Origin of the sequence: Rubrivivax sp. JA1026 (genome assembly GCF_011065555.1) — a bacterium.
GTDB classification, from domain to species: Bacteria; Pseudomonadota; Gammaproteobacteria; order Burkholderiales; family Burkholderiaceae_C; genus Rubrivivax; species Rubrivivax benzoatilyticus.
Window position 1 is genome coordinate 221,892 of the sequence record NZ_JAALCQ010000003.1, and the last position, 109,105, is coordinate 330,996.

The 109,105-nt window shown below is 71.9% G+C and carries 116 protein-coding genes and 1 other RNA gene (2 of these 117 only partly in view); 70 read left to right on the forward strand and 47 right to left on the reverse strand.

Annotation, left to right across the window (positions count from 1 at the left end):
• A protein-coding gene (locus G5B56_RS07510; protein ID WP_164962793.1) for a MipA/OmpV family protein crosses the window boundary here: on the reverse strand, positions 1–186 show its start. 672 nt of this gene lie to the left of the window's left edge; the window shows 186 of its 858 coding nt (coding positions 1–186); the start codon lies at positions 184–186; its stop codon lies off the left edge, out of view.
• A gap of 216 nt (positions 187–402) precedes the next feature.
• Here G5B56_RS07510 and ileS point away from each other — a divergent pair, with 216 nt between their 5' ends.
• From ileS to lspA, 3 genes are all read left to right on the forward strand, one after another.
• Positions 403–3,246: an isoleucine--tRNA ligase gene (gene ileS, locus G5B56_RS07515; RefSeq protein ID WP_164962794.1), complete on the forward strand. Its 2,844-nt coding sequence runs from the start codon at positions 403–405 to the stop codon at positions 3,244–3,246.
• A gap of 110 nt (positions 3,247–3,356) precedes the next feature.
• Complete coding sequence (locus G5B56_RS07520; protein ID WP_164962795.1) at positions 3,357–7,634, forward strand: PAS domain-containing protein; 4,278 nt, start codon at positions 3,357–3,359, stop codon at positions 7,632–7,634.
• An 86-nt stretch (positions 7,635–7,720) separates the two neighbouring features.
• Positions 7,721–8,239 carry a signal peptidase II gene (gene lspA / locus G5B56_RS07525; protein WP_009858539.1) on the forward strand — a complete coding sequence of 173 codons (519 nt, stop codon included), beginning with the start codon at positions 7,721–7,723 and terminating at the stop codon, positions 8,237–8,239.
• A 56-nt stretch (positions 8,240–8,295) separates the two neighbouring features.
• On the opposite strand, the gene G5B56_RS07530 is transcribed toward lspA, so the two are convergent.
• The gene (locus G5B56_RS07530; RefSeq protein WP_009858538.1) at positions 8,296–9,279 is read right to left on the reverse strand and encodes a quinone oxidoreductase; all 984 of its coding nucleotides are present in this window, start codon (positions 9,277–9,279) and stop codon (positions 8,296–8,298) included.
• A 77-nt stretch (positions 9,280–9,356) separates the two neighbouring features.
• Here G5B56_RS07530 and G5B56_RS07535 point away from each other — a divergent pair, with 77 nt between their 5' ends.
• Together G5B56_RS07535 and G5B56_RS07540 are read left to right on the forward strand one after the other, a co-directional pair.
• Entirely contained in the window at positions 9,357–9,662 is a 306-nt protein-coding gene (locus G5B56_RS07535) for a DUF2007 domain-containing protein (RefSeq protein WP_164962796.1), read from the forward strand.
• Entirely contained in the window at positions 9,659–10,573 is a 915-nt protein-coding gene (locus tag G5B56_RS07540; RefSeq protein ID WP_029718761.1) for a DMT family transporter, read from the forward strand. Before G5B56_RS07535 ends, G5B56_RS07540 begins: the two co-directional genes overlap by 4 nt.
• 63 nt (positions 10,574–10,636) lie before the next feature.
• On the opposite strand, the gene ssrA is transcribed toward G5B56_RS07540, so the two are convergent.
• The 4 genes from ssrA to ompA form a co-directional block, all read right to left on the reverse strand.
• Positions 10,637–11,010, reverse strand: a transfer-messenger RNA (tmRNA) gene (ssrA, locus tag G5B56_RS07545).
• Positions 11,011–11,023: 13 nt separating this feature from the next.
• The gene (gene gph / locus G5B56_RS07550) at positions 11,024–11,686 is read right to left on the reverse strand and encodes a phosphoglycolate phosphatase (RefSeq protein ID WP_164962797.1); all 663 of its coding nucleotides are present in this window, start codon (positions 11,684–11,686) and stop codon (positions 11,024–11,026) included.
• Positions 11,686–12,390: a bifunctional 2-polyprenyl-6-hydroxyphenol methylase/3-demethylubiquinol 3-O-methyltransferase UbiG gene (gene ubiG / locus G5B56_RS07555; protein WP_164962798.1), complete on the reverse strand. Its 705-nt coding sequence runs from the start codon at positions 12,388–12,390 to the stop codon at positions 11,686–11,688. Before ubiG ends, gph begins: the two co-directional genes overlap by 1 nt.
• A gap of 79 nt (positions 12,391–12,469) precedes the next feature.
• Entirely contained in the window at positions 12,470–13,114 is a 645-nt protein-coding gene (gene ompA, locus G5B56_RS07560; protein ID WP_164962799.1) for an outer membrane protein OmpA, read from the reverse strand.
• A gap of 268 nt (positions 13,115–13,382) precedes the next feature.
• On the opposite strand from ompA, the gene gyrA reads away from it, so the two are divergent.
• From gyrA to G5B56_RS07635, 15 genes are all read left to right on the forward strand, one after another.
• Positions 13,383–16,067 (forward strand): DNA gyrase subunit A, encoded by a 2,685-nt coding sequence (gyrA, locus tag G5B56_RS07565; RefSeq protein WP_164962800.1) that lies wholly within the window; start codon positions 13,383–13,385, stop codon positions 16,065–16,067.
• Positions 16,067–16,672, forward strand: a complete 606-nt coding sequence (locus G5B56_RS07570; RefSeq protein WP_009858510.1) for a hypothetical protein — start codon at positions 16,067–16,069, stop codon at positions 16,670–16,672. The genes gyrA and G5B56_RS07570 overlap by 1 nt, the downstream gene beginning before the upstream one ends.
• Positions 16,669–17,775, forward strand: coding sequence for a prephenate dehydratase (gene pheA / locus G5B56_RS07575; RefSeq protein WP_009858509.1), 1,107 nt, complete (start codon positions 16,669–16,671; stop codon positions 17,773–17,775). Before G5B56_RS07570 ends, pheA begins: the two co-directional genes overlap by 4 nt.
• Positions 17,775–18,656 (forward strand): prephenate dehydrogenase, encoded by an 882-nt coding sequence (locus G5B56_RS07580; RefSeq protein ID WP_164962801.1) that lies wholly within the window; start codon positions 17,775–17,777, stop codon positions 18,654–18,656. Before pheA ends, G5B56_RS07580 begins: the two co-directional genes overlap by 1 nt.
• 16 nt (positions 18,657–18,672) lie before the next feature.
• Positions 18,673–20,709, forward strand: coding sequence for a bifunctional 3-phosphoshikimate 1-carboxyvinyltransferase/cytidylate kinase (locus tag G5B56_RS07585; RefSeq protein WP_164962802.1), 2,037 nt, complete (start codon positions 18,673–18,675; stop codon positions 20,707–20,709).
• A 142-nt stretch (positions 20,710–20,851) separates the two neighbouring features.
• A complete protein-coding gene (gene rpsA / locus G5B56_RS07590) occupies positions 20,852–22,567 on the forward strand; it encodes a 30S ribosomal protein S1 (protein WP_009858506.1) in 1,716 nt (571 codons plus the stop codon).
• 81 nt (positions 22,568–22,648) lie between these two features.
• A complete protein-coding gene (locus G5B56_RS07595; protein WP_009858505.1) occupies positions 22,649–22,960 on the forward strand; it encodes an integration host factor subunit beta in 312 nt (103 codons plus the stop codon).
• Between the two features lie 25 nt (positions 22,961–22,985).
• Positions 22,986–23,291: a lipopolysaccharide assembly protein LapA domain-containing protein gene (locus G5B56_RS07600; RefSeq protein ID WP_009858504.1), complete on the forward strand. Its 306-nt coding sequence runs from the start codon at positions 22,986–22,988 to the stop codon at positions 23,289–23,291.
• A gap of 66 nt (positions 23,292–23,357) precedes the next feature.
• A complete protein-coding gene (gene lapB / locus G5B56_RS07605) occupies positions 23,358–24,506 on the forward strand; it encodes a lipopolysaccharide assembly protein LapB (RefSeq protein ID WP_164962803.1) in 1,149 nt (382 codons plus the stop codon).
• A 4-nt stretch (positions 24,507–24,510) separates the two neighbouring features.
• Positions 24,511–26,265, forward strand: coding sequence for a lipid A export permease/ATP-binding protein MsbA (msbA, locus tag G5B56_RS07610; RefSeq protein ID WP_164962804.1), 1,755 nt, complete (start codon positions 24,511–24,513; stop codon positions 26,263–26,265).
• Positions 26,262–27,005 carry a polysaccharide deacetylase family protein gene (locus tag G5B56_RS07615; RefSeq protein WP_009856347.1) on the forward strand — a complete coding sequence of 248 codons (744 nt, stop codon included), beginning with the start codon at positions 26,262–26,264 and terminating at the stop codon, positions 27,003–27,005. The genes msbA and G5B56_RS07615 overlap by 4 nt, the downstream gene beginning before the upstream one ends.
• 11 nt (positions 27,006–27,016) lie before the next feature.
• The gene (locus tag G5B56_RS07620; RefSeq protein WP_164962805.1) at positions 27,017–28,090 is read left to right on the forward strand and encodes a glycosyltransferase; all 1,074 of its coding nucleotides are present in this window, start codon (positions 27,017–27,019) and stop codon (positions 28,088–28,090) included.
• Positions 28,087–29,193: a glycosyltransferase family 9 protein gene (locus G5B56_RS07625; RefSeq protein ID WP_164962806.1), complete on the forward strand. Its 1,107-nt coding sequence runs from the start codon at positions 28,087–28,089 to the stop codon at positions 29,191–29,193. The genes G5B56_RS07620 and G5B56_RS07625 overlap by 4 nt, the downstream gene beginning before the upstream one ends.
• Positions 29,190–30,269 carry a glycosyltransferase gene (locus tag G5B56_RS07630; protein ID WP_164962807.1) on the forward strand — a complete coding sequence of 360 codons (1,080 nt, stop codon included), beginning with the start codon at positions 29,190–29,192 and terminating at the stop codon, positions 30,267–30,269. The genes G5B56_RS07625 and G5B56_RS07630 overlap by 4 nt, the downstream gene beginning before the upstream one ends.
• A complete protein-coding gene (locus G5B56_RS07635; RefSeq protein WP_164962808.1) occupies positions 30,269–31,294 on the forward strand; it encodes a polysialyltransferase family glycosyltransferase in 1,026 nt (341 codons plus the stop codon). The genes G5B56_RS07630 and G5B56_RS07635 overlap by 1 nt, the downstream gene beginning before the upstream one ends.
• Before the next feature lie 14 nt (positions 31,295–31,308).
• Here G5B56_RS07635 and pseI read toward each other — a convergent pair whose 3' ends face one another.
• The 5 genes from pseI to pseF (G5B56_RS07660) are packed head-to-tail and all read right to left on the reverse strand — an operon-like array spanning position 31,309 to position 36,031.
• Positions 31,309–32,352: a pseudaminic acid synthase gene (gene pseI, locus G5B56_RS07640; protein WP_164962894.1), complete on the reverse strand. Its 1,044-nt coding sequence runs from the start codon at positions 32,350–32,352 to the stop codon at positions 31,309–31,311.
• Positions 32,353–32,386: 34 nt separating this feature from the next.
• Positions 32,387–33,070 carry a class I SAM-dependent methyltransferase gene (locus G5B56_RS07645; protein WP_164962809.1) on the reverse strand — a complete coding sequence of 228 codons (684 nt, stop codon included), beginning with the start codon at positions 33,068–33,070 and terminating at the stop codon, positions 32,387–32,389.
• A gap of 11 nt (positions 33,071–33,081) precedes the next feature.
• On the reverse strand, positions 33,082–34,290 hold the full coding sequence (locus G5B56_RS07650; protein WP_164962810.1) for an ATP-grasp domain-containing protein: 1,209 nt from the start codon (positions 34,288–34,290) through the stop codon (positions 33,082–33,084).
• A complete protein-coding gene (locus G5B56_RS07655; RefSeq protein ID WP_164962811.1) occupies positions 34,287–35,327 on the reverse strand; it encodes a PseG/SpsG family protein in 1,041 nt (346 codons plus the stop codon). The genes G5B56_RS07650 and G5B56_RS07655 overlap by 4 nt, the downstream gene beginning before the upstream one ends.
• Entirely contained in the window at positions 35,324–36,031 is a 708-nt protein-coding gene (gene pseF, locus G5B56_RS07660) for a pseudaminic acid cytidylyltransferase (RefSeq protein WP_164962812.1), read from the reverse strand. The genes G5B56_RS07655 and pseF (G5B56_RS07660) overlap by 4 nt, the downstream gene beginning before the upstream one ends.
• A gap of 462 nt (positions 36,032–36,493) precedes the next feature.
• Here pseF (G5B56_RS07660) and pseB point away from each other — a divergent pair, with 462 nt between their 5' ends.
• The 4 genes from pseB (at position 36,494) to pseH (ending at position 40,042) form a co-directional block, all read left to right on the forward strand.
• The gene (gene pseB / locus G5B56_RS07665; RefSeq protein ID WP_164962813.1) at positions 36,494–37,492 is read left to right on the forward strand and encodes a UDP-N-acetylglucosamine 4,6-dehydratase (inverting); all 999 of its coding nucleotides are present in this window, start codon (positions 36,494–36,496) and stop codon (positions 37,490–37,492) included.
• On the forward strand, positions 37,489–38,643 hold the full coding sequence (gene pseC / locus G5B56_RS07670; protein ID WP_206023496.1) for a UDP-4-amino-4,6-dideoxy-N-acetyl-beta-L-altrosamine transaminase: 1,155 nt from the start codon (positions 37,489–37,491) through the stop codon (positions 38,641–38,643). Before pseB ends, pseC begins: the two co-directional genes overlap by 4 nt.
• A complete protein-coding gene (gene pseF / locus G5B56_RS07675) occupies positions 38,640–39,338 on the forward strand; it encodes a pseudaminic acid cytidylyltransferase (protein WP_164962814.1) in 699 nt (232 codons plus the stop codon). Before pseC ends, pseF (G5B56_RS07675) begins: the two co-directional genes overlap by 4 nt.
• 131 nt (positions 39,339–39,469) lie before the next feature.
• Positions 39,470–40,042 carry a UDP-4-amino-4,6-dideoxy-N-acetyl-beta-L-altrosamine N-acetyltransferase gene (gene pseH / locus G5B56_RS07680; protein ID WP_164962815.1) on the forward strand — a complete coding sequence of 191 codons (573 nt, stop codon included), beginning with the start codon at positions 39,470–39,472 and terminating at the stop codon, positions 40,040–40,042.
• On the opposite strand, the gene gmhB is transcribed toward pseH, so the two are convergent.
• The 4 genes from gmhB to G5B56_RS07700 form a co-directional block, all read right to left on the reverse strand.
• Positions 40,039–40,680, reverse strand: coding sequence for a D-glycero-beta-D-manno-heptose 1,7-bisphosphate 7-phosphatase (gmhB, locus tag G5B56_RS07685; RefSeq protein WP_164962816.1), 642 nt, complete (start codon positions 40,678–40,680; stop codon positions 40,039–40,041). The two genes, pseH and gmhB, sit on opposite strands and share 4 nt — an antisense overlap.
• A complete protein-coding gene (locus tag G5B56_RS07690; RefSeq protein WP_009856340.1) occupies positions 40,677–41,153 on the reverse strand; it encodes an adenylyltransferase/cytidyltransferase family protein in 477 nt (158 codons plus the stop codon). The genes gmhB and G5B56_RS07690 overlap by 4 nt, the downstream gene beginning before the upstream one ends.
• 67 nt (positions 41,154–41,220) lie before the next feature.
• Positions 41,221–42,171: a D-glycero-beta-D-manno-heptose-7-phosphate kinase gene (gene rfaE1, locus G5B56_RS07695; RefSeq protein WP_009856339.1), complete on the reverse strand. Its 951-nt coding sequence runs from the start codon at positions 42,169–42,171 to the stop codon at positions 41,221–41,223.
• Positions 42,172–42,251: 80 nt separating this feature from the next.
• A complete protein-coding gene (locus G5B56_RS07700; RefSeq protein WP_164962817.1) occupies positions 42,252–42,821 on the reverse strand; it encodes an SIS domain-containing protein in 570 nt (189 codons plus the stop codon).
• 232 nt (positions 42,822–43,053) lie between these two features.
• Here G5B56_RS07700 and G5B56_RS07705 point away from each other — a divergent pair, with 232 nt between their 5' ends.
• The gene (locus G5B56_RS07705; protein WP_164962818.1) at positions 43,054–43,368 is read left to right on the forward strand and encodes a helix-hairpin-helix domain-containing protein; all 315 of its coding nucleotides are present in this window, start codon (positions 43,054–43,056) and stop codon (positions 43,366–43,368) included.
• Positions 43,369–43,417: 49 nt separating this feature from the next.
• Here G5B56_RS07705 and G5B56_RS07710 read toward each other — a convergent pair whose 3' ends face one another.
• Both G5B56_RS07710 and dnaE read right to left on the reverse strand, forming a co-directional pair.
• Complete coding sequence (locus G5B56_RS07710) at positions 43,418–43,927, reverse strand: hypothetical protein (protein WP_009856336.1); 510 nt, start codon at positions 43,925–43,927, stop codon at positions 43,418–43,420.
• Between the two features lie 85 nt (positions 43,928–44,012).
• Complete coding sequence (dnaE, locus tag G5B56_RS07715; protein ID WP_164962819.1) at positions 44,013–47,522, reverse strand: DNA polymerase III subunit alpha; 3,510 nt, start codon at positions 47,520–47,522, stop codon at positions 44,013–44,015.
• Between the two features lie 97 nt (positions 47,523–47,619).
• Here dnaE and G5B56_RS07720 point away from each other — a divergent pair, with 97 nt between their 5' ends.
• Positions 47,620–48,567, forward strand: a complete 948-nt coding sequence (locus G5B56_RS07720; protein WP_164962820.1) for an alpha/beta fold hydrolase — start codon at positions 47,620–47,622, stop codon at positions 48,565–48,567.
• Here G5B56_RS07720 and G5B56_RS07725 read toward each other — a convergent pair whose 3' ends face one another.
• From G5B56_RS07725 to G5B56_RS07735, 3 genes are all read right to left on the reverse strand, one after another.
• Positions 48,568–49,503 (reverse strand): serine/threonine dehydratase, encoded by a 936-nt coding sequence (locus tag G5B56_RS07725; RefSeq protein WP_009856330.1) that lies wholly within the window; start codon positions 49,501–49,503, stop codon positions 48,568–48,570.
• 236 nt (positions 49,504–49,739) lie between these two features.
• Positions 49,740–50,468: a DUF599 domain-containing protein gene (locus tag G5B56_RS07730; RefSeq protein WP_009856329.1), complete on the reverse strand. Its 729-nt coding sequence runs from the start codon at positions 50,466–50,468 to the stop codon at positions 49,740–49,742.
• 49 nt (positions 50,469–50,517) lie between these two features.
• Entirely contained in the window at positions 50,518–51,219 is a 702-nt protein-coding gene (locus G5B56_RS07735) for a pirin family protein (RefSeq protein ID WP_164962821.1), read from the reverse strand.
• A gap of 75 nt (positions 51,220–51,294) precedes the next feature.
• Between G5B56_RS07735 and G5B56_RS07740 the strand changes: the two genes are divergently transcribed.
• The 3 genes from G5B56_RS07740 to G5B56_RS07750 all read left to right on the forward strand — a co-directional run bounded on the left by G5B56_RS07740 (position 51,295) and on the right by G5B56_RS07750 (position 53,731).
• Positions 51,295–52,275 carry a LysR family transcriptional regulator gene (locus G5B56_RS07740; protein ID WP_009856327.1) on the forward strand — a complete coding sequence of 327 codons (981 nt, stop codon included), beginning with the start codon at positions 51,295–51,297 and terminating at the stop codon, positions 52,273–52,275.
• A gap of 224 nt (positions 52,276–52,499) precedes the next feature.
• Positions 52,500–53,393, forward strand: a complete 894-nt coding sequence (gene gluQRS / locus G5B56_RS07745) for a tRNA glutamyl-Q(34) synthetase GluQRS (protein WP_164962822.1) — start codon at positions 52,500–52,502, stop codon at positions 53,391–53,393.
• A complete protein-coding gene (locus G5B56_RS07750) occupies positions 53,390–53,731 on the forward strand; it encodes an FKBP-type peptidyl-prolyl cis-trans isomerase (protein WP_009856325.1) in 342 nt (113 codons plus the stop codon). Before gluQRS ends, G5B56_RS07750 begins: the two co-directional genes overlap by 4 nt.
• 66 nt (positions 53,732–53,797) lie before the next feature.
• On the opposite strand, the gene G5B56_RS07755 is transcribed toward G5B56_RS07750, so the two are convergent.
• Positions 53,798–55,381 (reverse strand): DEAD/DEAH box helicase, encoded by a 1,584-nt coding sequence (locus tag G5B56_RS07755; protein WP_164962823.1) that lies wholly within the window; start codon positions 55,379–55,381, stop codon positions 53,798–53,800.
• Positions 55,382–55,793: 412 nt separating this feature from the next.
• Between G5B56_RS07755 and G5B56_RS07760 the strand changes: the two genes are divergently transcribed.
• The gene (locus G5B56_RS07760) at positions 55,794–56,363 is read left to right on the forward strand and encodes a DUF2087 domain-containing protein (RefSeq protein WP_164962824.1); all 570 of its coding nucleotides are present in this window, start codon (positions 55,794–55,796) and stop codon (positions 56,361–56,363) included.
• A 2-nt stretch (positions 56,364–56,365) separates the two neighbouring features.
• On the opposite strand, the gene orn is transcribed toward G5B56_RS07760, so the two are convergent.
• Entirely contained in the window at positions 56,366–56,926 is a 561-nt protein-coding gene (gene orn, locus G5B56_RS07765) for an oligoribonuclease (protein WP_009856322.1), read from the reverse strand.
• Positions 56,927–56,982: 56 nt separating this feature from the next.
• Between orn and G5B56_RS07770 the strand changes: the two genes are divergently transcribed.
• Both G5B56_RS07770 and rsgA read left to right on the forward strand, forming a co-directional pair.
• Positions 56,983–58,257: a M48 family metallopeptidase gene (locus tag G5B56_RS07770; protein WP_164962825.1), complete on the forward strand. Its 1,275-nt coding sequence runs from the start codon at positions 56,983–56,985 to the stop codon at positions 58,255–58,257.
• Positions 58,254–59,156 (forward strand): ribosome small subunit-dependent GTPase A, encoded by a 903-nt coding sequence (gene rsgA, locus G5B56_RS07775; RefSeq protein WP_164962826.1) that lies wholly within the window; start codon positions 58,254–58,256, stop codon positions 59,154–59,156. The genes G5B56_RS07770 and rsgA overlap by 4 nt, the downstream gene beginning before the upstream one ends.
• 59 nt (positions 59,157–59,215) lie before the next feature.
• On the opposite strand, the gene G5B56_RS07780 is transcribed toward rsgA, so the two are convergent.
• From G5B56_RS07780 to rpsP, 6 genes are all read right to left on the reverse strand, one after another.
• Positions 59,216–60,205, reverse strand: coding sequence for a CobD/CbiB family protein (locus tag G5B56_RS07780; RefSeq protein WP_009856319.1), 990 nt, complete (start codon positions 60,203–60,205; stop codon positions 59,216–59,218).
• 28 nt (positions 60,206–60,233) lie between these two features.
• A complete protein-coding gene (locus tag G5B56_RS07785) occupies positions 60,234–60,905 on the reverse strand; it encodes a CoA pyrophosphatase (RefSeq protein ID WP_164962827.1) in 672 nt (223 codons plus the stop codon).
• A gap of 85 nt (positions 60,906–60,990) precedes the next feature.
• Positions 60,991–61,344, reverse strand: a complete 354-nt coding sequence (gene rplS, locus G5B56_RS07790; protein WP_009856317.1) for a 50S ribosomal protein L19 — start codon at positions 61,342–61,344, stop codon at positions 60,991–60,993.
• Between the two features lie 110 nt (positions 61,345–61,454).
• Positions 61,455–62,201 (reverse strand): tRNA (guanosine(37)-N1)-methyltransferase TrmD, encoded by a 747-nt coding sequence (gene trmD, locus G5B56_RS07795; protein WP_009856316.1) that lies wholly within the window; start codon positions 62,199–62,201, stop codon positions 61,455–61,457.
• An 11-nt stretch (positions 62,202–62,212) separates the two neighbouring features.
• The gene (gene rimM, locus G5B56_RS07800; RefSeq protein ID WP_164962828.1) at positions 62,213–62,788 is read right to left on the reverse strand and encodes a ribosome maturation factor RimM; all 576 of its coding nucleotides are present in this window, start codon (positions 62,786–62,788) and stop codon (positions 62,213–62,215) included.
• Positions 62,789–62,799: 11 nt separating this feature from the next.
• Positions 62,800–63,048, reverse strand: coding sequence for a 30S ribosomal protein S16 (gene rpsP / locus G5B56_RS07805; protein WP_009856314.1), 249 nt, complete (start codon positions 63,046–63,048; stop codon positions 62,800–62,802).
• A 249-nt stretch (positions 63,049–63,297) separates the two neighbouring features.
• Between rpsP and G5B56_RS07810 the strand changes: the two genes are divergently transcribed.
• Entirely contained in the window at positions 63,298–63,831 is a 534-nt protein-coding gene (locus G5B56_RS07810; RefSeq protein ID WP_009856313.1) for a GNAT family N-acetyltransferase, read from the forward strand.
• 75 nt (positions 63,832–63,906) lie between these two features.
• On the opposite strand, the gene G5B56_RS07815 is transcribed toward G5B56_RS07810, so the two are convergent.
• The 9 genes from G5B56_RS07815 to murJ form a co-directional block, all read right to left on the reverse strand.
• Positions 63,907–64,917, reverse strand: coding sequence for an inorganic phosphate transporter (locus G5B56_RS07815; protein ID WP_009856312.1), 1,011 nt, complete (start codon positions 64,915–64,917; stop codon positions 63,907–63,909).
• Positions 64,918–64,936: 19 nt separating this feature from the next.
• Positions 64,937–65,584 carry a DUF47 domain-containing protein gene (locus G5B56_RS07820; protein ID WP_009856311.1) on the reverse strand — a complete coding sequence of 216 codons (648 nt, stop codon included), beginning with the start codon at positions 65,582–65,584 and terminating at the stop codon, positions 64,937–64,939.
• A 61-nt stretch (positions 65,585–65,645) separates the two neighbouring features.
• On the reverse strand, positions 65,646–65,999 hold the full coding sequence (locus G5B56_RS07825; protein WP_202796728.1) for a DMT family protein: 354 nt from the start codon (positions 65,997–65,999) through the stop codon (positions 65,646–65,648).
• A 13-nt stretch (positions 66,000–66,012) separates the two neighbouring features.
• Entirely contained in the window at positions 66,013–66,486 is a 474-nt protein-coding gene (gene folK, locus G5B56_RS07830; RefSeq protein ID WP_029718778.1) for a 2-amino-4-hydroxy-6-hydroxymethyldihydropteridine diphosphokinase, read from the reverse strand.
• Positions 66,483–68,051, reverse strand: a complete 1,569-nt coding sequence (gene pcnB, locus G5B56_RS07835; protein ID WP_164962829.1) for a polynucleotide adenylyltransferase PcnB — start codon at positions 68,049–68,051, stop codon at positions 66,483–66,485. The genes folK and pcnB overlap by 4 nt, the downstream gene beginning before the upstream one ends.
• Complete coding sequence (locus G5B56_RS07840) at positions 68,048–68,716, reverse strand: HAD family phosphatase (RefSeq protein WP_009857361.1); 669 nt, start codon at positions 68,714–68,716, stop codon at positions 68,048–68,050. Before G5B56_RS07840 ends, pcnB begins: the two co-directional genes overlap by 4 nt.
• Positions 68,713–69,393 (reverse strand): HdaA/DnaA family protein, encoded by a 681-nt coding sequence (locus G5B56_RS07845; RefSeq protein WP_009857362.1) that lies wholly within the window; start codon positions 69,391–69,393, stop codon positions 68,713–68,715. The genes G5B56_RS07840 and G5B56_RS07845 overlap by 4 nt, the downstream gene beginning before the upstream one ends.
• 13 nt (positions 69,394–69,406) lie before the next feature.
• Entirely contained in the window at positions 69,407–70,276 is an 870-nt protein-coding gene (locus tag G5B56_RS07850; protein ID WP_164962830.1) for a SirB1 family protein, read from the reverse strand.
• Between the two features lie 16 nt (positions 70,277–70,292).
• On the reverse strand, positions 70,293–71,849 hold the full coding sequence (gene murJ, locus G5B56_RS07855; RefSeq protein WP_009857364.1) for a murein biosynthesis integral membrane protein MurJ: 1,557 nt from the start codon (positions 71,847–71,849) through the stop codon (positions 70,293–70,295).
• Between the two features lie 138 nt (positions 71,850–71,987).
• Between murJ and rpsT the strand changes: the two genes are divergently transcribed.
• Entirely contained in the window at positions 71,988–72,290 is a 303-nt protein-coding gene (gene rpsT / locus G5B56_RS07860; protein WP_009857365.1) for a 30S ribosomal protein S20, read from the forward strand.
• Positions 72,291–72,371: 81 nt separating this feature from the next.
• Here the strand turns inward: rpsT and G5B56_RS07865 are convergent, their stop codons facing one another.
• On the reverse strand, positions 72,372–72,692 hold the full coding sequence (locus tag G5B56_RS07865; RefSeq protein ID WP_009857366.1) for a DUF3579 domain-containing protein: 321 nt from the start codon (positions 72,690–72,692) through the stop codon (positions 72,372–72,374).
• Positions 72,693–72,881: 189 nt separating this feature from the next.
• Between G5B56_RS07865 and G5B56_RS07870 the strand changes: the two genes are divergently transcribed.
• Positions 72,882–74,087 (forward strand): aspartate aminotransferase family protein, encoded by a 1,206-nt coding sequence (locus G5B56_RS07870; RefSeq protein ID WP_164962831.1) that lies wholly within the window; start codon positions 72,882–72,884, stop codon positions 74,085–74,087.
• Positions 74,084–75,016, forward strand: a complete 933-nt coding sequence (gene argF / locus G5B56_RS07875) for an ornithine carbamoyltransferase (RefSeq protein ID WP_029718782.1) — start codon at positions 74,084–74,086, stop codon at positions 75,014–75,016. Before G5B56_RS07870 ends, argF begins: the two co-directional genes overlap by 4 nt.
• Before the next feature lie 147 nt (positions 75,017–75,163).
• On the opposite strand, the gene G5B56_RS07880 is transcribed toward argF, so the two are convergent.
• Entirely contained in the window at positions 75,164–75,505 is a 342-nt protein-coding gene (locus G5B56_RS07880; RefSeq protein WP_009857369.1) for an HPF/RaiA family ribosome-associated protein, read from the reverse strand.
• 57 nt (positions 75,506–75,562) lie between these two features.
• Entirely contained in the window at positions 75,563–75,946 is a 384-nt protein-coding gene (locus tag G5B56_RS07885) for a hypothetical protein (protein WP_009857370.1), read from the reverse strand.
• A gap of 62 nt (positions 75,947–76,008) precedes the next feature.
• On the opposite strand from G5B56_RS07885, the gene G5B56_RS07890 reads away from it, so the two are divergent.
• The 12 genes from G5B56_RS07890 to G5B56_RS07945 all read left to right on the forward strand — a co-directional run bounded on the left by G5B56_RS07890 (position 76,009) and on the right by G5B56_RS07945 (position 88,306).
• Entirely contained in the window at positions 76,009–76,758 is a 750-nt protein-coding gene (locus G5B56_RS07890; protein WP_164962832.1) for an SDR family oxidoreductase, read from the forward strand.
• 132 nt (positions 76,759–76,890) lie between these two features.
• Complete coding sequence (locus G5B56_RS07895; protein ID WP_009857372.1) at positions 76,891–77,751, forward strand: fumarylacetoacetate hydrolase family protein; 861 nt, start codon at positions 76,891–76,893, stop codon at positions 77,749–77,751.
• A gap of 129 nt (positions 77,752–77,880) precedes the next feature.
• Positions 77,881–78,624 (forward strand): metallophosphoesterase, encoded by a 744-nt coding sequence (locus tag G5B56_RS07900; RefSeq protein ID WP_009857373.1) that lies wholly within the window; start codon positions 77,881–77,883, stop codon positions 78,622–78,624.
• Complete coding sequence (locus G5B56_RS07905) at positions 78,614–80,062, forward strand: bifunctional serine/threonine-protein kinase/universal stress protein (protein WP_164962833.1); 1,449 nt, start codon at positions 78,614–78,616, stop codon at positions 80,060–80,062. The genes G5B56_RS07900 and G5B56_RS07905 overlap by 11 nt, the downstream gene beginning before the upstream one ends.
• Entirely contained in the window at positions 80,059–80,385 is a 327-nt protein-coding gene (locus G5B56_RS07910) for a YkgJ family cysteine cluster protein (protein ID WP_009857375.1), read from the forward strand. Before G5B56_RS07905 ends, G5B56_RS07910 begins: the two co-directional genes overlap by 4 nt.
• 5 nt (positions 80,386–80,390) lie before the next feature.
• Positions 80,391–81,023, forward strand: coding sequence for an arylformamidase (gene kynB, locus G5B56_RS07915; RefSeq protein ID WP_009857376.1), 633 nt, complete (start codon positions 80,391–80,393; stop codon positions 81,021–81,023).
• Positions 81,020–82,279: a kynureninase gene (gene kynU, locus G5B56_RS07920; RefSeq protein WP_164962834.1), complete on the forward strand. Its 1,260-nt coding sequence runs from the start codon at positions 81,020–81,022 to the stop codon at positions 82,277–82,279. Before kynB ends, kynU begins: the two co-directional genes overlap by 4 nt.
• An 89-nt stretch (positions 82,280–82,368) precedes the next feature.
• The gene (locus G5B56_RS07925; RefSeq protein ID WP_009857378.1) at positions 82,369–82,965 is read left to right on the forward strand and encodes a hypothetical protein; all 597 of its coding nucleotides are present in this window, start codon (positions 82,369–82,371) and stop codon (positions 82,963–82,965) included.
• 86 nt (positions 82,966–83,051) lie between these two features.
• Entirely contained in the window at positions 83,052–84,866 is a 1,815-nt protein-coding gene (locus G5B56_RS07930) for an aminopeptidase P family protein (RefSeq protein WP_164962835.1), read from the forward strand.
• Positions 84,867–84,971: 105 nt separating this feature from the next.
• Positions 84,972–85,655, forward strand: a complete 684-nt coding sequence (locus tag G5B56_RS07935; protein ID WP_164962836.1) for an NAD(P)H-binding protein — start codon at positions 84,972–84,974, stop codon at positions 85,653–85,655.
• A 17-nt stretch (positions 85,656–85,672) separates the two neighbouring features.
• Complete coding sequence (locus G5B56_RS07940; protein ID WP_164962837.1) at positions 85,673–87,028, forward strand: MBL fold metallo-hydrolase RNA specificity domain-containing protein; 1,356 nt, start codon at positions 85,673–85,675, stop codon at positions 87,026–87,028.
• Between the two features lie 3 nt (positions 87,029–87,031).
• Positions 87,032–88,306, forward strand: a complete 1,275-nt coding sequence (locus G5B56_RS07945) for a DUF4010 domain-containing protein (RefSeq protein WP_164962838.1) — start codon at positions 87,032–87,034, stop codon at positions 88,304–88,306.
• Here G5B56_RS07945 and G5B56_RS07950 read toward each other — a convergent pair whose 3' ends face one another.
• From G5B56_RS07950 to G5B56_RS07965, 4 genes are read right to left on the reverse strand one after another with little or no spacing between them, the layout of a single operon-like run.
• Positions 88,307–89,140 carry a 2OG-Fe(II) oxygenase gene (locus tag G5B56_RS07950; protein ID WP_164962839.1) on the reverse strand — a complete coding sequence of 278 codons (834 nt, stop codon included), beginning with the start codon at positions 89,138–89,140 and terminating at the stop codon, positions 88,307–88,309.
• A gap of 52 nt (positions 89,141–89,192) precedes the next feature.
• Entirely contained in the window at positions 89,193–89,978 is a 786-nt protein-coding gene (gene yaaA, locus G5B56_RS07955) for a peroxide stress protein YaaA (RefSeq protein WP_164962840.1), read from the reverse strand.
• 10 nt (positions 89,979–89,988) lie between these two features.
• Entirely contained in the window at positions 89,989–90,690 is a 702-nt protein-coding gene (gene ypfH, locus G5B56_RS07960; protein ID WP_009855388.1) for an esterase, read from the reverse strand.
• 53 nt (positions 90,691–90,743) lie between these two features.
• On the reverse strand, positions 90,744–93,917 hold the full coding sequence (locus tag G5B56_RS07965; RefSeq protein ID WP_164962841.1) for an error-prone DNA polymerase: 3,174 nt from the start codon (positions 93,915–93,917) through the stop codon (positions 90,744–90,746).
• 85 nt (positions 93,918–94,002) lie between these two features.
• Between G5B56_RS07965 and G5B56_RS07970 the strand changes: the two genes are divergently transcribed.
• Positions 94,003–94,449, forward strand: coding sequence for a DUF2721 domain-containing protein (locus G5B56_RS07970; protein WP_164962842.1), 447 nt, complete (start codon positions 94,003–94,005; stop codon positions 94,447–94,449).
• Positions 94,450–94,498: 49 nt separating this feature from the next.
• On the opposite strand, the gene G5B56_RS07975 is transcribed toward G5B56_RS07970, so the two are convergent.
• The 3 genes from G5B56_RS07975 to G5B56_RS07985 form a co-directional block, all read right to left on the reverse strand.
• Positions 94,499–95,194, reverse strand: a complete 696-nt coding sequence (locus tag G5B56_RS07975; protein WP_164962843.1) for an amino acid ABC transporter permease — start codon at positions 95,192–95,194, stop codon at positions 94,499–94,501.
• 4 nt (positions 95,195–95,198) lie between these two features.
• Complete coding sequence (locus tag G5B56_RS07980; protein WP_164962844.1) at positions 95,199–95,963, reverse strand: amino acid ABC transporter permease; 765 nt, start codon at positions 95,961–95,963, stop codon at positions 95,199–95,201.
• A 73-nt stretch (positions 95,964–96,036) separates the two neighbouring features.
• Positions 96,037–96,849: an ABC transporter substrate-binding protein gene (locus G5B56_RS07985; RefSeq protein ID WP_164962845.1), complete on the reverse strand. Its 813-nt coding sequence runs from the start codon at positions 96,847–96,849 to the stop codon at positions 96,037–96,039.
• A 240-nt stretch (positions 96,850–97,089) separates the two neighbouring features.
• On the opposite strand from G5B56_RS07985, the gene G5B56_RS07990 reads away from it, so the two are divergent.
• The 21 genes from G5B56_RS07990 to G5B56_RS08090 form a co-directional block, all read left to right on the forward strand.
• Positions 97,090–97,725: a glutathione S-transferase gene (locus G5B56_RS07990; protein WP_164962846.1), complete on the forward strand. Its 636-nt coding sequence runs from the start codon at positions 97,090–97,092 to the stop codon at positions 97,723–97,725.
• Between the two features lie 149 nt (positions 97,726–97,874).
• Positions 97,875–98,345 carry a hypothetical protein gene (locus tag G5B56_RS07995; RefSeq protein WP_029718785.1) on the forward strand — a complete coding sequence of 157 codons (471 nt, stop codon included), beginning with the start codon at positions 97,875–97,877 and terminating at the stop codon, positions 98,343–98,345.
• A gap of 128 nt (positions 98,346–98,473) precedes the next feature.
• Positions 98,474–98,752, forward strand: coding sequence for a hypothetical protein (locus G5B56_RS08000; protein ID WP_009855396.1), 279 nt, complete (start codon positions 98,474–98,476; stop codon positions 98,750–98,752).
• A 59-nt stretch (positions 98,753–98,811) separates the two neighbouring features.
• On the forward strand, positions 98,812–99,144 hold the full coding sequence (locus tag G5B56_RS08005; protein ID WP_164962847.1) for a YnfA family protein: 333 nt from the start codon (positions 98,812–98,814) through the stop codon (positions 99,142–99,144).
• 84 nt (positions 99,145–99,228) lie between these two features.
• A complete protein-coding gene (locus G5B56_RS08010) occupies positions 99,229–100,182 on the forward strand; it encodes an alpha/beta hydrolase (protein ID WP_164962848.1) in 954 nt (317 codons plus the stop codon).
• Between the two features lie 25 nt (positions 100,183–100,207).
• A complete protein-coding gene (locus G5B56_RS08015) occupies positions 100,208–100,738 on the forward strand; it encodes a GNAT family N-acetyltransferase (RefSeq protein ID WP_164962849.1) in 531 nt (176 codons plus the stop codon).
• A complete protein-coding gene (locus G5B56_RS20065; RefSeq protein WP_164962850.1) occupies positions 100,735–101,580 on the forward strand; it encodes a GNAT family N-acetyltransferase in 846 nt (281 codons plus the stop codon). Before G5B56_RS08015 ends, G5B56_RS20065 begins: the two co-directional genes overlap by 4 nt.
• A 4-nt stretch (positions 101,581–101,584) precedes the next feature.
• Positions 101,585–101,764 carry a hypothetical protein gene (locus G5B56_RS08025; protein WP_206023497.1) on the forward strand — a complete coding sequence of 60 codons (180 nt, stop codon included), beginning with the start codon at positions 101,585–101,587 and terminating at the stop codon, positions 101,762–101,764.
• Positions 101,761–102,270: a GNAT family N-acetyltransferase gene (locus G5B56_RS08030; protein WP_164962851.1), complete on the forward strand. Its 510-nt coding sequence runs from the start codon at positions 101,761–101,763 to the stop codon at positions 102,268–102,270. Before G5B56_RS08025 ends, G5B56_RS08030 begins: the two co-directional genes overlap by 4 nt.
• A 12-nt stretch (positions 102,271–102,282) precedes the next feature.
• Positions 102,283–102,684, forward strand: coding sequence for a VOC family protein (locus G5B56_RS08035; RefSeq protein WP_164962852.1), 402 nt, complete (start codon positions 102,283–102,285; stop codon positions 102,682–102,684).
• A gap of 75 nt (positions 102,685–102,759) precedes the next feature.
• On the forward strand, positions 102,760–103,374 hold the full coding sequence (locus G5B56_RS08040) for a LysE family translocator (RefSeq protein ID WP_164962853.1): 615 nt from the start codon (positions 102,760–102,762) through the stop codon (positions 103,372–103,374).
• 8 nt (positions 103,375–103,382) lie between these two features.
• Complete coding sequence (locus tag G5B56_RS08045) at positions 103,383–103,949, forward strand: GNAT family N-acetyltransferase (protein ID WP_164962854.1); 567 nt, start codon at positions 103,383–103,385, stop codon at positions 103,947–103,949.
• Positions 103,950–104,003: 54 nt separating this feature from the next.
• On the forward strand, positions 104,004–104,474 hold the full coding sequence (locus G5B56_RS08050; protein ID WP_009855406.1) for an NUDIX domain-containing protein: 471 nt from the start codon (positions 104,004–104,006) through the stop codon (positions 104,472–104,474).
• A gap of 71 nt (positions 104,475–104,545) precedes the next feature.
• The gene (locus tag G5B56_RS08055) at positions 104,546–104,908 is read left to right on the forward strand and encodes a hypothetical protein (protein WP_009855407.1); all 363 of its coding nucleotides are present in this window, start codon (positions 104,546–104,548) and stop codon (positions 104,906–104,908) included.
• A gap of 112 nt (positions 104,909–105,020) precedes the next feature.
• A complete protein-coding gene (locus G5B56_RS08060; protein ID WP_164962855.1) occupies positions 105,021–105,479 on the forward strand; it encodes a hypothetical protein in 459 nt (152 codons plus the stop codon).
• A complete protein-coding gene (locus G5B56_RS08065) occupies positions 105,476–105,898 on the forward strand; it encodes an NUDIX hydrolase (RefSeq protein WP_164962856.1) in 423 nt (140 codons plus the stop codon). Before G5B56_RS08060 ends, G5B56_RS08065 begins: the two co-directional genes overlap by 4 nt.
• A gap of 42 nt (positions 105,899–105,940) precedes the next feature.
• Positions 105,941–106,987: a histone deacetylase family protein gene (locus G5B56_RS08070; protein ID WP_164962857.1), complete on the forward strand. Its 1,047-nt coding sequence runs from the start codon at positions 105,941–105,943 to the stop codon at positions 106,985–106,987.
• Positions 106,984–107,580: a GNAT family N-acetyltransferase gene (locus G5B56_RS08075; RefSeq protein ID WP_164962858.1), complete on the forward strand. Its 597-nt coding sequence runs from the start codon at positions 106,984–106,986 to the stop codon at positions 107,578–107,580. The genes G5B56_RS08070 and G5B56_RS08075 overlap by 4 nt, the downstream gene beginning before the upstream one ends.
• Positions 107,577–107,984, forward strand: coding sequence for a hypothetical protein (locus G5B56_RS08080; protein ID WP_164962859.1), 408 nt, complete (start codon positions 107,577–107,579; stop codon positions 107,982–107,984). The genes G5B56_RS08075 and G5B56_RS08080 overlap by 4 nt, the downstream gene beginning before the upstream one ends.
• Positions 107,985–107,992: 8 nt before the next feature.
• Positions 107,993–108,991 (forward strand): GNAT family N-acetyltransferase, encoded by a 999-nt coding sequence (locus tag G5B56_RS08085; protein WP_164962860.1) that lies wholly within the window; start codon positions 107,993–107,995, stop codon positions 108,989–108,991.
• A 4-nt stretch (positions 108,992–108,995) separates the two neighbouring features.
• Positions 108,996–109,105, forward strand: the beginning of a protein-coding gene (locus G5B56_RS08090) for a DUF523 domain-containing protein (RefSeq protein WP_164962861.1). It continues 424 nt past the right edge of the window; only the first 110 of its 534 coding nucleotides appear in the window; its start codon is at positions 108,996–108,998; its stop codon lies beyond the right edge, outside the window.

Below are 109,105 nucleotides of genomic sequence, written 5' to 3' on the forward strand. Positions count from 1 at the left end.
CGAACTCCCCCAGGAGGCAAGCACGCCGACGACACCTTCAAACCGCCGCGGCGGCGGGCCGTCGTCGTCCGCTTCGGCCGCCGGGGCGCGGGGCGTCACCGGGGGCACCGGCGCCTCTTCGCCCCGAGCGGAGGCGGCGACGAGCAGTGTCAGGGCCAGCGCCGGCGGACGGATGCGGAGCTTCAAAGCAGCGCCTCGGTAGAATCGGCTGATGCGATTGTCCATCGTTCGGCTCGACCCGTCGTGGCGGAACACCTCCACGCGGCGGCAGACGACGCGCGACCGAATTACACGGACGCAGCGCCTTCGCGCCTGACCGCCCCCGCCGTCTCGCGCCGTGCCCGCACGCGCGCCTCGACGACCGCTTATGCACCGCCTCCGCACCGCCCGGTGCCGACCGACATGACCGACTCCACGAACGCCTCCGCGCCCGACTACCGCGCGACGCTGAACCTGCCCGACACCCCGTTCCCGATGCGCGGCGACCTCGCCAAGCGCGAGCCGGCGTGGATCAAGCAGTGGCAGGACGAAGGCCTCTACAAGCGCCTGCGCGACGCGCGCTGCGGCAAGCCGCTGTTCGTGCTGCACGACGGCCCGCCGTACGCCAACGGCGCCATCCACATGGGCCACGCGGTCAACAAGGTCCTGAAGGACATGATCGTCAAGGCGCGCCAGCTCAAGGGCTTCGACGCCCAGTACGTGCCCGGCTGGGATTGCCACGGCCTGCCGATCGAGAACGCGATCGAGAAGAAACACGGCCGCCACCTGAGCCGCGACGACATGCAGGCCAAGAGCCGCGCCTACGCGACCGAGCAGATCGCGCTGCAGATGGCCGACTTCAAGCGCCTGGGCGTGCTCGGCGACTGGGAGCACCGCTACGCGACGATGGACCCGGCCAACGAGGCCGGCGAGATCCGCGCCTTCAAGCGTGTCATCGAACGCGGCTTCGTCTACCGCGGCCTGAAGCCCGTCTACTGGTGCTTCGACTGCGGCAGCTCGCTGGCCGAGTTCGAGATCGAGTACGCCGACAAGAAGAGCCAGACGCTGGACGTCGCCTTCCCGGCGGCCGAGCCCGACAAGCTGGCCGCGGCCTTCGGCCTGCCGGCGATCGACAAGCCGGCCTTCATCGTCATCTGGACGACGACCGCCTGGACGATCCCCGCCAACCAGGCGCTGAACCTGAACCCGGCGCTGGACTACGCGCTGGTCGACACCGAACGCGGCCTGCTGGTGCTGGCCGAGTCGCTGGTCGAGAAGTGCCTGGCGCGCTACGGCCTGCAAGGCACGGTGCTGGCGACGACCAAGGGCGAAACGCTCGGCGGCCTCAACTTCCGCCACCCGCTGGCCGACACCGACCCGGGCTACGACCGCCTGAGCCCGGTCTTCCTTGCCGACTACGCCACCGCCGACGACGGCACCGGCATCGTGCACAGCAGCCCGGCCTACGGTCTGGACGACTTCAACTCCTGCGTCGCGCACGGGATGAAGACCGACGAGATCCTGAACCCGGTGCAGGGCAACGGCTGCTACGCCGCCGACTTCCCGCTCTTCGGCGGCCAGAACATCTGGAAGGCGGTGCCGGTCATCCTCGACACGCTGCAACGCGCCGGCCGGCTGATGGCCACCGAGACCATCACCCACAGCTACCCGCACTGCTGGCGCCACAAGAGCCCGGTGATCTACCGCGCCGCGGCGCAGTGGTTCATCCGCATGGACGAGGGTGAAGGCGTCTTCACGAAGGACAAGGCGCCGCGCACGCTGCGCCAGATGGCGCTGGACGCGATCGAGGCGACGAGCTTCTACCCCGAGAACGGCAAGGCGCGGCTGCGCGACATGATCGCCAACCGCCCCGACTGGTGCATCAGCCGCCAGCGCAGCTGGGGCGTGCCGCTGCCCTTCTTCCTGCACAAGGACACCGGCGACCTGCACCCGCGCACGATGGAGATCCTCGACCAGGCGGCCGACATCGTCGAAGCCGGCGGCATCGAGGCCTGGAGCCGCACGAGCGCCGAGCAGATCCTGGGCGCCGAGGACGCCGCGCTCTACACCAAGAGCAGCGACATCCTGGAGGTCTGGTTCGACTCCGGCTCGACCTTCTGGCACGTGCTGCGCGGCCAGCATCCCGAGGGCTTCCACAAGGAAGGGCCCGAGGCCGACCTGTACCTCGAAGGCCACGACCAGCACCGCGGCTGGTTCCACAGCTCGCTGCTGCTGGCCTGCGCCTTGTACGGCCGCGCGCCGTACCGCGGCCTGCTGACGCACGGTTTCACCGTCGACAGCCAGGGGCGCAAGATGAGCAAGAGCCTGGGCAACGGCATCGAGCCGCAGAAGGTCAGCTCGACGCTGGGCGCCGAGATCATCCGCCTGTGGGTCGCGGCCTCGGACTACTCGGGCGACATCGCCGGCGACGACAAGATCCTCGCCCGCGTCGTCGACGCCTACCGCCGCATCCGCAACACGCTGCGTTTCCTGCTCGCCAACACCTCGGACTTCGACGCCAAGGCCGACGCCGTGGCGCCCGAGGAGCTGCTGGAGATCGACCGCTGGGCGCTGGCGCGCACCGCCGAGCTGCAGGCCGAGATCCTGAAGCACTACGAGGTCTACGAGTTCCACCCGGTGGTCGCCAAGCTGCAGGTCTTCTGCAGCGAGGACCTGGGCGCCTTCTACCTCGACGCGCTGAAGGACCGGCTGTACACGACGGCGCCCAAGTCGCTGGCGCGCCGCAGCGCCCAGACCGCGCTGGTGACGATCACCCAGGCGATGCTGCGCTGGATGGCGCCCTTCCTCAGCTTCACTGCCGAGGAAGCGTGGAAGATCGTCGGCACGACCGAGTCGATCTTCACCGAGACCTACCTCGACTTCCCCGAGCCCGACGCCGCGCTGCTGGCGAAGTGGGCGCGCATCCGCGCCGTGCGCGAACGCGTCAACAAGGAGATCGAGGCCGTGCGCACCACCGGCGCCGTGGGCTCGTCGTTGCAGGCCAACGTGACGATCGGCGCGCCGGCCGAGGAACACGAGCTGCTGGCCTCGCTCGGCGAGGACCTGCGTTTCGTGCTCATCACCTCCAAGGCGCTGCTGGCCGCCGCCGACGAGCTGCAGGTGACGGTGACGCCGTCGACCGACACGAAGTGCGAGCGCTGCTGGCACTGGCGCGACGACGTCGGCCACGACCCGGCGCACCCGGGCCTGTGCGGGCGCTGCACGAGCAACCTGTACGGCGACGGCGAGGCCCGGCGCGTGGCCTGACGCCCGATCCCAGGGGGATGTCTCCGGGGGGCCTCCGTGCCGGCGCGCCGGCCCTGTGCTAGAAACGCGTCGCCGCCAAGCGCATCAGCGCACAAGGGAGGCGGTGTCGAATGGCGGAAACCAGCAGCGGCCGGCCCACCGGCTCGTCCCGACATCCCGGCGCCCGCGGCATCGTCTGGCGGACGGCGCTGGCATTCCTGGTGCTGGCCGCCGCGACCGCGGTACTGGTCCTGCGCGAGTTCCGCATCGGGCGGGAACTCGCCGCGGCGGAGCTGAAGGCCGTCGCCCGGCTTCGATCGGAACAGATCGACGACTGGCTGAACGAACGGCTGGCCCTGGGCCGCCTGCTCGAGCCCAGCCCCTCGCTGGCCCAGTTCCACCGCCGCGCGCTCGCCGGGCCCGATGCCGCGGAACGCCGTGAGCTCGAGCAACGCCTGCAGCATCTGCGCGACAGCACCCGCAGCGTCAACGTCCTGCTGCTGGACGCCGATGGCCAGCTGCTCGTCTCGGCGACACCCGACGAAGCCCCGACAGCCGCCCTGCGCGACACCGTGCGGCGCGCCATCACGACCGGCCAGGCACAGCACACCCCGATGTACCGCAGCGGCGCCGATGCACAGGCGCTGCGGCTGGACATCGTCTTCCCGCTGAAGCTGAGCGGCACGCCGGCGCGCGCCGCCGTCGCGCTGCGCCAGGACCCGCAGCAGACGCTGCTGCCGGGCCTGACAGGCTGGCCGCTGCCGCGCGACGGGGCGCTGGCACTGCTGTGGCAGCGCCAGGGCGATGTCATGCATCCCTGGGCCGGGTTCACGCCCGAGTTGCAGGGGCGGCTGCCGGCGACCGTCGCCATCACCGAAGCCGGGACGCTGCCGCTGGCTGCGCTGCGCGGCGACCCCTCGGCGCTGCAGCCGCAGCGCGCCACCGACTTCCGCGGCGAGGCCGTGACCGGCATCGTGCTGCCGCTGGGCGCGGGCGACTGGTGGCTGTCGCTGCAGATCGACCAGCAGGCGATCGACGCGCCGGCGCGGCAGTCGGCGCTGGCCGGTCTGGCGCTGCTGGCGGTGACGCTGCTGGCGCTCCACGCCATCGGACGCAGCCTGTCCAACCGCCGCGCGCTCGCCGATGCGGAACGCGAACGCGCCGAGGAACGCGAGCGCATGCGCGCGCTGCAGCTGCTCGATACCGTCGCCGAGCACGCGGGCGAGGCGATCTTCGCCAAGGACCTCGACGGCCGCTATCTGTTCGTCAACCGCATCGCCTGCGAGCGCAGCGGGCTCAGCCGCGAGCAGTTGATCGGACAGCGTGACGTCGACGTCTTTCCGCCCGACACCGCCGCCGCCTACGCCGCCGACGATCGGCTCACGCTGCGCGACGGCAACGCCATGACCTTCGAGCAGACGATGCCGACGCCGAACGGCGTGCTCCATCTGGCGGTGACGAAGGCGCCGCTGCGCGACGGCGACGGGCGCATCGTCGGCCTGGTCGGCGTGGCCAGCGACCTCACGGCACTGCGCCGCGGCGAACAGGCCCTGCGCGAGAGCGAGGCCCGCTTCCGCTCGGTATTCGAGGTGCTCAACGAGGGCATCGTCGTGCGCGCCCCCGACGGCAGCATCGTCGACGCCAACCCGGCAGCCGAACGGCTGCTGCTGCAGCCGGTTCAGGCCCTGCGCGGGCGCCGGCTCGACGAGCTGGGCTGGGAGCCGGTGAACGAGAGCGGCGAACCGTCGCCCGAGGGCCTGCAGCGCCTCACCGAGGTCATCACCGCCAGCGGGGAGTGCCGCGATGCCGAGGTGCGCGTGCGCGCCCCCGACGGCCGGCAGCGCTGGCTGCGTGTCAACGCCGAGCCGGTGCGCGACCCCGACGACGGCCGCCTGATCGCCGTCGTCGCGTCCTGGGACGACGTCACCGAGCGCCGCGAGACCACCGAAGAGCTGCGTCGCCACCGGCTGCACCTGCAGCAGCTGGTCGAGGAACGCACGCTCGAGCTCAAGCACGCGATCGCCGGGCTGGCCGAAGCCGAACGTTCGGCACGCATGATCGCCGACAGCCTGCCCGGCCTCGTCGCCTACTGGGACCGCCAGATGCGCTGCCGCTTCGCCAATCGCGGCTACTGCGACTGGTTCGGCATGAGCCAGGAGCAGATCATCGGCCTGTCGATGACGGAGCTGCTGGGCCCCGAGTTCGTGCGGACGCAGGCCGACCTGATCCGCGCCGCATTCGGTGGCGAGCTGCAGCAATACGAACGCAGTGCGCCGAGCCGCGGCGGCGAGCCGCAGGACCTGCTGGTGCACTACGTGCCCGACCGGCGCGCCGACGGCCAGGTCGACGGCTTCTACGTGATGGCGATCGACATCTCGGCGCAAAAGCGCGCCGAGGCCGGGCTGCAGCGCGCCAACGCCGAACTCGTCGTCGAACGCGACCGCGCCGAAGCCGCCAGCCGTTCCAAGAGCGCCTTCCTGGCCAACATCAGCCACGAGATCCGCACGCCGATGAACGCCATCATCGGCCTGGCGCACCTGATGCTGCGCGACGCGCACGCGGACACCGAACGCGAACGGCTCCTGAAGATCCGCGGCCAGGCCCAGCACCTGCTGCAGATCCTCAACGACGTGCTGGACCTGTCCAAGATCGAGGCCGGGCGGCTGGAGCTCGAGGCGATCCCGTTCTCGCTGGACACGCTGCTGGCGCGGGCCTTCCAGACCGTCGCGACCGAGGCCCAGCGCAAGGGGCTGGAGCTGGTGCTGGACACCGACGCGGTGCCCGACCGTCTGGTCGGCGACCCGACGCGGCTGCTGCAGGCGCTGCTGAACCTGCTGTCCAACGCGGTGAAGTTCACCGAGAAGGGCTGGGTACGGCTGCAGGCTCGACAGGCCGATCACGCCGAGGGCCGCGTGCTGCTGCGCTTCACCGTCACCGACACTGGCGTCGGCATCCCGCCCGACCGCCTCGGCGCCCTGTTCCAGGCGTTCGAGCAGGTCGACAGCTCGACGAGCCGGCGCCACGGCGGCACCGGCCTGGGCCTGGCGCTGACGCGCCACATGGCGTCGATGATGGGCGGCGAGGTCGGCGCCGACAGCACGCCTGGGGCCGGCAGCTGCTTCTGGTTCAGCGCCTGGCTGGCGCTCGAAGGGGAGCAGCCCGCGCCGGTGCCGAAGATGGCGGGCCTGCGCGTGCTGCTGGCCGACGACCTGCCCGAGGCCCGCGAGGCGCTGGCCGACCGGCTGCGGCACCTGGGCATGCAGGTCGATGCCGTGGTGTCGGGCGAGGCCGCACTCGAGCAGGCGGCGGCGGCCGGCGCCGCCGACCAGACCTACGACCTGCTGCTGCTGGACTGGCGCATGGAGGCGCTCGACGGCATCGAGGCCCTCGCACGCCTGCGCGCCCTGCCAGCCGCGGCCAAGGCCCCGGCGCTGCTGGTCACGGCCTTTGACGACGACGGCATGCGCCAGCGGGCCGAGGCCGCCGGCTTCGCGTCGGTGCTGCTCAAGCCGGTGGCGGCCTCGACGCTGCACGACACGCTGCAGCGTGTGCTGCGGCACTCCGGGGCGGCCTCCGAGGCCGTGATGCCGCCGCCGCACGGCAGCGGCCAGGCCGAGGCCGCGCTGCGCGCGCGCGGCTGTCGCCGGCCGCTGCTGCTGGTCGAGGACAACCCGATCAACCAGGAAGTGGCGCTGGAACTGCTGCGCGCGGTGGGGCTGGAGGTCGATCTGGCCGTCGACGGCCGCGAGGCGCTGCGCATGGGACAGGCGCGCGAATACGCCGCGGTGCTGATGGACATGCAGATGCCGGAGATGGACGGGCTGGAAGCCACGCGCGAGCTGCGGCGCACCGGGCTGGCCGTGCCGATCCTGGCGATGACGGCCAACGCCTTCGGCGAAGACCGCGCCGCCTGCCTGGCCGCGGGCATGAACGACCACATCGCCAAGCCGGTGGACCCGCAGACGCTGTACGCCACGCTGCTGCGCTGGCTGCCGCCCGCGACGCCGGACGGCGCCAGTGCGCCGGCGGGGCCGCCGTCCGGCGCCGGGTTCGCCGAACGCCTGGGCGCGCTCGGCGAGATCGACGTCGACGCCGCGCTGCGGCTGGTCGGCGGGCGGCCCAACGTGCTGCAGCGGTTGATGCGACGTTTCGCCGAGGTCTACGCGCTCGGCGTGCCGGCGCTGGTGGCCCCCGGCGGCGACGAACGGCTCGCGGCCTGGAAATGCGCGGCGCACTCGCTGCACGGCGCCTGCGGCGCAATCGGCGCGCGCGCGCTGCAGGCCCATGCGCGCGAGCTGGAGCACGACACCGCCAGCGCGACGCAGGCCGAGCCTCTGGCCGAGCGGGCGCGCGAGCTACACGAACGCGTGAGGGCGGTGGCAGCCCAGTTGGAGGCCCTGCTCGACTGAGGCCGCCGCGCGGGGGCCGGCGACGGCCTCGCGCTACAGTAGCGGCCCGCCCGCCGGCCCCGGCGGTCCACCCGCATCACGACTTCATGGCCACGTCTTCGCGCACGTCCAACCGCCTGCCCTTCTGGCTCGGCCTCGCCTTCATCGTCGTCGTCCTGGACCAGTTCACGAAGACGCTGATCCTCGGTTACTTCCAGGACGGCGAAGCCCGCGTCGTCACGAGCTTCTTCAACATCGTGCGCGTGCACAACAGCGGCGCGGCGTTCTCGTTCCTGGCCGACGCGGCCGGCTGGCAGCGCTGGTTCTTCGTCGGGGTCGGCGTCGCCGCCTCGGCGGTCATCGTCTGGATGCTCGCCAACCATGCGTCGCAGCGGCTGTTCAGCTTCGCGGTGACGATGATCCTCGGCGGCGCGGTCGGCAACGTCATCGACCGGCTGCTGCACGGCCACGTCATCGACTTCCTGCAGTTCCGCTTCGGCTTCCTGGAGCCGATGTTCCGCGGCGGCTACTTCCCCAGCTTCAACGTTGCCGACGCGGCGATCACGCTGGGCGCCGTGTGCCTCGTGCTCGACGAGATCCTGCGCGTGCGCCGCGGCGGCAAGTAAGGCACCCGCACCGCCCCTCGGGCACGGCGAATCGCCCCGCGCCGGCCGGCGCAGGCTCAGGGAAGCAGCACCGTCGAGCCGGTCGTGCGCCGGGCTTCCAGCGCGCGGTGCGCCTCGGCCACGTCGGCGAGCGCCCAGCGCTGGTCGATGCGGATCCGGACCTCGCCGCTGGCGACGACATCGAAGAGCTCGTCGGCCATCTCCTGCGTTCGCTCGCGCGTCGCGATGTGGGTGAACAGCGTCGCGCGGGTGACGTACAGCGAGCCCTTGGGGCCCAGCGTGCCGATCGCGAACGGCGGCACCGGCCCCGACGAGTTGCCGAAGCTGGCCAGCAGGCCGAACGGCCGCAGGCAGGCCAGGCTGCCGTCGAAGGTGTCGCGGCCGACCGAGTCGTAGACGACCTTGACGCCGCGCCCGCCGGTGATGTCCTTGACGCGGGCGACGAAGTCCTCGCGCGTGTAGTCGATCATCGCCGCCGCGCCGTGTTCGAGCGCCAGCTGGCACTTGGCCGCGCCGCCGGCGGTGCCGATCAGGCGCAACCCCAGCGCACGCGCCCACTGGCAGGCGATCAGGCCGACACCGCCGGCGGCGGCATGGAACAGCACCCAGTCGCCCGGCTGCAGGCCCTCGACCGGCAGCGTCTTCTTCAGCAGGTACTGCGCGGTCAGGCCCTTGAGCATCATCGCCGCGCCGGTCTCGAAGTCGATGCCGTCGGGCAGCTGCACGACCTGCGTGGCCGGCATCACGCGCAGCTCGCTGTAGGCGCCCGGCGTCCCGGCGGCGTAGGCCGCGCGGTCGCCCGGCTGCAGGTGCGACACGCCGTCGCCGACGGCCTCGACGATGCCGGCGCCTTCCATGCCCAGCACCAGCGGTAGCGGGTTCTGGTAGAGGCCCGTGCGCTGGTAGACGTCGATGAAGTTGAGCCCGCAGGCGTGGTGGCGGATGCGCACCTGGCCGGGTCCGGGTTCGCCGACCGGCAGGTCGACGGACCGCAGCACCTCGGGGCCGCCGAAGGCGGAGATCTGGATCGCGCGCGGCATCGTGTTCTCCTCGTGACGAGCGCGCAGATTAAGCGATGCCGAACCGCCACACCGGCGGTGGCATGATCGCCCGCCCGATGAGAAGACTGATCCAAGCCCCCAACCTCGTGCTGGCCACCCTCTGGGCCGACCAGCTCGGCGCCGCCGGCATCGCCGCCAGCGTGCAGCGCGCCTTCGCCAGCGGCATCGCCGGCGAGATCCCGCCCGACCAGAGCCTGCCGGAGGTCTGGGTGCCCGACGACGAGCACGCCCGCGCGCAGACGCTGCTCGACGAGTGGCGGCACCCGCCGCACCACACCTGGGCCTGCGCCCGCTGCCACGAGATCGTCGAGGGGCCGTTCGAGCAATGCTGGAACTGCGGCGCCGAGAGGCCCGCAGCATGACGCTCACACCCCGGATCGCGGCACTGCTGACCGTGCCGCCCATGCTGTGGGCGGGCAACACGTTGCTCGGCCGCCTGCTGGCGCCGGTGATGCCGCCGCTGCTGCTGAACTGCCTGCGCTGGTGGCTGGCACTGGCCATCCTGCTGCCGCTGGGCTGGCGCGCGATCGGCACACCCGAGCGCCGCGCCGAGATCCGCGCCCGCTGGCGGCCGCTGGCCGGCCTGGGGCTGCTCGGCGTGGGCGCCTACAACGCGCTGCAGTACCTGGCGCTGCACACCTCGACGCCGATCAACGTCACGCTGATCGCCTCCAGCATCCCGCTGTGGATGATGCTCGTCGGCGCCCTCTTCTATCGCGAGCGCCCGCGGGGCGGGCAACTGGCCGGCGCGGTGCTGTCGCTGGCCGGCGTGATGGTGGTGCTGCTGCGCGGCGACCTGTCCAGCCTGGGCACGATCCGGCTCGTCGCCGGCGACCTGTGGATCCTGGTCGCGGCCCTCGCCTGGGCCGGCTACAGCTGGCAGCTGGCGCGGCCGGCGGCGTCGATGCGCGGCGAGCAGCGGCCCGACTGGAACTGGGCCGAGTTCCTGCTCGTCCAGGTGATCTTCGGCGTCGGCTGGGCGACCTTGTCGGCCGTCGGCGAGGCGATCTGGATGCCACAGCCGGTGCAGTGGTCGCCGATGGCCGTCGCGGCGCTGGTCTTCATCGCCGTCGGGCCGTCGGTGCTGGCCTTCCGCCTCTGGGGCCGCGGCGTCGCCGAGGTCGGCCCGGCGATCGCCGGCTTCTTCGCCAACCTGACGCCGCTGTTCACCGCGCTGTTGTCGGCAGCGCTGCTGGGCGAGCCGCCGCACCCGTACCACGCGCTGGCCTTCGCGCTGATCGTCGGCGGCATCGTGGCGTCGAACCGGCGCTGACACTCGCCGCGCGCAGACGAAGAAAAACCCCGGTCGCTTGCGCGGCCGGGGTTTCGGTTTGGATGGTGGAACCGGGGGGAATCGAACCCCCGTCCGCAAGCCATCGCCGGACGGTTCTACATGCGTAGCTGGCTGATTTGAGTTTGAGGGCCCGGATCGCGCAGCAGCACGCTATCCGTTCCCCGAGTCACTTGGTTTTAGGCCCGCACCGAGTGACGCGGCGCGGGACGAGCCAATGTGAATGACCTCGCAGTCTTCGGCGTTGCCGCCTCAGACCCAGCCCATCGGCCAACTGTTGCGAGGCTCACCGGTGTTAAGCGGCGAGGGCGAAACGTTCGTCGTTCGCAGTTACTTTGTTTCCAGTGGATTTACGAGCGAACTGGTGCTCGGCATGCCCCGCGCCGACTCCGCACCCACGTCGAAGCCAGGTCGGTCCCTGAGGTGTCTAGTTTAGGCCAGATCCAGCCAGTTCAAGAGCGCGAAGGGTTCTTCGAGCACCGCATCGGCGCCCCAGGCGTGAATCGGCTCGCCGCAACCCAGGTAGCCCCAGCCGGCGGCCAGCGTGTGCATGCCGGCGGCGCGGCCGGCGACGATGTCGCGGTGGTCGTCGCCGACGTAGACGCAACGCTCTGGCGCGACGCCCAGGCGGCGTGCCGCCTCCCACAGCGGCTCGGGGTGAGGCTTGGCGTGAGGCGTGGTGTCGCCGGCGATCAGCGCTGCAGCACGGGTCTGCAGCGCCAGCCCGCGCACGACGGGCTCGGCGTAGCGCATCGCCTTGTTCGTCACGATGCCCCAGCGCAGGCCGGCGCCGTCGAGCGCCGCGAGCACCGGCTCGACGTGCTCGAAGACGCGGGTGGCCTGCAGCAGACGCTCGGCGTAACGCGCGAGAAAGGCGTCGCGCAGCGGCTCGAAACCTTCGTCACCAGGCGCCAGGCCGAAGGCGGCGCCGACCATGCCACGCGCGCCGGTGCCGACCATCGGCCGCAGGCGCTCGTACGGCAGCGGGGCGAGCCCGCGAGCGATGCGCAGGTCGTTGGCCGCGCCGGCCAGATCGGGCGCGCTGTCGACCAGGGTGCCGTCGAGGTCGAACAGCACCACCTCGGCACGCGCCATCAGCCGGGCTTCCGCGTCGCGACGAGGTAGTTGACGCTGGTGTCGTCGGACAGCCAGTAGCGCTTGGTCAGCGGGTTGTATTGCAGGCCTCGGCTGCCGGCCGGCGTCAGGCCGGCGTCGCGGCACCAGCGCGTGAGTTCGCTCGGGCGGATGAAACGTTCGTACTCGTGCGTGCCGCGCGGCAGCATCTTCAGCACGTACTCGGCGCCGACGATCGCGAACAGGAAGGCCTTGGGGTTGCGGTTGAGCGTCGAGAAGAACACCCAGCCGCCGGGCTTGGCGAGCCTGGCGCAGGCCTCGATGACCGACGCCGGATCGGGCACGTGCTCGAGCATCTCCATGCAGGTGACGACGTCGAAGCTCCCCGGGCGCTCGGCAGCCAGCGCCTCGGTCGCGATCTCACGGTACTCGAGGTTCATCACCTCGGACTCGAGCGCATGCAGGCGCGCGACACCGAGCGCCTTGGTCGACAGGTCGATGCCGGTCACGTGCGCGGCACGGCCGGCCATCGACTCCGACAGCACGCCGCCGCCGCAGCCGACGTCGAGCACGGTCTTGCCGCGCAGCCCGGCCAGGCTGTCGATCCAGTCCAGGCGCAGGGGGTTGATCTCGTGCAGCGGCCGGAATTCGCTCTCCGGGTCCCACCAGCGGTGGGCGAGATCGCTGAACTTGGCCAGTTCCTGGGCGTCGGCGTTGACGGTCATGCTCGAATCCTAAGCGCAACAAACGGAAAACCCCGCCGAGGCGGGGTTTCATGCGGGGAACCCGATGGGTTCCGGGCGATTACTTCTTGGTACGCGTACCGACCACTTCGATTTCCACGCGACGGTTCTTCGCGCGGCCTTCGCGGGTCTTGTTGTCGGCGACCGGCTGCTTCTCGCCCTTGCCTTCGGTGTAGACGCGGTTCTTCTCGATGCCTTGATCGACCAGATAGGCCTTCACGGCGTCGGCGCGCTTGACCGACAGCTTCTGGTTGTAGCCATCCGGACCCGTGGCGTCGGTGTGACCCACGGCGATGACGACTTCTAGGTTGACGGCCTTGGCCTTGGCGGCCAAGTCGTCGAGCTTCGCCTTCGCTTCGGGCTTCAGGACAGCCTTGTCGAAGTCGAAGAACGCGTCAGCGGCGAAGGTGACCTTCTCGCTGACCGGAGCCGGCGGCGGCGGCGGCGGGGGCGGGGGCGGCGGGGGCGCCACGACCTTGGGCGCCGGGGCCGGCGCCGGGGGCTTCAACGCACCATCGCACTCGGCCGCGGCAGTGGCCGGGGTCCAGTTGCTGTCACGCCAGCAGAGCTCGTTCGTCCCGTTCTTCCAGACGGTGCCGTCCGAGGCGCGCCAGTTGTCGATCGTCTTGTCCTGGGCCAGGACCGCGATCGGGGCGGCGAGCGCAGCGGTTGCAAAAAGCACCGCCACCCTGTTCAGTTTCTTCATGTTTCTCCTCTCGAGGAAAGCCGCAGCAGAACTGCGATACGTCCAAACCGAAAGCCTGAACTCCGGGCAAATCCCGACACGCCGGGTACTTACCACCTGCGAACGATTGTGCCATAGGGCACGGACGCGCCTGCATTCTCACCCCTGTGCTTGGGCGTGCTCGACCCGCTGTTGCGCTGCCACGACAAGCGCCGCACCGTAGAATCTCCCGTCCCGTGCCAGGCCGCTCCGGCCCGGCCGCTCTTGCTCGCGCGCCGCGCGGTTACGCATGTCCCAGTTCGCCAAGGAAACCCTGCCGATCAGTCTCGAAGAGGAGATGCGGCGTTCGTACCTCGACTACGCGATGAGCGTGATCGTCGGACGCGCCCTCCCCGACGCCCGGGACGGCCTCAAGCCCGTGCACCGTCGTGTCCTGTACGCGATGCACGAGCTGTCCAACCACTGGAACCGGCCGTACAAGAAGAGCGCGCGCATCGTCGGCGACGTCATCGGTAAGTACCACCCGCACGGCGACACCGCGGTCTACGACACCATCGTGCGCATGGCGCAGGACTTCAGCCTGCGCCACATGCTCGTCGACGGCCAGGGCAACTTCGGCTCGGTCGACGGCGACAGCGCCGCGGCGATGCGCTACACCGAGATCCGCCTGGCGAAGATCGCCCACGAGATGCTCGAGGACATCGACAAGGAAACGGTCGATTTCGCCCCGAACTACGACGGCTCCGAAAAGGAGCCGACGGTGCTGCCGGCGCGGCTGCCGAACCTGCTCGTCAACGGCTCGGCCGGCATCGCGGTCGGCATGGCGACCAACATCCCGCCGCACAACCTCAACGAGATCGTCGACGCCTGCCTGCACCTGCTGAAGGTGCCCGAGGCGACGATCGAGGAGCTGATGGAGATCGTGCCGGCGCCGGACTTCCCGACCGCCGGCATCATCTACGGCCTCGAAGGCGTGCGCGAGGGCTACCGCACCGGGCGCGGGCGCGTCGTGATGCGCGCCAAGTGCCACTTCGAGGACATCGACCGCGGGCAGCGTCAGGCGATCATCGTCGACGAGATCCCGTACCAGGTGAACAAGAAGACGCTGCTCGAGCGCATCGCCGAGCTCGTCAACGAGAAGAAGATCGAAGGCATCAGCCACATCCAGGACGAGAGCGACAAGTCCGGGATGCGCGTGGTCATCGAGCTCAAGCGCGGCGAGGTCCCCGAGGTCGTCCTCAACAACCTCTACAAGCAGACCCAGCTGCAGGACAGCTTCGGCATCAACATGGTCGCGCTGGTCGACGGCCAGCCGCGCCTGTGCAACCTGAAGCAGCTGCTCGACATCTTCCTCGAGCACCGCCGCGAGGTCGTCACCCGCCGCACGGTCTACGAGCTGCGCAAGGCGCGCGAGCGCGGCCACGTGCTCGAAGGCCTGGCGGTGGCGCTGGCCAACATCGACGAGTTCATCGAGACCATCAAGACCAGCCCGACGCCGCCGGTGGCGAAGGCCGCGCTGATGGCCAAGGCCTGGGACAGCTCGATGGTGCGCGAGATGCTCGCGCGTGCCGAGGAGTCGACGGCCGGCGGCCGCGCCGCCTACCGCCCCGAGGGCCTGCCCGCGGGCTACGGCCTGCAGGCCGACGGCCTGTACCGGCTGTCCGAGGACCAGGCGCAGGAAATCCTGCAGATGCGGCTGCAGCGCCTCACCGGCCTGGAGCAGGACAAGATCATCGGCGAGTACCGCGAGGTCATGTCGCAGATCGCCGACTTGCTGGACATCCTCGCCCGTCCCGAGCGCGTGACCGCGATCCTCGTCGAGGAGCTGAACGCGCTGCGCCAGGAGTTCGGCCAGGCCAAGGTCGGCGCGCGCCGCAGCGTCATCGAGCGCAACGCCCTCGAGCTCGGCACCGAGGACCTGATCACGCCGACCGACATGGTCGTCACGCTCAGCCACACCGGTTACATCAAGAGCCAGCCGCTGACCGAGTACCGCGCCCAGCGCCGCGGCGGCCGCGGCAAGCAGGCGACGCAGACCAAGGACGACGACTGGATCGACCAGCTCTTCATCGCCAACACGCACGACTGGATCCTGTGCTTCTCGGATCGCGGCCGCGTCTACTGGCTCAAGGTCTGGGAAGTGCCGCAGGGCTCGCGCAACTCGCGCGGCAAGCCGATCGTCAACATGTTCCCGCTGCAGCCCGGCGAGAAGATCACCGTCGTGCTGCCGCTGACCGGCGAGTTCCGCAGCTTCCCGGCCGACCACTACGTCTTCATGTCGACCGCGCTGGGCACGGTGAAGAAGACGCCGCTGGACGAGTTCAGCAACCCGCGCAAGGCCGGCATCATCGCCGTCGGCCTGGACGAGGGCGACTACCTGATCGGCGCCGCGCTGACCGACGGCCGCCACGACGTGATGCTGTTCTCCGACGGCGGCAAGGCCGTGCGCTTCGACGAGGACGACGTGCGCCCGATGGGCCGCAACGCCCGCGGCGTGCGCGGCATGGCGCTCGAGCCCGGCCAGAACGTCATCGCGATGCTGGTGTCCGACCGCGGCGACGAGGCCCGCGACGTCGGCGAGGACAGCACGCGCGTCAGCGTGCTGACCGCCACCGAGAACGGTTTCGGCAAGCGCACGCCGATCGGCGAGTACACCCGCCACGGCCGCGGCACCAAGGGCATGATCGCGATCCAGCAGAGCGAGCGCAACGGCAAGGTCGTCGCCGCGACCCTGGTGCGCGAGACCGACGAGATCATGCTGATCACCGACCGCGGCGTGCTCGTGCGCACCCGGGTCGCCGAGATCCGCGAGATGGGCCGCGCCACGCAGGGTGTGACGCTGATCGCGCTGGACGACGGCGCCAAGCTATCCGGCCTCCAGCGCATCGTCGAGAACGACGCCCAGACCGACGCCGCGGCCGGCGACGACACTGCCAACGACAGCGCCGGCGACGCCGGCACGGAGAACGCGTGATGACCCAACGATTCGTGCTTGCCCTGGCGCTTGCCGCGGCCCTCCCGGCCATGGCGCAGAAGGCGCCAGCGCCCGCCTCCACCGCGCCCGCGGCATCGGCCACCGCCCCGTCGAGCCCGGCGAAGAAGGCCCTGGTCGCCAAGATCCTGCAGATCCAGCAGCCGGCGATCGAGAACATGGCGCGCCAGCTCGCCGAGCAGCCGGCGCTGGCGATGATGCAGCAGGCGGCGATGGCGCTGCAGCGGCTGCCCGCCGAACAGCGCACGGCGCTGGCCCAGGGCCTTCAGGCCGATGCCAAGAAGTACGCCGACGAGGCGGCGCCGATCGTGCGCGACCGCGCCGTCAAGCTCGCGCCGAGCACCGTCGGCGCCATCCTCGAGCAGCGCTTCAGCGAAGAAGAGCTCAAGCAGCTGGTCACCATCCTCGAATCGCCGGTGAACCGCAAGTTCCAGTCGATGAACGGCGACATGCAGCGCGCGCTGGGTGAGAAGCTGGTCGCCGAGACCAAGCCGCTGGTCGAACCCAAGGTGCGCGCGCTGGAGCAGGCCGTGCGCAAGCGCTTCGAGGCCATCACCCCCGCCGCGGCGGCCAGCGCACCGAAGTGAAGACGCCCAAGGTCGAGTCCTCCGACGAGCTCGTCGGCCTGCGCCAGCAGATCGACGCGGTCGACCGCGAACTGCTCGAGCTGCTCAACCGCCGCGCCGGCCTGGCGCTGGCGGTGGGCGAGCTGAAGAAGCGCGAGGGCTCGGTCGTCTTCCGCCCCGAACGCGAGGCCCAGGTCATCGACGGCATGAAGGCCGTGAACCCGGGGCCGCTGCAGACCGCGAGCATCGCGCCGATCTGGCGCGAGATCATGTCGGCCTGCCGCGCGCTGGAGACACCGACCCGCGTGGCCTACCTGGGCCCTGCCGGCACCTTCAGCGAAGAGGCGGCGATCGGCTACTTCGGCAGCTCGCTGCTGCGCGTGCAGTGCGCGAGCATCGACGAAGTCTTCCACGCCGTCGCCTCGGGCGCGGCCGACTTCGGCGTCGTGCCGGTCGAGAACTCGACCGAAGGCGTGGTCGCGCGCTCGCTCGATCTCTTCCTGCACACGCCGCTGTTCATCATCGGCGAGACCAGCCTGTTCATCCGCCAGAACCTGCTGCGGCGCGAGAACTCGCTGGACGGCATCCGCGCCGTCTGCGCCCACCCGCAGGCGCTGGCGCAATGCCACGGCTGGCTCAGCCACCATCTGCCCGACGCCGAGCGCCGCCCGGCGTCAAGCAACGCCGAAGGCGCGCGCCTGGCCTCGCTGGACACCAGCGTCGCGGCCATCGCCAGCGTGCGCGCGGCCAGCGAGTTCGGCCTGCACGTGCTGGCCCCGGCGATCCAGGACGATGCCCACAACCGCACGCGTTTCGCGATCGTCACCCACCCCGACCGCCACCCGGTGCCCAAGCCTTCGGGCCACGACTGCACGAGCCTCGTGCTGTCGGTGAAGAACCGGCCGGGCGCGGTGCACGACATGCTGGTGCCGCTCAAGCGCCACGACGTCTCGATGTCGCGCTTCGAGTCGCGCCCGGCGCGTTCGGGCCAGTGGGAGTACTACTTCTACATCGACGTGCAGGGCCACCCCGACGAGCCCAAGGTCGGCGCCGCGCTGCGCGAACTGCACGACGCCTGCGCCTTCTTCAAGATCCTCGGGGCCTACCCGGTGGACGTGCACTGATGTTCCAGCAACTCGGCGTCATCGGCTGCGGACTGATGGGCGGCTCCTTCGCGCTGGCGCTCAAGCGCGCCGGTCTGGTCAAGCGTGTCATCGGCTACAGCAAGAGCCCGTCGACGACCGAACGCGCGAAGAAGCTCGGCGTCATCGACGTCGTCGCCGAATCGGCGCTGCTAGCCGTCGCCGGCTCGGACATCGTGCTGCTTTCAGTGCCGGTGGCCGCCACCGAAGCGACCTTCAAGGCCATCCGCCACCTCGTCGAGCCGGGCGTGCTGTTCATGGACGTCGGCAGCACCAAGCGCGATGTCGTCGACGCCGCGCGCCGCGTGCTGCGCGAGCGCCTGCCGTCCTTCGTGCCGGCGCACCCGATCGCCGGCAAGGAACTGGCCGGCATCGGCCACGCCGACGCGGCGCTGTACGCCGGCCGCCAGGTCATCCTGACGCCGCTGCCGCAGACCGCGCCCGACCTGGTGCAGAAGGCCACCGACGTCTGGTCGGCGATCGGCGCGCAGGTGCTGAAGATGACGCCGGAGAACCACGACGCCGCCTTCGCCGCCGTCAGCCACCTGCCGCATTTGCTGGCCTTCGCCTATTTCTCGGCGGTGGTCGGCCAGCCCGCGGGGCGCGACTTCCTGTCGCTGGCCGGCCCGGGCTTTCGCGACTTCACGCGCATCGCCGCCAGCAACCCCGAGATGTGGCGCGACGTGCTGACCGCCAACCGCGAAGAGATCCTCAAGCAGTCGCAGCGCTTTCGCCAGTCGCTCGACGCCTTCGAGCAGCTGATGCTGAGCGGCAACACCGACGCGCTGGAGACGATGATCCGCGCCGCCGCCGAAGGCCGTGCCGGCTGGCAGATGGGCGCGCCGCGATCGACGCAGCGCTGACGCCTTTTCCGACCCGATGTTCCGCACTCCCTTCCTCGACCTGCCGCCGATGGCAGGCGCGGCCGGCGCCGTCCGGCTGCCCGGCTCCAAGAGCATCTCCAACCGCGTGCTGCTGCTCGCCGGCCTGGCCGACGGCACGACGCGCGTGCACGACCTGCTGGCCAGCGACGACACGCGCGTCATGCTCGACGCACTGCGTGCACTGGGCTGCGGCATCACCCACGACGCCGACGGCACGCTGGCCGTCACCGGCATCGGTGGCCGGCTGGCGGTGCACGAGGCCAGGCTCTTCCTCGGCAACGCCGGCACCGCGATGCGGCCGCTGGCCGCGGCGCTGGCCGTGCTGGCGACGCTGCAGGGAGGCGACTTCGAGCTCTCCGGCGTGCCGCGCATGCACGAGCGCCCGATCGGCGACCTGGTCGACGCGCTGCGCCCGCTCGGCTGCACGATCGACGAGCTCGGCACGCCGGGCTACCCGCCGCTGCGCCTGCGCGGCAACGCCGGCGGCCGGCTGGCGCTGGAGCGCCCGATCCGCGTGCGCGGCGACGTCTCCAGCCAGTTCCTGACCGCGCTGCTGCTGGCCCTGCCGCTGGCCGCCGGCGAACGCGATCTCGTCGTCGAGGTCGACGGCGAACTCATCTCCAAGCCCTACGTCGAGATCACCGTCAACCTGCTGGCGCGCTTCGGCATCGCCGTGCGGCGCGAAGGCTGGCAGCGTTTCACGATCCCGCAGGGCAGCCGCTACCGCTCGCCGGGCGACATCCACGTCGAGGGCGACGCCTCGTCGGCCTCGTACTTCGTCGCGCTGGGCGCGATCGCCGCCACCGGCGGCGACGCGGTGCGCATCGAAGGTGTCGGCAGCGACTCGATCCAGGGCGACATCCGCTTCGTCGAGGCCGCCCAGGCGATGGGCGCCGACGTGCGCACCGGCCCCGGCTGGCTGGAGGTGCGCCGCGGGCGCTGGCCGCTGGCCGGCATCACGCTGGACGCCAACCACATCCCCGACGCCGCGATGACGCTGGCGGCGATGGCGCTGTACGCCGAAGGCCCGACGCGCATCGAGGGCATCGCCAGCTGGCGCGTCAAGGAGACCGACCGCATCGCCGCGATGGCCGCCGAGCTGCGCCGCGTCGGCGCGACGGTCGTCGAAGGCGCCGACTTCATCGAGGTCCGCGCGCCGCAGGCCTGGCAGCCGGCCGAGATCCGCACCTACGACGACCACCGCATGGCGATGTGCCTGTCGCTGGCGGCGTTCAACCCGACCGTCGGCGCGCGCGTGCCTGTGCGCATCCTCGAGCCGCACTGCGTCGCCAAGACCTTCCCCGACTACTTCGAGGCCTTGTTCGGCCTGGCGCGCGCCGAGCCGGCCGAGGTGCCGGTGATCACGATCGACGGCCCGACGGCCTCGGGCAAGGGCACGCTGGCCGCCGAGGTCGCCGCGGCGCTGGGCTACGCGCTGCTGGACTCGGGCGCGCTGTACCGCGCCACCGGCATCGCCGCGCTGTGGGACGGCGTCTCGCCCGAGGACGAGCCGGCGCTGGCGGCGCTGGCCGCCGGTCTGGACCTGCGTTTCGGCGACGGCGCCGACGCCGGCCGCACCTGGCTGCGCGGGCGCGACATCACCGACGAGCTGCGCCTGGAAACGACGGGCCTGATGGCCTCGCGCGTGTCGGTCTGGCCGGCGGTGCGCGCGGCGCTGCACGAGCTGCAGCTGTCGTTCCGCCGCGCGCCGGGCCTGGTGGCCGACGGCCGCGACATGGGCACCGTGATCTTCCCCGACGCGCCGCTGAAGGTCTTCCTCACGGCCAGCGCCGCCCAGCGCGCCGAGCGGCGCCATAAGCAACTGATTTCCAAGGGAATTTCTGCTAATATCGACGACCTTCGCGCGGACCTCGAGGCGCGGGACTTGCGTGACCGATCGCGCAGCGTCTCGCCGTTGAAGCCGGCCGAAGACGCGCTGGAACTCGACAACTCGGCACTGTCCATCGAAGCCTCGGTGGCCCAGGTGCTGGCTTGGTGGCAACAGCGCCGCCCGTTCGGCCGCACGGCCTGACGCGCGTTCTCCCCAGGTTCCGCTGCGCTCCCCTTCCGGCCGTCAGGCCACCGGGCGCGGCGGGTGTGTCCAACGAACCCCGCAGCCCCCGCTGCAAGCACCGCCCGGCTCTGCCTTCAACTCCTCCGGGCACAGGAACCACATGTCCGTATCCACTACCGTCATCGCCAAGAGCGGCGCTGATGCCTTCGCCGCCCTGTTCGAGGAATCGCTGAAGAGCTCCGACATGCGTGTCGGCGAGGTGATCTCCGCCGAAGTCGTGCGCATCGAGTTCAACCACGTCGTCGTCAACGCCGGGCTCAAGAGCGAGTCCTACGTGCCCATCGACGAGTTCAAGAACGACCAGGGCGAACTCGAGGTCCAGGTCGGCGACTTCGTCGCGGTGGCGATCGACGCCGTCGAGAACGGCTACGGCGACACCATCCTCAGCCGCGACAAGGCCAAGCGCCTGGCGTCGTGGATGGCGCTGGAGAACGCGCTGGAGTCGGGCGACTTCGTCACCGGCACGGTCAGCGGCAAGGTCAAGGGCGGCCTGACGGTGCTGGTCAACGGCATCCGCGCCTTCCTGCCGGGTTCGCTGCTCGACACGCGTCCGGTCAAGGACATGAGCCCGTTCGAGGGCAAGACCATGGAGTTCAAGGTCATCAAGCTCGACCGCAAGCGCAACAACGTCGTGTTGTCGCGCCGCGCCGTCGTCGAGGCTTCGATGGGCGAAGAACGCGCCAAGCTGCTCGAGACGCTGACCGAAGGCGCCATCGTGCACGGCGTGGTCAAGAACATCACCGAATACGGTGCGTTCGTCGACCTCGGCGGCATCGACGGCCTGCTGCACATCACCGACATGGCGTGGCGCCGCGTGCGTCACCCGAGCGAGGTGGTGCAGGTCGGTCAGGAACTGTCGGCCAAGGTCCTCAAGTTCGACGCCGAGAAGAACCGCGTCAGCCTGGGCATCAAGCAGCTGGGCGACGACCCGTGGCTGGGCGTCTCGCGCCGCTACCCGAACGGCACGCGCCTGTTCGGCAAGATCACCAACATCGCCGACTACGGCGCGTTCGTCGAGATCGAGCCGGGCATCGAAGGCCTGGTGCACGTCTCCGAAATGGACTGGACGAACAAGAACGTCGCCCCGTCCAAGGTGGTCTCGCTGGGCGAGGAAGTCGAAGTCATGGTCCTCGAGATCGACGAAGACAAGCGTCGCATCTCGCTGGGCATGAAGCAGTGCAAGCCGAACCCGTGGGAAGAGTTCGCTTCCAACGTCAAGCGCGGCGACAAGGTCAAGGGCCCGGTCAAGTCGATCACCGACTTCGGCGTCTTCGTCGGCCTGTCCGCGGGCATCGACGGCCTGGTGCACCTGTCCGACCTGTCGTGGCACGAGCCGGGTGAAGCCGCCGTGCGCAACTACAAGAAGGGCCAGGAAGTCGAGGCCATCGTGCTGGCCGTCGACGTCGAGCGCGAGCGCATCAGCCTGGGCATCAAGCAGCTGGACGTCGATCCGTTCACCAGCTTCACGACGCTCAACGACCGCGGCGCCATCGTCACCGGCAAGGTGAAGACGGTCGACCCGCGCGGCGCCGAGATCCAGCTCAACGACGACGTCACCGGCTACCTGCGTGCGTCCGAGATCAGCCGCGACCGCGTCGAAGACGCGCGCAACGTGCTGAAGGAAGGCGACGAAGTCTCGGTCATGATCATCAACGTCGACCGCAAGCTGCGTTCGATCCAGCTGTCGATCAAGGCCAAGGACAACGCCGACGAGCAGCAGTCGATGCAGGCCCTGCGCCAGACCAACGAGCGCGAGAACGCCGGCACGACCAGCCTGGGCGCCCTGCTGCGCGCCAAGCTCGACAACCGCGAGTAATTCGCCGTTGCACGGCCCGCGCGCCCCTTCCAGGCGCGCGGGCCTTTTCGCGTTTCCAGCCGCTTGCGATCCGTCCCTGCCATGACCCGATCCGACCTCGTCGCCCGTCTTGCCGAGCGCTTCTCGCAGCTGACGCAGCGCGACACCGAGTTCGCCGTCAAGACCATCCTCGACGCGATGACCGACGCGCTGGCCCGCGGCCACCGCATCGAGATCCGCGGGTTCGGCAGCTTCTCGATCAACCGCCGTCCGCCGCGCATGGGCCGCAACCCGCGCAGTGGCGAACAGGTCGTGATCCCGGAGAAGCTGGTCCCGCACTTCAAGCCCGGCAAGGCGCTGCGCGAAGCCGTCGACGCGCGCCAACCGGCCGACCGGGATACCGACGCCGCCTGACCGGGCGGCTCCTAGAATCGGCGCCGTGCGCCTTCTCCTCTGGCTCTTCCGGGCCTTCGTCTTCTTCACGCTGTTCGCGTTCGCGCTGAACAACCAGCAGAACGCGACCGTGCGCTGGTTCTTCGGCGCCGAGTGGCAGGCCCCGATGGTCATCGTCGTGCTCGCGGCCTTTGCCGCAGGCGCGGCCGTCGGCGTGCTGGCGATGCTGCCGAGCTGGTGGCGCGAGCGCCGCAAGGCGCGGCTGCAGGCCCCCGCCCCGGTGGCGCCGGCCCCCGCCCCGGCGCCGGCCTCCGAGCTGCCGCTGGAACACCCGCCGCGCGAGGGGCTGTGAGCGCCCGGCGCACCGTTGCGGCCTGATCGGGCCGCCCGATTTCCCGTCCGAGAACCCCGACGCCCGATGGACTTCGACTTCCAGTGGCTGCTGATCGGCCTGCCGGTGGCCTTCGCGCTGGGCTGGCTCGCGTCGCGCTTCGACCTGCGCCAGGTGCGCCGCGACAACCGCGACGCGCCGCGCGCCTACTTCAAGGGCCTGAACCTGCTGCTCAACGAACAGCAGGACAAGGCCATCGACGCCTTCATCGAGGCCGTGCAGCACGACCCCGACACGACCGAACTGCACTTCGCGCTGGGCAACCTGTTCCGCCGCCGCGGCGAGTTCGAGCGCGCGGTGCGCGTGCACGAACACCTGCTGTCGCGCGCCGACCTGAAGACCGGCGAACGCGACCGCGCCCAGCACGAGCTGGCCCAGGACTACATGCGCGCCGGTCTCTTCGACCGCGCCGAGCAGGCCTACCGTGCGCTCGAGGGCACGGCCTTCGAGACCGAGGCCTGGCTGGCGCTGCTGGCGCTGCAGGAACGTTCGCGCAGCTGGCGCGCCGCGATCGACATCGCCACCCGCCTGGACAAGGGCGGCACCGGCTCGTACGCGCCGCGCATCGCCCACTACTGGTGCGAGCTGGCCGAGGAAGCCGACGCCGCCGGCAATGCCGCCGACGCCGACACGGCCCTCAGGCGCGCGCTGGAGGCCGCGCCGCACGCGGCCCGGCCGCGGGTCATCGCCGGCCGGCGCGCGCGCGCCGCCGGCCGCCACGGCGAGGCCGTCGAGCTCTGGGACGAACTGGCCGGCGTGCAGCCGGGTGCCTTCGCGCTGGTGGCCGCCGACTACGCCGCCAGCGGCGAGGCCTGCGGCCGGCTCGAGCACGTGCGCGACCAGCTCGCCAAGGCGCTCGAGCGCAGCCCCAGCCTGGACGTGCTGCAGGCGCTGGGCCGGCTCGACCCGGCGAGCCAGCCGCGCCGCCTGGCCGACAGCCTGCGCCAGCAGCCGAGTCTGACCGCGGCGCATGCGCTGCTCGCCACGCCGCCCCAGCCAGCGGCCGGCGACCCGGCGGCGCTGGAGCTCGTCGAGCAGGCGCTGGCGCGCGCCGCGCGCCCGCTGCAACGCTACCGCTGCGCCGCCTGCGGCTTCGAGGCCCACCAGTACTTCTGGCAGTGCCCGGGCTGCCTCAGCTGGGACAGCTACCCGCCGCGGCGGGTCGACGAGAGCTGAGCCGATGAAACCAGACAACTCGTTCGCGCTGTACCGGCGGCTGCTGCAGTACGTGCGGCCCTACACGAAGGTCTTCGTGCTCGGCGTGCTGGCGATGGTCGTCAACGCCGCCGCCGAGGCTTCGGTCCCGGCGCTGTTGAAGCAGCTGATCGACGGCAGCTTCGTCGAGAAGGACCCGAAGCTCGCGCACGTGATGCCGCTGGCGCTGGTCGCGCTGTTCGCGGTGCGCGGCCTGTCCGACTATGCCCACACGGTGGCGCTCAACAGCGTCGCCACGCATGTCGTGCTCGATCTGCGCAACGCGGTCTTCGCGCGCCTGCTGACCCTGCCGCTGGCCTTCTTCGACCGCCAGCCCTCGGCCGTGCTGATGGCGCGCCTGACGCACAACGCGCAGCAGGTCAACCCGATCATCACGATCTCGCTGATCACGATCGTCAAGGACTCGCTGACCGTCGTCGGCCTGCTCGGCTACATGCTGTGGCTGAACTGGAAGCTGTCGCTGCTGTTCTTCACCGTGCTGCCGGTGATCGGGTGGGTGATCCACTCGGTCGGGCGACGGCTGCGCCGCTACAGCCACGCGCAGCAGGACTCGGTGGGGGCGCTGTCGCACGTCGCCGACGAGGTGCTGGGCGCCCAGCGCGAGATCAAGGTCTTCGGCGGCCAGGCCTACGAACAGCGGCGATTCGCGGAGGTCGCCGGCCTGCTGCGCCGCTACACGATGAAGTCGGTGCGCACCTCGGCGGCCAACAGTCCGCTGGTGCAGTTGATCGCCTCGCTGGCGCTGGCCGGGATCATCTACTACGCGACGCTGGCCTCGCAGAGCAACGACCTGACGGTCGGCGGCTTCGTCTCGTTCTTCGGCGCGATGGCGCTGCTGCTGGGGCCGCTGAAGCGGCTGTCCAACGTCAACGAGACGCTGCAGCGCGGCCTCGCGGCGGCAGCTTCGCTGTTCGAGGTCCTCGACGCCGAACCCGAGCGCGACGAGGGCACGCGCACGCTGGGCCGCGTCAGCGGGCACCTGCGCTTCGAGGACGTGGTCTTCCGCTACCCGAACACCGAAGGCAACGCGATCGACCGCGTGACGATGGAGATCGCCGCCGGGGAGTCCGTCGCGCTGGTCGGCGCGTCGGGCAGCGGCAAGTCGACGCTGATGTCGCTGATCCCGCGCTTCTATGCGCCCGACGGCGGCCGCATCCTGCTCGACGGCGTGGACACCAGCGAGGTGCGGCTGGCAGACCTGCGCGCCAACATCGCGCTGGTGACGCAGCACGTCGTGCTGTTCAACGACACGGTCGCTGCCAACATCGCCTACGGCGCGCCCGGCGAGCCGACCCGCGAGGACATCGAACGCGCCGCCGAGACCGCGCACGCGATGGAGTTCATCCGCGAGCTGCCGCAGGGCCTGGACACCCAGATCGGCGAGAACGGAGCCCGCCTGTCCGGCGGCCAGCGCCAGCGCCTGTCGATCGCACGCGCGCTGCTGAAGGACGCGCCGATCCTGCTGCTCGACGAAGCCACCTCGGCGCTGGACACCGAGAGCGAACGCATCGTCCAGCAGGCGATCGACAACCTCAAGCGCGGCCGCACGACGGTGACGATCGCGCACCGGCTGTCGACGATCGCCAACGCCGACCGCGTGATCGTGATGGACCAGGGCCGCGTCGCCGAAGTCGGCACGCACGACGAACTGCTCGCCCGCGGCGGGCTGTACCACAAGCTGCACCTGATGCAGCACCGCCAGAGCGAGATCTCCGAATGAACACGGCCCCGCTGAAGACGCCGCCGGCCGAGCCGCCGCTGTCGGTCCTGATGTACCACCAGTTCGGCCACTTCGCCCGACCGAAGGCGCATCGCGCGCAGTTCTGCGACAGCGCGCGCTTCGGTTCGCAACTGGCCTATCTGCGCCGCATGGGCTTCGACGTGATGTCGCTGGAATCCGCGCGGCAAGCGCTGTTCGAGGGCGCCGCGCTGCCGCGGCGCGGCGTCGTGCTGACCGTCGACGACGGCTACCAGAACTTCGCCGACCACGCCTGGCCGGCGCTGCAGGCGCAGGGCATGCCGGCGACGGTGTTCATCGTCACCTCGCTGGTCGGGCGCAAGTCGGAGTGGCTGCAGGGCTTTGCCGAGCAGCCGCCGCTGATGGACGCGCCGACGCTGCGCCGCCTGCGCCGCGAAGGCGTGCATTTCGGCTCGCACTCGCTGACGCACCCGCGCCTGTCGCGCCTGGCCCCCGAGCAGATGCGCGCCGAGATCTTCGACAGCAAGGCCGCGCTCGAGGACCTGCTCGGCGAGGCGGTCACCGACTTCTGCTACCCCTACGGCGACTACGACGAACGCGCCCGCGACTACGTGCGCGAGGCCGGCTACCGCACCGGCCTGACCTGTATCCGCGGCAAGGCCAACGGCGCACGTTCGCCGTTCGACATTCCGCGCAAGGCGATTTCCTGGGGCGACAACCTGCTCGGTTTCGCCTGGAAGCTGCACTTCAAGCACGACTGAACACCGCCCCGATGCGCATCCTGCACGTCCTGCACAGCCACGGTTACGGCGGCGCCGAGAACCACTGCCTGATGCTGATGCGCGCCCAGCGCGCCGCCGGCCACGAAGTCGAGTTCGCCGGGCCGCTGGATTCCTGGATCGGCCGCGCCTGCGCCGAGGCCGGCATCCCCGCGCACCACGTCGCGATGCACGGGCTCTACGACCTCGTCTCTCACTGGCGGCTGCGGCGGCTGGTGGCGCGGCTGGCGCCGGACATCGTGCACGGCCACCTGATCCGCGGCGCGGCCTACGCGGCGCGCGCGCAGCACGGCCACCGCGGCTGCGTCGCCGTCTGCACGGCGCACGCGACGACGGCGCGCAAGCACATGGGCGGCTGCCGGCACGTCATCGCGGTTTCGGCGGCGGTGCGCGACAACCTGATCGCCGCCGGCTACGCCGCCGACACCGTGACCGTCGTTCGCAACGGCGTCCCCGAGGTCGGCACGCCCGACAGAGCGGCGCTGCGCCGCGAACTCGGCATCCCGCAGGACGCGTTCGTCGCCGTCAACGCGGGGCGGTTCATCCCCGACAAGGGGCAGGATCTGCTGGTGCAGGCCATGCACGATCTGCCGGCCTCGGTCCACGTCGTGCTGATCGGCGCCCCCGACACCGCCTACGGTCGCCAGGTGCTCCAGACCGCTGCCGGACTGGAGCGGCTGCACTTCGCCGGTTATCGGCGTGACGCCGCCGATCTGCTGCGCGCGTTCGACGCCTACGTGCTGTCGTCACGCCGCGAAGCCCTGCCGCTGGCCATCGTCGAGGCCATGTCCGCCGCCTTGCCGATCGTGGCCACCCGGGTCGGAGGCGTGCCGGAGATCGTCATCGACGGGCGCAACGGTCTGCTGGTCGAACCGGGCGACGCCGGAGCGCTCGCGCAGGCCCTCGGCACGCTGGCCGCCAATCCGGAGATGGCGCGGCGCATGGGCGAGCGAGGCCGGGAGACCTACAGCGCGGAGCTGACCGTCGACCTGATGACCCGCCAGACCCTGCAGGTCTACGAGGCGCTGCGCACCACCTCCGGCCCTGCCGCCGGGAACGAGCCGTGAACCCCCGCCCCGTTCTTCCGCTGAAGCTGCCCGCCGGCCGCCCGCCGCGCATCCTGATCGTGCGCCTGAGCGCGATCGGCGACGTCGTCATGGCCTCGGGCCTGATCCGTTCGCTGCGTGCACGCTGGCCCGACGCGACGATCCACTGGCTCGTCGAGCCGCCGGCGGCGCCGCTGCTGGCGCACAACCCGCGCCTGGACGGCGTCAAGACGATGCCGCGCGCCGTGCTGCAGCAGCTCTGGCGCGAGCGCCGCCTGGGCGCGCTGGCCGGCGAGGTGCTGGCCCTGCGCCGCCGGCTGCGTGCCGAGCGCTACGACCTCGTGCTCGACGCCCAGGGCCTGCTCAAGAGCGGCTTCTGCGCCTGGCTGACCGGCGCGCCGCAGCGTGTCGGGCTGCGTTCGCACGAAGGCAGCCAGCACCTGATGCACCACCGCGTGTCGCCACCCGCCGGCGCCGACCGCCGCATCGGCAGCGAGTACCGGGCGCTCGGCGTCGCGCTCGGCGCTGCCGAGTCCGACTTCCGCCTGGACCTCGCCGTCGGCGCGGCCCCGCGCGAACGCGCGCGCGCCGCGCTCGCCGAGGCCGGCGTCGCCGGCCGCTGGGTCGCGCTGTGCCCGTTCACGACGCGGCCGCAGAAGCACTGGTTCGAGGACCGCTGGGCCGAGCTGGCCCAGGCCTTCGCGGCGCGCGGCCTGCAGCCGGTGATCGTCGGCGGCCCGGGCGACGTGGACGCCGCGGCGCGCATCGCCGCACTGGCGCCGGCGGCGGCCAACCTCGCCGGCCGGCTCAAGCTCGACGAGACCGTCGCCGCGCTGGCCGAGGCCGCGCTGCTGGTCGGCGTCGACACCGGCCTGACGCACATGGGCACGGCGCTGGACGTGCCGACCGTCGCGCTGTTCGGCTCGACCCGGCCCTATCTCGACGCGGCGACGCCGCGCACCGTCGTGCTCTACGACGCGCTGCCGTGTTCGCCCTGCCGCCGCCGCCCGAGCTGCGCCGGCCGCTTCGACTGCATGCGCTCGCTGGAAGTGCAGCGCGTGTTCGACACCGCGACGCGGCTGGCCGACGGCACCCCGACCCTCCCGATCCTCCCCGTCTCATGAAGGTTCTCCACGTCGAGGCCGGCAAGCACCTGTACGGCGGTGCGCTGCAGGTCGTGTTCCTGGTGCGCGGGCTCGGTGCCGAGGGCGTCGACAACGTGCTCGCCGCGCCGCTGGGCAGCGCCGTCGCCGAGGCGGCCGCGCCGCACGCGCGCGTCGTGCAGATCGAGATGGGCGGCGACGCCGATGTCGGCATGCTCGGCCGCCTGCGCCGCCTGATCCGCGCCGAGCGCCCGGACGTCGTGCACCTGCACAGCCGCCGCGGCAGCGACCTCTGGGGCGGCTTGGCGGCGCGCCTGGAAGGCGTGCCGGTGGTGCTGAGCCGGCGTGTCGACAACCCCGAGCCGCGCGCCTGGGTCGGCCTCAAGTACCGGCTCTACGACCGCGTCGTGACGATCTCCGAGGGCATCTTCCGCGTGCTCGAGGCAGAGGGCGTGCCGCGCACCAAGCTGCGCTGCGTGCCGAGTTCGGTCGACGTCGAGCAGTACCGGCCCGGCCGCGGCGAACGCGCCTGGCTGGAGGCCGAGTTCGGCCTCGCGCCGGACGAGCTGGCGGTCGGCATGGCCGCGCAGTTCATCGCCCGCAAGGGCCACCGCACGCTGCTGGCGGCGCTGCCGGCGGTGCTGGCGGCGCACCCGCGCACGCGTTTCCTGATCTTCGGCCAGGGGCCGCTGCGCGAGGCGATCGAGAACGAGGCGCGCGCCGCCGGCTTGGTCGACCGGGTGCTGTTCCCGGGCTTCCGCCAGGACCTGCCGCGCGTGCTGCCCAACCTCGACCTGCTGGTGCACCCGGCCGAGATGGAAGGCCTGGGCGTCGCGCTGCTGCAGGCCGCGGCCTGCGGCCTGCCGATCGTCGCCGGCCGCGCCGGCGGCATCCCCGAGATCGTGCTGCCGGGCGTCAACGGCGAGCTGATCGAGCCGGGCGACACCGCCGCGCTGGCGCGCCACCTGAACACGCTGCTGGGCGACGCCGCGCTGCGCGCGCGCTACGGCGCGGCCGGGCGCGAGCACGTCGTCGCGCGTTTCTCGGTGGCGGCGATGGTGCGCGGCAACCTGCAGGTCTACCGGGAGATCGCCTGATGAACGCGGGCCGGGACGTCGTCGCGGTCTTCTTCGTCGCGTCGCCGCTGCACTATCTCGCCGCGCGCCGGGTGGCACTGGACCACGAGGCGAACAGCCGCCGTGTCATCGTGCCCTACCGGCCGGACGCGAGGCGCTTCATCGACGCCAGCGACTGGGATGCCGTCGCCTACGCACCCTGGCCGCGCTTCGATCCGCTGCCGGGTGCGTTCGGGAGACTGCGCCGCCTGAAGCAGAACATCGCCACGGTCGCCGCAGCGGTCGGTCCCTGCGCCGAGATCCGGCTGCACAGCCCGGTGTTCGATACCGAGGCGGTGAACTACTACCTGCGTGCGCTGCCGCGGCGCTGCGGCGCCGGCACGATGCACGCCCGCATCCTGCCCGACGGGCTGATGAACATCGCCCGCCACCCGCTGGGCCCGGTGCGCGAGGCCGCCCAGTGGCTGCGCAAGCTGCGCAGGCTGGCGGCGCCGGAACTCGACTACTGGTGTTTCCGCGGCGATCGCACCGCAGCCGAGGCGCCGTTCGTCGACCGCATCTACACGCTGGCGGGATTCCCGCACGACTACCCCCGCGGACGCACGGTCGAGCTCGCCCCGCTGATGCAGCGCCGGTCAGACGACAGCGGGTCGAGCGCGATCGTCATCGGCCAGCCGCTGCAGGCGCTGGGCGTGATGAGCCAGGCGGACCACGACGCGACCCGCGACGAGATCGCGCGCTGGTGCCTCGAGCGCGGCATCGACGACATCGTCTACAAGGGCCACCCGCGCGATGGCCGCGACGAGTTCAGACCCGCCGGAGCGCGCAAGATCGAACTCGACGTGCCGCTCGAGGTGCATCTCTCGCAGACCCCGTACCGGGCGGTGCTCGGGGTCAACTCGACGGCACTGTTCCTGGCGCGCCAGATCTGCGCGCCAAGTACCGCGGTGGTGTCGTTCGGCACCGACCGCATCCGCACCCAGGTCCCGCAGCAGCACCAGGCGTCGCGGGAGATGATGGACCGGCTGGGCATCGAGCGCCGCTGAGCCGGCCGCGCTGCTCAGGCGAGAAACTCCCAGGCCATCGGCGTGCCTTTGCTCAGGTCACGATTGACGCGCCGGCCGAGCAGCATCTCGTAGTACTTCGGCTCCAGGCCGTGGCCGGGACGGATGCGGCGCAGGTTGCGGACCGTCAGCACGTCGCCGGCCTTCAGGTCTTCGCCGACGTACAGCGAGCGTCGGCGCAGCCGCGCCTTCTCCTCAGGCGCGGTCGGGCCGTAACGGACCGCGCCGAGCGCCAGCCACGCACGCTCCGACTCGACGACCAGGCTGCGCAGCTCGGCGGGCTCGATCGAGAACGCCGAATCGACGCCACCGTCAGCGCGCGCCAGCGTGAAGTGCTTCTCGATGACCGTCGCGCCGCAGGCCACCGAGGCGATGGCCGCACCGATGCCCATCGTGTGGTCGGACAGGCCCACTTCACAGCCGAAGACGTCGCGCATGTGCGCGATCGTCCTGAGGTTGGTGTTCTCGGGGCTGGCCGGATAGGTGCTCGTGCACTTGAGGAGCACGAGATCACGACAGCCGGCGGCACGCGCGGCATCGACCGCCTCCGCGATCTCGGCGACAGTGGCCATGCCGGTGGAGATGATCAGCGGCTTGCCGGTGCGTGCCGCACGCCGGATCAGGGGCAGGTCCACGCACTCGAACGACGCGATCTTGTAGGCCGGGGCATCCAACTGCTCGAGGAAGTCGACCGCCGACTCGTCGAAAGGCGAACTGAAGCAGGCCAGCCCGCGCTCGCGGGCGCGCTGCATGATCGGCGCGTGCCACTCCCAGGGCGTGTAGGCCTCGTTGTAGAGGTCGTGCAGCGCGCGGCCGGCCCACAGCGACTTCGGGTCGTGGATCGTGAACTCGCCTTCCGCGACGTCCAGCGTCATCGTGTCGGCGGTGTAGGTCTGCAACTTGATCGCGTCGGCGCCGCAGTCAGCAGCGGCATCCACGATCGCCAGCGCGCGCTCGAGCGAGCGGTTGTGGTTGCCCGACATCTCGGCGATCACGTAGGGCCGGCTGTCGGGGCCGATGTCACGTTCGAGGATCTTCATGTCCATGGGCCGCGCGCGAGCGCGGCGAGAGGTTTCAGTCGCGGATCGCGTGAACGATCCACCAGGAGTGTCGCTGCATCTGCGGTCCCTGCCACCAGTCCATGCGTTCGACCCCGTGCACGCGAAGACCGGTGCCATCGAGCAGCGGGGCGATCGCGTCGTGATCGAGGAAGGTGTAGGCGCTGCCGGCGTAGGGGCCGGCGCGATCGTCCAGCAACCAGTGGCCGGCCGGCCCCTCGGCACCCAGCCCGGCGAACCAGTTGTCCGGAGTCCGCAGGTTGAAGAGCGCGTGTCCGCCCGGTTTGAGCAGGCGGGCGGCGTCGCCGAGCGTGCGCTTCATCGCATCGGGCGGCATCAGGAACAGCGTGCCCCAGGTCAGGAAGACGTCGAACGCCGATCTCGGCAGGTCGGGATGGTCGAGCGGGCCGAGCACGACCCGGCCCGCTCGCGAGCCGGCGCCCAGGATCTCGTCCCCGAGGGCAATGGCATCCTCCAGCAGCTCGGTGCCCCAGGCCTGCAGGCCCTGGTCCAGCAGCAGCTGGAGGTGGCGTCCGGAACCGAAACCCATCTCTATGGCCGCAGCGTCGGCGGGCAACGAGGGACGGATGCGCGCCAGCCAGCGCACGACAGGCTCGCTGGGATAGCGCAGCCGGTTCGCCGCCAGTTGCCCGCGCCAGACCCGGCCCGGGGACGTCGTCTGGTAGTCGGTCGCAACCATGGTGATCTCCTTCACTCGATCGTGATCGCCAGCGCACGGCAGAGCTCACGCCACGCGGCATCCAGCGCAGGTTCGTCGTCGGCGACGACGATTGCGTGGCCGGCATGCCACCAGTCGGCGCCCGACGCCATGTCCGGCACCACATCGCCCTCGCTCAGCGCAAGCCGCAGCGAGACAACGCCCGGCACGGCCCTGGCCCGTTCCGGTGAGCCCAGCGAACGAACGGTGCCCGCCCGGTCGACGACGCCGGCCAGCCGTCCGATGCGCCGCCGCGTCGGCTGGAACGAATACGACAGGCCCAGCGTCATGCGGATCGCCTGTTCCTGGACGTCGACGCCGAGGCAGGCCGGCAGCAGCACCGAACTGAGGCCGAAACCCGAAGGCCGCCCCGAGAGTTCGATGATCGTCACCTCGCCGGCGTCGGACACCATCACGTCGGCGTGGAACAGGCAGTCGTGCAGCCCGATACAGGCCGTGGCACGGCGCATGGCTGCGTCGATGCGCTGCATCGTGTCCGGCGCGAGCCGCACCGGGCCGGTGTAGGCCAAGGCCACTCGCGCAGGCGGCGGCGACATGAGCTTGCGGCGCAGCGACAACACCGAGCAGACACCGTCGGCGACCACCCCGTCGACGCCGTACTCCTGACCGCGGAGGACCGACTCCACCAGCGCGCCGCCGGCAAAGCGCTCCAGCAGGTCGGCGCCGTGTCGTTCGAGGAAGTCGTCGAGTTCGGCTGCATCGGCCAACAGCGCGACACCGCGGCTGCCACTGCCGCTGGCGGGCTTGACGACCAGAGGGAAACCGACACGCCGGGCCGCCGCCAGCACCTCGTCTCGGGTGGCCGCCGGCAGCGACATCGGCTGCGCCAGGCCGGCAGCGGCGAAGGCCGCTCGCATCAGTGCCTTGTCGGTGCACAACCGCGCGGAGCGCGAGGAGATCCCACGGAAGCACAGCGCGTCGTTGACCGCACCCACGGTGGCCAGCACGGCGCCCAGAGGCACCGGGACCACGCCACGCGCGCCGGTCCGCCGCACGACGGCGACGACGGCATCGGCGTCGCGCAGGTCGACGACCTCGGCTGCGTCGGCCAGGGCGAGCCCCGGAGCGCTGGCATTGCCGTCGAGCGCGAACACGCGCAGTCCCAGGCGCTGGGCAGCCGCGATGCCGGCGACCTGCTCGTCACCGGCGCCGATGCAGACGAGGTCGAAACCCGCCTTCATGGCCGCCCCCGCACCGCGGCCACGACCTCGAGCAAGGCCGCGGCCACCCGGTCGCCCCCCTGACCGTCGACGGCGGCGCGGCCGGCCTCGGCCATGCGCTGCCGGGGCGCGGCAGGCAAGGCCGCCACGAACGCGTCGGCCAGTTCCTGCGCCCTCACCTGGCCCAGCTCGCCCAGGTAGGTTCCGGCGCCGATCTGCTGCCAGCCGCGGCCCTGTTCGATCTGGTTGTCGGCGATGGCCAGCATCAGCATCGGCAGGCCACAGCAGGCGGCCTCGAAAGTGGTCGTCCCTGCGGCCAGCACCGCAAGATCGGCGGCCCGCATCAGGCCCGCGACATCCCCGGGCTGGATCAGCCAGCGCACGCGCGCGTCGCCCGCGTAGCGTTGCAGGTAAGCGGCATTGGCCGGGTTGTGCCGGCCGCTGACGACGACGAACCGCAGGCCCGCGGGAGCCACGGGAAGCAGTGCATCGAGCGCAAAACCGAGCGCGCCGCGGTCGTCGCCGCCGCCGAAGCTCAGCAGCACCTCGCTCACCGCGGAGGCCGCCGCCCGCGGCGCCTGGCCGGCGAACTCGTCGCGAAGAATGGCCCAGGCCGGCCCGATCAGCAGGCGCGCGTCGGTTCGGTCGGCCGCACGGCGATACGGCTCCTCGGGCGTCGCGGGGCTGTAGTTCAGCACCAGATCGGCCAGCAAGGGCATGTCGGCCTGGGCCTGGAACTGAAGCCAGGGCAGGCCGGCCGCCCGCAGCTGCTGCTGGTACGCGAGATCGACGCGGTAGTCGTCGAGCACGGCGCCACGCGCCCGCAGCGTGCGCGCAAAGGCCAGCAGCGCCTGCGCATCGGCTTCGCCGCCGCGCCAGCCGCCGTCCGGCAGCCAGGCATCGAACAACGCTTCGTCGTCCCGAGTCCGGTACGCCGGATCAGGCCCGAAGAGCGCGACCGCGCAGCCGCGGCGGCGAATCGCCGACGCGAGGGCCCGGCAACGCGCGAGATGCCCCATGCCGACCACCGGGCCGGCGTCGCAACGGACGACGATCATCGCGGCGCCACCGGCTCTTGGCCGTCCAACAAGCGCATCAGCAGTTCGGCACGGCGCCAGTCTTCCTCGGTGTCGATGTCCTGCACGCGCTCGCGCGGCAGGACGATGGGCACCGAGCACTCGGAAAAGGTCTCGAGACCGTCCAGAAAGGCCGACGTGCGCCCCCAGTAGAACTGGCCGGCGTCGTGGAATGCGGGTTCGAGGTCCTGCGAACGCGTCAGCCGTGTCGACGGGTCGATCATCTGCACCCGCCCATCCGCCGTGCGGCGCAAGGCACGCTGGATCGGGTACGGAAAGCTGGCGACGGTGAAGGCGAACTCGGCGCCGCTGGACTCCAGCGTCGCGAGGCCGGCACGAAGGTCGGCCGCGCGCACGAACGGGGCCGTGGCATAGAGGCAGCAGACGCGGTCGACGGCACCCCAACGCTGCTGGGCATCGAGGATCGCGTGGTTCACGACCGGACGGGTCGGCGTGAAGTCGTCCGACAGTTCGGCCGGGCGCGTGAACGGGGTCTCGGCGCCGAACCGGCGGGCCAGCTGCGCGATCTCGGCATCGTCGGTCGACACGACGACGTGTTCGAAGCAAGCGCTGGACAGCGCCGCCTCGATCGACCAGGCGATCATCGGCCGGCCGCAGAACGGTTTGGCGTTCTTGCGCGGAATGCGCTTGCTGCCGCCTCGTGCGGGAATGACGCAGAGATTCAAGGCCGCCCCTTCGTCGGTCGCCGCGGACTCAGGGGAACTGGAGCAACGCCCGGGGTGCGACGGACGCCGCAGCCGGCGGCACGCCAACCACTCTTGTAGATCAACATGTTGATTACCAGGAACACCAGGAGAACGCCACAGCGTTCGGGCGTCGGACTGGCATCCGGTGACGAATCAGGTGAAGACTGACCCGTCACGCACCAGAACGACGCGCAAGACGTCATTCTCGGTCACACGGGACCGTTTTCCTCGCTGTGCCGCTCAAGACGGGACCGAGTCCGCCTGCCGGCAGCGGCGCGAGGACACCGGGGCAGGCAGCAAGCGGCATCGACCGGCCGCCGGACAGACGACGAACCCGAAGACGGTGAGCTTTGGACTTCCTCATCGCATTGGGCCTGCGAACACAGGACAATGCGCGCCAAGATCGCACTCCGGCTTCCGCGCCGGGCCCCACTCGACATCATGCTGACGCAAAAGTCCATCCTCATCACCGGCGGCACCGGCTCCTTCGGCAACACCTTCGTGCCGATGACACTCGCCCGCTACAACCCGCGGCGGCTGGTCATCTACTCCCGCGACGAAATGAAGCAGTGGGAGATGGCCAAGAAGTTCCAGGGCGATCCGCGGGTGCGTTTCTTCATCGGTGACGTGCGCGACCGCGAGCGCCTGTATCGCGCGCTGGACGGCATCGACGTCGTGGTGCATGCGGCGGCGACGAAGATCGTGCCGACCGCGGAGTACAACCCGTTCGAGTGCGTCAAGACCAACGTCATCGGCGCGATGAACCTGATCGACGCCTGCATCGACAAGGGTGTCGAGCGCGTCGTCGCGCTGTCCACCGACAAGGCGAGCAGCCCGGTCAATCTCTACGGCGCGACCAAGCTCGCTTCGGACAAGCTGTTCGTCGCCGGGAACTCCTACGCCGGCGCCCACGGCACCCGCTTCGCGGTGGTGCGCTACGGCAACGTGATGGGCTCGCGCGGCTCGGTGATCCCGTTCTTCATGTCGATCCGCGACCGAGGCGTGCTGCCGGTCACCGACGAACGCATGACGCGTTTCATGATCACGCTGGAGCAAGGTGTCGAACTGGTCTGGCACGCCTTCGACGACATGGTCGGTGGCGAGATCTACGTGCGCAAGATCCCGTCGATGCGCATCGTCGACCTCGCCCGGGCGGTGGCGCCGGAGGCACGCATCGAGTTCGTGGGCATCCGGCCGGGCGAGAAACTGCACGAGCAGATGATCAGCCCGGAGGACTCGTTCTACACCTACGAGTACGCCGACCACTACAAGATCCTGCCGGCCATCCACAACTGGGACGCCAGCGCGGAACGCATCAAGGACGGCACCAAGGTCCCCGAGGGCTTCGACTACTCCAGCCACACCAACAGTGACTGGATGAGCGCCGAGGCGCTGCAGTCCTGGATCGCCCAGAACCGCGAGAAGATCGGTCTGCTGTGAAACCCATTCCCTACGGCCGTCAGGACGTCACTGCCGAGGACATCGCCGCCGTCGACGCGGTGCTTCGATCGGACTTCCTGACGCAAGGCCCCGAGATCCCGGCGTTCGAGGCCGCAGTCGCCTCGGCCTGTCAGGTGCCGCACGCCGTCGCCGTGCACAGTGCCACGGCAGCGCTGCATATCGCCTACCTCGCACTGGGCCTGGGCCCGGGCGACATCGTCTGGACCAGCCCCAACACCTTCGTCGCGACCGCCAACGCTGCGCTCTATTGCGGCGCCGACGTCGACTTCGTCGACATCGACCCCGGCACGCTCAACCTGTCGGTCTCGGCGCTCCAAAGGCGGCTGGAGGATGCGGCCGCGCGCGGACAGTTGCCGCGCATCGTCACGGCAGTGCACTTCGCCGGGCAGAGCTGCGCGATGCGCGAGATCCGTGCGCTGGGCGAACGCTATGGTTTCGCCATCGTCGAAGACGCGTCGCATGCCATCGGCGGGCGCTATCTGGACGAGCCGATCGGGAACTGCCGCTACAGCGACATCACGGTCTTCAGCTTCCACCCGGTGAAGATCGTCACCACCGCCGAGGGCGGCATGGCGACGACCCGCGACGCCGCGCTCGCGCGGCGCCTCGAACTGCTGCGCAGCCACGGCATCACGCGCGACACCTCGCGCATGGAGAACCCGGCCGATGGTCCCTGGTACTACGAGCAGGTCGATCTCGGCTTCAACTACCGGATGACCGACCTTCAGGCGGCACTCGGCCGTTCGCAGATGTCGCGGCTGCAGGCGTACGTCGAACGCCGCCACGCGCTGGCTCGACGTTACGACGACGCCTTGCGTGGCTTGCCTCTGGACATCGCGGAGCGCCGCGCGGACAACCGCTCGGCGCTCCATCTGTATCCGGTCCGGCTGCACGACGCGACCCGTCGCCGCGCGGTGTTCGAAGCGCTGCGCGCCGACGGCATCGGTGTCAACGTGCACTACATCCCGGTGCACCTGCAGCCGTTCTACCGCCGCCGCGGCTTCGATCGCGGGCAGTTCCCGGTGGCCGAGGCCTACTACGACGGCGCCATCTCGCTGCCGATGTTTCCGCGCCTGGCCGAGGCCGAGCAGGACTACGTCATCGAGCGGCTTCGGCGGCAGCTCGCATGAAGGTCGCGGTGATCCCGGCGCGCGGCGGCAGCAAACGGATCCCGCGCAAGAACATCCGAGAGTTCGCCGGCCGCCCGATCATCGCCCACTCGATCGCCGCAGCGTCGGCCAGCGGCTGTTTCGATCGCATCGTCGTCTCCACCGACGACGACGAGATCGCCTCGATCGCACGCGCCTGCGGTGCCGAGGTGCCGTTCAGGCGCCCGGCCGAGCTCTCCGGCGACCATGCCGGCACGGCCGGCGTGATCCGCCACGCCATCGAACAGTTGCAGCCAGGCGCTGGCCGCATCGAGTACGCCTGCTGCCTGTACGCCACCGCTCCGTTTCTGCGGGCGCAGGACATCCGGCAGGCCCTGGCGCTGCTGCAGCAGCGTGGCTGCGACTTCGTCTTCAGCGTCACCGATTTCGGCTATCCGATCGAACGAGCCCTGCACCTGGGACCGAACGGCGAGGTGTCGATGATCCGGCCGCAGGACTACGCCACGCGATCCCAGGATCTCGTGCCGGCCTTCCACGATGCCGGGCAGTTCTACTGGGGACGCGCCCAGGCGTGGTGCGACGGGCGCCCGGTCTTCGGACCCGACGCGGTCGCGCTGCGCCTGCCGCGCCACCGTGTGCAGGACATCGACACGCCCGAAGACTGGGAGCGCGCCGAGTGGCTGTACCGCGCGATGCAGGCGCTGGGAGACGGCTGACGGAGAGGGCCGGAACGCCTTCGGTGCTGGCGGCAGGCCTGTTGTCGATTCGATCTCGTGACACCGGCGCAGACGCCGATCGCACCGTTTGGGACAAGGCCGCAGACATTTCGAAGCCCGAAGGAGCCGACATGAACCCTGCCGATCATCTGAGGCCGGCGGCCGACGAGGACGTGGAGACGATGCGCCAGTGGCGCAACGACCCTCGCGTGCGGGCCAACATGTACACCCAGCACGAGATCGGCGAGGCGGAGCACCGCGCGTGGTGGGAGCGAACCCGCGCCAGCCCCGCCCACCGTTACTTCGTCGCGATGCTCGATGGCAAAGCCTGTGGCGTCGTCGGCTTCAGCCACATCGACCCGGTGCACGGACACGCGTTCTGGGCGTTCTACTCCGCACCCGACGCGCCGCCGGGAAGCGGCAGCCGCATGGAGGTGCTGGCACTGGATCACGCCTTCGGGCCGCTCAGGCTGCACAAGCTGTGCTGCGAGGTCCTGGCGTACAACCAGCCGGTGCTGCGGCTGCACCGCAAGTTTGGCTTCGATGTCGAGGGCGTCTTTCGCGAGCACTACGCCACCGCCACCGGCCGTGTCGACGTGCACCGTCTGGCGATCTTCGAGCGCGACTGGCAGCAGCGCCGCGGCGAGATCATCGACCGGCTGGCGCAGCGCAAATCCCGGTCAGCGACGGCGCCGGCCCGCTAGCTGACCGCCGGCGCGACGGCGATCAGGCCCTTCTCTGCCGCGACCGACAGCGAAGCGGCCACCACATCGGCGAGTTCGGCACCGTCGGCCAGCGTTCCCGCCTCGGCGACGAGCACGACCCGGCCGACACCGGCCGCGCGCGCGGCCTGGGCGTCGCTGGCCTTGTCGCCGACCAGCACCGACTCGGCGAGCGAGATTCCGAGCTCCTGCGCGGCGCGCAGGATCATCCCCGGCGCCGGCTTGCGGCAGTCGCAGTCGCGCGCATAGGCCGCGACCGAGCCCTTCGGGTGATGCGGGCAGTGGTAGACGCCGGCCAGCGGCGCGCCGGCGGCGGCGAGTTCGGCCTTCATCCGCGCCGTCAGCGCCTCGTAGTCGGCCTCGGTGTAATAACCCCGCGCGATGCCCGACTGGTTGGTCACGACGACGAGTCGCCAGCCGGCCTGGTGCAGCCGGCGCATCGCGTCGACGGCGCCGGGCACGAACTCGAAGTCCTCCCAGCGCCCGACGTAACCGTGATCGACGTTGACCACGCCGTCGCGGTCGAGGAAGACGGCGCGCGCGCGCTGTGGGGCACTGTCCGGCCTGGCGGCCGGTCCCGCCTGGCGGGAATGGGCACCGAACGAGTCCTGCGGGCTCATGTGCCGGCGCGGATGCGTTCGACGAGCCGCGTCGTCGAGTAGCCGTCGACGAAGGGCAGCGCCAGCGCCGTGCCGCCCCAGCCGCGCACCAGCCGCGTCTCTTCCAGCGTCTCGATGTCGTAGTCGCCGCCCTTGACGTAGACGTCGGGGCGCAGCTCGGCCAGCAGCGCCACCGGCGTGCGTTCGTCGAACCAGGTGACGAGCGACACCGATTCCAGCGCCGCCAGCACCAGCGCGCGGTCTTGCTCGCCGTTCAGCGGCCGGTCCGGGCCCTTGCCCAGGCCACGCGCCGAGACGTCGCTGTTGACGCCGACGACCAGCGAGCCGCCGAGCGCGCGCGCACGCTCCAGGTAGCTGACGTGGCCGCGGTGCAGCACGTCGAAGACGCCGTTGGTGAACACCCACGGCCGCGGCAGCGCCGCCAGCCGCGCCGGGGCGTCGGCGCGGGCGCAGAGCTTGTCCATGAAGCTCATCGGGGCACCCTTCGGCCTTGCGGCCGGTCCGCCAAGCGGGACTGAGCCCCGGACAAGTCCTGTGGGCTCATGCGAACAGCTCGTCGTAACCGACGCTGGCCGTGCCGAAACGGCCGACGACGATGCCGCCGGCGCGGTTGGCCCAGGGCATCGCGTCGCTTGCCGGCAGGCCGGCGGCGATCAGCGCGGCCATCGTCGCGATGACGGTGTCGCCGGCGCCGGTGACGTCGAAGACCTCGCGGGCGTCGGCGTCGACGTGGCGCTCGCCCTGGGCGTCGTAAAGCGTCATGCCTTCTTCGGAGCGCGTCAGCAGCAGCGCCGCCAGCCCCAGGCGCTCGCGCAGCGCACGGGCGCGTTCGCGCAGCTCGTCCTCGCTGGCCCAATGGCCGACGACCTGCGCCAGCTCGGCGCGGTTCGGCGTGATCAGGTCGGCACCGGCATAACGCGAGAAGTCGCTGCCCTTGGGGTCGACGAGCACCGGCTTGCCGGCCTCGCGCGCCATCGTGATCATGCGGCCGACGTGGGCCAGCCCGCCCTTGCCGTAGTCGGAGAACAGCACCGCGTCGTGGCCGGGCAGCTCGCGCTCGAAGTCGTCGAGCAGCTGCGCCAGCACCTCGTGCGTCGGCTGGTTCTCGAAGTCGATGCGCACCAGCTGCTGCTGGCGGCCGATGACACGCAGCTTGACGATGGTGCGCAGCTGGGCGTCGGCGCCGAGCACGGCGCGCACGTCCTGGGCCTCGAGCAGCGTGCGCAGCCGGCGCGCAGGCTCGTCGTCGCCGACGACGGTCAGCAGCGTCGCCTGCGCGCCGAGCGCACGCACGTTCAGCGCGACGTTGGCGGCGCCGCCCAGGCGCTCCTCCTCGCGGTTGACACGCACCACCGGCACCGGCGCCTCGGGCGAGATGCGGTCGACGGCGCCGTGCCAGTAGCGGTCGAGCATGACGTCGCCGACGACGAGCACGCGGCACGCCGCCAGCGCCTCGCGCGCCGGACGCGGCCAGGTGGCGGTGACGCTCACTGATGGGCTCACTGGGGCACCCTTCGGCCTGGCGGCCGTTCCCGCCGAGCGGGAATGAGCCCCGGACAAGTCCTGAGGGCTCATGCCAGCCCCAGCTTCTGTTCGACCAGCCCGCACAGCGTGTGGCCGATCAGGATGTGCGCTTCCTGGATGCGCGCGGTCGTCGTGCTCGGCACGACGATCGCCTGGTCGCAGCGCGTGCGCAGCGCGCCGCCGTCGCGGCCCAGCAGGCCGATCGTCGTGAGGCCCAGTTCACGCGCGGCGTCCACGGCGCGCAGCACGTTGGCCGAGTTGCCCGAGGTCGAGAGGCCCAGCAGCACGTCGCCGGCACGGCCCAGCGCGCGCACCGGACGCACGAACACGTCGTCGAAGGCGTAGTCGTTGGCGATGCTGGTCAGCGCCGAGGTGTCGGTCGTCAACGCGATCGCCGCCAGCGGCCGGCGGTCGTGGATGAAGCGGCCCGTCAGCTCGGCGGCGATGTGCTGGCTGTCGGCGGCCGAGCCGCCGTTGCCGCAGATCAGCAGCTTGCCGCCGGCGGCCAGCGCCCGTGCGATCGTGTCGCCGGCGCGTTCGACCTCGGCGTCGAGCGTGTCGAGCCGAGCGAACAGCGCCCGGTGCTCGGCCAGGTTGTGGGCAAAAAGGGAAGTCATCTCGGGAGGTTCACCGTCTCGCGCCGCGGTGCGCGGCGGCGGCGGAGACTATAGCCGGCCACCCCCGGCCGGCGGGGTGCCGCGGCGCAAGCGATCGCCCTGCACGGGGCACCGCTCGGAGGCGCCCCGCGGAGGGATGCGCGCCCCCCGCGGGCTCCGAAGAATGCGCCCCGTGCACCGTCGGCATGGGGCCGGCGGGCCACGACGGCACCTGGTGCCGAGGGAGCCCTCCATGAAGCGATTCCTGCGTCCCGCCGCCGCACTGCTGTTCGCGGCCTTCGCCTTCAACGCCCATGCCGCGGTCGACGCCAACCAGGCCAGTCAGGCCGAGCTCGAAACCGTCAAGGGCATCGGCCCGGGCCTGTCGGCCAAGATCCTCGAGGCGCGCAAGGCCGGCGCGTTCAAGAGCTGGGCCGACATGGTCGACCGCGTGCCCGGCATCGGCGCGGGCAACGCCGCACGCTTCTCGCAGGCCGGGCTGACGGTGGCCGGCGCCGGCTGGAGCGGCGGCGAAGCCAAGGACACCAAGCCGGCGAAGGCGAAGTGAAGAAGTGCCGGCGCGTGCCGCACCGCACGCGCTGGCGGAGCCGCCCGCGTCAGCCCTGCGGGCCGCGATGGCCGTCGCGGGGCCCGGGCGGGCCGCGGCGGTCGTCGCGCCGGTCATGGCGGTCGTCGCGGCGATCGTCACGGCGGTCGTAGCGGTCGTCACGGCGATCGTCGCGGCGCTCGTAGCGGTCATCGCGCCGGTCGTCGCGCCGCTCGTAACGCACCTCGCGCGCCGGCATCACGTGGCTGCGATACCAGCGGTGGTCAACGAAGTACACCGGCACGCCGCAGGCACCGTAGTCCCGGCAGTGCTTGCGCCAGTTCTTGCGGTGGCCCGGCGGGACCCACATGTAGACCGGCTGCGGCGCCACGGCGACCGGCCGGCCGATGATCACCGGCTGCGCGACGATGACCGCCGGCTGCGGATAGCGGCCGATGTCCACGCGGCCGTAGATGCCCGGCTGGCTGATCTCGACCGACACGCCGACATTGGTGGCCTGGGCGGGTGCGCCCACCAGCGCCAGGATGCTCAGGCAGGCGCTCGCGATCGTCTTTCTCATCGGGTCTCCAGACAGTGTTTCACGAGAACCTAACGCTGCCTGCCGCACGGCGGATGTCAGACAAGGCCGCGCGAAACAAACCCTTTCATTCGTAGACGATGGCCGCGCGCCCCTGGTCGGCGATCGTCTTCCAGCGCGCCAGCGCCTCGTCGCAGGGCCAGAAGCGGGCGTCGCTGCCGAGGTCGAGCTCGCCGACGGCCGTCGCACGCTTGAGCTTCAGCCGCACCGCCAGGCCCTGCTGGGTCTCGCCTTCCTCGGTCTCGACACGGCGCGCCGGCCAGAGCTTCAGCACGTCGGCCACCGGCGGCAGGCCGCCGTTGAGTTCGACCGACAGGTAGCGGCCGTAACGGGCGCGCGCCGTCGCCAGGTCCCAGACCTGCTGCGCGTTCAGGCGCAGGCCGCCCGAGAAACGGTCGGGCTGCAGCTTGCCGACGACGATGACCAGCTCGTCCTCGCGCAGCAGCTCGCGGCTGGCGTCCAGCAGCTCCTCGTTGGCCACCGCCTCGATGGCCTCGCTGCCGTCGTCGAGCTTGAAGATCGCGACTCGCCCGCGCTGGCCGTTGATGACGCGCAGCTCGGAGACGATGCCGGCCACCGACTGCGGCTCGCGCGAGTCGACCAGCTCGACGATGTCGCGGCGCACGAACTTGCGCACCTCGTCGCGGCAGGCATCGAACAGATGGCCCGACAGGTAGAAGCCGATGGCGATCTTCTCCTGCATCAGCCGCTCGCGCACCGACCACGGTTCCACCGCGACCAGCGCCGGTTCCTGCGTGCTCGAGCCGTGCGCGTCGCCGAAGTCGAACAGCCCGCCCTGGTCCTTGTTGGCGGCCTGCGTGTCGGCCCACTCGAACGCCAGGCCGACGCTGGCCAGCGTCGCGGCGCGGTCGGCGTGCAGCGAGTCGAAGGCGCCGGCCTTGATCAGCGCTTCGACGACACGCTTGTTGACACGCTGGCGGTCGACCCGCGCGCAGAAGTCGAACAGGCTGCGGAACGGGCCGCCGCCGTCGCCGGCGCGGCCTTCGCGCGCCGCGACGATGGCCTCGATCGCGCCGGCGCCGGTGCCCTTGACGGCCCCCAGGCCGTAGCGGATGCGCTTGTCCTCGATCGGCTCGAAACGCAGCGTGCCGGTGTTGACGTCGGGCGGATCGAAGCGGATGCCGAACAGCTTGGCGTCGGCCAGCAGCACCTTCAGCTTGTCGGTGTTGTCGGCTTCGATCGTCATGTTGGCCGCGAAGAACTCGGCCGTGCAGTGCACCTTGATCCAGGCCGTGTGATAGGCCAGCAGCGAGTACGCGGCGGCGTGCGACTTGTTGAAGCCGTAGCCGGCGAACTTCTCCATCAAGTCGAAGACCTCGTCGGCCTTCGCTTCGGGGATGTCCTTCTTGGCCGCGCCCTCGCGGAAGATGACGCGGTGCTGGGCCATCTCCTCGGGCTTCTTCTTGCCCATCGCACGGCGCAGCAGGTCGGCGCCGCCGAGCGAGTAGCCGCCCAGCACCTGCGCCGTCTGCATCACCTGCTCCTGGTAGACCATGACGCCGTAGGTCTCGCCGAGCACGGTCTCCAGCAGCGGGTGCGGGTACTCCACCGTCTCCTTGCCGTGCTTGCGCGCGACGAAGGTCGGGATCAGGTCCATCGGGCCCGGGCGGTACAGCGCGTTCAGCGCGATCAGGTCCTCCAGCCGGCTGGGCTTGGCCTCGCGCAGCATGCCCTGCATGCCGCGTGATTCGAACTGGAACACCGCCTCGGTCAGGCCGTCGGAGAACAGCTTGTAGACCCGCTGGTCGTCCAGCGGCAGCGTCTCGTAGCTGAAGTCCTTCATGTTCGGCCGCCGCGCGACGATGAACTGGCGCGCCAGTTCCAGGATCGTCAGCGTCGCCAGGCCCAGGAAGTCGAACTTCACCAGGCCGATGGCCTCGACGTCGTCCTTGTCGTACTGGCTGACCGCGCTGTCGCTGCCAGGCTGCTGGTACAGCGGACAGAAGTCGGTGATCTTGCCCGGCGCGATCAGCACGCCGCCGGCGTGCATGCCGATGTTGCGCACCATGCCTTCGACACGCGTGGCCAGCGACAGCAGCTCGGCCACCTCCTCCTCGGCGGCCTCGCGGCGGTCGATCTCGGGCTCTTCCTGGCGCGCGTAGATGATGCCGGGGTCGGGCTTCTCGGGCACCTTGGCCAGCGTCACCGTCTTGCCCGGCGGCGCCGGGATCAGCTTGGCGATGCCGTCGACGTGGCCGTAGCCCATGCCGAGCACGCGGCCGACGTCGCGAAGCGCCGCCTTGGCGGCCATCGTGCCGAAGGTCGCGATCTGGCCGACCGCGTCGCGGCCGTACTTCTCCTTCACGTACCGGATCACGCGGTCGCGGTTGCCCTGGCAGAAGTCGATGTCGAAGTCGGGCATCGACACGCGTTCCGGGTTCAGGAAGCGTTCGAACAGCAGCTTGTACTGCAGCGGGTCGAGGTCGGTGATGAACAGCGCGTAGGCGACCAGCGAGCCCGCGCCCGAACCCCGCCCCGGGCCGACCGGGCAGCCGTTGGCCTTGGCCCAGACGATGAAGTCCGAGACGATCAGGAAGTAGCCCGGGAAACCCATCTTCAGGATGGTGTCGAGCTCGAACTCCAGGCGCTCGACGTACTCGGGGCGGCGCTTTTCGCGCTCCTCCTCCTTCGGGAACAGCGCCACCAGGCGCTTCTCCAGGCCCTCGTGCGAGGCCTTGCGGAAGTACACGTCGATCGGCGAGCCGTCGGGCGTCGGGAAGTCGGGCAGCCGCGGCTTGCCCAGCACCAGCGTCAGGTTGCAGCGGCGCGCGATCTCGACGGTGTTGGCGATCGCGCTGGGCACGTCGGCGAACAGCGACTCCATCTGCGCCGCGGTCTTGAAGTGCTGCTCGCGCGTGAATCGCTTGATGCGCTTGGGGTTGGCCAGCGTCTCGCCTTCGGCGATGCAGACCCGCGCCTCGTGGGCCTCGAAGTCGTCGGGCTCGAGAAACTGGATCGGGTGCGTTGCCACGACGGGCAGCCCCAGCCGGGCGGCCAGCGGCACCGCGGCACGCACATGGGCCTCGTGGGTCGGCAGGCCGGCACGCTGCAGTTCGAGGTAGAAGCGGCCCGGGAAGATCGAGGCCAGCTCGCGCGCGGCGGCGGCGGCGCGCTGCTCGTCACCGGCCAGCAGCGCCTGGCCGACCGCGCCCATGTCGGCGCCGGACAGCGCGATCAGCCCGCCCGACAGCTCGTGCAGCCACTCCCACTTCACCCAGGCCTGGTTGCGCTGCACGTTCTTCGTCCAGGCGCGCGCCAGCAGCTCGCACAGGTTCAGGTAGCCGCCGCGGTCCTGCACCAGCAGCGCCAGGCGCGTGGGCTGGCGCTCGGCGGCTTCGGGCAGCGGGTCCATCCAGACGTCGACGCCGACGATGGGTTTGACGCCCGCGCCGCGGCAGGCCTTGTAGAACTTGATCGCGCCGAAGAGGTTGGACAGGTCGGTGATGGCCAGCGCCGGCTGGCCGTCGGCCTTGGCGGCGCCGGCCGCGTCGTCGATGCGCAGCGTGCCGTCAACGACGGAATATTCGGTGTGCGTCCGCAGGTGAACGAAGGGCATGCGGGGATTGTAGGGAGGGGGTCGGCGCGGCCGGGCCGACCCCGGGCGCTGCCTACAATGCCGCGCACCCCGGCTCCCGCGTCCCCGCCCTGCTGCCATGCGCCTGCTGTTCCGTGTCCTCGGCCTGCTGCTGATGGCCACCGCGGCGCTGCTCGCGATGTCGCGTGCGCCCGACCGCAGCGTCGAGTCGCTGGTCGCCAACTGGGCGCCGCCGCCGTCGGACTTCGTCGACCTGGGCGGCCAGCTCGTGCACCTGCGCGACGAGGGGCCGCGCAGCCAGGTGCCGCTGGTGCTGCTGCACGGCACCTCGTCCAGCCTGCACACCTGGGAAGGCTGGGTGCGCTCGATCGCGCCGGGACGCCGCGTCATCACGCTGGACCTGCCCGGCTTCGGCCTCACCGGCCCCTGGGCCGGGCGCTACGCGGGCCAGCGCTACGACGGCGAGACGCTGGCGCGCTTCGTCCTCGAACTGCTCGACCGGCTGGGCGTGCAGCGCTTCGCGGTCGGCGGCAACTCGCTCGGCGGCGAGGTCGCCTGGCGGCTGGCGGCGATGGCGCCACAGCGCGTCGAGCGCCTGATCCTCGTCGATGCCAGCGGCACCGTGTTCTCGTCCGGCGGCATGCCGCTGGCCTGGCAGTTCGCCCGCGTGCCCGGCCTGGGGCGCGCGTTCGAGTGGGTGCTGCCGCGCACCGCCGTCAGCCAGGGGGTCGCCAGCGCCTACGGCGACCCGTCGCGCGTGACGGCCGAACTCGTCGACCGCTACTTCGAGCTGACGCTGCGCGAAGGCAACCGCCGCGCGCTGGTCGAACGCCTTCGGTCGGCGCGCTCGGGCGAGGACGCCGACCGCATCTCGACGCTGCGCCTGCCGACGCTGATCCTCTGGGGCGGCCGCGACACCATCATCCCGCCGTCGGCCGGCGAGGACTTCGCGCGCCGCATCCCGGGCAGCCGGCTCGTCGTCTTCCCCGCGCTCGGCCACGTGCCGCACGAGGAAGACCCGGCGCAGACCGTGGCGCCGGTGCTGGAGTTCCTCGGCCTGGGCTGATCAGGCCAGCGTCGCCGGGTCCAGGTTGGCGCCGCAAACGACGACCGCGACACGCTCGTGCGCCGCCGGCTTCACCGCGCCGGACCACAGCGCCGCCAGCGGCAGCGCGGCCGCCGGCTCGACCGCCAGGCGCAGCTCGCGCCACAGGCGCCGCTGCGCGGCGCGGATCACCTCGTCGTCGAGCAGCGTCGAGACGACCGGATGGCGCCGGGCGACCTGCCAGGCGATGGCACCAAGCCGGCGCGCGCCCAGCGAATCGGCGGCCACGCCACCGACCTCGACGTCCACAGGCTCGCCGGCGGCCAGCGCCGCGTTCAGCGTCGGCGCCCGCGCCGGCTCCAAAGCCTCGATGCGCGTGCGGCCCTCGAACCAGGCGGCGAGGCCGGCCACCAGCCCGCCGCCGCCGACCGAGACCAGCAGCCGGTCGGGCACGCCGGCCTCGGCCTCGATCTCGGCGGCCAGCGTGCCGGCGCCGGCGACGACCTCGGGCTGGTCGTAGGCGTGCATGACCAGCGCGCCGGTCTCGCGCTGGCGCTCGACGCTGGCCGCGAAGGCGTCGGCATAGGCCGCACCGTGCACGACGACCCGCGCGCCCAGCGCCGCCAGCGCGGCGCGTTTGGCGGCGCTGCTCACCTCCGGCACGAAGACCTCGCAGCGCACGCCCAGCGCACGCGCCGCGGCGGCCACCGCGATGCCGGCATTGCCACCCGACGCGACGATCGCGCCGGCCTCGGGCACCGGCCGCGACCGCAGGCGGTTGAACATGCCGCGTGCCTTGAAGCTGCCCGACAGCTGCAGCTGTTCCAGCTTCAGCCAGACCTCGGCGCAGTCCAGCCCCAGCGCGGAGCCCGGCAGGCGCCACAGCGGCGTACGACGCACGTCGGGTGCGATGCGGGCCGCGGCGGCGGCGATGTCGTCTCGGGTCGGAATCTGCATCCGCCGATGCTAGCCATGGCGCACGCCCGGCGCCGGCACGCGGGTACCGTGGCCCGACGCCCTCCCCTGCCGCCGCCTTCCGATGAAGGCCTCGAACGGGCCCGGCGTCCGGTGCGACTGGACACCGTCAGCGAGCGCTCCAACCTGGCGCTGGTCGAGACCCTCGCCGCCCACTGCGCACGCCGGGCGTGCGACGCTGGAGCAGCTCGCGCGCTGCAAGGCCTTTCTCGACGGGCTCAGCCGGCCCGAGGGCCCAGCGGCGGCTTGTTGAGCTCGGCCAGCACCTCGGACTTGAACTCGCGCCGGAACAGGATGGTCACGACACCGAGCATGCCGACGATCATCGCCCACGGCGACAGGAACCAGGCGCAGGCCGCGAAGCTCATGTAGTAGGCGCGCAGGCCGTCGTTGAACGACTCGGCGGCCAGCCCCATCACACGGCCGGCGCGTTGCGCGTAGGCCTCGCGCTCGCCGTCGTCGGCGAACTGGTCGGGCAGCGGCGCGGCGCCGACGAGGATCGCGCCGAAGCCGTACTGGCGCAGGCTCCAGGTGCAGCGGAAGAAGGCGTAGACGAAGGTCGCCAGCAGCAGCAGGATCTTCAGGTCGAAGATCAGCACCGTGCTGTGGGTGGCGAACGGGATCTCGTGAACCAGGTCGCTGACACGCTCGGCGCTGGACAGCACGGCGAACAGGCCGCCGATGATCAGGATCGTCGTCGACGCGAAGAACGAGGGGCTGGAACTCAGCGCCTGCACGACGCCGGCGTCGACGATGCGGTTGTCGCGCCGCGCCATCTGCGTCATCCAGCGCGCACGTTCGCGGTTCGTCGCGCCCAGCACCGAGGGCCGGTGGCGGGCGCGGCGGCGGGCGAAGACGGCATAACCGACCCACGCGACGAAGTAGAAGGCCAGCGCCGCCCAGTCGGCGGGCGGCATCTCGCGCAGCAGCTTGTTCAGGACATCCATCGGCGGCCGACTGTACCGGGCCGCGGCGACACGCGCCGCGGCGCCCCGCTCAGCGCGCCAGGTCGAAGACCAGCACTTCGGCGGCGCTGCCGCTGTCGAGCACCAGGCGGGTCTCGCCGTCCAGCGTCAGCGCGTCGCCGGCGGCGAGCACGACGCCGTTGGCACGCAGCGTGCCGCGCGCCAGGTGCACGTAGGCCAGGCGCTGCGGGTCGAGCTCGAGCTCGGCACGTTCGTCGCCGTCGAACAGCCCGGCGCGGATTGCGGCGTCGGCATGGACCGTCACCGAGCCTTCGCGGCCGTCTTCCGAGGCCACCAGGCGCAGGCGGCCGCGCTTGTCGGCGTCGTCGAAACGTTTGTGCTCGTAGCCCGGGGTGATGCCGGTCGTGCGCGGCAGCAGCCAGATCTGCAGGAAGTGCGTCGTGCTCTCGGCGTGGTTGTATTCGCTGTGGCGCACGCCGGTGCCGGCGCTCATGCGCTGCACCTCTCCGGGGCGGATGACGCCGCCTTCGCTGCCCAGGCTGTCGCGGTGCGCCAGCTCGCCTTCGAGCACGTAGCTGACGATCTCCATGTCGCGATGGCCGTGGGTGCCGAAACCGGTGCCCGGGGCCACCCGGTCGTCGTTGATGACGCGCAGGTTGCCCACGCCCATGTGCGCCGGGTCGTAGTAGTCGGCGAAGGAGAAGCTGTGCCAGCTCTTGAGCCAGCCGTGGTCCGCGTGGCCGCGGTCGGAGGATTTGCGGTGCGTGATCATGGATTGCACTGTAGGCACCGGCTCCCGGGGGCGGGGCGGGCGCGCTTGAAGGTCCCGTTCAAATAAGATGAAGCCATGGCAGAACGACGTCAGGCCCTCACCCCCGAGGCGCTGCAGATGATGGACACGATCGCGCGCACCGGCAGCTTCGCCGCCGCCGCGCGCGAGCTGGGCAAGGTGCCGTCGGCCCTGACCTACAGCGTGCGCCAGCTCGAGGACTCGCTGGACGTGCTGCTGTTCGACCGCAGCTCGCGCCAGGCGCAGCTCACCGCCGCCGGCACCGAGCTGCTGCACGAAGGCCGCCGGCTGCTGCAGGAGATCGACGCCGTCGCCAACCGCGTGCGCCGCGTCGCCAGCGGCTGGGAGACGACGCTGGCGATCAGCGTCGAGGACATCCTGTCGATGACGACGGTGTTCGAGCTCGTGCAGGCCTTCTGCGAGGTGCGCGACGGCTGCCCCGAGAACACGCGCGGCGGCCCGGCGACGCGGCTGCGGCTGCGCCACGACGTGCTCGCCGGCACCTGGGAGGCGCTGGTCTCGGGCCAGGTCGACCTGGCGATCGGCATTGCCGGCGACCACGCCAACCCGGGCGGCATCGAGATCCGGCCACTGGGCGAGGTGGAGTTCGTCTTCGTCGTCGCGCCGCACCACCCGCTGGCGCGCGGCGAGGAGCCGCTGAGCGACGCCGAGCTGGTGCACCAGCGCGCGATCGCGGTGGCCGACACCGCGCAGCGCCTGGCGCCGGTCACTGTCAACCTGCTGCCCGGCCAGGACGTGCTGACGGTGTCGACGATGCGCACCAAGCTCGACGCGCTGCTGCGCGGCCTGGGCTGCGGCTTCGTGCCCGAGCCGATGGCGCGAGCCCACCTCGAAGCCGGCCACCTGGTCGCGCGCCAGACCCAGCGCGGCGGCCACACCGCACGCCTGCACTACGCCTGGCGCGCCGAACGTGGCGCGCTCGGCCTCGGCCGCGCGCTGCAGTGGTGGCTGGGGCAGCTGGAAAGCCCGACGACGCGCCGCGCCCTGCTCGAACGCCACGCCGGTCCCCTGGACTGATGGCCCACCCCCGAAGCGCCTTCGGCGCACCTTGCAGGCCGCGCCGGGCCCTTGGCCCGGCCCTTCGGCTGGCGCGGACCGTCCGCCGGACGGTCCCCGTCCCGCCGAAGCCCCCTCAAGGGGGCGCCGCCAGTGACCCGGCAAAGCCGGGCCACGGCGTCCGCTTGATGCGCCGTCGCACAGGCACCGCCATAGCGGTCGGCCGGCGCATCGGCTAGTCGATCGTGTACCGCGGCCGCTTCGCCCCGTCGCCGACGGGCCCGCTGCACGCGGGCTCGCTGGTCGCCGCGCTCGCCAGCTGGCTGGACGCGCGCGTGCACGGCGGTATCTGGCTGCTGCGCATCGAGGACGTCGACACGCCGCGCTGCGTGCCCGGCGCGGAGCGCATCATCCTGCAGCAGCTCGCCGCCTGCGGCCTGGAGCCCGACGAGCCGCCCTGGCGCCAGTCCGAACGTGGCGAGGCCTATGCCGACGCGCTGCAGCAGCTCGTCGCCGCCGGCCGCGCCTACCCCTGCGCCTGCACACGGCGCGACATCGACGAGGCGCTGGCCGCGCGGGGCGTGGTGCACGAACGTTTTGCCGAACGGGTCTACCCCGGCACCTGCCGCGACGGCCTGCACGGCAAGCCGGCCCGCGCGTGGCGGCTGCGCGCCGACGGCCGCGTGCGCTGGGTCGACCGGCGCCTGGGCGAGGCGGTGCAGGATGTCGGCGCCGAGGTCGGCGACTTCGTGCTCAAGCGTGCCGACGGGCTCTGGGCCTACCAGCTCGCGGTCGTCGTCGACGACGCCGCGCAAGGCATCACCGACGTCGTGCGCGGCGAGGACCTGGCCGACAACACGCCGCGCCAGATCCTGCTGCAGCACGCGCTGGGCCTGCCGCGGCCGCGCTACCTGCACACGCCGCTGGTGCTGGGCGAAGACGGCCACAAGCTGTCCAAGCAGAACGGCGCCCAGGCGCTGGACCTGGCCGACCCGCTGGCCGCGCTGCGCGCCGCCGGCGCCGTGCTCGGCCTGCCGCCGCTGGCCGCCGAGGACGTGCACGACTGGCTCGCCGCCGCGGTGCCCGCCTGGGCTGGCATCATCGCGGCCTTCGAACACCGACCGAGGAAGACAACATGAGCCTGAAGATCGAGGACACCGTCGCCGGCAGCGGCGCCGAAGCCACCGCCGGCCAGCACGTCAAGGTGCATTACACCGGCTGGCTGCACGACCCGGCGGCCGCCGACGGCCGCGGCCGCAAGTTCGACTCCAGCAAGGACCGCGGCGAGCCGTTCTCGTTCGCGCTGGGCCGCGGCCACGTGATCCGCGGCTGGGACGAAGGCGTCGCCGGCATGAAGGTCGGCGGCACGCGCGTGCTGACGATCCCGCCCGAGATGGGCTACGGCGCGCGCGGCGCCGGCGGCGTGATCCCGCCGAACGCGACGCTCGTGTTCGAGGTGGAGTTGCTGGGCGTCTGAGCCCACGGCGCAAGCCCAACAAAAAGGGCCGGCGATTGCCGGCCCTTTTTCATGGCTGCGGGACGCTCAGGCTTCGCGCGGACGGCGCGGGCCCGGCTTGGGACCGAACTTGCCGGCCGGCTTGCCGCCGAACTTGCCTTCGGGCTTCGCGAACGGCTTGCCGAAGGGCTTGCCGGCGCCGTGGCCGAAAGGCTTGCCGGGCGCCGCGCCACGTTCGGCACGGTCGCCGAACGAACGTGCCGGGGCGTCGAACGGGCCACGCGGCGGGCGCGCCGGGGCGAAACGCTCGTCGTGGTGGCCACGCGGGGCGAAGGAACGTTCGCCGTCGCGCTCATGGGCAGGGCCACGCGCCGGAGCGCCGCCACCGAAGGACTTGCCCGCGAACGGCTTGCCGCCGAAGGGCTTGCCACCGCCGTGGAACGGCTTGCCGCCTTGCGGGCGACCGCCGAAACCGGCGCGCGGCGGGCGCGCCTCGCGCATCGGCTCGGGCATCTTGGGCTCCAGGCCCTCGATCGTCGCCGCCGGGATGCGCTGCGTCGTGAAGCGCTGGATGCGGTGGATCATGCCGGCGTCGCCGCGCTCGGCCAGCGTCACCGCCAGTCCCGAGCGGCCGGCACGGCCGGTGCGGCCGATGCGGTGCACGTAGTCTTCGGCCTTCATCGGCAGGCCGAAGTTGATGACGTGGCTGATCGTCGGCACGTCGATGCCGCGCGCGGCGACGTCGGTGGCGACGAGGATCTTCAGGTCGCGCGAACGCAGGCCCTGCAGCACGCGATTGCGCCGGCCTTGCGGGTGGCCGCCGTGCAGCGAGGCGACGTGGTGGCCCATCTCGGCCAGGCGGTCGGCCAGCCAGTCGGCATCGCGCTGGGTGCTGGTGAAGACCACCGCCTGCTCGACGCTGCGCTCGGTCAGGATGTGGTCCAGCAGCGCGTTCTTGTGGGCGAAGTTGTCGGCCCAGTGCAGGCGCTGCTCGATGTCGGCGTGCACGTCGGTGTGCGAGGCGATCTCGATGCGCTGCGGCTCGCGCAGCAGTTCCTCGGCCAGGCGGCCGACGTGGCCGGCGAAGGTGGCGCTGTACATCACCGTCTGGCGCGCGGCAGGCGTCGCGCTGGCGATGTGGTGGATGTCGTCGATGAAGCCCATGTCGAGCATGCGGTCGGCTTCGTCGAGCACCAGCATCTCGACGTTGGCCAGCACCGCACGGCCGCTGGCCATGTGGTCCATCAGACGGCCGGGCGTGGCGATCAGCACGTCCAGCGGGCCGCGCAGCGCCTTCAGCTGCGCGCCGTAGGGCACGCCGCCGACGATCGTGGCCACGCGCAGGCCCTGCACGTGGCGGCCGTAGTCGTTGGTGGCCTTGGCGACCTGCATCGCCAGTTCACGCGTCGGCGCCAGCACCAGGATGCGCGGGCCGCTGACGACGCCCTTCTCGCGGCGCTTGCCGTCGCCGCGCGCGGCGAGGATGCGCGTCAGCGCGGGCAGCACGAAACTCGCGGTCTTGCCGCTGCCGGTGCTGCTGGAGACCATCAGGTCGGCACCGCCCAGCGCCGGCGGAATGGCGCGCGACTGCACCTCAGTCGGGGTGGTGTAACCGGCATCGGCCACGGCGCGCGCCAGGGCTTCGGGCAAGCCCAGGGTATCGAAACTCATTCGTCGTCTTTCGAGAGACAGGACGGCCGCCCCGGGCCAGCGGCCAGGGGATTCACCATCCAGGGTGAAGTCGCATCCAACAAGGGGGCGACGGCATCGCCGCCGACCCGAGAGATGCGGCCGCAGGGCGCGGCTCGACGAAAGGTCAGAGGGGATGAACGAACGGCGTCACAACGGACGCCGTGAAGCCGCATTGTAGCGGATTTCGAACCTTCACGGTCGGCCGCGCTACACTGCTAGGTGGTCGGCAGTTCACCCAGGCGTCGCCGCGCGGCCCACACCGCGAGCTAAACCTGCCCTTCATCACCGTCAGACGAGGACAGCTTCATCACGCGAGCTGCGCCCGCCCGGCAAGTCGGCGACCCCCGGCACCCCGTCCTCGGGAAAGGCGCCACGCTCGCGAGGAGTTCTCATGTCCCGTGAAGCCCTGCCCTTCGTGGCACCCGACCTGTCCGCGTTCGCCCGTTCGCTCGGTCAGGCCCTGAAGACCCGCCCGGCGGCCGAACCGCCCGGCCACGTCGAACTGCTGAACCTGATCGCACGCGCTGCCGGCCACCGCAACGTGCAGGCCCTGCGCGCCGCCACCGAGCGGCCGCTGCCGGCAGCCCCGCTGGCCGCCGAAGACCGCCCGGTGCTGCCGCTGACGGCCAACGCGCGCAAGGCACTGATGCAGTTCGACAGCCGCGGCCGCCTCGTGCGCTGGCCGCACAAGTTCAGCGTGCAACGCCTGGCGATGTGGGTGCTGTGGACGCTGTTCGACGGCCGCCGCCGCTACACCGAGCGCGAGGTCAACACGATCCTGATGGCGGCCAACGCCTTCGGCGACCACGTCACGCTGCGCCGCGAACTCGTCAACCACCGCCTGCTGGCACGCAAGAGCGACTGCAGCGAGTACTGGAAGCTGCCCGCGCGGCCCGACGCCGAGGCGCGGGCGCTGGTGGCGACCTGGCGTGCACGCAGCGGCACCGCGCGCGAAGCCTGAGTTCAGGCCTGGAGGAAGTGCTGGCGGTAGTGCAGCAGCTCGTCGATCGACTCGTGGATGTCGGCCAGCGCGGTGTGCGCCTGGGCCTTCTTGAAGCCGTCGAGCACCTCGGGCTTCCAGCGCCGCGCCAGCTCCTTCAGCGTGCTGACGTCGAGGTTGCGGTAGTGGAAGAAGGCTTCCAGCTTGGGCATGTAGTTCGCCAGGAAGCGCCGGTCCTGGCAGATCGAGTTGCCGCACATCGGGCTCTTGCCGCGCGGCACGTAGCGCTGCAGGAACTCGATCGTGCGCGCCTCGGCCTCGGCTTCGTCCACCGTGGACGCCTTGACGCGGTCGATCAGGCCGCTGCGGCCGTGCGTGCCCTTGTTCCAGGCGTCCATCGCGTCGAGCGTGGCGTCGCTCTGGTGCACCGCGAACACCGGGCCTTCGACCCGCACCGTCAGCTGCGGGTCGGTGACGACGACGGCAATCTCGATGATGCGGTCGGTGGCGGGATACAGGCCCGTCATCTCGAGGTCGATCCAGATCAGGTTCTGATCGCTCGGGGCCAGCACGGTGTCGCTCATGGTCGGGGGTGTTCAGGGGAAACGGCGATTCTCGCCGAAGCCTACACTCGCGCCCCATGCATTCCCTCGTCGTCACGGCCGCGTTCGCGGCCGCGCTGCTGGCCTCGCTGGGCCTGAAGTTCTGGCTCGCGACACGCCAGGCGCGCCACGTCGCACGCCACCGCGACGCGGTGCCGGCGCCCTTCATCGGCACCGTCACCGCCGAAGCCCACCGCAAGGCCGCCGACTACACGCTGGCCAAGGGCCGCTTCGGCCTGCTGAGCACCGCCTTCTCCGCCGCCGTGCTGCTGGGCTGGACGCTGCTCGGCGGCCTCGATGCGCTGAACGCCGCGCTGCTCGGCAGCGTCGGCGTCGCCTGGGGCGCCATGGCCTACCAGCTCGCGCTGCTGGCGGCCTTCGTGCTGATCGGCGCGCTGCTCGACGCGCCGTTCGAGTGGTGGTCGACCTTCCGCATCGAGCAGCGTTTCGGCTTCAACCGCATGACCACCGGGCTGTGGCTGGCCGACCAGGCCAAGGGGCTGGCGGTCGGCGCGCTGATCGGCCTGCCGCTGGCGGCGCTGATCCTGTGGATCATGGGCGCCACCGGCGGGCTGTGGTGGCTCTGGGCCTGGGTCGCCTGGGTCGGCTTCAACCTGACGCTGCTGGTGCTGTACCCGACGGTGATCGCGCCGCTGTTCAACAAGTTCGAGCCGCTGGCCGACGAGGCGCTGAAGCACCGCGTGCAGGCGCTGATGCAGCGCTGCGGCTTCGCCGCCAAAGGCCTGTTCGTGATGGACGGCAGCCGGCGCTCGGCGCACGCCAACGCCTATTTCACCGGGCTGGGCGCGTCCAAGCGCGTGGTCTTCTTCGACACGCTGCTGTCACGCCTGGCGCCGGCCGAGGTCGAGGCGGTGCTGGCGCACGAACTCGGCCACTTCAAGCGCCGCCACGTCGTCAAGCGCATGGTCGGGGTCTTCGGCCTCAGCCTCGCCGGGCTGGCGCTGCTGGGCTGGCTGGCGTCGTTGCCGGCCTTCTACCTCGGCCTGGGTGTGCGCCCCAGCCTGGGCGCGCCGAACGACGCGCTGGCGCTCCTGCTGTTCATGCTGGCGCTGCCGCCCTTCACCTTCTTTGTCTCGCCGTTGGGCGCGGCGCTGTCGCGCAAGCACGAGTTCGAGGCCGACGCCTACGCCTGCGAGCAGGCCGACGGCCGCGCGCTCGCCAGCGCGCTGCTGAAGCTGCACGAGGACAACGCGTCGACACTGACGCCGGACCCGCTGTACGCGCGCTTCTATTACTCGCACCCGCCGGCCAGCGAACGCCTGGCGGCCCTGCCGGAGCCGGTCGCATCTTGAGCTTCGAGGCCTTGGACCAGGGGCTGGTCGTGGCGGCCCACGGCCGTCACGTCGTCGTCGAGACCCCCGACGGCGAACGCGTGCTGTGCCATCCGCGCGGCAAGAAGAGCGAGCTCGTCGTCGGCGACCGCGTGCGCTGGCTGCCGGCCGGCGACGAAGGCGTCGTCGAGCACCTGGAGGCGCGGCGCAACCTGCTGTTCCGCCAGGACGAGTGGCGCACCAAGTCGTTCGCCGCCAACCTCGACGCGGTGCTGGTGCTGGTCGCCGGCGAACCGATGTTCAGCGAGTCGCAGCTCACGCGCGCGCTGATCGCCGCCGGCCAGGCCGGCATCCCGTGCTGGATCGGACTGAACAAGACCGACCTGCCGGCCGCCGCCGACGCCCGCGCGCGGCTCGAACCTTACCGCCGCATGGGCGTCGAGGTCGTCGAGCTGGCGCTGAAGGCCGCGCCCGACGCAGCGCGCGCGACGCTGGCGCCGCGCCTGGACGGCCGCACGACGCTGGTGCTGGGCCCCAGCGGCATGGGCAAGAGCACGCTGATCAACCTGCTGGTGCCGCAGGCCGCGGCCCAGGTCGGCGAGATCTCCAAGGCGCTGAAGGCCGGCCGCCACACGACGACGACGACCAGCTGGTACTGGCTGGACGACACGCGCCGCGGCGCGCTGATCGACTCGCCGGGGTTCCAGGAGTTCGGCCTGCGCCAGATCGCCCCCACCGAACTGGCGACACTGATGCCCGACTTCGCCGCCGCGCTGGGCGAGTGCCGCTTCCACAACTGCAGCCACCGCCACGAACCCGGCTGCGGCGTGCGCGCGGCGCTGGCGCGCGGCGAGATTGCGCCGACGCGCTACCGCATCTACGAAGAGCTGTTCGACGAGCTGTCGGCCAAACGCTGGTGACGGCGGGCCGCCTTGGCCCTCGAGTTCGTGCCACGGCCTCGGCCGTGGCGTGCGCCGCCTCAGCCGACGACGTTGGCCAGCGTCAGCAGTGCCAGCAGCAGCATCCACAGCACGACCGAGCGCCAGACCAGGCCGACGACGCTTTGCAGGTGCCCCAGCTGCGGAGGCGCGCCCGGCGTCGAGCCTTCGGCGGCGACGGTGCCCGGTTCGGTGCCGGCGGCGAAGGTCTTGGAGCGGTCGGGCGTGACGCCCGGCGCAGCGCTGCCGCCGAGCTGCACGCCGACGGCGCCGGCCGCGGCGGCGAGGATGATGCCCTCGTTGGGATGCAGCCAGAGTGCCGCGTCGCGGCGCCAGCCGCCGACGGCTTCCTCGAAGTTGCCGACGACGGCAAAGCCGAAGGCCGTCATGCGCGCCGGCACGTGGTCGAGCAGCTCGAACCAGCGCCGCGACAGGTTCATCAGGCTCTCGCTGGTCGGCGCCTCCAGCGTGCGATGGCGGTAGGCCCAGTAGCGCGATGCGAACTCGGCCATCCGGTACAGCACCGCGCCGGTCGGCCCCAGGCCCAGCGCCGACAGCAGGATGAACCAGAAGAAGACGCCGAAGACGTGGCGGTGCGCGGCCAGCAGCGCGTGCTCGATGACGTGGCGCAGCACCTCGGTGCGCGGCAACTCGCTGGCGTCGAGATGGCGCCACTCGGCCAGGCGCTGGCGCGCGAAGTTCTCGTCGCCGCGGTCCAGCGCGTCTCGGATGTCGGTGAAGTAGTGGCTGAACTGGCGGAAGCCCAGCGTGAGGTACAGCAGCGCGATGTCGAACACCAGCGCCAGCACCAGGCTGAAGTGCCAGATCGCCATGTAGGCGACAGCCACTGCCAGCGTCGGCCCGAGCACCGCGACACACCAGACGACGACCGTGTGATGCGGCCGGCCGGCGTCGAAGTTGCGGCTGGCCCAGCGCACCCATCCGACCAGCGCGTGATGGATGCCGTTGTCCTTCGGCAGCGGCTTGAGCTGCTCGATCAGCAGCGCGAACAGGACAGCGAAAAAACTCATCGGCTGCCGATGATAAGGGGCGTGCGCCTCAGTCCTCGGCGAGGAAGCCGTAGAGATTGCGCAGCATCGCCGCCGTGGCGCCCCAGATGAAGTGATCGCCCCAGGGCATCGACAGGAACTGGCGGCGCGCGCCGCCGGCCTCGAAGACGTGGCGGCGATGGTTCGCCGGGTCCATCAGGAAGGCCAGCGGCACCTCGAACGCGGCCGCGACCTCGAAGGCGTCGATCCGCAGCTCGAACGGCGGCGTGACGATGGCCACCACCGGCGTGACGACGAAATGCGTCACCGTCGTGTAGGGCGGCAGGTGGCCGATGACGTCGACGCGGGCCCGAGCCAGACCGACTTCCTCCTCGGCCTCGCGCAGCGCGGTGGCCGCGGCGTCGGCATCACCCGGCTCGACACGGCCGCCCGGGAAGCTGATCTGGCCCGCATGGTCGCGCAGATGCTCGGCGCGGCGCGTCAGCAGCACCGTCGCGCCGGCTTCGCGCTCGACGATGGCCACCAGCACCGCGGCGGCGGCCGACGGCCGGTCGTCCGTCGGCCGGCCGTCGCCGGCGAACTCGGGTGTCCAGGTGCCCGGCGCGGCGAAACGCCGGCGCAGCGCAGCCGGCGTCAGGCGCGCGGCCGGCACCGGCGGCAGATGGGCGTCGATCCCGGCGACGGGGATGGCCTGCGGGTGCAGGATGCGCGGCGGCGTCATCGCGGCGCTCCAGAAACGAAAAAGGCGCCGCAACGCGGCGCCTCCTGGCAATCGGGCCGTCCGGCGCAGCCGGAACGACCAGGCATCACGCCAGCTTTTCCTTGATGCGGGCGCTCTTGCCGCTGCGCTCGCGCAGGTAGTACAGCTTGGCGCGGCGCACGTCGCCGCGGCGCTTGACTTCGATCGAGGCGATCAGCGGGCTGTACAGCTGGAACGTGCGTTCCACGCCTTCGCCGCTGGAGATCTTGCGGACGATGAAGCTGCTGTTGATGCCGCGGTTGCGCTTGGCAATCACGACGCCTTCGTAGGCCTGCACGCGCTTGCGGGTGCCTTCGACGACGTTGACATTGACGATGACGGTGTCGCCGGGGGCGAAGGCCGGGATCGTCTTGCCCAGGCGGGCGATCTCTTCCTGCTCGAGGGTCTCGATGAGGTTCAAGGTTTTCTCCGATGGCGATCGTGCGCGGGGGTTGTGGATCGGAATGTCGGCAAGCCTGGGCCACGTGGCCGGCCCGCCGGTTGCCCGGCAGAGGATCGAAAAGCCCTCGATTATAGCGCGAGGGACGCGAGGAAGCGCTCGTCGGCGCGTGAAAGACGCCCGGCGGCACGCGCCGCGGCGATCAGGTCGGGCCGCCGCTGCGCCGTGCGCTCCAGCGAACGCTCGCGCCGCCAGCGCGCGATCTCGCCGTGGTGGCCCGACAGCAGCACCGCCGGCACCGCGAGTTCGTCGCCGTCCAGCGCCAGGCGTTCGGGGCGGCTGTACGACGGGCCTTCGAGCAGGCCGTCGCCGAAGCTGTCCTGCTCGTGCGACGGCGCCGGGATGACGCCGTCCTGCAGCCGCGCGACGGCGTCGAGCAGCGTCAGCGCCGGCAGCTCGCCGCCGGAGAGCACGAAGTCGCCGAGACTGATCTCGTGCGTCACGCGGCGGTCGATGAAACGCTGGTCGATGCCTTCGTAGCGGCCGCACAGCAGCACCGCGCCGGGGCCTGCGGCGAATTCCTGCACGACGGCCTGGTCGAGCCGGCGGCCGGTCGGCGTGAAGTGCACGACCGGCACCTCGCCGCGTTCGGCGCGCACCGCGTCGAGCGCACGCAACAGCGGCTCGACCAGCATCACCATGCCGGGCCCGCCGCCGTAGGGGCGGTCGTCGATGCGGCGGTAGGCGTCGTCGGCGAAGTCGCGCAGCTGCCACAGCCGCACGTCGACGAGGCCGGAGGTGAACGCGCGCCGCGTGATGCCCACCGCCAGGTGCGGGGCGAACAGTTCGGGGAACAGCGTGACGACGTCGAAGCGCATCGGCTTCGCCGTCAGTAGTCGGCTTCCCAGTCGACGTGGACGGTGGCGCCGGCGAGATCGACGCGATCGACGTAGGCGGCGACGAAGGGGATCAGGATCTCCTCGGCCTTCTCGTCGGCGGGCTGGACCCGCAGCACGCAGTGCGGGCCGGTCTCGACCAGGCCGACGATGCGGCCGAGCGTGACATCGGCGCGGTTGCGCGCGTCCAGGCCGATCAGGTCGACCCAGTAGAACTCGTCTTCGTCGGGCGTCGGGAAGCTGGAGCGCGCGATGAAGATGCGCGCACCGGCCAGCGCCTGGGCGAGATCGCGGTCGGTCAGATCGTGGATCGTCGCGACGACGGCGTCACCCTGCTCGCGCGCGGAGGCCACGCGCAGCAGCGGCGGCACCTGGTGCCCGGGCTTGGCCTCGGACGGCTCCAGGAACCAGCGCTTGGAGGAGAACAGCGCCTGCGGGTCGGACGAGAAAGGTTTGACCTTGATCCCGCCCTTGACGCCCCAGGCGCCGAGAACGCGGCCCACCTCGATGGCGTCGGCCGGCCGGGGCGGCGCGTCGGGCGCCGTCAGCGGTGACGTCGAGGTGGCCACGCCGTGCGGACTCAGGCCGCCTTCTTGGCCTGGGCGACCAGACGGGCGACGGTCGGCGACAGCTGCGCACCGACGCCGGCCCAGTAGGTCACGCGGTCCAGAGAGACGCGCAGACCTTCCGCGCCACCCGAGGCCATCGGGTTGTAGAAACCCACGCGCTCGATGAAGCGGCCGTCACGGCGCTCGCGCGCGTCGGCAACGACGATGTTGTAGAACGGGCGCTTCTTTGCGCCGCCACGGGCCAGACGGATCACGACCATGTCGGAATTCCTGATGTGTGAGGCGACCGCCACACCGCTGAGGACACGTCCAGCCGCGGGCAATCAAACGAGTACGTCTTCGGGCCCGTAGATACGCGCCGCCAGTCTCATGAACCATGACACTGCCCGAAGCCGGCGCCGGGAACCGCGCATTATAAACTCGACCGCACCGGAAGCGACAAGCTGCGGCGCAGACCATCTTCCGGGCACCGTTCACGCCACGCGCCGCCGCCACATCCCCGCCCCCGAATGAGCACCGGCACCATCGTCATCCGCCCCAGCACCGACGCCGACCTCGGCGCCATCACCGCCATCTACGCCCACCACGTGCTGCACGGCACCGGCACCTTCGAGACCGAACCGCCGGCCGAGACCGAGATGGCGCGTCGCCGCGCCGACGTCACCGCCAAGGGCCTGCCCTGGCTGGTCGCCGACGAGGGCGGGCGCGTCGTCGGCTACGCCTACGCCAACCACTTCCGCCCGCGCCCGGCCTACCGCTTCTGTGTCGAGGACTCGATCTACGTCCACCACGAAGCGACCGGCCGCGGCCTCGGCCGGCTGCTGCTGGCCGAGCTGATCGCACGCTGCGAGGCCGCCGGCGCGCGCCAGATGCTCGCCGTCATCGGCGACTCGGAGAACGTGGGCTCGATCGGCCTGCACCAGGCGCTGGGTTTCGAGCCCGCCGGCATCCTGCGCGCGGCCGGCTGGAAGCACGGCCGCTGGCTCGACGTGCCGCTGATGCAGCGCACGCTGGGCGCCGGCGAGGAAACCGCGCCCGAGTGAGGCTGACGAAGCAGGCCGCGCCGGCGCGGCCTGCCGACACCGGCACGCGCCCCGGGCGCGGCCGGTGCCCGCCGCTCAGAACAGGTAGTTGCTGAGCGCGTAGAAGACGGCGGCGATGAAGGCCGTCGCCGGGATCGTGAAGATCCACGCCAGCACGATGTTGCCGGCCAGACCCCAGCGCACCGCCGACGCGCTGCGCACCGAGCCGACACCGTAGATCGCGCCGGTGATGGTGTGCGTCGTCGACACCGGCACGCCCAGCGCCGTGGCCATGAACAGCGTCACCGCCCCGCCGGTCTCGGCGCAGAAGCCGCCGACCGGCTTGAGCTTGGTGATGCGCTGGCCCATGGTCTTGACGATGCGCCAGCCGCCGAACAGCGTGCCCAGGCCGATCGCGATGTAGCAGGCCCAGATGACCCACGACGGCGGCATGTGGTCGGTGGCGCTCGCGTAGCCCGAGGAGATCAGCAGCAGCCAGATGATGCCGATCGTCTTCTGCGCGTCGTTGCCGCCGTGGCCCAGCGAGTACATCCCGGCCGAGACCAGCTGCAGCCGCCGGAACGTGTTGTCGACCTTCAGTGGCGAGGATCTTCGACAGATCCAGGCCACGGCCACCATGATCAGCGAGCCGAACAGGAAGCCCAGCACCGGCGAGATGAAGATGAAGGCCACCGTCTTGATCAGGCCCGAGGCCACCAGCGGGCCGCCGCCGGCCTTGGCGATGGTGGCGCCGACGATGCCGCCGATGAGCGCATGCGAGCTTGACGACGGGATGCCGTACCACCAGGTGATCACGTTCCAGGCGATCGCCCCGACCAGCGCGCCGAAGATGACATGCTGGTCGACGATGCCGGGCTCGACGATGCCCTTGCCCACGGTCGCCGCGACCTTGAGCTGGAACACGGCGATGGCGAGCACGTTGAAGAACGCGGCGAACGCGACCGCCTGCTGCGGCTTGAGAACGCCCGTGGACACGACGGTGGCGATGGAGTTCGCCGCGTCGTGGAAACCATTCATGAAGTCGAAGACGAGCGCCAGAACGACGAGCATCGCCACGACCCAGAAGCCGACCGGAAGTGCATCCATGTGAGGGACGTCCGACCGGTCAGGAATTCTCGAGGACGATGCCTTCGATCAGGTTGGCGACGTCTTCGCAGCGGTCGGAGATCGACTCCAGGTGCTCGTAGACGGCCTTCAGCTTGATCAGCTCGCGCGTGTCGACTTCTTCGCGGAACAGGCGCGACATCGCCGAGCGCATCACGCGGTCGGCATCGGACTCGAGGCGGTCGATCTCCTCGCAGGTCTTCAGCGCCGACTCGGACGTGGCCTGGTCGCGCAGGTTCGGCAGCAGCGAGACGACGTGCTGCACACGCTCGCAGCAGCGCACCGAGATCTCGGTCAGCCGGATCACGTCCTCGCTGACGTGCTGCAGGTCGTACAGCGACATCACTTCCGACGAGTCCTGCAGCAGGTCGACGATGTCGTCCATCGAGTTGATCAGCGCATGGATCTGCTCGCGGTCCAGCGGCGTGATGAAGGTGCGGTGCAGCGCTCGGTTGACCTCGGCGGTCACCTTGTCGGCGGCACGTTCGGCGGCGATGACGTCGGCGCTGTGCTTCTCGCGCTCGAGGGGGTCCGAATAGTGCTGGACCAGCAGCATGAACGCCCGGGCGCCCTCGACGACGAAAGCGCCGTGCTGGTTGAACAGTTCGAAGAAGTTGCCTTCTCGTGGAAGGAGCTTGCCAAAAAACATGCGGTCTCCGGTGGGATCACCGGCCGGATCGTGAATCCGCGATTCTAGAACGGTGACGGTTTCATGACCGGAAGATGAAGTAGACGGCTCCGACCAGGCACAGCCCGGCCCAGAGGTAGTCCAGCTTCAGCGGCTGGTCCATGTAGAAGACCGCGAAGGGCACGAAGATCGCCAGCGTGATGACTTCCTGGCCGATCTTCAGCTGCGCCAGGCTCATGCCGCCGGCGTAGCCGATGCGGTTGGCAGGCACCTGCAGCAGGTACTCGAACAACGCGATGCCCCAGCTGATCAGCGCCGCGACGATCCACGGCTTGCCGGACAGCGACTTCAGGTGCCCGTACCAGGCAAACGTCATGAACAGGTTGGACAGCGCGAGCAGCGCGAAGGTCTGCACCGGCACCGGCAGGGAGTTCATCGTCGGTACTCCTTCAGTCGAGGCGTTCGATCGCCTGGTCGGCCGCGGCGGCCGACCAGCGCACCAGCGGCCCCAGGCGCGGGTGCTCGAAGCCGGGCTCGAGCTCCAGCAACGGCCGCAGCACGAAGGCGCGCAGATGCGCGCGTGGATGCGGCACGACCAGCGACGCGGTGTCGATCACCTCGTCGCCGTAGAACAACAGGTCCAGGTCCAGCGTGCGCGGCGCGTTGCGGTACGGGCGCTCGCGACCGTGCGCGGCCTCGATCGCGTGCAGCGCGGCCAGCAGCCCGGCCGGGGCCAGCGTGGTGTCCAGTTCGGCCACCGCGTTGTGGAAGTCGGGGCCGGCGGCGTCGACCGGCGCGCTGCGCCACAGCGACGAACGCCGCACGAGGCGCGTGCCGGGCAGCCCGTCCAGCGCCGCGCAGGCAGCGGCCAGCGCGGCGCGGGCGTCGCCCAGGTTGGCGCCGAGGCCGACCCAGGCCTTCATTCGCCGGCGGCGGGCGCCGCCGGCGCGCTGCCGCCGGCCGGGCGACGGCGGCGCCGGCGGCGTTTCTTGGCGGGCGCGGCATCGGCCGGGGCATCGTCTTCGGCAGCCTCGGAAGGCGCAGGCGTCGCCGCCGCGGCGGCGGCCACGGTGCTGCCGGCGGGCACGCGGTGCACACGCTTGGACGCCGGCTTGAGCTCGGCCAGCATCGCCTCGCGCTCGTCGTCGTCGCCGAGGTGGAAGTCCTCCCACCACTCGGCCAGCGCCGGCTCGATCTCGCCGACATCGGCGCGCAGGCGCAGGAAGTCGTAGCCGGCGCGGAAACGCGCCTGGGCGACCAGCGAACGCGCGGCGGCCGGCGTGCGGCGCTCGAAACGCGGCTGCATCAGCCAGATCTCGCGCATGTCGGCGGCCAGCTTGCCGCGGCCGGAGATGTCGCCGATGCGCGCGTCGAAGACCGCGTCGACGGCCTGCTGCAGCGCCGCGAACGGCGCCTCGCCGCCGGCCTGGATCGCCGCCCAGCGGTCGAGCACGTCGTGCCAGAGCATCACCGCGAGCATGAAGCTGGGCACGACGGCGCGGCCGTCGTTGACGCGGGCGTCGGTGTCCTCGAGCGCGTAGCGGATGAACTCGTCGCGCTTGGGGTGGCGGGCATCGGCGCGGAAGGCGGCGTCGAGCACCGGGAACACGCCCTGGTCCAGGCCCTGCTTCTTCAGCTCGGCCAGGCTCTTGAGCGCATGGCCGGTCTGCAGCAGCTTGACCATCTCGTCGAACATGCGCGACGGCGGCACGTTGTTCAGCAGCGCGGCCATCTTGCGCATCGGCGCGCGCGTCGCCGGCTCGACCTCGAAACCCAGCTTGGCGGCGATGCGCACGACGCGCACGATGCGCACCGGGTCCTCGCGGTAGCGCGTCTCGGGGTCGCCGATCATGCGCAGCACGCGGGCGCGCGAGTCGGCCAGGCCGCCGTGGTAGTCGACGACGACCTGCGTCGTCGGGTCGTAGTACATCGCGTTGATCGTGAAGTCGCGGCGCGCCGCGTCCTCGATCTGCGGGCCCCAGACGTTGTCGCGCAGCACGCGGCCGCTGGCGTCGACGACGACACGCTGGTCGGCGATCTCGCCGCGCGCCGTCTTCTCGTTGCCCTTGACCTGCTCGGCCGCGGCAGCGTCGAAGTAGGCGCGGAAGGTCGAGACCTCGATGACCTCGTGCTCGCGGCCGCGGCCGAAGATCACGTGCACCAGGCGGAACCGCCGGCCGATGATGAAGGCGCGGCGGAACAGCGCCTTCACCTGCTCGGGCGTGGCGTCGGTGGCGACGTCGAAGTCCTTGGGCCGCAGGCCGACGAGCAGGTCGCGCACCGCGCCGCCGACGATGTAGGCCTCGTGGCCGGCATCCTTGAGCGTGCGCACGACACGCACCGCGTTGTCGTCGAGCAGCCGCGGGTCGATGCGATGCTCCGCGGCGGGGATCTCGACACGCTGGCCGAGCGGGATCGCCGGCAGTGCGGGCGGCGCCTCGGGCGCGGGCGACTTGCCGAGCAGGCGGTCGATGAATTTCTTGATCATGCGAAGAGGTCCAGGATCGGCCAGCCGCGCTGCAGGGCCACGGCCCGCAGCCCGTCGCCGGGGTTGGTGGCCACCGGGTGGCTGACGAGTTCGAGCAGCGGCAGGTCGTTGGTCGAATCGCTGTAGAAGGTGCTGCGCTCGAAGTCGGCCAGCGTGCGGCCGGCGTCGGCCAGCCACTGCCGCACCCGCGTGATCTTGCCATCGCGGAACGACGGCACGCCGCGGATCGCGCCGGTGGCGCGGCCGGAGGCGTCGCGCTCGAGTTCGGTGGCGATCAGCGTGTCGACACCGAACAGCGAGGCGATCGGCCGGGTGACGAAGTCGTTGGTCGCGGTGACCACGGCCACCAGATCGCCGGCATCGAGGTGGCGGCGCACCAGGTCCACCGCCGCCGGGTGCAGCGAGGGCCGGGCGTACTCGTCGATGAAACGTGCCTGGGCGGCGGCGATCTCCGCCGGGTCGCGGTCGCGCCAGGGCGAGGTGCAGAAGCGCACGTAGGCGTCGATGTCGAGCCGCCCTTCGAGGTACTGGGCATAGAACTCGTCGTTGCGGCGCTTGAACTCGCCGCCGTCGGCCCAGCCGATGCGCACGAGGAACTCGCCGAAGGCGTGGTCGGAGTCGGTTGGCAGCAGCGTGCCGTCGAGGTCGAAGAGCGTCAGGTTCAAAGCGGGTCGCCTTCTTCGGCCAGCATCGCGCGCACCAGCGGCACGGTGATCGTGCGCGAACGCGACAGCGAAAACTCGTCGAGCCGGTCGAGCAGGGCCATCAGGTGTTTCAGGTCGCGCGGGAAGCGCGTCAACAGGTGGTCCATCACCTCGTCGGTGAGGCGGATGCCGCGGCGGTCGCTCTCGCGGCGCAGCGCGGCGCGGGTCTCGGACTCGCCCAGCGGCTGCATCGCGAACACCGGGCCCCAGCCCAGGCGCGTGCGCAGGTCGTCGCGCAGCGGCAGGTCCACCGGCGGCAGGCGGCCGGCGCAGGCCATCTGCACGCCTTCGGTGGCGGCCTCGACGAACAGCGTGAAGGCCGACTGCTGGCCGGCGGCGTCGAGCTCGTCGCAGCGGTCGATGACCACGAGCGACCAGTCGGCGGCCAGTTCCCACGGGCAGGGGCGTGACGGGTCGAACCAGCCGACGCGCTGCCCGGCCTGCTGGCAGGCGTGGGCCAGGCCGCGCAGCAGATGCGTCTTGCCGCTGCCCGAAGGGCCCCAGAGGTAGACCGGCGCGGTCGGCATCGGCAGGCGGCGCAGGTGTTCGAGCGCACGCAGGTTCGCTTCGCTGCCGGGCAGGAAGCTCTCGAAGGTGGCGAGCGGGTCGAAGCCGATCGCCAGCGGGATCTGCTTCATCCTGGAAGTCATGTCAGTGCAGGGTCGGCCGGCGAGGGCCGTTCAGTTGGGCGAGCCGCGCGCGCAGCGCAGGCGCGTCGGCGGCGTCGGGACAGTGGATGAGATAGTCGGACAGGTCGCGCGCGGCCAGCTCGTGGTGGCCGAGCTCGGCGTGCGCGAGGCCGCGGTCGCGGCGCTCGCTCCAGTCCTCGGGCAGCAGGATGACCAGACGCTCGAGCACCGCGAGCAGGCGCAGGGGGTCGCCGGCGCTGCGGTGGATCTCCTTCAGGTTGCGCAGCAGCCGGGCGAGGATCTCGCGCGGCGCGGCGGTCTGCAGGAACAGGCCCAGCGGCACGTCGAAGTCGCCGACGAGGCCGTGACGCTGGCGGTACGGCAGCAGCCGCTCCTCCAGCTCCTCGCGCGACAGCGAGCGGCCGCTGAACGGGTCGAGCACGACCTCGCCGCGCGGCAGCGTCAGCTTGACGAGGAAATGCCCCGGGAAGGACACCCCCGCCGCCGGCAGCCCGAGCTGCGCCGCCAGCTCGAGGTACAGCAGCGCCAGCGTCACCGGGATGCCCCGGCGCGTGCGCAGCACCTCGGCCAGCGAGCTGTTGCGCGGGTCGTAGTAGTCGTTGACGTTGCCGGCGAAGCCGAGCTCGTCGAAGAAGTAGCGGTTGAGCATGCGCAGCTTGTGCACCGGGCCGGCGTCGGCCGGCAGGCGGCGGCGCAGGCGATCGGCGAGCTCGTCGATCTGCGCCAGCACGGCCTGGGCGTCCTGCTCGGGATCCAGGTCCTGCGCCACGGCGACAGCCGCCTCGACGACCGAGAGGCTCGCGTCCTCGGCCACGAGAGCGGCGAAATACTGCAGCGCCGTCGGCGGCTCGAAATTCAGCGGTCCAGCCATCGGTCGCCAGTGTAGGTCAGCCACGGCGCACGAACTGCCGCAGCTTCAGCCCGGAGGCGGCCAGCAGCGCGAAGTAGCCCGCGGCCACCGAGGCCAGCACCAGCGCCATCCAGCCGGCGCGCTGGCCGTAGTGCGACTGCAGGCCGATCCAGTCGATCGTGCGCGCCGCCCAGACCAGCGCCGCACCGAGCGCGGCACAGGCCAGGCCGACGCGCAGCGCGAAGCCGCCCCAGCCCGGCCGCGGCGTGTAGACGCCCTTCTTCAGCAGCCCGAACAGCAGCAGCCCGGCGTTGAGCAGCGCGCCCAGGCCGATCGACAGCGCCAGCCCGGCGTGGCCGATCAGCGGCACGAACAGCGCGTTCATCAGCTGCGTGCAGACGAGCACCAGCACCGCGATCTTCACCGGCGTGCGCGTGTCCTGGCGGGCGTAGAAGCCCGGCGCCAGCACCTTGATGGCCACCAGCCCCATCAGGCCGACGCCGTAGCCCATCAGCGCATGCACGGTCTGCGACACGTCGCGCGCGTCGAAGGCGCCGTAGTGGAACAGCACCGCGACCAGCGCCTTCGGGAAGACGATCAGCGCGATCGCGCAGGGCAGCGCCAGCATCACCACCAGCCGCAAACCCCAGTCGAGCATGTCCGAATAGGCCTGGGCGTCCTCGCGCCCCTTGGCCGCCGCCAGCTGCGGCAGCAGCACGACGCCCAGCGCCACGCCCAGCAGCGCCGTCGGGAACTCCATCAGCCGGTCGGCATAGGTCAGCCAGGACACCGCGCCGACGCCGACGTGCGAGGCGATCTGGGTGTTGATGACCAGCGAGATCTGCGCCACCGACACGCCCAGCAGCGCCGGCCCCATCAGCGTCAGCACGCGGCGCACGCCGGGGTGGCGCCAGGCCGCACGCAGCCGCGCCGGCGTCAGCCCGATGCGCGGCATCAGCCCCAGCCGGCGCAGCGCCGGGACCTGCACCGCCGCCTGCAGCACGCCGCCGAGCGCGACGCCGCCAGCCAGCGCGAGCACCGGCTCCAGGCCCCAGCCCGCCATGCGCGGCGCCAGCAGCGCCGCCGCGGCGATGACCGACAGGTTCAGCAGCACCGGCGTCATCGCCGGCACCGCGAAACGCTTCCAGGTGTTCAGGATGCCGGCAGCCAGCGCCACCATCGACATGAAGCCGATGTAGGGGAACATCCAGCGTGTCATCAGCACCGCGAGGTCCAGGCGCTCGAGCCCCGAGGCCATGAGCCAGACCAGGATCGGCGCGCCGGCGACGCCGAGCACGCAGGTCGCCAGCAGCACCCAGGCGAGCACGGTGGCCACCGAGTCGATCAGCGCGTGCGTCGCCGCGTCGCCCTCCTTCTCCCGCGTGGCCGCCAGCAGCGGCACGAAGGCCTGCGAGAACGCGCCTTCGGCGAACAGCCGGCGGAACAGGTTGGGGATGCGGAAGGCGACGTTGAACGCGTCGGTCGCGGCGCTGGCGCCGAAGAAGCCGGCGATCAGCTGGTCGCGCACGAGGCCGGTGACGCGCGAGGCGAGCGTCAGCAGCGAGACGGTGGAGGCGGCCCGGAGAAGGTTCACGGGGGACGACGATGGGGCGCTAAGGCCCGAAGCCGGGTCGGCCCGCATTATAGGCAGCGCAAGCACCGGGCTGGCGGACAGGCCGAAGGAGTGCTATACTCGACGGTCTTTGCACCACCCGAACCGCCAAAGAACCGCATGGCCACCTCGTCCAAAGCCAAGAAGAAGACCGTCCGCCTCGCTTCGGGCCGCAAGCGCGCCCGTCAGGACGTCAAGCTCAACGCGCACAACTCGTCGCTGCGTTCGCGTTTTCGCACCGTCGTGAAGAACGTGCAGAAGGCCGTCGTCGCCGGTGACAAGACCGTCGCCACCGACACCTTCAAGTCCGCGCAGAGCGTCATCGACTCGGTCGCCGACAAGGGCATCTTCCACAAGAACAAGGCTGCCCGCCTGAAGAGCCGCCTGGCCGCCAAGGTCAAGGCGCTGGCGCTCGCCGCCTAAGACGGTTTCTCGGGTGTTGAACGAAGGGCCTGCGCAAGCAGGCCCTTTTGTTTTGGCGCGGCGAGAACAGCGCCGACGCCTTCAGCCCGCCGCCGCGCCCGGCTCGCAGTCGACGACCTGCAGTTCGTTGTCGCGCGCGAAGTTCATCACGAAGTCCCAGGCCATCGGCTCGATGTCCTTCAGCGCCTCGCTGACGAAGACGCACTTGACGCCGTCGACGAGGCGCGGAACGCAGTACGGGGAGTAGCCGATGTGGGCGCCGATCGCGCTGCCGCGCGGGCGGAAGCTGGACATCGCGCCGGCCAGTCGTTCGGCCCAGTCGCTCGGGCGGAAGGTGCGACCGGCGGTCGTGAGCCCCCGGATATACAGCCTGCGCGGCGTCTTCGTTTGGATCTGCGTCATCGGCAACGCAAGATTGTGCCCGCATTCGCTCGCCGACTCTTGCGATCGGCTTACGCCGCCAGCCCCGGAATCGGCACCCCGGGTCGCCCCTTAGAATCGAACGCCCGACCGGCGCCCGACCTCGCGCAACTGCGTCGAAGTCCTGGCGCCGGTCTTCGTTTTCGCCTTCTGGAGCGACAAGGAACCTCGATGACCGCTGCCCCTGCCCCCTCCGCGCCGATGCCGCACGTGATGAACACCTACGGGCGACTGCCCGTCGCGCTGTCGCACGGGCGAGGCTGCCGAGTCTGGGACACCGAGGGCCGCGAATACCTCGACGCGCTGGCCGGCATCGCCGTCAACACGCTGGGCCATGCGCACCCGTTGCTGGTATCGGCGCTGCAGGAGCAGGTCGGCCGGCTGATCCACACGTCCAACTACTACCAGGTGCCGCTGCAGGAGACGCTGGCCGCGAAGCTGTGCGAGCTGTCGGGCCTGGACGTCGCGTTCTTCTGCAACTCGGGGCTGGAAGCCAACGAGGCGGCGCTGAAGATCGCGCGCAAGTTCGGCCACGACAAAGGCATCGAGCGCCCCGAGATCATCGTCTACGAGCGCGCCTTCCACGGCCGCTCGATCGCCACGCTGTCGGCCACCGGCAACCCGAAGGTGCAGGCCGGCTTCGGCCCGCTGGTCGAAGGTTTCGTGCGCGTGCCGCTGAACGATCTGGCCGCCGTCGAAGAGGTCGCGCGCACCAACCCGAACGTCGTCGCCGTGTTCCTCGAGACCATCCAGGGCGAAGGCGGCATCAACCCGGCGCGCGGCGAGTACCTGCAGGGCCTGCGCCGCATCTGCGACGAACGCGACTGGCTGCTGATGCTCGACGAGGTGCAGTGCGGCATCGGCCGCACCGGCCGGTGGTTCGCGCACCAGTGGGCCGGCATCCGCCCCGACGTGATGCCGCTGGCCAAGGGCCTGGGCTCGGGCGTGCCGATCGGCGCCGTCGTCGCCGGCCCGCGTGCGGCCACGGTGCTGGGCCCGGGCAACCACGGCACGACCTTCGGCGGCAACCCGCTGGCGATGCGCGCCGGCGTCGAGACGCTGCGCATCATGGAGGAGGGCGGCCTGCTGGCGAACGCCCACGCGATGGGCGAGTTGCTGCGCGCCGAGCTCCAGCGTGCGCTGGCGGGCACCGCCGGCGTCGTCGAGTTCCGCGGCCAGGGCCTGATGCTGGGCATCGAGCTCGACCGTCCGTGCGGCGTGCTGATCGGCCGCGCGGCGGAGGCCGGACTGCTGATCAGCGTCACCGCCGACCGCGTGATCCGGCTGCTGCCGCCGCTGATCGTCACCGCCGACGAGGTGCACGAGATCGTCGCCCGCCTCGCCCCGCTGGTCCAGGCCTTCCTGTCCGAAGCATGAAACCGGGTTACTCGCTGATGAAGCACTACCTCCAGTTCAAGGACCTCCGCGCCGAGGAGTACGCCTACCTGTTCGAGCGCGCGCGCATCATCAAGACGCGCTTCAAGAACTACGAGAAGTACCAGCCGCTGGTCGACCGCACGCTGGCGATGATCTTCGAGAAGGCCAGCACGCGCACCCGCGTCAGCTTCGAGGCCGGCATGTACCAGATGGGCGGCTCGGTCGTGCACCTGACAACCGGCGACAGCCAGCTCGGCCGCGCCGAGCCGATCGAGGACAGCGCGCGCGTCATCAGCCGCATGGTCGACATCGTGATGATCCGCACCTTCGAGCAGGCCAAGATCGAGCGCTTCGCGGCGCACTCGCGCGTGCCGGTCATCAACGGGCTGACCAACGAGTTCCACCCGTGCCAGATCCTGGCCGACCTCTTCACCTACATCGAGCACCGCGGCTCGATCGAAGGCAAGGTCGTGGCCTGGGTCGGCGACGGCAACAACATGGCCAACACCTGGCTGCAGGCGGCCGAGATCCTGGGCTTCACGGTGCACGTCAGCACGCCCGGCGGCTACGAGGTCGACCCGGCGCTGGCCGGCATCCGCGACAGCGGCTGCTACAAGGTCTTCGCCGACCCGCGCGAAGCCTGCCGCGGCGCGCACCTGGTGACGACCGACGTCTGGACGAGCATGGGCTACGAAGCCGAGAACGAGGCCCGCCGCACGGCCTTCGCCGACTGGTGCGTCGACGCCGGCATGATGGCCGCCGCCCAGCCCGACGCGCTGTTCATGCACTGCCTGCCGGCGCACCGCGGCGAGGAGGTCAGCGCCGAGGTCATCGACGGGCCGCAGTCCGTCGTCTGGGACGAAGCCGAGAATCGAATGCACGTGCAGAAGGCACTGATGGAGTACCTTCTGCTCGGCCGGATCGGCTGAGACGCCGCCGGTCCGGGGTCAGGTCTCGCACGCAGGTCCGGGGTCAGGTCTCGCAAGACCTGACCCCTTCATCCTAGACCTGCCCCCTCCATCCTCTTCACCCAGCGGATGGAACAAGGGCCGGCTTTCGCCGGCCCTTTTGCTTGCTCAGCCGCCGCGGATCGAGTCGCGGGCGTGCTGGTCGCGCGCCTTGCCGAGCGTCGAGTCGACGACCCGCAGCAGCTTGTCCAGCGCGCCGGTGAAGGCGTCGGCAACCCGCTGCGCGTCGTGGCTGGCGGCCACCGGCTGGCGGCCGGCCAGGCGTGCCTCGAGCGTGCAGCGCTTGTCGGCGTCGCCGGCGCGCGAGGCGTTGACGTCGGCAAGGTGCACCTCGACCCGCGTGACGATGTCGCCGAAACGCTCCAGCTTGGCCTTGATCTCGCGCTCGGCCCAGGCGGTGAGCGTGTCGTCGTTCTGAACGTGGTTGTCGGTGTTGACCTGGACTTGCATGCGTCTTTCTCCTCGTGGGTCGGGCCGGCGCGGCGGCCGGCGTCTCGGGCGCGGCGGCTAGCCGCGCACGAACATCGTCACCAGCGGCTCGTCGCCGACCTGGCGGCTGCGGTGACCGTGCAGCGCGGGGTCGAACGTGGCGCCTTCGGGCAGCACGTCGGCCGAATAGAAGTGCTCGCCGGGACCGAAGACCCGCGACGTGCCGTCCTGCAGGCCGATCTCCATCGCCCCGCGCAGCACGACCAGCCATTGCGGCGTCGTCGTGCAGTGGAACGTGCTGGCAAAGCCCACCGGACTCTCGCGCAGCTGCACGCCGGCAGCCGGCAGCAGCGGCGACAGCCGCGCCGCGGGCGTGCCTTCGCTCAGCTCGACGGGCTCGTCGCGAAAGCGCGCGCGGCCGTCGGTGTCGGTGTAGAGAACGGTCTTCGTGAAGATGGCCATGCCCCATTGTGGTCCCGCGGCCGCCACAATCGCCGGCACCCCAGCCCGACAGGAGGTTACCCATGGACCGCATCGCGCTCGTCACCGGCGCCGGCAGCGGCATCGGCCAGGCCTGCGCGGCGGCGCTGCTGGCCGACGGCTGGCAGGTCGTCTACGCCGGCCGCCGGCTCGACCGCCTCGAAGCGGCGATCGCCGCGACCGGCGAACACGCCGCACGCGCCCAGGCCGTGGCCTGCGACGTCGCCGACGAAGCCTCGGTCGCGGCGCTGTTCGACACGGTGCGCACGCGCCACGGCCGGCTGGACCTGCTGTTCAACAACGCCGGCGCGTTCCCGCCGGCGGCGACACCCGACGAGCTCGGCGCCGGCGCCTGGCGCCAGGCCGTCGACGTCAACCTCAACGGCGCCTTCTACTGCCTGGCCGCGGCCTTCGCGCTGATGCGCAGCCAGCAGCCGATGGGCGGGCGCATCATCAACAACGGCTCGATCTCGGCGCACGCGCCGCGGCCGGGCTCGATCGCCTACACCGCGACCAAGCACGCCATCACCGGGCTGACACGCGCCGCAGCACTCGACGGCCGCGCCTTCGACATCGCCGTCGGCCAGATCGACATCGGCAACGTCGAGACCGACATGACCGAGCGCATGGCGCGCGGCGTGATGCAGGCCGACGGCAGCCTGCGCGCCGAGCCGCGCATGGCGATGGACGCGGTGGTCCAGACCTTCATCGCGATGGCCCGCCTGCCGCTGTCGGCCAACGTGCTGTTCAGCACCGTGATGGCGACCAAGATGCCGTTCGTCGGCCGAGGCTGAGTGCACGCGCGGGGCTGAAACCGGGTCGTAACCCGCTTTTCGACCAAACCGCTACAGTCGTCCGCATCACCGCCCCATCGGGTGCGGCTGCCGGCGGCCACCCCTCGCCGGTGGTGGCATCCGCGTCCTCCGATGAAACTGCTGCGACACGGCCCCAAGGGCCATGAACGCCCCGCCGCGCTGGATGCCGACGGCCGGGTGCGAGATCTCTCCTCCCTGCTCGTCGACATCACGCCGGCCGTGCTGACGCCGGCCTCGCTGCAGCGGCTGCGCGGCATCGACCTGGCCTCGCTGCCCGAGGTGCCGCAGCAGCGCCTGGGCGTGCCCTGGGCCGGCATGGGCAAGTTCGTCTGCATCGGCCTGAACTACGCCGACCACGCCGCCGAGGCGGGCATGCCGATCCCGGCCGAGCCGGTGGTCTTCATGAAGCCGACCAGCGCCGCCGTCGGCGCCGAGCACCCGGTCGTGCTGCCGATCGACGCCACCAAGGGCGACTGGGAAGTCGAGCTCGGTGTCGTCATCGGCAGCACCGCACGCTGCGTCGACGAGGCTGACGCGCTGGCGCACGTCGCCGGCTACTGCGTCGTCAACGACGTCTCCGAACGTGCGCTGCAGCTCGAACGCGGCGGCACCTGGGACAAGGGCAAGGGCTGCGACACCTTCGGCCCGGTCGGCCCCTGGCTGGTCACCGCCGACGAGATCGCCGACCCGCAGGCGCTGGACCTGTGGCTGGACCTGAACGGCCAGCGTGTGCAGGCCGGCAACACGCGCACGATGGTCTTCGGCGTCGCCAAGCTGATCGCCTACCTGAGCCGCATCATGACGCTGTACCCCGGCGACCTGATCAGCACCGGCACGCCGCCGGGCGTCGGCATGGGCATGAAGCCGCCGCGTTTCCTGCAGCCCGGCGACACGATGCGCCTGGGCGTCGCCGGCCTCGGCGAGCAGCAGCAGAGCGTGCACGCCTGGAACCCCGAGCTGGTCGACGCCTGACCCTCGGCCGCGGGTGCCGCCCGCGGCGTTTCCCGGTTGCGCAAGAGCCGCGCCGCAGGGGATGATCGTCGGTCCCCGCGCGCGGCCAGCCGGCTGTCAGCCGGCGCGGGCACGATCCGCCACCGCCCGATGAAGTACGCGATCCTGACCGACCTGCACGCCAACCGCGAAGCGGTGGAAGCCGTGCTCGCGCACGCCGCCGGCCAGGACGTCGAGCGCTACGCGCTGCTCGGCGACTTCGTCGGCTACGGTGCCGACCCGGCCTGGGTCGTCGACCGGGTGCGCGAGCTGGTGCGCGCCGGCGCCGTCGCGGTGATGGGCAACCACGACCAGGCGGTGGTGCGCGGCCCGTCGCCGACGATGCGGCCCGACCCGCGCTATGTCGTCGAATGGACCCGCCAGCAGCTGGGCGTCGATCAGATCGACTTCCTGGCCTCGCTGCCGCTGGAGCGCCGCGAAGGCGAGCTGCTGTTCGTGCACGCCAACGCCTGGGCACCGGCCGAATGGGGCTACATCCAGGGCCGCAGCGAGGCCGTGCGCAGCATGGGCTCGACGGCCGCACGCATCACCTTCTGCGGCCACATGCACGAGCCCCAGCTGTACCACCTGTCGACGGTCGGCAAGGCCGGCGACTTCACGCCGACGGCCGGCATGCCGATCCCGCTGCTGCCGCCGCGCCAGTGGCTGGTCATCCCCGGCTCGGCCGGCCAGCCGCGCGACGGCGACCCGGCGGCCTGCTACGCCACCTTCGACGACGCCAGCGCCGAGCTGACCTACTGGCGCGTGCCCTACGACACCGAGACCGCCGGCGCGAAGATCCGCGCCGCCGAGCTGCCGCAGCGTCTCGCCGACCGCCTGGCCGATGGGCAATAGGCCGGCGCGCGTTGCACCGGCGGCGCTCGCGGCCGGCCAGGTCATCGACGGCTTCCGCCTCGAGGAGCGCCTGCACCAGGGCGGCATGGCGCACCTGTGGCGCGTGGTGCGTGTCGACGCCAACGGCGAGCCGGTGGCCGAGACGATGCCGCTGATCATGAAGGTGCCGCGCATCAAGGGCGGCGAAGACCCGGCGTCGATCGTCGGCTTCGAGGTCGAGCAGATGATCCTGCCGGCGCTCGCCGGCCCTCACGTGCCGAAGTACGTCGCGCGCGGCGACTTCACCCACGCCGCCTACATCGTGATGGAGCGCATCGCCGGCCCGTCGCTGCGCGCCCGGCTCGACGAGGCGCCGCTGCCGGTCGACGAGATCATCGAGATCGGCTCGCGTGTCGCCACCGCGCTGCACGACCTGCACCGCCAGCACCTGGTGCACCTGGACGTCAAGCCGAGCAACATCCTGCTGCGCCCGGACGGCACCGCGGTGCTCGTGGACTTCGGCCTGTCGCGCCACGACAAGCTGCCCGACCTGCTCGAAGAGGAGTTCGCGCTGCCGATGGGCACCGCGCCGTACATGTCGCCCGAGCAGGTGCAGTTCGTGCGCAGCGACCCGCGCAGCGACCTGTTCGCGCTCGGCGTCATGCTCTACCACTTCACCACCGGCCAGCGCCCGTTCGGCTCGCCGGAGAGCGTGCGCGGGCTGCGCAAGCGGCTCTACGTCGACCCGGTGCCGCCGCGTGCGCTGCGCCCCGACTGCCCGCCCTGGCTGCAGGAGGTCATCCTGAAGTGCCTGGAGGTGCGCCCCGAACGCCGCTACCAGAGTGCCGCGCAGCTCGCGCTGGACCTGCAGAACCCCGGCCAGGTGACGCTGACCGCACGTGCCGCACGCAGCCGCCAGAGCGGCGCGGTCAAGGTCTTCAAACGCTGGTTCTTCGCGCTCGGCGCCGAGTCCAGGCCGACGGCGCGCCTCGGCGCGGCCAGCCAGGTGGCCAAGAGCCCGATCGTCGTCGCCGCGGTCGACATCGACCACGCCACGCCCGAGCTGCTGGAGAAGATGCAGGACGCCGTGCGCCGCATCCTCGTCACCGAACCCGGCGCGCGCCTGGCCTGCGTCGGCGTGATGCGTGTCGCGCGCATCGGCCTGGACGACCTCGTCGACGCCGACGGCCAGAGCCGCCACGTCAAGCAGCTCGTCGGCCTGAAGCACTGGGCGCGGCCGCTGTCGCGCCAGGTCGAGCTCGACGACGGCCGCCTGACCTTCCACGTGCTCGAGGCGCCCGACGCCGCCGCCGCGCTGCTCGATTTCGCCGAGCGCAACCAGGTCGACCACATCGTGATGGGCGCGCGCGGCGCCGGCGCGCTGCGGCGCTACCTGGGCAGCGTCAGCTCGCAGGTCGTCGCGCGGGCCGACTGCACCGTGACGGTGGTGCGCGTTTGAACCCCTGCCTGACCTGCGGCGCCTGCTGCGCGAGCTGGCGCGTCGACTTCGACCGCGACGAATGGGGCGGTGCCGGCGGCATGGTGCCCGAGACGCTGGCCGAGGAGATCACCTCGCGCCTGTGCCGCATGCGCGGCACCGACCGCACGCCGCCGCGCTGCGCGGCGCTGGTCGGCAGCGTCGGCGTGCAGGCCTCCTGCGCGATCCACGAATGGCGGCCCTCGCCCTGCCGCGAGTTCGGCGCGCGCGCCAACCTCGGCATCGGTGACGACGCCTGCGACGCCGCGCGCCGCCGCCACGGGCTGGCGCCGCTGAACCCCTGAAGACGATGCACGCACCGCGGATCTGGGACCTCTCGCCACCGCTGCAACCCGGCAGCCCCGTCTTCCCCGGCGACGCGCCCTTCCACGCCGAGTGGGTGGCGCGCATCGGCCCGGGCTGCCCGGTCAACCTGCAGACGATCACCTTGTCGCCGCACACCGGCGCACACGCCGACGCGCCGCTGCACTACGACGATGCCGGCACGCCGGTCGGGCTGCTCGACCTCGAGCCCTACCTCGGCCGCTGCCGCGTGATCCACGCCATCGGCGCCGCACCCGTGGTGCGCTGGGCGCAGCTGCAGCACGCGCTCGACAAGCTGCCGCCACGCGTGCTGGTGCGCACCTACGCCCGCGCGCCCGACGCCTGGGACCCGGCGCTCGCCGGTTTCGAGCCCGAGGTGCTGGAGCGCCTGGCCGACCTCGGCGTGCGCCTGGTCGGCATCGACAGCGCCAGCGTCGACCCGGCCGACAGCAAGACGCTGGACGCGCACCAGGTGCTGCGCCGGCGCGGCCTGCGCGTGCTCGAGAACCTCGTGCTCGATGCCGTGCCCGAAGGCGACTACGAGCTGATCGCCCTGCCCCTCAAACTGGTCGCCGCCGACGCCTCGCCGGTGCGCGCCATCCTCCGAGAACTGCCATGACCCGAGACGACGCCCTGGCGCTGGACGCCCACGACCCGCTGGCCCCGCTGCGCGAGTTGTTCGCGCTGCCGCCCGGCACGATCTACCTCGACGGCAACTCGCTGGGCGTGCTGCCGAAGGCGACGCCGGCGCGCGTCGCCGAGGTCGTCACCGGCGAATGGGGCAGCGGGCTCATCGGCAGCTGGAACCAGGCCGGCTGGATCACGCTGCCGCAGCGTGTCGGCGACAAGATCGCGCGCCTGGTCGGCGCCGCGCCGGGCGAGCTGGTGGCCGCCGACTCGACCTCGGTCAACCTCTACAAGGTGCTGGCTGCGGCGCTGGCCATCGTGCGCGCCGACGCGCCGCAGCGCACGCGCATCGTCAGCGAGCGCAGCAACTTCCCGACCGACCTCTACATCGCCGAGTCGCTGGCCGCCGAGCGTGGGTTCGAACTGGTGCTGGTCGACACGCCCGAGGCGATCCCGGCGGCGCTGGACGAGCGCTGCGCCGTGCTGATGCTGACCCACGTGAACTACCGCACCGGGCGTTTGCACGACATGGCGGCGCTGACCCGCGCCGCGCACGCCGCCGGCGCGCTGGCCGTCTGGGACCTGGCGCACAGCGCCGGCGCGGTGCCGGTGGAGCTGAACGCCGCCGAGGCCGATTTCGCGATCGGATGCGGCTACAAGTTCCTCAACGGCGGCCCCGGCGCGCCGGCCTTCGTCTGGGCCCACCGCCGCCACGCCGGCCGCTTCGCCCAGCCGCTGTCGGGCTGGATGGGACACGCGGCGCCGTTCGAGTTCACGCCCGGCTACCGCCCGGCGCCGGGCATCGCGCGCTACCTCTGCGGCACACCGGCGATCCTGGCGCTGGCGGCGCTGGAATGCGGCGTCGACACCGTGCTCGCCGCCGAGCCCTTCGGCGGCATGGCGGCGCTGCGTGCCAAGTCGCTGGCGCTGACGCGGCTGTTCGCCGACGAGGTGCGTGTGCGCTGCCCGCAGCTGGTGCAGGTCTCGCCCGAGGCCGACGCCGAACGCGGCAGCCAGGTCTGCCTCACGGCGCGCGACGAGCCGGCGCTGGCCTACGCCACCGTGCAGGCGCTGATCGCGCGCGGCGTCATCGGCGACTTCCGCGCGCCCGACATCCTGCGTTTCGGCTTCACGCCGCTGTACCTGCGCCACGTCGACGCCTTCGACGCCGCGGTGCAGTTGGCCGAGGTGCTGGAGCGTGGCGAGTGGCGCCGGCCCGAGTTCAACCGGCGCCAAGCGGTGACCTGACACGAAATCCGGCCTGGATCAGGGTTTTCCCTAGGCTTAAAGCCGGAACAGAGCCTAAAGCACCGCGTTTTTCTGCCGATAGGCCCGACATGGGACCGCTTTCGCAGATCGACCGGAGCACGACGACGTTGAAAGACGCCGGCGTGTCGGTGCGTTCGGTGACGCCGGTCTCGGAAGTCGACACCGGCAGCGGCTCGGTGCGTGTGCGGCTGCGCGAACACCGCCAGACCGGCGACGCGACGGTCGACCAGGCGCTGGCCTCCAGCAGCCAGGCGGTGATGCGCACCGTCACCTACAGCTTCAACGAGGTGCCGGCGGCGTCGGCCAGCGTCGAGCAGCAGCAGTCGCGCAGCGCGTCGGACCGCCAGCGCGTGCGCGAGGCGCTGAACTACTACGCCACCGTCGCGCAGGTGAAGTTCGTCGAGGTGGGTGCCGGTGGCGACCTGCAGTACGCGGTGACCGCCGCGCCGTCACCCGCCCAGGTGCAGCAGCCCCGCAGCAGCGCCGAGACCCAGACCGACGATCCGGCCCGCGACGAGCGCCGCGATGCCGAGACTGCGGCCGCGCAGCAGCAGGCCACGGCCGAGGCGGCGACCAAGGTTCGGCAGTCGCAGCAGACCGACGACCTGCTCGGCCTGAACCTGCCCGACCCCGACGGCCTCGGCGGCCAGCCGGTCATCGGCTGAACGGCGCAAGGCCGTCCGTGCGGGCGGCGGCAGCGGCGGGAGGCGGCTCCTAGAATGCCGCGATCCCTCCTGGAGTACCTCCCCCCATGGACACCCGCACCTCCCCGGTCCGCCTGCGGATCGAACGGACGCGCGACGCGCTCGCCGCCGTCGGCGCCCACGCGCTGCTCGTCCCGTCGGCCGACCCGCATCTCTCCGAGTACCTGCCCGAACGCTGGCAGGGCCGCCAATGGCTCTCCGGCTTCACCGGCTCGATGGGCACGCTGGTCGTCACCGTCGACCGTGCCGCGCTGTTCGCCGACAGCCGCTACTGGGAGCAGGCCGCGGCCGAACTGCAGGGCAGCGGCATCGATCTCGAACGCATCCCGACCGGCAACGCCTCGGCGCACGTCGACTGGCTGGCCGCGCAGGTGCCCGAAGGCGCCAGCGTCGTCGTCGACGGCCAGGTGCTGGGTCTGGCCGCGGCCAAGGCGCTGCGTGCCGCGCTCGAGCCCAAGGGCGTGACGCTGCGCACCGACATCGACCTGCTCGATCGGATCTGGCCCGAGCGCCCGGCGCTGCCGGCCGAGCCCGTCGCCGAGCACCCGCTGCCCTACGCCAGCGTGGCGCGCACGGCCAAGCTGGCCGCGCTGCGCGAGGCGATGGCGGCCGCCGGCGCGACCCGGCATTTCGTCTCCACCGTCGACGACATCGCCTGGATCACCAACCTGCGCGGTCAGGACGTGTCCTACAACCCGGTGTTCCTGGCGCACCTGCTGGTCGCGGCCGACAGCGCGACGCTGTTCATCGGCGACGGCAAGATCGCCCCGGACCTGGCCGAGCGCCTGGCCGCCGACGGCTTCACGCTGGCGCCCTACGCCGGCGCCGGTGAAGCGCTGGCCGCGCTCGCCGAGACCGAGACGCTGCTGCTGGACCCGAAGCGTGTGACGCTGGGCCTGCGCGAGCGCGCGCGCTGCACGATCGTCGAGAAGATCAACCCGAGCACGCTGGCCAAGAGCCGCAAGACCGCCGAGGAAGCCCAGTTCACGCGCGAAGCGATGGCCGAGGACGGCGCCGCGATGTGCGAGTTCTACGCCTGGTTCGAAGGCGCGCTGGGCGACGAGCGCATCACCGAGCTGACGATCGACGAGAAGCTCGCCGCGGCGCGCTCGCGCCGTCCGGGCTCGATGGGCCCGAGCTTCGCGACGATCGCCGGCTTCGGCCCCAACGGCGCGATGCCGCACTACCGCGCCACCGAGGAGGCGCATGCCGTCGTCGAGGTCAAGCCCGGCGAAGGCACGCTGCTGCTGATCGACAGCGGCGGCCAGTACTTCGGCGGCACGACCGACATCACGCGCGTCTGGCCGATCGGCACGCTGACGGCGGCGATGAAACGCGACTACACGCTGGTGCTCAAGGGCACGATCGCGCTGTCGCGCGTGCGTTTCCCGCGTGGCACGCCGGGCCCGATGCTCGACGCGCTGGCGCGCGCGCCGCTGTGGGCCGAAGGCATCGAGTACGGCCACGGCACCGGCCACGGCGTCGGCTACTGCCTGGCGGTGCACGAGGGCCCGCAGACCATCAGCAAGGCCGTCGTCGAGCCGCAGATGGCGATCGAGCCGGGCATGATCACCTCGATCGAACCCGGCATCTACCGCCCCGGCCAGTGGGGCGTGCGCATCGAGAACCTGGTGCTCGCGGTACCCGCGGCCACCGCCGAGGACGGTCGCTTCGGCGAGTTCCTCGAGTTCGAGACGCTGACGCTGTGCCCGATCGACACGCGCTGCATCGAGCGCAGCCTGCTGCGTGCCGACGAGATCGACTGGCTCAACCGCTACCACGCGACGGTGCGCGAGCGCCTGGCGCCCAAGCTCTCGGGGGCCGCGCTGGCCTGGCTGAAGGCACGCACCGAGGCGATCTGAGCGTCAACTTGGCACTCTGATCCGACGGCGCCGAAATGGCGCCGTTTTGACGTGCGACGAAAGGTCTTGCCGCCACGCGGCAGACCTCGCGGCTAGCATGGGCTCGTGACCATCCCCCAAGGCAGCGCGGCGCCCGCCGCGTGGCTGGCCGGCGCCACCGGGCTCGTCGGCCGCGAGATCGACCGGCTCTGGGCCGGCCCCGGGCCGCTGGTCCGCCTGGCGCGGCGGCCGTTGCCGGCGCGTGCCGGGCGCGTCGACGTCCTGGTCCCCGACTTCCTCGCCGCTGGCGCCTTCGCCGCGCTGCCGCCGGCCGAAGCCGCGTTCTGTGCGCTGGGCACGACGCGCGCCGCCGCCGGCTCCGACACCGCCTTCCGCGCCGTCGACCTCGACGCCGTGCTCGCCTTCGCGCGCGCCGCGCGTGCCGCCGGCGTGCGCCGCTTCGCGCTCGTGTCGGCGCTCGGCGCCGATGCCGCCTCGTCCAACCTGTACCTGCGCACCAAGGGCGAGGCCGAGGCCGCGCTCGAGGCCCTGGGCTTCGAGACGCTGGTCGTCGCCCGACCGTCGTTGCTGCTCGGCGAGCGCGGCACGCTCGGCCAGCTGCCGCGCCCCGGCGAAGCGCTGGCGCAGCGCCTGTCGCGGCCGCTGGCCAGGTGGATCCCGGCACGCTGGCGCCCGGTGGCCGCGGCCGACGTCGCCGCCGCGCTGCTGCGTGCAGTGGCTGCCGCGGCGCCCGGGCTGCATCGTCTCGAATCGGCCGCGCTGCAACCCGGCCGTCCCGTCCCCCGCTGAAGAGAAAGAACGACGACATGGATCTGCACTTCCTCGGCGCCGCCGACAGCGTGACCGGCTCGCGCCACCGCGTGGACCTCGGCGGCCAGCGCCTGCTGCTCGACTGCGGCCTGTTCCAGGGCTTCAAGGTGCTGCGCGAGCGCAACTGGCAGACGCCGCCGCAGGCGCTGCTCGACGCCGAGGCCGTGGTGCTGAGCCACGCCCACCTGGACCACAGCGGCTACCTGCCGGCGCTGGTCAAACACGGCTGGAAGGGCCGCATCTACGCCTCGCCCGCGACCTGCGCGCTGGCCGAGGTGCTGCTGCTGGACAGCGCCAAGCTGCAGGAGGAGGACGCGCGGCGCGCCAACAAGTTCGGCTACTCGCGCCACGAGAAGGCGCTGCCGCTGTACACGCGTGCCGACGCCGCGCGCGCCATCCAGCGCCTGACGCCGGTGGACACCGGCTCGGCGTTCAAGGTCGGCAGCGTCGCGGTGACGCTGACCCCGGTCGGCCACCTGCTCGGCGCCTGCGCGGTGACGCTGGACTGCCGCGGCGAGCGCCTCGTCTTCTCCGGCGACGTCGGCCGCAGCGTCGACCTGCTGATGCCGCCGCCGCAGGCGCTGCCCGAGGCCGACGTGCTGCTCGTCGAGTCGACCTACGGCAACCGCGCCCACGAGCAGGAGGATGTCGCCGCGCGCCTGGGCGAGATCGTGCGCGAGACGGTGCGCCGCGGCGGCTCGGTGCTGATGCCGACCTTCGCCGTCGGCCGCGCGCAGGCGCTGATGGTCGTGCTGCACCGCCTCAAGCGCGCCGGCCAGATCCCCAAGGACCTGCCGATCTTCCTCGACAGCCCGATGGCGGTGCAGGCCACCGAGCTGTACCGCCGTTTCGCCAAGGTGCTGCGCGTGAAACCCGCCGAGCTGAAGGCCGCCTGCGAAGGCGTGCGCATGGTCGAGACGCCGCAGCAGTCGATGCGCCTCACCTCGCACCGCTTCCCCTGCGTCATCCTGTCAGCCAGCGGCATGGCCACCGGCGGGCGCGTGCTGCACCACCTGAAGGCGATGGCGCCGTCGCCGCAGCACCACGTCGTGTTCCCCGGCTTCCAGGTCGGCGGCAGCCGCGGCGCGCGGCTCGTGGCCGGCGCCACCGAGGTCAAGATCCACGGCGAGTACGTGCCGGTGCGCTGCGAGGTCAGCCACCTCGAAGGCTTCTCCGGCCACGCCGACAGCGACGAGCTGATGGACTGGCTGCGCACGACACCCAAGGCGCCGCGCCAGACCTTCGTCGTGCACGGCGAACCCGACGCCGCCGACGCGCTGCGCGTGCGCATCCGCGACGAGCTGGGCTGGGCGGCGCGTGTGCCGCAGCACGGCGAGCAGGTCAGCGTCTAGGCGATGGGCCTCGACACCGCCTCCGCGCCGCTCGCGCTGGGCCTGCTGTCGGCGCTCGGCGGCGGGCTGCTGATCGGCCTGGAGCGCGAGCGCCGCAAGGGCAGCGGCCCCGACCGCGAGCCCGCCGGCATCCGCAGCTTCACGCTGGCCGCGCTGGCCGGCGCCATCGCCCAGGCGCTGGACGAGCCGCTGCTGGTGGCCTGCGGCGGCCTGGCGGTGCTGGCGCTGGCGGCGGTGGCCTACTGGCGCAGCCAGATCGTGCAGCGCAGCGCCGACCCGGGCATGACGACCGAGCTGGCGCTGTTCGTGACCTACCTCGTCGGCGTGCTGTCGATGCAGCAGCCGCCGGTGGGCGGCGGCGCGGCGGTCGTCATCGCGGTGCTGCTGGCGGCGCAGGCGCGGCTGCACCGCTTCGCGACGCGGGCGCTCAGCGAGGCCGAGCTGCACGACGCGCTACTGCTGGCGGCGCTGGTGCTGGTCGTGCTGCCGCTGCTGCCGGCCACGCCGGTGGCCTGGCTCGGCGGGCTGCAGCCGCGCACGCTGGGGCTGCTGGCGACGCTGATCCTGGTGCTGCAGGCCGGCGGCCACGTCGCGCTGCGGCTGTTCGGCGCCACCGCCGGCATGGCCTTGTCGGGGCTGCTGTCGGGCTTCGTCTCCAGCACCGCGACGATCGCGTCGATGGGCACACGCGTGCGCGCCGAGCCGGCGCTGGCGCGGGCCTGCGAAGCCGGCGCCGTGCTGTCCACCGCCGCCACCTGGGTGCTGGGGCTGGTCATCCTGACGGCGACCTCGCCGCCGCTGGCGGCGATGCTCGTGGTGCCGGCCGTCGTCGGCATCGCCGTCGCCGGGGCCGGCGGGCTGTGGCGCGCACGTGGCGCGCGCGGCACGGCGCCCGAGTCGTCCAAGGCCGGGCCGCTGCGCCCGCGCGAGGCGCTGCTGGTGGCCGTGCTGCTGGCCGGTGCGTCGCTGGGCGTCGGCTGGGCGCAGCGGCACTTCGGCGATGCCGGTGTGCTGGCCGGCGCGGCACTGACCGCGGTGGCCGACGCACACGCCGCCTGCGCCGCGCTCGGCGCGCTGGCCGGCGAGGGCCGGCTGGAACTGCAGGCCGCGGCTTACGGCGTGCTGGTGGCGATCACGACGAACTCGGTGACGCGCTCGATCACCGCCTTCGTCGCCGGCGGGCCGAAGTTCGGCGTCACGATCGCCGGCTCGCTGGCGGCGTCGACCGGCGCGGCCTGGGCGGCGTGGTGGGGCGTCAGCCGGCTGGCCGGCGCCTGATCAGACGAACACGCCTTCGCGCAGCCACTTCGTCGCCACCCACTTCTCGCCGTCGAGCACCGGTGCACCGCCGTGCAGCGTGCGGGTGGAGGCCAGCGGGCGCTCGTAGCTGAAGAAGACGGCGTTGCCCTTGATCGGCTGGACCTCCAGCCCGACCTCGGGGAAGGTCGTGGCGCCGCCGCCGGCCGGCGTGTTCAGGTAGATCACGACGGTGCCGACACGCTGGCCGCCGCGGCGCAGGATGTTCGCCGTGCCCGGGTGCGCCGGGTCGAAGAAGTCGTGGTGCGGCTTGTACTGCGCGCCGGGGCGGTAATGCAGCACCTGCAGGCCCTCGCCGCGCTCCACCGGCCAGTGCACCAGCTCGGCGATGCGGCGCTCGATGCGCTCGATCAGCGGCGTCTCGCCGCGCTCGAAGAACATGCCGTCGCTGGTGCGCGCGGCGTTGACCTCGCTGCCGCCGGTCGAGTTGTCCACCGTCTCCGAACGCAGCAGCCGCGGTTGCGCCAGCGCGACGAGCTCGTCGCACTCCTGCTCCGACAGCAGGCCGCCGAAGACGACGACGCGCGGCAGCGCCATCGTCGCCAGCACGTGCACCTCGCGGTCGCCGGCACGCAGCACGCCGGGGGCACCGGCCAGCGCCGGCTCGGGCACGGACGCGGCGCCCGCGGGCGCCGGGGCGGCAGCGGCCAGCGTAGCCTCCAGCGCGGCCCGCGCCACGTCCTCGGCCCAGCCGCTGCGTTTCATCGCCGCCAGCAGGTCCTCGGCGCGGCAGCCCGCGGCGGCCTGGGACAGGATCCAGCGGCGCAGTTCGGCGGTCACGGTCTGGGGGCTCATGGCGCGATTCTGCCGGCGCCGCCGTGCCGGCGGAACCCGCGCCGCGGCGCGCTCAGCCGCCCTGGCGGCGGCGGAACACCAGCCGGTCGGGCGACGACGCCTCGGCGTCGAAGGCGTAACCCTCGGCGGCGAAGCCCTTCAGCCGCGATGGCGTGCCGATGCGCTGCTGGATCGCCCAGCGTGCCATCAGCCCGCGCGCCCGCTTGGCGTGGAAGCTGACGATGCGCCAGCGATCCTGCTTCCATTCCTCGAACACGCAGTCGACGACACGCGCCTTCAGCGCCGGGCGCAGCGCGGCGCGCGAATACTCCTGCGACGCGAGGTTGACGACCACCGGCGCGGCCTCGTCGGCCTGGCGCTCGTTCAGGTGCTCGGCCAGCGTGTCGCCCCAGAAGGCGTAGAGGTCCTTGCCGCGCGCCGTGGCCACGGCCGTGCCCATCTCCAGCCGGTAGGGCTGCAGCCGGTCCAGCGGCCGCAGCACGCCGTACAGGCCCGAGAGGATGACGAGGTGCTGCTGCGCCCACGTGAGGTCGGCGGTGGCCAGCGAGCCGGCGTCCAGGCCTTCGTAGACGTCGCCGGCAAACGCCAGCACCGCCGGCTTGCTGTTGGCCGCCGTCGCCTCGGGCTCCCAGGCGCCGTAACGTGCGACGTTGAGCTGGGCCAGCGGGTCCGACAGCGACATCAGCGACGCCACCTCGGCCGGCGTCTTGGTGCGCATCACCTCGATCAGCTCGGCGGCGCGTTCGACGAACAGCGGGTCGCTCGCCTTGCGCGCGACGGCGGCGGGCACGGGGGTTTCGTAGTCCAGGCGCTTGGCCGGAGACAGCAGGTAGAGCATCGGGGCGGTGTCAGTGCAGAGGTTCGTCGTCGGCGCGCGCGCCCGGCGGCGCCGAGCCCAGGGCCTCGGCCCAGGTGCGCGCCGGGATGTGATGGCGCAGGCGGAAGATCGCGCGGTCCACCAGCGCCGGGTGCAGCACGTGGCCCAGGCCTTCGGCGATGTCCAGCGTCGCGTCGCCGTTCAGCCCGGCCAGCGTCTCGAAGGCGCGGCGCGCGTGCGCGGCGTCGATCACCGCGTCGGTGGCGCCGTGGAACAGGTGCAGCGTCGTCAGCCGCGGCGCCTGCGCCGGCAGGCGGGCGAAACGGCCCGAGAACGCGAGCACGCGCCCGGCCAGGCCGTCGCACTGCGCGGCCGTCTCCAGCGCCAGGATCGCGCCTTGCGAGAAGCCGGCGATCGCGGTGGCCGGCGCCGGCACGCCCAGGCGGCGCTGCTCGGCGCGCACCCAGCTCCACAGCGCCGGCAGCGCCTCGGCGACACGTTCGGGACGGTTGGTCTCGTCGATGCCGGCGACCGAGAACCACTGGCGGCCGGCACCGCCGCCGTCGAAAGCCTCGGGCGCGTCGGGCGCCAGCAGCGCGGCCTGCGGGAATTCATGGCGCAGCGCCTGCGCCAGCGCGGCCATCGATGCGCCGCTGGAGCCCACGCCGTGCAGCAGCAGGACGAGTTGTTCAGGCTCGCCCTGGGCCGGCAGGGATTCGATCGCGAGATGCATGAGGCGATTGTCCGCGTTCGAGGCGGGCCCCGCCGGCCCCGGGCGCAAACCCGTCAGTGAAAGTCGCGGCTGCGCGCCTGCAGGCCCTGCAGCAACGCGCTGTGGTCGACGAGCCGGCGCGCGACGAGGTGGCGCACCTCGCCTTCACGCTGCCAGACGCCGTAGACCGTCAGCAGCGTGCTGCCCAGCAGCGGCTTGCGCTGGGCTTCGGCGACCGCCGGCCAGACGATGACGTTGACGCTGCCGGTCTCGTCTTCCAGCGTGACGAAGACCACGCCCTTGGCCGTGCCGGGCCGCTGGCGGTGCGTGACCAGGCCGCTGGCGCGCGCCAGCCGGCCCGAGGGGTAGTCGCGCAGCACCGCCGCCGGCTGCACGCGGTAGGCGGCGAGCTGCTCGCGCAGCAGCGCCAGCGGGTGGCGCTCCAGGCTGAGGCCGGTGGCGCGGTAGTCGGCCAGCACCGATTCGGCGGCGCCGGGCGCCGGCAACGCGATGGCGGCCTCCTCGGTGCGCGTGGCGCGCAGCAGCGGCGTCGCGCGCGCGTCGATGCCGGCCACGGCCCAGGCCGCCTGGTGGCGGTGGCCGGCCAGCGCGGCCAGCGCACCGGCGTCGGCCAGCAGCGCCAGTTCACGCCGGTCCAGCCGGGCGCGCCGCGCCAGGTCTTCGGCCGAGGCGAAGGCGCCGCCGGCCGCGCGCGCGGCGACCAGCCGCCCGGCCGCGTCGGCCGGGAACCCGGTGACGCGGCTCAAACCCAGCCGCACCGCACGCAGCCCCGGCGGCGCGCCGGGCGCCGCGGCCTCGTCTTCCAGCGTCGTCTCCCAGTCGCTGCGGAAGACGTCGACCGGGCGCACGACGACGCCGTGCTCGCGTGCGTCGCGCACCAGCTGCGCCGGGGCGTAGAAGCCCATCGGCTGGCTGTTCAGCAGCGCGGCCAGAAAGGCGTCGGGGTGGTGGCGCTTGAGCCAGGCGCTGGCATAGACCAGCTGCGCGAAGCTCGCTGCGTGGCTCTCCGGGAAGCCGTATTCGCCGAAGCCCTCGATCTGCTTGAAGATGCGTTCGGCGAACTCGGCCGTGTAGCCCTTGGCGACCATGCGCCCGACGAGGCGCTCGTGGAACGGCCCCAGCCCGCCCTTGCGCTTCCAGGCCGCCATCGCGCGGCGCAGCCGGTCGGCCTCGCCGGGCGTGAAGTCGGCCGCCAGGATCGCCAGCTGCATCACCTGCTCCTGGAAGATCGGCACGCCCAGCGTGCGCTCCAGCGCCTGCTTGACCTCGGCGCTGGGGTAGTCGACCGGCTCCTCGCCGCAGCGCCGCTTCAGGTAGGGGTGCACCATGCCGCCCTGGATCGGCCCCGGGCGCACGATCGCAACCTCGATGACGAGGTCGTAGAACTTCTCGGGTCTGAGCCTTGGCAGCATGCTCATCTGCGCCCGGCTCTCGACCTGGAAGACGCCGACGCTGTCGCCGGCCGAGAGCATGTCGTAGACCGGCTTCTCGTCCTGCGGGATCTGGTGCAGCGCCAGCGCCGCGCCGCGTTTGGCGCCGACGAAGTCCAGCGCGCGCCGGATCGCGCTCAGCATGCCCAGCGCAAGCAGGTCGACCTTCATCAGCCCGAGCGCGTCGAGGTCGTCCTTGTCCCACTGCACGACGCTGCGCTCTTCCATCGCCGCGTTCTCCACCGGCACCAGCTGCGACAGCTCGTCGCGTGCGATGACGAAGCCGCCGGGGTGCTGGCTCAGGTGGCGAGGGAAACCGATCAGCTGCTCGGTCAGCTCGACCCACAGCCGGCACAGCGGCGCCGCCGGGTCCAGACCCTGCTCGCGCAAGCGCTCGGGGTCGATGCGGCGGCCGTCGAACCACTGCTGGCCGCGCGCGACCGACTCGATGCGGTCCAGGTCCAGCCCGAGCGCACGGCCGACGTCGCGCAGCGCCGAACGCGGCCGGTAGCTGATGACCACCGCCGTCAGCGCGGCGCGGTGGCGGCCGTACTTCTGGTAGACGTACTGGATGACCTCCTCGCGGCGCTGGTGCTCGAAGTCGATGTCGATGTCCGGCGGCTCGTTGCGCTCCTCGCTGATGAAACGCTCGAACAGCAGCGTCGACTTCGACGGGTCGACCGCGGTGACCTCCAGGCAGTAGCAGACCGCCGAGTTGGCGGCGCTGCCGCGGCCCTGGCAGAGGATGTCCTGGTCGCGTGCCCAGTGCACGATGTCGGCGACGGTGAGGAAGTACGGCTCGTAGCCCAGGCGCGCGATCAGCGCCAGCTCGTGCTCGATCTGCGCACGCACCGCGGCGGGCACACCGGCCGGGAAACGCCGGCGCGCGCCCGACTCGGTCAGCTCGCGCAGCCAGGAGGTCGGCGTGTGGCCCTCGGGCACGATCTCGCGCGGGTACTCGTACTTCAGCTCGGCGAGCGTGAAGCTGCAGCGCTCGGCGACGGCCAGCGTCGCCGCCAGCCACTCGGGCCGGTACAGCGCCGCCAGCCGCGCGCGCGGGCGCAGATGGGCCTCGGCGTTGGGCTCCAGATCAAAGCCGCATTCGGCCACCGGGCGTTTGAGCCGGGTGGCGGCCAGCACGTCGAGCAGCGGCTTGCGCGAGCGCGCGTGCATCAACACGCCGCCGGCGGCGACCACCGGCAGCCCGGCCTGCGCCGCCACGCGCGTGACGGTGTCCACGAGGTCGGCATCGCCGGCGTGGTGCAGCAGCTCCAGCGCGACGGCGGCGCGCTCCGGGCCGAACCAGGTCTTCAGCCACGACGCATGCGCGAACACCGTCTCCAGCGGCTGCGCCGCATCGGGCAGCAGCAGCGCGATGCAGCCGGGCAGCCCGGCGAGAAAAGGCGCAGTCGGCACGGCGCCTTCGAGGTCGCTGCGCCAGGCCAGGTACTCGCCCTTGGCCGCGCGCCGGCGCGCGACGGTGATCCAGTGCGCCAGGTTGCCGTAGCCGCGGCGCGTCTGCGCCAGCAGCACGAGGCGCGGCTCGTCGGCGTCAGGCGTCTCGGGCGGCGGCGCCAGCCGCATCTCGGCGCCGACGATCAGCTTCAAGCCCAGGCGTTCGGCCTCGGCATGCGCGCGCACGACGCCGGCCAGCGAACCTTCGTCGGTGATGGCGAGTGCCGCATAGCCCAGCACGTGTGCACGCGCCACCAGCTCCTCCGGGTGCGAGGCCCCGACGAGGAAGCTGAAATTGCTGCGGCAGTGCAGCTCGGCGTAGGGCGGGAGGGCGGTGGGCACGCGGGCACCGTGCGGAGTGATGCTGTTCTTTTATACAGCATCGCGAGCACCCCGCCGCTCGCATGGCTGGCCGATACTCGCCGCCATGATCGACCCCTCCTCCGCCCTCGGCGACGTGCCGCGTGCGATCCAGCTGGCGCTGGCGCCGGTGTTCCTGCTGACCGGCATCGCCGGCATGCTCAACGTGATGGCCTCGCGGCTGGCGCGCATCATCGACCGCGGGCGCAAGCTGACCGAGAGCCAGCCGCCGCCGGTGGCCGAGCCCTACCTGTCGCTGGAACTGCAGACGCTGGAACGCCGCCGGCGCTTCGCCGGCGCCGCGATCACCGCCTGCGCCGGCGCCGCGCTGCTGGTCTGCACCGTCATCGCCGCGCTGTTCGTCGAGGTCTACCTGCAGGTCAGCCTGCGCGGCGTCGTCGGCCTGCTGTTCACCGCGGCGACGCTGGCGCTGCTGGTCGGCCTGGCCTACTTCCTGCGCGAGGTGCACCTGGCGACGCAGACGGTGCGCATCACGCTGAAGCGGCCGCACTGAGGCTCGCGCTCAGCCCCTTGCGCGGGTTTCGCGCTCTGGCGGCGCTTGATCAGCCGGCGGCGGCCACCCTGCCGCCGGCGGCACGCGCCGCGGCGCCGGCCGCCCAGTCGAGCGCGCTGCACAGCAGCCAGTAGACGGCGCCGACGAAGAGGAAGACCTCGGTCGGGTGCACCATCACCCGGGCGTTGACCTGGGTCGCCAGGAACGACAGCTCGCCGACGCCGACGATGTAGGCCAGCGAGCTGTCCTTGATCAGCGTGACCCACTGGTTGACGAAGGACGGCAGCATCATGCGCAGCGCCTGCGGCAGCACGACGTGGCGCAGCGCGCCCCAGCGCGTGAAGCCCAGCGCCAGGCCCGCCGCCCACTGCCCCGCGCCGACGCCGCGGATGCCGGCGGCCACCGCGTGCGCGAGGTAGGCGCCGCCGACCAGCGACAGCGCCGCCATCACCGACAGCACGCCGGGCACGTCGACGCCGAAGACGATGGGCAGCAGGAAGTAGGTCCAGAAGATCAGCATCAGCACCGGGACCGCGCGCAGCAGGCCGAGCACGGCGCTGAGCAGCGCCAGCGCCGCGCCGTCGAGCATCACCAGCGCCACGCCCAGCCCCAGGCCGAGCAGCGCCGAGGCGATGCCCGAACCGGCCGACAGCAGCAGCGTCAGCAGCGCGCCGCCGGGCGGGCCGTCGGGGAAGGTGCCCCACAGCAGATAGCCCAGGTCGTCGTGCAGGAACGAGAAGTCCATCGCCTCAGCCTCCCGCCGCCGCCGTCGCCGCGATACGGCGCTGGCGCCGGCTCTGCAGCACCTGGCCCAGGAGCTGCAGCGCGACGATGGCGACGACGTAGAGCAGCGTCGCGACGCCGTAGACCTGGAAGGTCTTCCAGGTCTCGGCCTCGGCCTGGCGCGTGCGGTAGGACAGCTCCAGCAGCCCGATCGCCATGCCCAGCGAGGTGTTCTTCAGGATGTTCATGTACTGGCCCAGCAGCGGCGGCAGCGCGATGCGCAGCGCCTGCGGCAGCACGACGTGGCGCAGCGCCTGCCAGGGCGTCAGGCCGAGCGCGATCGCCGCTTCGCGCTGGCCGGCCGGCACGCCGCGCAGGCCGGAGCGGATGTCCTCGCCGACGTAGGCGGCCGAATAGAACACCAGCCCGGTGACCGCGGCCAGGAACTCGAACGAGGGCCAGCGCAGCACCAGCCCGCCCCAAGCGAGCTCGTGCGGCGTGTTCAGCCAGGGCAGCAGGTCCTCGGGCAGCAGCGCCGGCAGGCCGAAGTACCAGAAGAAGAGCTGCACCAGCAGCGGCGTGTTGCGAAACAGCGAGAGGTAGACGCCGGTGGCGCGTGTCAGCGCCGGCCGGCCGCTCTCGCGCGCCGCGGCCAGCAGCGCGCCGAGCAGCGTGGCCGCGGCGACGACGATCGCCGTCGTCCACAGCGTCATGACCCAGCCGTCGAGCAGCCAGCCGAGGTATTTGGGCGCCAGCAGGTCCTGGCGCAACACGGGGGGAATCCAGTCCATCCGGAAATGCCGAAGCCGGGCGCGCGATCCACGCGGGCCCGGCGGTGTTCAAGGGCGGCGCGGCCGCCCGGGATCAGGTCTTGTCGCCGATCTTGAAGATGCGCTTGAGCGGCGTCTTCGTCGTCGGGCCGAACCAGGTGTCGTAGATCTTCTGCGCCCGGCCGTCGGCTTCCAGCTCGAGCAGCGTCTTGTTGACGAACTCGGTCAGCGCCGTCTCGCCCTTCGGGATGCCGACACCGATGTAGTCCTGCGAGATCGCGAACGGCGGGATCTCGTACTTGTCGCGGTCGGGCACGTTGGCCAGCAGGCCGATCAGCTTGGGGCCGTCCTGCGAGATCGCCTGCACGTTGCCGTTGCGCAGCGCGGTGAAGGCGAACGGCGTGTCGTCGTAGGCCACCAGCGTCGCCTGCGGGTACTTCTCGCGCAGCTGGATCTCGTTGGTCGTGCCCTTGTCGACGCCGATGCGCAGGCCGCTCAGCTGCTCGGGCGACTTCAGCGTGCCCTTCCTGGCGATGAACTGCGTGCCCGAGGCGAAGTACGGGATGCTGAAGCCGACGACCTTGGCGCGTTCCTCGGTGATCGTGAAGTTGGCGAAGACCAGGTCGACCTTGTTCGAGGCCAGCAGCGGCACGCGGTTGGCCGGGTTGGTCGGCACGATCTGCAGCTTGACGCCGAGCTTCTTGGCGAAGGCCTCGGCGTAGTCGACGTCCAGGCCGACGATCTTCTTCGTCTTCGCGTCGACATAACCGAACGGCGGGTTGGCGTCGAAGGCGGCGACACGCAGCACGCCGGCCTTCTGGATGTCGGCCAGACGGTCGGCCCAGGCACCGCTGGCGGCCAGCGCGAGCGCGGCCAGCACGAAGGCCTGCGGACGGATCGATTTCATGTGTTCTTCTCCTCAGATGCGATGCACCTCCCGCAACGGCTTGTCTAGACGAGAGGCTCCTAATAATCGTAAACCCGTATATAAGACCATCTTTATTTCATTTAGGAATATGCATACGCGAGGCATCTCCACAGCGGCCGGCCGCACGACCTGCTGATGCTGGCGCGGTTGGCAGGCTCTTCGATGGCCGGCCGGCCACCGGCCCCGTAGAGTCGCAGGCCCCAACCGGAGAGAACCACGATGAAGCTGATCGGCATGCTCGACTCACCCTACGTGCGCCGCGTCGCCGTCTCGCTGCAGCTGCTCGGGCTGCCGTTCGAACACCGCTCGTTGTCGGTGTTCCGCCAGTTCGACGAGTTCAGCGCGCTGAACCCGGTCGTCAAGGCGCCGACGCTGATCGCCGACGACGGCACGGTGCTGATGGACTCGACGCTGATCCTCGACTACGCCGAGACGCTGGCCCGCCCGCGCAGCCTGATGCCCGAGGACCCGGCGGCACGCGCACGCGACCTGCGCCTGCTGGGCCTGGCGCTGGCGGCGATGGAGAAAAGCGTGCAGATCGTCTACGAGCGTGGCCTGCGCCCGCCGGAGAAGCAGCACGCGCCGTGGATCGAACGTGTCACCGGCCAGCTGCAGGCGGCCTGCGACGAACTGGAACGTGAACTCGAACGCGCGCCGCTGCCGGCCGCGCGCGACGCGCTGCGCCAGGCGGCGGTGACCGCCGCCGTCGGCTGGCACTTCATGCAGCAGACGGTGGCCGAACTGCTGTCGGCCGAGCGCTACCCGCAGCTGGCCGCACTGTCGGCCGCCGCCGAGGCGCTGCCCGAGTTCCGCGCCGCGCCGCACGGCGACGGCACGGTGGGTCAGGCGGGCTAGGTTCGCCGTCACGGGCGCCCACTGCACCGCCAACACGCGGGTCGGCGCCCAGGCCCGCTGCGCGGCCTGGCGATGCCTGACGCCGTCGAGGGCATGCGGCGCCGGAACCGTCTAGTGTCGAGCCCACCGCAACCGCCCGCCCGTCTGCCATGCGCATTCCCGCCGCCCTCGCCGCCGTCGTCGCCGGCTATCTCTCGATGCAGCTGCTGATCTTCAGTGCCGGCTGGCTGGCGCGTGTGCCGGCGCCTGACGGCTGGTTCGCCTTCTTCGGCCCGGGGCGGCAGGACATGGCGGCCGGGCTGCTGAGCAGCGTCGCGTTCGCGCTGCCGCAGCTGCTGCTGGCCGTCGTGCTGGGCTGGGCGGCGACGCGGCTGTTCGCCGTCGACGGCAGGCGCCACGCGCCGGGCCTGGTGCTGGGCGTGCTGCTGCCGCTGCTGATCCCGGCCGTCTCGACGGCGCTGGACGCGCCGGGTGGCGGCTTCGGCGCCTCGATGGCGCGCCAGCTCGGTGCCTACGTGCCGCCATCGGCCTGGCTGATCCCGGCCGGCCCGTGGTCGGCGCTGCTGGGGCTGGCCATCGGCTTCGGCTGGCTGCGCCGCGCCGCCCCCCGCCCGCGCTGAGGCGTCCCGGCGGGGGCCCCCGTCGGCAGGCCGTGTGCTCCCGCACCCGGGCGACGCGGCACCGCCGCCGCCGCCCTAGGCTGCAGGGCATCGATCGCGGATGTCCCGCGGCCGCTCCCGGAGGCCTCATGAAACAACAGGTTGCCCGTCTGTCCCCGCACCAGAACGCCAAGGTGCTGGCCGTGCTGGTGTCCGCCGTGGCGCTGGTCGCGCTGCTGCCGGCGGGTGCGATCGCGCTCGCCTACGGCGCGCCGCTGGCACTCGACCCGACGCTGCTGCTCGTCGCCGGCGTGCTCTACGTGCTGCTGAACTACGCGATGACGGCCCTCGCCTGCCTGCTCTACAACGGGCTGGCGCGCGTCGTCGGCGGGCTGGAGTTCGAGGCCCGCGGCGGCGCCGAGACCTGAGGCCGGCGCCGGCGGCGGGCCGGCCCTAGCATGCGGCGTCCGCCGCCCCGCCCCACGCCGTGAACCTCGCCACCACCGCCGCCCTGTTCGTCGCCACCGCGCTGATGGAGATCACCGGCTGCTTCCTGCCCGCGCTGTGGCTGCAGGGCCGCACCGGCGCCTGGGTGCTGCTGCCGGCGGCCGCGGCACTGGCAGCCTTCGTCTGGCTGCTGACGCTGCATCCGGCGGCTTCGGGCCGGGTCTACGCGGCCTACGGCGGCGTCTACGTCGCCACCGCGATCGCCTGGCTGTGGCTGGTCGACGGCATCCGGCCCTCGGCCTGGGACCTCGCCGGCTCGGCGATCGCGCTGGCCGGCATGGCGGTCATCGCCTGGGGCTGGCAACGCGGCTGAAGGCCGGCTTCCGCCGGCCGGACGAAGATCGCCGCGGGCCGCTCGCGTAGGCTGGCAGGTTCCCCACTGCCCGAGACGACACCGATGCGCACTGCCCTCGCCGCCGTTGCCACCGCCTTGTCGCTGCTCGCCAACCCCGGTTTCGCCGCCGAGGAAATGCTGCAGCTCGAGACCGCCACCGGCACCCTGCACGGCACGCTGCTGCGCCCCGGCGACGCACCGCAGCCGCTGGTCGCCTTGATCGTCTCGGGCTCCGGCCCGACCGACCGCGACGGCAACAACCCGATGGCCGGCCACAACGACGCGCTGAAGCTCGTCGCCCAGGCGCTGGCCGACGCCGGCATCGCCTCGCTGCGCTACGACAAACGCGGCATCGCCGCCAGCGCCGCGGCCGGCGCCGACGAGTCGAAGCTGCGTTTCGACGACTACGTCGACGACGCCGCGGCCTGGGCCGCACAGCTCGCGCGTGACGGCCGTTTCGCCGCGGTGGCGATCGTCGGCCACAGCGAAGGCGCGACGATCGCCGCACTGGCCGCGGCCAAGGCGCCGGCGGCCGGCGTCGTCGCGATCGCCGGCCCCGGCGAACCGGCCGCGGCGACGCTGCGGCGCCAGCTCGCCGGCAAGTTGCCGCCCGACTTGGCCGAACGCAACGAAGCGCTGCTGGCGGCACTCGAAGCCGGCCGCCTCGTCGACGAGGTGCCGCCGGCGCTGGCGGCCCTGTACCGGCCGAGCGTGCAGCCCTACCTGGTGTCCTGGTTTCGCCAGCGTCCGGCCGACGCGGTCGCGGCGCTGCGTGTGCCCTGCCTGATCGTGCAGGGCGACACCGACCTGCAGGTCTCGCTGGCCGACGCGCAGGCGCTGCAGAGTGCGCAACCGGCCTGCCGGCTGGCGCGCGTCGCCGGCATGAACCACGTGCTGAAGGCGGTGCCGGCCGACCGCGCACGACAGATCGCCTCCTACGCCGACCCGACGCTGCCGCTGGCCCCCGGCCTGGCCGAGGCCGTGGTCCCGTTCCTGAAGGGGCTGGCCAGGCGCTGACACGCCCGGGCGGCAGAATCGCCCGATGCCTTCGCGTCTGCGCATCACCCCGCTGCGACCGCAGCACCTGGACGAACTGGCCGCCGCGCTGCGCCACCCGGCGGTCTACGAGCACATCGGCGGCGAAGTCCCGTCGGCCGCCGAGTTCCACCTCGCGCTGGAACGGGCGCTGGTCGGCCCGCCGCCCGGCGGCGGCCAGCGCTGGTTCAACTACCTCGTGCGCCACGCCGACTCGCGCACCGTGCTCGGCCGGCTGGAGGCCACCGTCGTCGGCCGCGTCGCCGAAGTCGCCTTCCTGTTCGCGCCCGGCATCTGGGGCAACGGCTACGCCAGCGAAGGCCTGGCCTGGCTGCACGAGGAGCTGCGGCGCGAAGCCGGCGACGTCGACTTCTGGGCCACCACGCTGCCGGCCAACCGGCGCTGCCAGGCACTGCTGCGGCGTGCAGGCTATGTCGAGGTGCCGGCGGCCGTCGCCCCGGCGCTGCAGAGCTACGACGCCGGCGACCTGGTGTTCCACCGGGCCGGCCTGCCCGGCGCAGCCGGAGGCACGGCGTGATCCATCACCTGTCGCTCGGCGTGCACGACATCGAAGGCGCTGCACGCTTCTACGACGCCGTGCTCGGCACGCTGGGCCACGCCCGCGTCTGGACCGACCTGCGCCCCGGCGAGACCGGCCAGGCCGTCGGCTACGGGCCGCCGGGCGGCGGCGACGTGCTGGCGCTGAAGCAGGTCGCGCAGCCCGCGGCCGACATCCCCGGGCAGCACATCGCCTTCGGCGCCACCACGCATGCCGCGGTCGAGGCCTTCCACGCCGCGGCCCTGGCGCATGGCGGGCGCGACAACGGCGCACCCGGCTGGCGACCGGACTACGGCGAGGACTACTACGCCGCTTTCGTCGTCGACCCCGAAGGCCACCGGCTCGAAGCGGTCTGCCGCGCCGTGCGGCCGGGGCTCGGTGCCACGACACCGACCGTCGTCGCGTTCGAGCGCCGCCACTTGCCGGCCGCGCTGGCGCTGTGGCGCTCGATCCCCGGCATCGGCCTCAGCAAGGCCGACGAGCCGGCCGCGCTGGCCGCTTTCCTGCGCCGCAACCCGGGGCTGAGCTTCGTCGCGCTGGATGGCGGCGAACTCGTCGGCACCCTCCTCTGCGGCCACGACGGCCGGCGCGGGCTGATCCACCACCTGGCGGTCGCGCCGGCGAGGCGCCGCCGCGGCCTGGGGCGTGCGCTGCTGGACGCCGCGCTGGCGGCGCTGCAGGCCCAGGGCATCGACAAATGCCATCTGATGGTCTTCGCCGACAACGCCGAAGGGCTGGCCTTCTGGCGCCGCCAGCAGGCCGTCGATCGGGTCGAACTGGCGCTGCTGTCGATCGCCACCACGACGCGGCACGGAGACTGAAGCGATGCGCTGCCTCGTCGTCGGCACCAGCGGCGCCGGCAAGTCGACCTTCGCGACGAACCGCACCCGCTACGCCGAGATGCGCGCCGACCCTCGCCGGGCCGGGCTGCGCTGGCACGAGCTGCGCACGCCGCGCGAGGCGCGCACCTGGCTGCGAGCCCCACAACGAGCCACCCCACGATGAGCGATGACCGCCCGCCGCAGATCGACCTGCGCCCGCTGGTCGCCGCCGACCAGCCCCGCCTGTGGCACTGGCTGCACCTCGCGCTCTGGGACCCGCCGCCGGCCGCGCTGCGCCCGGTCGAGGTGCTGCAGTTGCCGGCGGTGCGCCTCTACGCCGAAGACTGGGGTCGCCCGGGCGACGTCGGCGTCGTGCTGCGGGTCGACGGCGCCGACGCCGGCGCCTGCTGGATGCGCCAGGTGGCCGACGGCCAGGGTCTGGCCTGGGTCGACGAACGCACGCCGCAACTCGGCATCGCGCTGGAGCCGGCGTTCCAGCATCGTGGCTTCGGCGAAGCGCTGATGCGCGGCGCGCTCGCCGCCGCACGCGCCGCCGGCGTCGCGCAGGTGGCGCTCACCGTGCACCCCGAGAACCCGGCACGCCGGCTCTACACACGTTGCGGCTTCGTTGACGTCGGCGAACGCCGCGGCTACTGCCTGATGCTGGCGCGGCTGGGCGAACAACGCTGAAGGAGGACCGGCATGCTGCACCACGTCGAGCTCTACGTCGGCGACCTGCAACGCTCCACCGCCTTCTGGACACCGCTGCTGCAGGCGCTGGGCTGGCAGGTCCAGCCCTGGTCCGGCGGCGTGAACTATCGGCACCGCGACCACTACCTGTGTTTCCTGCAGGCGCCGACCAGACACCTCGCCGCCGGTTATCACCGCCAGCGCATCGGCCTGAACCACCTGGCGTTCCAGGCGGCGTCGCGCGCGCAGGTCGATGCGCTGCGCGACTGGGTGCGCGACGCCGGCCACACGCCGCTCTACGAAGACCGCTACCCGTTCGCCGGCGGTCCCGGGTACTACGCGATGTACTGCGAGGACCCGGACCGCCTCAAGGTCGAGATCGTCGCGCCGCACGATGACGAGGCGGCGACGTAGCGGCTCCGCCGATTCCGGGGCCGACGGGCGTCACGCCACCGGCGTATGCTGCGCCCGCCCACGGGAGGACCATCGATGATCAGCCCCGAATTCCTGCTCACCTCGCTCGTCGTCGTGCTGGTGCCCGGCACCGGTGTCGTCTACACGGTCTCGACGGGCCTGGCCCAGGGCCGGCGCGCGGCCTTGTTCGCGGCGCTGGGCTGCACGCTGGGCATCGTGCCGCACCTGGCAGCCACGGTGCTGGGGCTGGCGGCGCTGATGCACGCCAGCGCGCTCGCCTTCCAGGCGCTGAAGTTCGCCGGCGTGCTCTACCTGCTCTACATCGCCTGGGCGACCTGGCGCGACAGCTCGGCCTTCGCGGTCGACGGCAGCCTGGCGCGCACGCCGCCCTCGGGGCTGGTGCTGAAGGCCTTCCTGCTCAACATCCTGAACCCCAAGCTGACGATCTTCTTCCTCGCCTTCCTGCCGCAGTTCGTCGACGCGCAGGCGGCGCGGCCGATGCTGCAGCTGCTGGCGCTGGCCGGCGTCTTCATGGTGATGACCTTCGCCGTCTTCGCGGTCTACGGCGCGCTGGCACATGCCTTCCGCGCCCGGGTCATCGGTTCGGCGCGTGTGCAGGCCTGGCTGCGGCGCGGTTTCGCCGCCACCTTCGCCGGCCTGGGTCTGCGGCTGGCGACGACGGAGCGCTGACCGCGCCGATGCAGCTCGTCCGCCCGAGCCTCGAACACCTGCCCGCCTACGTCGCCGCGCTGCAGACCGGCTGGTCGGCCGACACGGTGCGCGGCGCCGACGCGGCGCGCGAGGAGCTCGACGCGATCGCGCGCGCGCCGGCGGTCTTCGTCGACCTGCTCGAAGACCGCCAGGGCCGCGGTGCGCCGGTGACGCTGCCCGACGGCAGCCAGGTCGCGCGGCTGCCGGGCTTGCGCCGCTGGATCTGGGACGAAGAAGGGTTTGCCGGCGTCATCGGCCTGCGCTGGCAGCGCGGCACGCCCGAGCTGCCGCCGTACTGCCTGGGCCACATCGGCTACTCGGTCGTGCCCTGGAAACGCCGCCGCGGCCACGCCAGCGCGGCGCTGCGGCAGATGCTGCCCGAGGCGCGCGCCGTCGGCCTGCCCTGGGTGGACCTCACGACCGACCCCGACAACCTGGCGTCGCAACGCGTCATCGTCGCCAACGGGGGCGTGCTGCTCGAGCGGTTCACGAAACCGGCGCAGTTCGGCAGCACGCCGGGGCTGCGCTGGCGGATCTCGCTGGCCCTCACCTGACACGATGGCGCAAGGCGTCGCGCCGCGGCGCCGCGCATCGGTTAGCGTCGCCGCATGGCACGCTTCTCCCTGATCCCCGAAGTCCACCTCGTGCTCGTGCACGATGGCCGCGTGCTGCTGCTGCAGCGCGCCAACACCGGTTATGCCGACGGGCTGTACAGCCTGGTCGCCGGCCACGTCGACGGCGGCGAAGCGGCGCGCGCCGCGATGGCGCGCGAGGCGCTGGAGGAAGCCGGCCTCGTCATCGCCCCCGAGGACCTGCGCCTCGTGCACCTGATCCACCGCCGCAGCGACAGCGAACGGATGTCGATGTTCTTCGCTGCCGAGCGCTGGCAAGGCGAACCCGAGAACCGCGAGCCGCACAAGTGCAGCGAGCTCGACTGGTACCCGCTGGACGCGCTGCCCGCAGCGATGGTGCCCTACGTGCGCCACGCGCTGGCCTGCATCGCCGCCGGCGAGACGTATTCGGAGTTCGGCTGGCACGGCGACGGCCAATCCCCTGCCGGCGGCATGGCGCCTCCCTAGCTCGTTTCGCGTGATGGACGGCCGGCGGGGCCCCTCGCGACAGTCGCGGTTCGACTTCCGAGGAGCCCGCGATGCCCTCCATCCGCCCCCTTCTGGCCGGCGCGCTGCTGGCCGCCGCGTCCGCCGTGTCGGCCTTCCCCGAGCACGCCAGCGCCCCCGATGCCGCGGCGCTCAGCCGGCACCTCGAAGGCCGCGTCTTCCAGGTCGCGCTGGCCGACGGCACGTCGTGGCGGCTGGAGTACAAGGCCAACGGCTATTTCTTCATCGACACCAGCCGCGGTTTCCGCAGCTCGGGCACCTGGCGCACCGAGGACGGCAAGCTCTGCGGCGGGCTGCAGGGCCGCGCCCCGGCCTGCAACGAGGTGCGCATGGTCGGCGACGCGCTCTACATGCAGCGCGACGGCGGCGAGATCGTGCAGTACGTGCCGCGCTGAGGGCCGCGCCGCGGGCGGGGCGGCGCCGCCGACGGGCTATCCTGTGCGCCGCGGCCCGCGCCGCCGGAGCCGACGGTCGGCGCCGGGCGCTCCGCCAACACTCCACTCCGCAATGAAGCTCCGAAACGCCGCCCGCGCGGCCGCTGCGCTGGCCCTGGCCGGCACGCTCTGCGCCCCCGCGCTGGCCAGCCCCGCCGTCGACGCCGTGTCGACCTGCATGACCGACAACACCTCCGGCAAGGACCGCAAGGACCTGACGCGCTGGATCTTCATCGCGATGGCCTCGCATCCGAGCCTGGAGGACCTGAGCCAGGTCAGCATGGCGGCAGCCGACGAGTCGCAGCGCCGGGTCGCCGAGATCGTCACCCAGCTCGTCACCGAACGCTGCGTCGACGAGGTGCGTGCGCTGATGAAGGCCGAGGGTGGCGAGTCGCTGGGCAAGGCCTTCGAGGTGCTGGGCCGCGTCGCGTTCATGGAGCTGACGACGAACCCGGCGGTGGCGCAGTCGCTGCAGGGCTACACGCGCTACCTCGACCGCCAGCGCTTCGAGCAGGCGTTCGCCCCGCGTTGAACACGCCGCAAGCCGAGACGCCGCGGGTCGGCGTCGGTGTCATCGTCGTGCGCGACGGCCTCGTGCTGCTCGGCCGGCGCCTGGGCGCGCACGGCCAGGGCACCTGGGCGCCGCCCGGCGGCCACCTGGAGTTCGGCGAAACGCCGGAAGACTGCGCGCGGCGCGAGCTGCTCGAAGAGACCGGCCTCGTCGCGCGCCAGGTGCTGGCCGCGACCTGGGTCAACAACGTCTTTGCCGACGTCGGCCGGCACTACGTGACGCTGATCACCGTCGTGCCCGCGGCCGACGGCGAGCCGCAGGCGATGGAGCCCGAACGCTGCGCCGAGTGGCGCTGGTTCTCGTGGGACGCGCTGCCACAGCCGCTGTTTGCGCCGGCGGCCAGCGTGCACGCCTCGGGCTGGCGGCCGCCGGGCGTCTGACGCGGCGTAGCATCGACGGCTTCGCCTTTCGCCCGCGCCGCGATGCAGATCTACGCCAACCCCCGCCACGCCGCCCACGACGGGCGCCAGGAGATGTTCCGCGGCAAGCTCGTGCCCTGCCACGAGGTGCCGGCACGGCTGGAGCACGTGCTGGCCGAACTCGGCCGCCGCCCGCTGGGCGAGATCCAGGCGCCGCCGCCGGTGCCGCGGGCGCTGCTCGAAGCGGTGCATGCGCCGCGTTACCTGCGTTTCCTCGAGACCGCCTGGGACGAGTGGGTCGCGCTCGACGCGGCCAACGCCGCGCTCGACGCGCTGCCCTCGGTCTGGCCGGTGCGCGGTTTCCGCGCCGACGTCGAGCCCGACAACTTCGCCGCCCGGCTGGGCCTGTACTCCTTCGACGCCGGCACGCCGCTGACCGCCGGCACCTGGGCCGCGGCCGAAGCCGGCGCGGCCTGTGCCGCCGCGGCGGCGACGGCCGTCACCGGCGGCGCGCGCGCCGCGCTGGCGCTGACGCGCCCGCCGGGCCACCACGCCGGCCACGACTTCTTCGGCGGCTACTGCTTCGTCAACAACGCCGCGGTCGCCGCCCAGGCGCTGCGCGACGGCGGCGCGCGCCGCGTCGCCGTGCTCGACGTCGACTACCACCACGGCAACGGCACGCAGAGCCTGTTCTACGAACGTGCCGACGTGCTGACGGTGTCGATCCACGGCGACCCGCGCACCGAATACCCGTTCTACCTCGGCCACGCCGACGAGATCGGCGCTGGGCACGGCCTGGGCTGCAACCTGAACCTGCCGCTGCCGGCAGGCACCGACTTCGCCGGCTGGCGCCAGGCGCTCGACGCGGCGCTGGCGCGCATCGCCGCCTTCGCGCCCGACGCGCTGGTCGTGGCACTCGGCGTCGACACCTACGAAGGCGACCCGATCTCGCGCTTCCGCCTGGCCAGCGCCGACTACCTGACGGTCGGCGCGGCGATCGCCGGCGCCGGGCTGCCGACGGTGTTCACGCTCGAAGGCGGCTACGCCGTCGCGGCGATGGGCGTCAACGTCGTCAACGTGCTCGAAGGTTTCGAGGCCGCGGCACGATGAGGGAGACGCCCGCGCTGTTCACGACGCCGCGGCTGGCGGTGCACGAGCTCGCGGCCGGCGACGTGCCGCGGCTGCAGGCGCTGCTGGAGGATTGCAGCGACTTCTACGTCCTGGTCGGCGGCCTGCCGCCGGCGCCCGACGAAGCGGCGGAGATGCTCGCCGAACGCCCGCCCGAACACCTGAGCTGGACGCGCCACTGGTGCGCCGGCGCCTTCGAGCCCGACGGCACGCTGGCCGGCGTGCTGCTCGTCATCGCCGACCTCGGCACACCGGGCTGCTGGCACACGGCGCTGTTCCTGCTGCACCCGCGCCAGCGCGGCACCGGCGCCGCCGCCGAGCTGCACGCCGCGCTCGAAGCCTGGGCGCTGGCGCAGGGCGCCCGCTGGCTGCGGCTGGGGGTCGTCGTCGGCAACGAACGCGCCGAACGTTTCTGGCGCCGCTGCGGCTACGAGGCGCTGCGCACGCGGCCGGTGGAGGCCGCCGACGGCAGCACACGCACGACGACGGCGATGCTCAAGTGCCTGGGCGACGCCGGTGTCGCCGAGTACCTCGAACGTGTGCCGCGCGACCAGCCCGGCTCGACGCTGCCGTGATCCGCACCCCGATCGAAGCCGTCGGCGCCGTCGTCATCGAGGCGGTGCTGTGGACCTTCGACCGCCTGCGCGCCTTCGCCTGGCGCGACCTGGAAGGCCGGCACCACGAGTTCCGCCACATCCCGATCGACATCGTCGAAGGCGACGGCGCCGAACGCTGGCTGCGGCTGGACCACGTGCGCCGCGTCGTGCCCGAGCTGCCGGTCTTCGCGTCGCTGCGCCACCGCCACCCGCGCGGGCTGCGCCGCGACGAGGCCGGCGGTGTCGAACGCATCGAGGCGCGCACGCTGCGCCGCGAGCTGACGCAGGCCCAGGCGCTGCGCACGCGGCGTTTCCTGATCTGGCTGGACCGTGTCGTCATCGACCCGGCCGAACGCCGCGAGCGCATGCGCTCGCCCCACTGAAAGCCCCGATGCAGTTGCTGCCCGCCACCGCCGACGACCGCGAGCTGATCGCCGCGCTCGTCGCCCATTCCAACGCCGACGTCGCCGCACGGTTCGGCCTGATCGAAGCCAACTGCCCGAAACACCCGTCGTTCTGCACGCCGGACTGGATCGCCGAGGAGAACGCACGCGGCCAGCGCTACATCCTGGCGCGTGTCGACGGCGAGGCCGCCGGCTGCGTCGCGCTGGATTTCCCGGCCGAGCCCGGCACCGTCTACCTGAACCGCCTGTCGGTGCTGCCGCCGTGGCGCCGCCGCGGTGTCGGCCGCGCGCTGAGCGAGGCCGTGCTGGCCGCCGCCGCCGGCTGGGGCGCCCAGCGCGTCAGCATCGGCGTCATCGCCGCGCACGGCGAACTGGTGCAGTGGTACGAGCGCCTGGGTTTCGTCGCCGGGGCCACGCGGAGATTCGAGCACCTGCCGTTCGAGGTGCTGTACATGACGCGAGAGCTGGCGCCCGTCGCCCCGGCGCCGCTGTTCGACACCGAGCGCCTGCACTGCCGGCGCTGGAGTCCCGAAGACCACGAAGCGCTGCAGCGCGTGTACGGCGACGCCGACGCGATGCGCTGGGCCGGCGACGGCCGCGGCATCACGCCGGCCGAATGCGAGGCCTGGCGGCGTGTCACCGCGATCAACGACGCGACCCGCGGCTACGGCATGGCGACGCTGGAGCGGCGCGGCGACGGCCGCATCGTCGGCTTCTGCGGCCTGGTGCATCCGGGCGGCCAGGTCGAACCCGAGGCCAAGTACGCGTTCGCGCGCGAACACTGGGGCCAGGGCCTGGCCAGCGAGGCGCTGCAAGGCCTGCTGGCCTGGGCCGACGCACGCGGCATCGGGCCGGTCATCGCCACCGTCGCCGAGCCCAACCTGGCGTCGCGGCGCGTCATCGAGAAAGCCGGCATGCAGTGTGTCGAGCGCCGCGACGAGGACGACGGCATCGCGACGCTGGTCTACACCCGCCCGGCCGGCTGAAGCGATGGCGCCGGCGCGCGTTCTCGTCAGCGCCTGCCTGCTCGGCGACGCGGTGCGCTGGGACGGCGGCCACCAACGTCTGGACACCGCCGTGCTGCGGCGCTGGCAGGCCGA

Bases quoted from the DNA above. Each gene is read 5' to 3' on its own strand.
- ileS (WP_164962794.1), top strand. From the start codon at position 403: ATGACCGACTCCACGAACGCCTCCGCGCCCGACTACCGCGCGACGCTG.
- G5B56_RS07520 (WP_164962795.1), top strand. From the start codon at position 3,357: ATGGCGGAAACCAGCAGCGGCCGGCCCACCGGCTCGTCCCGACATCCC.
- lspA (WP_009858539.1), top strand. From the start codon at position 7,721: ATGGCCACGTCTTCGCGCACGTCCAACCGCCTGCCCTTCTGGCTCGGC.
- G5B56_RS07530 (WP_009858538.1), bottom strand. From the start codon at position 9,279: ATGCCGCGCGCGATCCAGATCTCCGCCTTCGGCGGCCCCGAGGTGCTG.
- G5B56_RS07535 (WP_164962796.1), top strand. From the start codon at position 9,357: ATGAGAAGACTGATCCAAGCCCCCAACCTCGTGCTGGCCACCCTCTGG.
- G5B56_RS07540 (WP_029718761.1), top strand. From the start codon at position 9,659: ATGACGCTCACACCCCGGATCGCGGCACTGCTGACCGTGCCGCCCATG.
- gph (WP_164962797.1), bottom strand. From the start codon at position 11,686: ATGGCGCGTGCCGAGGTGGTGCTGTTCGACCTCGACGGCACCCTGGTC.
- ubiG (WP_164962798.1), bottom strand. From the start codon at position 12,390: ATGACCGTCAACGCCGACGCCCAGGAACTGGCCAAGTTCAGCGATCTC.
- ompA (WP_164962799.1), bottom strand. From the start codon at position 13,114: ATGAAGAAACTGAACAGGGTGGCGGTGCTTTTTGCAACCGCTGCGCTC.
- gyrA (WP_164962800.1), top strand. From the start codon at position 13,383: ATGTCCCAGTTCGCCAAGGAAACCCTGCCGATCAGTCTCGAAGAGGAG.
- G5B56_RS07570 (WP_009858510.1), top strand. From the start codon at position 16,067: ATGACCCAACGATTCGTGCTTGCCCTGGCGCTTGCCGCGGCCCTCCCG.
- G5B56_RS07580 (WP_164962801.1), top strand. From the start codon at position 17,775: ATGTTCCAGCAACTCGGCGTCATCGGCTGCGGACTGATGGGCGGCTCC.
- G5B56_RS07585 (WP_164962802.1), top strand. From the start codon at position 18,673: ATGTTCCGCACTCCCTTCCTCGACCTGCCGCCGATGGCAGGCGCGGCC.
- rpsA (WP_009858506.1), top strand. From the start codon at position 20,852: ATGTCCGTATCCACTACCGTCATCGCCAAGAGCGGCGCTGATGCCTTC.
- G5B56_RS07595 (WP_009858505.1), top strand. From the start codon at position 22,649: ATGACCCGATCCGACCTCGTCGCCCGTCTTGCCGAGCGCTTCTCGCAG.
- lapB (WP_164962803.1), top strand. From the start codon at position 23,358: ATGGACTTCGACTTCCAGTGGCTGCTGATCGGCCTGCCGGTGGCCTTC.
- msbA (WP_164962804.1), top strand. From the start codon at position 24,511: ATGAAACCAGACAACTCGTTCGCGCTGTACCGGCGGCTGCTGCAGTAC.
- G5B56_RS07615 (WP_009856347.1), top strand. From the start codon at position 26,262: ATGAACACGGCCCCGCTGAAGACGCCGCCGGCCGAGCCGCCGCTGTCG.
- G5B56_RS07620 (WP_164962805.1), top strand. From the start codon at position 27,017: ATGCGCATCCTGCACGTCCTGCACAGCCACGGTTACGGCGGCGCCGAG.
- G5B56_RS07630 (WP_164962807.1), top strand. From the start codon at position 29,190: ATGAAGGTTCTCCACGTCGAGGCCGGCAAGCACCTGTACGGCGGTGCG.
- G5B56_RS07635 (WP_164962808.1), top strand. From the start codon at position 30,269: ATGAACGCGGGCCGGGACGTCGTCGCGGTCTTCTTCGTCGCGTCGCCG.
- pseI (WP_164962894.1), bottom strand. From the start codon at position 32,352: ATGAAGATCCTCGAACGTGACATCGGCCCCGACAGCCGGCCCTACGTG.
- G5B56_RS07645 (WP_164962809.1), bottom strand. From the start codon at position 33,070: ATGGTTGCGACCGACTACCAGACGACGTCCCCGGGCCGGGTCTGGCGC.
- G5B56_RS07650 (WP_164962810.1), bottom strand. From the start codon at position 34,290: ATGAAGGCGGGTTTCGACCTCGTCTGCATCGGCGCCGGTGACGAGCAG.
- G5B56_RS07655 (WP_164962811.1), bottom strand. From the start codon at position 35,327: ATGATCGTCGTCCGTTGCGACGCCGGCCCGGTGGTCGGCATGGGGCAT.
- pseB (WP_164962813.1), top strand. From the start codon at position 36,494: ATGCTGACGCAAAAGTCCATCCTCATCACCGGCGGCACCGGCTCCTTC.
- pseF (WP_164962814.1), top strand. From the start codon at position 38,640: ATGAAGGTCGCGGTGATCCCGGCGCGCGGCGGCAGCAAACGGATCCCG.
- pseH (WP_164962815.1), top strand. From the start codon at position 39,470: ATGAACCCTGCCGATCATCTGAGGCCGGCGGCCGACGAGGACGTGGAG.
- gmhB (WP_164962816.1), bottom strand. From the start codon at position 40,680: ATGAGCCCGCAGGACTCGTTCGGTGCCCATTCCCGCCAGGCGGGACCG.
- G5B56_RS07690 (WP_009856340.1), bottom strand. From the start codon at position 41,153: ATGAGCTTCATGGACAAGCTCTGCGCCCGCGCCGACGCCCCGGCGCGG.
- G5B56_RS07700 (WP_164962817.1), bottom strand. From the start codon at position 42,821: ATGACTTCCCTTTTTGCCCACAACCTGGCCGAGCACCGGGCGCTGTTC.
- G5B56_RS07705 (WP_164962818.1), top strand. From the start codon at position 43,054: ATGAAGCGATTCCTGCGTCCCGCCGCCGCACTGCTGTTCGCGGCCTTC.
- G5B56_RS07710 (WP_009856336.1), bottom strand. From the start codon at position 43,927: ATGAGAAAGACGATCGCGAGCGCCTGCCTGAGCATCCTGGCGCTGGTG.
- dnaE (WP_164962819.1), bottom strand. From the start codon at position 47,522: ATGCCCTTCGTTCACCTGCGGACGCACACCGAATATTCCGTCGTTGAC.
- G5B56_RS07720 (WP_164962820.1), top strand. From the start codon at position 47,620: ATGCGCCTGCTGTTCCGTGTCCTCGGCCTGCTGCTGATGGCCACCGCG.
- G5B56_RS07725 (WP_009856330.1), bottom strand. From the start codon at position 49,503: ATGCAGATTCCGACCCGAGACGACATCGCCGCCGCCGCGGCCCGCATC.
- G5B56_RS07730 (WP_009856329.1), bottom strand. From the start codon at position 50,468: ATGGATGTCCTGAACAAGCTGCTGCGCGAGATGCCGCCCGCCGACTGG.
- G5B56_RS07735 (WP_164962821.1), bottom strand. From the start codon at position 51,219: ATGATCACGCACCGCAAATCCTCCGACCGCGGCCACGCGGACCACGGC.
- G5B56_RS07740 (WP_009856327.1), top strand. From the start codon at position 51,295: ATGGCAGAACGACGTCAGGCCCTCACCCCCGAGGCGCTGCAGATGATG.
- G5B56_RS07750 (WP_009856325.1), top strand. From the start codon at position 53,390: ATGAGCCTGAAGATCGAGGACACCGTCGCCGGCAGCGGCGCCGAAGCC.
- G5B56_RS07755 (WP_164962823.1), bottom strand. From the start codon at position 55,381: ATGAGTTTCGATACCCTGGGCTTGCCCGAAGCCCTGGCGCGCGCCGTG.
- G5B56_RS07760 (WP_164962824.1), top strand. From the start codon at position 55,794: ATGTCCCGTGAAGCCCTGCCCTTCGTGGCACCCGACCTGTCCGCGTTC.
- orn (WP_009856322.1), bottom strand. From the start codon at position 56,926: ATGAGCGACACCGTGCTGGCCCCGAGCGATCAGAACCTGATCTGGATC.
- G5B56_RS07770 (WP_164962825.1), top strand. From the start codon at position 56,983: ATGCATTCCCTCGTCGTCACGGCCGCGTTCGCGGCCGCGCTGCTGGCC.
- G5B56_RS07780 (WP_009856319.1), bottom strand. From the start codon at position 60,205: ATGAGTTTTTTCGCTGTCCTGTTCGCGCTGCTGATCGAGCAGCTCAAG.
- G5B56_RS07785 (WP_164962827.1), bottom strand. From the start codon at position 60,905: ATGACGCCGCCGCGCATCCTGCACCCGCAGGCCATCCCCGTCGCCGGG.
- trmD (WP_009856316.1), bottom strand. From the start codon at position 62,201: ATGCGCTTCGACGTCGTCACGCTGTTCCCCGAACTGTTCGCCCCGCAC.
- rpsP (WP_009856314.1), bottom strand. From the start codon at position 63,048: ATGGTCGTGATCCGTCTGGCCCGTGGCGGCGCAAAGAAGCGCCCGTTC.
- G5B56_RS07810 (WP_009856313.1), top strand. From the start codon at position 63,298: ATGAGCACCGGCACCATCGTCATCCGCCCCAGCACCGACGCCGACCTC.
- G5B56_RS07815 (WP_009856312.1), bottom strand. From the start codon at position 64,917: ATGGATGCACTTCCGGTCGGCTTCTGGGTCGTGGCGATGCTCGTCGTT.
- G5B56_RS07820 (WP_009856311.1), bottom strand. From the start codon at position 65,584: ATGTTTTTTGGCAAGCTCCTTCCACGAGAAGGCAACTTCTTCGAACTG.
- G5B56_RS07825 (WP_202796728.1), bottom strand. From the start codon at position 65,999: ATGAACTCCCTGCCGGTGCCGGTGCAGACCTTCGCGCTGCTCGCGCTG.
- folK (WP_029718778.1), bottom strand. From the start codon at position 66,486: ATGAAGGCCTGGGTCGGCCTCGGCGCCAACCTGGGCGACGCCCGCGCC.
- pcnB (WP_164962829.1), bottom strand. From the start codon at position 68,051: ATGATCAAGAAATTCATCGACCGCCTGCTCGGCAAGTCGCCCGCGCCC.
- G5B56_RS07845 (WP_009857362.1), bottom strand. From the start codon at position 69,393: ATGAAGCAGATCCCGCTGGCGATCGGCTTCGACCCGCTCGCCACCTTC.
- G5B56_RS07850 (WP_164962830.1), bottom strand. From the start codon at position 70,276: ATGGCTGGACCGCTGAATTTCGAGCCGCCGACGGCGCTGCAGTATTTC.
- rpsT (WP_009857365.1), top strand. From the start codon at position 71,988: ATGGCCACCTCGTCCAAAGCCAAGAAGAAGACCGTCCGCCTCGCTTCG.
- G5B56_RS07865 (WP_009857366.1), bottom strand. From the start codon at position 72,692: ATGACGCAGATCCAAACGAAGACGCCGCGCAGGCTGTATATCCGGGGG.
- G5B56_RS07870 (WP_164962831.1), top strand. From the start codon at position 72,882: ATGACCGCTGCCCCTGCCCCCTCCGCGCCGATGCCGCACGTGATGAAC.
- argF (WP_029718782.1), top strand. From the start codon at position 74,084: ATGAAACCGGGTTACTCGCTGATGAAGCACTACCTCCAGTTCAAGGAC.
- G5B56_RS07880 (WP_009857369.1), bottom strand. From the start codon at position 75,505: ATGCAAGTCCAGGTCAACACCGACAACCACGTTCAGAACGACGACACG.
- G5B56_RS07885 (WP_009857370.1), bottom strand. From the start codon at position 75,946: ATGGCCATCTTCACGAAGACCGTTCTCTACACCGACACCGACGGCCGC.
- G5B56_RS07890 (WP_164962832.1), top strand. From the start codon at position 76,009: ATGGACCGCATCGCGCTCGTCACCGGCGCCGGCAGCGGCATCGGCCAG.
- G5B56_RS07895 (WP_009857372.1), top strand. From the start codon at position 76,891: ATGAAACTGCTGCGACACGGCCCCAAGGGCCATGAACGCCCCGCCGCG.
- G5B56_RS07900 (WP_009857373.1), top strand. From the start codon at position 77,881: ATGAAGTACGCGATCCTGACCGACCTGCACGCCAACCGCGAAGCGGTG.
- G5B56_RS07905 (WP_164962833.1), top strand. From the start codon at position 78,614: ATGGGCAATAGGCCGGCGCGCGTTGCACCGGCGGCGCTCGCGGCCGGC.
- kynB (WP_009857376.1), top strand. From the start codon at position 80,391: ATGCACGCACCGCGGATCTGGGACCTCTCGCCACCGCTGCAACCCGGC.
- kynU (WP_164962834.1), top strand. From the start codon at position 81,020: ATGACCCGAGACGACGCCCTGGCGCTGGACGCCCACGACCCGCTGGCC.
- G5B56_RS07925 (WP_009857378.1), top strand. From the start codon at position 82,369: ATGGGACCGCTTTCGCAGATCGACCGGAGCACGACGACGTTGAAAGAC.
- G5B56_RS07930 (WP_164962835.1), top strand. From the start codon at position 83,052: ATGGACACCCGCACCTCCCCGGTCCGCCTGCGGATCGAACGGACGCGC.
- G5B56_RS07940 (WP_164962837.1), top strand. From the start codon at position 85,673: ATGGATCTGCACTTCCTCGGCGCCGCCGACAGCGTGACCGGCTCGCGC.
- G5B56_RS07945 (WP_164962838.1), top strand. From the start codon at position 87,032: ATGGGCCTCGACACCGCCTCCGCGCCGCTCGCGCTGGGCCTGCTGTCG.
- G5B56_RS07950 (WP_164962839.1), bottom strand. From the start codon at position 89,140: ATGAGCCCCCAGACCGTGACCGCCGAACTGCGCCGCTGGATCCTGTCC.
- yaaA (WP_164962840.1), bottom strand. From the start codon at position 89,978: ATGCTCTACCTGCTGTCTCCGGCCAAGCGCCTGGACTACGAAACCCCC.
- ypfH (WP_009855388.1), bottom strand. From the start codon at position 90,690: ATGCATCTCGCGATCGAATCCCTGCCGGCCCAGGGCGAGCCTGAACAA.
- G5B56_RS07970 (WP_164962842.1), top strand. From the start codon at position 94,003: ATGATCGACCCCTCCTCCGCCCTCGGCGACGTGCCGCGTGCGATCCAG.
- G5B56_RS07975 (WP_164962843.1), bottom strand. From the start codon at position 95,194: ATGGACTTCTCGTTCCTGCACGACGACCTGGGCTATCTGCTGTGGGGC.
- G5B56_RS07980 (WP_164962844.1), bottom strand. From the start codon at position 95,963: ATGGACTGGATTCCCCCCGTGTTGCGCCAGGACCTGCTGGCGCCCAAA.
- G5B56_RS07985 (WP_164962845.1), bottom strand. From the start codon at position 96,849: ATGAAATCGATCCGTCCGCAGGCCTTCGTGCTGGCCGCGCTCGCGCTG.
- G5B56_RS07990 (WP_164962846.1), top strand. From the start codon at position 97,090: ATGAAGCTGATCGGCATGCTCGACTCACCCTACGTGCGCCGCGTCGCC.
- G5B56_RS07995 (WP_029718785.1), top strand. From the start codon at position 97,875: ATGCGCATTCCCGCCGCCCTCGCCGCCGTCGTCGCCGGCTATCTCTCG.
- G5B56_RS08000 (WP_009855396.1), top strand. From the start codon at position 98,474: ATGAAACAACAGGTTGCCCGTCTGTCCCCGCACCAGAACGCCAAGGTG.
- G5B56_RS08010 (WP_164962848.1), top strand. From the start codon at position 99,229: ATGCGCACTGCCCTCGCCGCCGTTGCCACCGCCTTGTCGCTGCTCGCC.
- G5B56_RS08015 (WP_164962849.1), top strand. From the start codon at position 100,208: ATGCCTTCGCGTCTGCGCATCACCCCGCTGCGACCGCAGCACCTGGAC.
- G5B56_RS08025 (WP_206023497.1), top strand. From the start codon at position 101,585: ATGCGCTGCCTCGTCGTCGGCACCAGCGGCGCCGGCAAGTCGACCTTC.
- G5B56_RS08030 (WP_164962851.1), top strand. From the start codon at position 101,761: ATGAGCGATGACCGCCCGCCGCAGATCGACCTGCGCCCGCTGGTCGCC.
- G5B56_RS08035 (WP_164962852.1), top strand. From the start codon at position 102,283: ATGCTGCACCACGTCGAGCTCTACGTCGGCGACCTGCAACGCTCCACC.
- G5B56_RS08040 (WP_164962853.1), top strand. From the start codon at position 102,760: ATGATCAGCCCCGAATTCCTGCTCACCTCGCTCGTCGTCGTGCTGGTG.
- G5B56_RS08045 (WP_164962854.1), top strand. From the start codon at position 103,383: ATGCAGCTCGTCCGCCCGAGCCTCGAACACCTGCCCGCCTACGTCGCC.
- G5B56_RS08050 (WP_009855406.1), top strand. From the start codon at position 104,004: ATGGCACGCTTCTCCCTGATCCCCGAAGTCCACCTCGTGCTCGTGCAC.
- G5B56_RS08055 (WP_009855407.1), top strand. From the start codon at position 104,546: ATGCCCTCCATCCGCCCCCTTCTGGCCGGCGCGCTGCTGGCCGCCGCG.
- G5B56_RS08060 (WP_164962855.1), top strand. From the start codon at position 105,021: ATGAAGCTCCGAAACGCCGCCCGCGCGGCCGCTGCGCTGGCCCTGGCC.
- G5B56_RS08070 (WP_164962857.1), top strand. From the start codon at position 105,941: ATGCAGATCTACGCCAACCCCCGCCACGCCGCCCACGACGGGCGCCAG.
- G5B56_RS08075 (WP_164962858.1), top strand. From the start codon at position 106,984: ATGAGGGAGACGCCCGCGCTGTTCACGACGCCGCGGCTGGCGGTGCAC.
- G5B56_RS08085 (WP_164962860.1), top strand. From the start codon at position 107,993: ATGCAGTTGCTGCCCGCCACCGCCGACGACCGCGAGCTGATCGCCGCG.